A 115,343-nucleotide genomic window follows, 5' to 3' on the forward strand; every position below is an offset into this window, starting at 1 on the left:
TCACAACCGTCCCACCAAATACGATCATGGCAACGTGGCCAATGGTGTGGTTGCCAGCTTTTGTCGTGCCTTCGGCTTACCTTCTACACTTTCTGTCACTTCGCCAAACTCTCCGTTATCGAACAACCTTGAGTACAAAATGATCGTCCGTTCTGAACAAGAAACCGTGGCCGAGATCCTCGACAAAACGCGGAAACTCTCTCGATACTATCTGTCAAAACTCGATGTCGTTGATCCGCTACTCCAGATCCAAGTGGGCGATCATAAGCTCAACTGTATCACATGGATAGCTGCCCATCTAACATGGGCAGAACATGAACTTGTGGTCCGTGCCCTTGGTGCTGAGCCCCTTCCCATCCCGTGGCTCGATCAGTTTCAATATGGTACATCGTCAGAACCGCAAGACTCTTGGCCGTCGCTGAATGAGATCCGCGTAGACCTCGATCGGGTCCATGCTGCCGCACTTGCGGCCATACGCTCTCAAACAGACTTCGGCGATCCCGCTCAGATCGAACTGTTCGGACCAACATCTACTAAACGAGATATCGTTTATCACGCTATCCGCCACGAAGGCACCCACGCCGGCCACCTCGGCTGGCTCTGTAAGCTTAACGGTCTCGAAACGATCTAGCACTCTACCAATCTAGCACTCTAACACTCTAGCACACTAGCACTCTAACACACTAGCACATTAGCACATTAACCTTGGTGGTCGTTGTAGGACTTGAACCTACGACCTTTCGCGTGTGAGGCGAACGCTCTGAACCGGCTGAGCTAAACGACCAAGGGGCACAAACATACAAGTCTATGCCCGTTTCATCAAGTACGTTAAGATGAGTGTGCTAAAATGTTATGGAGCCCCTTGCGTACCCAGCTTCCGAACGTGCGCAGCAAGTGAAGCGTATTCATCTTCCTTGATCCGACCATCCCATACTGGCATGGTGGATTCAGGATAATACGACCGGACGTTGCGGATCACGGAGATCAGGGTTGAGTCGTCGGGATACTTCTTGTCGGCCAGACGAAGATCTCCATACCCAACGCCCTTGCTGCCGTGACAATTCACACAACCGTAGGATAGGTAGGCTTTCTCACCGACACTGGCACCTGGTTCTGGTGTGTAGACGTGGCTCGGCGGCACAACGTTCGTACTCGTGGGTACGGTCTTGATGTAGGCATACATCGCACGCAGCTCCAGGTCAGTCATGTGCACGCCGCGAGGCATTGGATACTTGATGGGTTTGCCGTTCGGACGGAAACCATCACGCAATGCACTAACAAATTGCTCTTCTGTCCACGCCCCTATCCCATGCGTCTTGTCGAACGTGATGTTCGTTGCATACATCGGATTGCGGTTCACATCAAGCATCTGCGTGCCCCCTCCAAAAAACCCCGGCGTCTTCTCAGGCTCAAGCTGATTCATTGTTGCGATATCGGCTGAGTGACATGCATAACAATCGTACACACCGGTGGCCAGATACTTTCCGTATGCAACCAGATTCGTTGTGTCCGGCTGTGCGATCGGCGCCGCAGGGTAGTCGAATGGCTTGAATGCAACAGTTGCTAGGAACTTGGCAAACCACGATGGACTTGATTCAATGTTCGTCTGTTCGGTTGATGCAACCATTGCATCATCACTGCGCAACCAGGCAACGATCGACTTGAGATCTTCATCACTCATATGCACGAACTTGGGCATCCACGGCGGTACATAGAGTCCGGTCTTCGGATGGATCCCCGTTCGCAGCAACCACAACAGCTCCCCGTCCTTCCACGCACCGATCCCCTTGGTTGGGTGATTGGTGATGTTCTTTGAATACGCAATGCCGAATTGCTCCGGCAGGTCCAGCATCTGCGTGCCGGATAGCGTGCGGGTGGTTGGATGTCGGTGACACTCAGCGCAGAGCGACATTGCCAAATGGCGTCCTCGCGCCACTCGCTCAGGCGTGCTTTCCACTGTTACATTAGGTACAGCTACGTCATACGACGGCAATGATCGGAATTGAATGAAAAGGGCAAAGCCCCCAATCAACAAAACGATCGCAAGCACGGCAAAACCGAGCCATTTTAAGACTCTCTTCATGAACCCTCCCAGGTTTGTGTTGTTTTCTACCCCCATGAGCCGAAGCGCAATTCTACAACGGAAATCGATGGCAAAGAACACCGTAGTTTTGCTGTTCACGAAAAAATGCTCCATACCCTCCTGCTGTCCTGTTCCCTTGCTTTCACAGCACCTGCTGCGAATGATAGTGTGCGCGCCGATACAACGGTGCTGCCTGCAGTGAACGTTGTAGCCGAACGGTGGCTTACAGACGAAACTGGAGCAGGGATGCCGATCACAAGGCTCGACAATACACTCCTTGCTCGATTGGCACCACAATCGTTGGTCTCTGTCCTACCACTCATACCGGGAGTGTTCGTTCGTGATTATGGTGGACTGGGCGGACTCAAGACTTTTTCTATCCGAGGGGGCTCCTCGTCTCAAGCATTGGTTATGATCGACGGTGCGCGCATGTCTTCGGCACAGGCCGGTACCATTGATCTTGGACTTCTCCCGGCGCGCTTCGTAGACAACGTTGATGTGATACGCGGCGGAGTAAGCGCACTCTATGGCGCAAATGCGCTGACCGGTGCGATGGACGTGCAACTTCGTGTACCGTCAACACCATCTGTCCGCGCCTTTGCCGGCGGTGGATCTTTCGATGAGTGGCGGCTTGCAATGGGAGCAACGGCCAACATCGGATCGGTCAGGATCGGTGTTGATGTTGAATCCCTTGGCAGCGCAGGTTCATTCCCGTTCACCACGGATCAATTCGGTGAAACGTATGAGATCAACCGACAGAACGGTGATGTCCGTTCCACGTTCGGCACCGTGCGATGTGAATCAGATGATCTAGGATCCATCACGTTGTTCGGCAGATCAAGCGATAGAGGTGTTCCTGGCGCAGTGGTGCAAGGAAACGTGACTAATGCCAATGCTCGTCTTTCCGATAACGACCTCGTTGGCCTTCTGCGCATCCCCGTTGCAACAACATCGCTCGGCGCGGTCGTGGTCAATGGTTCCGGACGTATTCTCGTTCAACACTACGTTGATCCGGATGCTAACATTACTGGTCCGGATGGAATAGACGTTGACTATCTGCAGCACGATGTATCCTTCGGTGCAACATTGAGTGGCTCTGCAGTTGGTCTTGTCCATACTACTCGGATCGATGCCGGATATGCAGATCTCATCGGTGATGAGATCGTAACGGACACAGGTTCGATGGTTATCCGCAGATCTGTTGGACTCGCAACTGACTGGCAATGGATGGTGAATTCGGATCTCGACATGCGACTCGCCCTTCGACTCGACGGATTCTCAGACGTTGGATGGGCCGTTTCGCCCCTTATCGCTCTCCGATACGCGGTGCTCCCAACACTCTCTCTACGTACGACGTGGAGCTATAACTTCCGTCCGCCCACGTTCAATGAGCTGTACTTCCTCAACTACGGAACACGCACGTTGCAACCGGAGAGATCACATTCGTTCGACGTGGGTGTAGTTTCTCGACCGTTCTCCTGGCTTAGTATCGACCTCGATGCCTTCGCGATCTTCACCACCAACCTCATCGTGTCGGTTCCGGTGAGCCCCGTTATCACCAGTGCACAGAACGTTGGATCTGCTCGCTCGCTTGGTTTGGAACTCACGTCGCGCGGTTCGTGGTTCAACGGACGATTGATCGCACAGTGGTCGTACACATTGCAGCACGTAACAGATGAAACCAGCAGGCCAGGCCTTGATGGAACGATGATCCCATATGCCGTTCCGGAGCTCGCGTCGTTGATGGTGCAATGGGATGACGAGGTCTGGAACGGGTCTCTTACCTGGACCTATACCGGCTACCGATACGCCCAAGCCGGCGGGGAATACACGTCGTTGATGCAGCCCTTTGCCGTGGTCGGCGCACAGATCGGAGTTCATGTGAAGGGGCTTTCCACTCGTGCAGACGTGCGGATCCAGGTGGACAATCTCTTCGACGTTTCGTACCAGGTGATACGGGGCTTTCCAATGCCCGGACGTGTCGTTCGCTTGGCAACATCGATCGAGGTGTTGCCATGAAACGTCAGCTGATCAGCGTGGAATGTCAACACCTTCATGATGCCGCCGTTGCTGAAGGGAAGGATACATACATCGACCCAACAACAGGGTACATGGTCCTTACGCGGCTTGCTCATGAGTGTAGAGGAACGTGCTGCGGTAGTGCTTGCAGACACTGCCCCTTTGATTGGAAGAATGTGATCGGCAGGCAGATGCCGTCGGTGATCATCGTGCTTCTGCTCGCTGCAAGCGTAGCGATTGCACAATACACACCACAGCGCTGTGATACCGTTACACGCTTCACACCCGGTGTTGGACAATCCACCGGACAAGGTCCCATCTTCTTCCCAACCAACATCTTCACCGGTCCAGCGCCCCTTGCCTCTGATACCGTGCCATTGACCGAACCACGTGATGTCTGTTCCATCGGACTCGGTGGTGCGATCGTGGTTGGGTTCCGTTCAGCCGTGATCATAGATGGTCCGGGAGCCGACTTCACGATCTTCGAGAACGCCTTCCGTTTCCTCGGAAGGATCTATGCAGAGCCGGCCATGGTTGAGGTAAGCAAGGACGGCCTAACGTGGAAGCCGTTCCCCTTTGATTCACTCACGTTGAAGGGATGTGCCGGCATCACACCAACAACAGGGTATGATCCGTTTGATCCAACTGTGAGTGGGGGAGACACATTCGATCTTGCAACGATCGGCGTCGACACCGTTCGGTGGATCCGCATCACCGATGTGACTTCCATCATCCGTAATGATCCGTCTCATCCATTCTTTGATCCAACATTGTCCGGATTCGATCTTGATGTTGTCATCGGACTGCACGCAATGCCTGCTGCCTTTGCACAGGCATTGACCGATGTTGTTCAAACGTCGATCGTCAGAGTGGATGCCCTACGTCCTTCCACACTCTCCGTCTTCGATGTACAGGGGACTGTGCTGTATCGTGCCTCTATACAATCGGGCGTGATCATGTTCGATCTCGCCCCCTTCACCTCAGGCGCGTTGTTTGTGGTGATCGACGATGAAATGCAGCGCACAACGCTCAAGGTGTTGCGATGAAGAACATCATCATTGCCATCATTGCCCTTGGTGTTGTGCGATGTGTTCCTGTGCCCACTGCTCCTGCCGTGACAACAACACCTCTCACCGAGGGGGGAGTATTCGTTGTCTGTGAAGGGTTGTGGCGTCAGAACAATGCAACGTTATCCTATGTTACTCCGTCTGGAGCCGCAGAACGCGATGTTGTATCAACCCGCAATGCCGATCTGCGTCTGGGAGATACGGGCAGCGACATTCTCATCCACGGAGACAGCGTCTATGTCTGTGCAAGTTCATCCGGTAGCATAGAGGTCTTCCATCGCAAGACCGGAACGTGGCAAGGTCGCATTCTTTTTGACCGAGGCAGAGAACCCTACAAGCTCTCCCTGCTTAATGACACTTCGGCCGTGTGTTCCATTCTCAACGATGACTGTATTGCCGAGATTCATCTTCGTAACCTCAGCGTACGCGTTGCCAAGGCACCCACGGGTCCGGCACCGGAGGGACTCTGCGTGATGGACAACAAGATCTACGTTGCCAACAGTGGTCTAGGAGATCTACGTAGTAAAGAAGAAGGGGCAGGCACGGTAAGCATCCTCGACGCACGGGATCTACGCATTGTGAATACAATACCTGGACTTCCCAACGTGATGTCGTGTACTGCAGACCCACAGCGCAACAGAGTATGGATCGTCTACCGTCACCTTGCGTCGCAGCCCGACTCCCTAGGCGGTGTTGTGCTCTATGACCCAACGGCCAACACCATCATCGATCATCAACGCTATAACTCTCCCAAGGGGCTTGTTGTTGACCAGCAATCTGGACGTATCTACATCCTTCACAGAGCGGGCATCGATGCGTATGATCACACAACACGCACTACAACGCCCCTTATCCAACATGTTTCCGGAAACGGCAACGATGTTTGGTATTCACTCGGTTGGTGGACCCAGCAGAACATCCTCCTCGTTGGCAACGCTCGCTCCTACGTTACTGATGGAGAAGTGATCGCCATCGACCTCAACGGAGCGATACGTTTCCGGACTGGTGTGGGTCTTAATCCGTCAGCATTTGGAGACTAGTTACTAGTTACTAGTTACTAGTTACTAGTTACTAGTTACTAGTTACTAGTTACCAGTTACGAGTTACTAGTTACTAGTTACCAGTTACTTGCTACTTGTGATTAATGACCGTCATTAGTAACTAGTAACTAGTAACTAGTAATTAGTAACTAGTAACTAGTAACTAGTAATTAGTAACTAGTAACTAGTCATCAGTCATTTCTTCAACCGATATCCTTCTGCTTCAAGCACCTTCTTCATACGCTCTGCGTGGTCGCCTTGCATTTCGATCGTTTGATCAACGAGTTGACCGCCGGCGCCGAGGGTTTTCTTGAAGAGGGTGAGGAGTCGGTTGAGCTCCATGGGATGGGAGAAGAAGCCCCATGCGATGGATACGGGCTTGCCACGACGTTTTTCAACACGCACGCGGAGTTGGAGAACCTGACCGTCATGACCGCGACGTTTATCATCGGCCTTGGCAGTGGGATTGTTTTTATCGGGCTCGGGTATGCCGAGCATTGAGGCGAGATCTTCGAGTCCGGGCATGATTCAAACCTACGGAAAGTGCAGAACTTGCCCGTGGAGCTCTTCCTTCCGAGGTTTGTGGAATGAGAACATGGCTGATTCTGGCAGTGATCTTCGTAGTAACCGCGCTTTATGCTGTTGTTGCGATGATGCATATGATCCTCTTTCGCAATGAAGAGGTCTTCTTTGCCTATTCCCGGTCGTGGTCAAAATTGCTTTTGTGGTTTTCCAATGTCCACGTAACTATGGAAGGGGCTTCTGCCCTCCGTCCGGGTGAACGTCACATCTACGTTTCCAACCACGCCAGTTTGTTTGACATTCCGGTGATCCTTGCCAACGTGCCGGATAATGTGCGCATCATGTACAAACGTGAACTCCGAAAGATTCCCATCTTTGGCTGGTGTCTCCGGTTTTCGCCCTACATCGCGATCGACAGAGAGAGGAGTCGAGAAGCCAGCGATGTGCTGGATTCCGTTGTTGAAACACTCAGCACAGGCAGCTCCGTGCTTGTCTTTCCGGAGGGCACTCGATCCGAAGACGGTAATGTAGGAGTATTCCGCAGAGGTGCCTTTGCCCTTGCCGTTCGCAGTGGGCGGACCATTGTGCCCCTTTCCCTGACCGGAACTGCAGGGATCCTTCCAAAGAAGACAAGGCATATTCAGGGCGGAAATGTCACGCTGAGAATCGACGCCCCGATAGCTGTTCCCCAGCCGGCCACACGTGAGATCGAAAAGGGGCTTATGGCACAGGTTCGGCAGATCATCGCGAACAACGTAGATTCGCAGGTATGAATGTATCCGATATCCATCGCATTGCTGAACTCGCCCGACTGAGATTCACGGATGCTGAGGCTGAGGCATTTGCCGAGCAGTTCTCCAGCATCGTGGACTATGTGGGTGCGATCAACTCCGTAGACATGTCAGGTGTTGAACCACTCACGTCTGTGAACAACACCGTGAATGTCCTTCGCGAAGACATTGTTGGGGAGTGCCTCACAACGGAAGAGGCCCTGCGCAATGCTCCACGAAAGAACGAAGCCTTTATCAAGGTGCCCAAGGTTCTGGGATGATCGTAGGTATCATTCCGGCACGGTACGCGTCAACGCGGTTGCCGGGAAAGCCCCTTATCGATCTAGAGGGTCAAACGATGATCGAGCGTGTATGGCGTGCAGCCATGGCAGCGTCAACGTTCGACAGAGTGGTGATCGCCACAGATAGTGAACACATCGTTGCTGAGGCCCAGAGGATCCGTGCGGAGGTGGTACTCACGTCTCCAGATGAGCCCAGCGGAACGGACAGATGTTATGCGGCCATACGTGCACTGAAAATCGCTCCTGACGTGATCGTCAACATTCAGGGTGATGAACCACTCTTGCAGCCAAACGTCCTTACACACTGTGTTGAAGCACTTCGCAGTCAGGGCGCCGATGTGGCTACCCCGGTGAAACGTATTTCGTCTGTACTCGATCTTGCCGATCCCAACGTGGTAAAGGTAGCGCTCACGGCAACCGGACGAGCGCTGTATTTCTCACGATCACCGATCCCACACGTGCGCGGCGTGGAAGTTGCGCAATGGTTGGCAACGGGGGAGTACTGGAAACATATCGGACTCTATGCATATACGGCAGAGTCGTTGAAACAACACGTTATGCTGCCCCCTTCGCCTCTAGAACGGATGGAGCATCTTGAGCAGCTTCGGTTGCTTGAGTATGGGGCTCATATCACGTGTGTTGAGATCGAACACGATGCTGTGAGTGTGGATACTGCTGACGATGTAGAGCGCGTGCGAGCCATCCTCCGTGCGGATCTGGCCTAGAGAAGAGACTTCACCGCAGCCACGGCAGCGTCCACAGAGATCTTCTTCATATCATCACCGAGACCGCTCTCCAGCACAACAGCGTGTTCTGTATACGGTCCCCAGCGTTTTGCACTCATCGATGGCGTGGTAGGATAGAAACCAACAACACCAACGCCAAGGGCCGCAGCGATATGCAGCACGCCCGTGGAGTTCGCACAGAGAACACATGAAGAGGCGATGAGGTCGATCATATCGTCGAGGTCCAATGTCCCGCACAGATCGTCCGCCTCCGGACACACAGACATCACGGCATCACATACCGAGCGTTCTGACTCAATGCCGGTAACGATGATGTGGGCATTGAGTTCATCTGACAACCGTTTGGCGAGCTGACCGAAGCGTTCTGCCGGCCAGTCATGCGCAGAGCCGCCTGAACCGGGATGAATGATGATCCACGGAGGAGTGCTCTTTGTTGCAACGTTCTCATGTCGGGGAGAAACGAGCTCAACGGGCGGTTGTTTGCCACCAAATGCATGAGACACCATCCGAACATTGTATTCTGCTTCGTGGTAGGACGCATCAGAGCGATGTTCTTTTACTCGAGTAGTGAACAGCATCGAATACCAGCGATATCCGCTGCCGATCCTGCGGCTCACACCTGCACGGAAGGCCTCCCAAGCCTCGGAGAAACGAGGGCGAGGGAAGAAGATCGTGTCGATGCCCTCCATGCGGAGGATCTCACGAAGAGGACGTTGATCTTCGTCCAGGTAGATCACGTCATCGATCACATCTGCCTCATGCACCAGGGGGCGCACGTAGGATCGCGTGATGAGAGTGAGGTGTGCCTGCGGAAACCTGCTTCGCAGGGCATTGAACATTGGAAGGGTGAGCACCATATCGCCGAGGCGATCGGTACGGAGGACGGCAATATGAGAGGGGGCTTGTGTCATACGGAAGCGGGCGTCGTCAGGATCTGACGACGCCCGCGATGTTCCTTATTTCAGTTATGCGATCAGAAGAACCACTCAGCACCGATGGCCGGTGTTGCTAGCCCGAAGGAAACCTTGGAGCCGGAAGGGCTGAAGGGGAGTCTCAGGACGGCGATCTGTGCGAAGAGTCCAAAATTGCTCGTGATGAAATACTCAGCACCACCACCAAAGAGCAATCCGGTTGACGAAGATCCCTCAACTGAGCTGGAGGAGATGAAAAACTGACCGATCACGAATGGCTTGAGTTCCTTTGTGCCCTTGAAGAGAAACTTGCCGTATGGAGCAAACGTGAGCTCGGTGTTTCCATCAGAGATCAAAAGACCAAACTGAGTACCCACGTGGACGGCTGGAGTGATGGCGTATACGAGGTGACCGCCGGCGTTATACCAACCAAGTGAAGCGCCCAAACCGAATGCCTCGCTAGGGCTCTGTGCGGAGACAGTAGCGGCACCCGACATCATCACGGCTGCGACGAGGACTAGGAAAAATTTCTTCATGCTGAGCTCCAAACAATGGTGTGTGAATCTTGTCGTCCAAATATACCGCGTTAACTTCGTCATCAGAAACCTACCATGCCATACGCAATTACCGTTCATCCGTATACCGCCGCCGACCGAAACGAATGGGAGACCTTCGTTGAGAGTTCGAACAACGGTACCATGTTCCACCTCCATCGCTTCTTGGACTATCATCCAGAAGGGAAATGGAACTGGCATCACCTGATGTTCCGTCACGGTGGAAAACTTGTTGGTGTTCTTCCAGGCGGCATAAACAAGGAAGGGGCTTTTTGGTCGCCCATGGGTGCCTCGTACGGATCGATCTGCACGCAGGATATCTCCTTCGAGCTCACTCTCGCCATCGTTGATGCATTCATCAACTACTGTAAACAGACTGGTATTCGAGATGCCTATTTGATTCCGGCGCCCATCGTGTATACGAGGAACTACAGTCAGCACCACGAATACGCCATGCTCTACCGCAAGGCAAGTTTTGAGCTGCATTACATTTCGCATGCTATTGACCTGAAACACGGGAAGGATTTTGCGAAGTACTTCGATGCAACCGCGCGCAAGAGTATCAATCGGATCATTCGCGAGGGCGAGATCACCATCCGCGACAGTGAGGACTACGCCACGTTCCACGAGATCCTCTTGGAGAACAAGGCCCGTCACGGCGTTCTGCCCACGCACACATTGGACGATCTTCTCAAACTCCGCGAGCTGATGCCGGAGAAGCTCAAGCTTATGCTTGTGTATAAGGACAATGTTGCGATTGCCGGTTCGCTCCTCTTTCTCGCAAACCCCAAGGTTGTCCTCTGCTTCTACAACATGCTTCGATACGAGTACGAGCATTTGAGACCGATCTACCTGGTGATGCACGAAACATGTCGGTGGGCTATTGAGAATGGGTATGAGTGGGTGGACATCGGTGTCTCTCAGGACACCAAGGACCCGGATCCGATGACGCCGTCCGTCGGTCTCATCAATTTCAAAGAACGTTTTGATGCCCGCGGGATCTTGCGGAGCACCTACCATCTCTCGATCACTCCATAACGTGGATGTGTTGCTTCTGGCTGTGGCAGACGTCACACGAGATGCACGCACGTTGAACCTTGCCCGCGCGTTGAAGGCAGCAGGGCTTTCCGTTGACGTAGTTGGCATGTCGGCTAAGGACTCCGAGAAACGCGCCATTCGCCGTTGGTGGACGTTCAACAAGAACGTTGCGGCACTGACTGTGCGCCCGAGACTCGTAGTAGCAATGGACCTCTTTGCACTTTCGGCAGCACGTTCGTACTCAAAGAAACATGCCGTGCACCTTCTCTACGACATGCGCGAGTTCTACTTTGCTCTTGGCCCCCTTGCCGGGAAGGGAATCAAGCAGAAGGTCCTTGCCTCGCATGAACGCAGACTCCTTACAGACGTGCACGATGTGATCGTCTCGGGCGAACTCGATGCTGATATCGTCCAACAGCACTTCTCTTTGCCGAAACGCCCGGTCGTCATCCTCAACACCCCTCCATTCAAAGACCGCATCCCTTCACCTCTGCGTTCCTCTCTCCCTCTACCAATCTCGCACTCTAACACTCTAGCAGGATACCAAGGCGTCATCCACCATGGTCGTGGGTTAGCCCCCTTCATGAAGGCGATGACACTGATGCCCGATGTTCACCTGGTGGTGATCGGTGATGGTCCTGCCCAACCAGATCTGGCTAGGTTATCCGAGGAGTTAGGGGTTGCAGACCGCGTAACGTGGTATGGCTCTGTGCCGTACGATGATCTCCATGCGCTTACCTGTGGGTTGGATATTGGGTTGTGTTTGATCGAACCTGTTTCTTTGAGTTACGAGTATGCGTTACCGAATAAGCTCTTCGAATACATGATGGCTGGTGTGCCGAGTCTCGTCACAGACCTGCCGGCACTGCACGATCACATCATCAGACATCCCGTTGGAGTGTTGGTTGATCGTGCGCTCACGCCTGCATCGATATTGGCGGCCATGGAGCGCGTGATGCAACCAACAACACGCGAGGCCCTGCAGCATGCATGTCGTGACATACACGATCTTTCTTATGAACGTCAGGCGAAGGTGGCCGTTGCGTTGATCAGAGAGCATCTCTCGTGATCTACCTTCTACTTCTGCTGCAACAGCTTATATCGTCAAGCACGCACCTTGTAGCGAAGAACGTAACACTCACGTTACATCCTACAACGGTGGTCTTGATCCGCGGACTCTTTACATGTGTGGCCTTTGGTATCTACGTGTTGATACGTCGCAGTAAGGTTCGCAGCATTGATCGTGAGGACATCCCACGGTTGCTCCTGCTCGGACTGATCAACATGCCGATCAACCAGCTCCTCTTCATCTGGGGCGTGAAGTACACCACTGCACCCAACGCCTCACTTGCCTATGCGCTTACGCCGGCCTTTGTAGTGATCATTCTACTGATGTTCCGCAGGGAACATCCTGGCTGGAAACGTATGCTTGGAGTGGTGGTCGCCTTTGTAGGAGCAGCCATTGTCCTCGTTGATCGCGGTGCTGCATTGTCTCCGGATCAGACCCTCGGCAACATCATGGTCCTCGGTGCAAGTATGTCCTGGGCCGGGTTCACCGTTCTTGGTCGACCGATCGTGGCCAAATATGGCCCCATCTACGCAACGGCCTTAACCTTCTTTGCCGGACTTGCACTCTACATCCCGGTGTGGGCAATGATCCCCATTCACGATGCTGCATTGCCCCTTACCGATGAAACATGGCTGGCCACGTGGTCGCAGCTCTTCTATCTAGGCGTTATCACGTCTGGCATTGGATACGCGCTTTGGTACTACGCCCTGAATCACATGGATGCCGGACGTGTTGCTGTGTTCAATAATCTGCAGCCCATCATCACCTCCATTCTTGCCCTGATCATCTTTGGGACGGAACCTACACCCCTGTTCCTGGTTGGGGGTGTCATCGCACTGATCGGCGTGATCCTCACACAGCGAGGTTGACGCTCGCCAGTACAAACCTCCGATTGGGGTCGTAGATTGTGCTCCATAATCACTGTGGGTGGAGAAGATCATGAAACTGGAAGCGAATCACGCAGTTGCGATCTGCATCGATATTCAAGAACGTCTGTTCCCGCACATCGACGGAAACGAGGCCCTTGCCCAACGCTGTGGCATTCTCATCAAGGGGCTCCAAGTGATCGGAGTTCCGATCATCGTAACACAGCAATACACAAAGGGGCTGGGTCCAACGATCGCACCAATTGCCGAAGCACTCGGACCTTTCGACCCCATCGAGAAGATGACGTTCAGCTGCTGCGGTAACGATGCCGTTGAAGCAGTTGTGCTTGGTGCTGCCCGACATTCAGTGATCCTCTTTGGGATCGAGACACACGTCTGCGTCTTACAGACGGTGCTCGATCTCATCGCTCAAGGACAACGTGCCTATGTAGTGGAAGACTGCGTCTCCTCACGCTCGCCAAATGACAAACGCATCGCCATCGAGCGCATGCGTCAAGCCGGCGCCGTGATCACAACTAGCGAGTCGATACTTTTTGAATTGCTGAGAGTTTCGGGTACACCAGAGTTCAAGGCGATCTCCGCCCTTGTGAAATAGAAGGCTTTGTTATGCAGACAACAACCTTTTTTCGTGATTCATTGTTCGCAAGTTTGGACGGGCTGTCGAAGGAGATCAGTGCCTTCTCTGCCGAAGAAGATCTGTGGACGACCCAAGGTCAAGTATCAAATAGTGCCGGAACACTTGCCTTGCACCTCATCGGGAACATGAATCACTTCATTGGTTCGGTGTTGGGAGATACGGGATTTGTGCGCGATCGCGCGGCTGAGTTCAGTCAGCGAGACATACCACGCGATGTTCTTCTATTCGACATTTCTGAGACACGCGAGCAGGTGCGCAATACGTTCGAACAATTGACGAATGAACGTTTGGATGATAGGTATCCTCTGTCCACGTTTGGAGAAGAGAGAACGGTAATGAATGTGTTGCTGATCCTATGTACGCACGCCGCGTATCACCTCGGCCAAGTGAATTACCTACGTCGGACGCTAGATAGGGTGAACAATGGCTAAGATCGTATCGAAAGAAACGAAGATCTCCTCTGTGATGACGGAGCTGCGGACGTTTCCGCCGCCAAAGGCGTTCGCAAAGTCATCCCATCTTGGAACGAAGGTTGCACTCTCCAGACTCACGGCTGAGGCAGCAGAGGATGTGGTAGGATTCTGGGAAGAAAGAGCGCGTGAGCTTGCGTGGTTCGCCCCTTGGAAGAAACCATTCGTGTGGAAACATCCGCATGCTGAGTGGTTTGTAGGCGGAACCACCAATGCCTCCATGAACTGCCTTGATAGACATCTCGGTTCGTGGAGGCGCAACAAGGCTGCCATCGTATGGGAAGGTGAGCCGGGTGATACACGGACACTCACTTACCATCAGCTTCATGCAGAGGTCTGCAAAGCCGCCAATGCCCTTCTCGGACTTGGAGTGAAGAAGGGAGACGTTGTTGCGATCTACATGGGTATGGTCCCCGAAGCAGTGATCGCGATGTTGGCATGTTCCCGCATCGGCGCCGTCCACAACGTTGTCTTTGGTGGATTCAGCAGCGAAGCATTGCGAGAGCGCATCAACGACTCACAGGCCGTTGTCCTTGTCACACAAGATGCAGCATGGAGAAGGGGCGACGCAGTGCATTTGAAAGCGGCTGCTGATCTCGCCGTTAAGGGATGCAAGTCCATCAAGCATGTTGTTGTGCTTCGGCGCACATCAGAACGAACAACAATGAAGGCCGGACGTGATCACTGGTGGCATGAACTTCTTGACGGCGCATCACGCTCACACGAACCCGCGAAGCTTCCGAGTGAACATCCGCTCTTTATTCTCTACACAAGCGGATCCACAGGAAAGCCCAAGGGCATCCTGCATACCACTGGTGGCTATCTCACGCAGGTTGCCTACACCACGAAGATGGTGTTCGACATGCGCGATGATGATGTGTACTTCTGCACGGCCGATATCGGATGGATCACCGGACACAGCTACATCGTCTATGGTCCGCTCATGAACGGTGCCACCATCGTGATGTATGAAGGGGCTCCTAATTGGCCCGAGCCCGACCGATTTTGGGACATCATTGAACGTCACGCCGTTACGATCTTCTATACTGCGCCAACTGCCATTCGCGCATTTATGAAATGGGGCGAGGCATGGCCAAGGAAACATGATCTCTCTTCCCTTCGACTACTCGGGACCGTAGGCGAGCCGATCAACCCCGAAGCATGGATGTGGTACCACTCGGTTATCGGACACGAACGTTGTCCGATCGTTGATACGTGGTGGCAAACAGAGACCGGTGCCATCATGATCGCTCCTATCCCCGGTGCAACGTCAACAAAACCGGGGACAGCTACAAAGCCCCTTCCCGGCATCCTTGTTGATGTTGTTCGGAAAGACGGTACGTCGTGCTCGGCGAATGAAGGCGGACTGCTTGTGGTTCAGCACCCGTGGCCATCGATGTTGCGCACGATTTACGGCAATGATGATCGATATCGCGAAGCCTATTGGAGCGAGTTCCCCAAGACACGTTCACACCCTGGGTGGTATTTCACCGGTGATGGGGCTCGGAAGGACAAGGACGGCTATATCTGGATCATCGGGCGAGTGGATGATGTGGTGAACGTGAGCGGGCACCGACTCGGCACAGCAGAGATCGAAAGTGCCCTCGTTGCTCATAGATTGGTGGCCGAAGCTGCTGTCGTTACCAGACCTGACGAGGTGAAAGGGAACGCGCTTGTGGCCTTTGTCTCTCTCACGTCAAGTGCGAAGGGGGCTAACCTCGACAAACTCCGTGAAGAATTACGTACTCATGTGGCGAAGGAGATCGGACACATCGCAAAGCCCGATGAGGTTCGATTTGCTGATTCGCTGCCAAAGACTCGCAGTGGGAAGATCATGCGCAGACTTCTCCGTGAGATCGTTGCAGGGGGCGGGGTAAGCGGTGACATCAGTACTCTAGAAGACTCCGGAGTCCTAGAACGACTCCGCTTGAATAACGATGAATGACGGTAGTTCGTTTTTATACTTGGGAGGGGAGATGAAAAAGGTCACGTTATTGATCTTTGGTCTAATGATGGTGCTCGTTGGGTGCGAGAAGAAGTCACTAGACCGACCCGTAGATGCCAAGAATATCCTCGCACGGTTGGATAGTGCCAACGTTAAGCGATATTCTGCACTACCAGACAGCATAACCGTCCGTATTGGTGATGTTCCGTCGTCCATCGCCTTTGTGCCAACGGGACCACGGCCACCGATGCCGCCGAAGACGAAGACGATGTCAATCGATACGAGCACCACACCGGTCAGAACAACGCCGGACTTTACGGATGCGGGTGTGGGGATGCTTCTGTCGAATGCCGGGAATACAGATCCATCAGTTCTCTCGGATTGTATCTATCCGGCTCTGAGGTCTTGGCTTGAAGCCATTGGAGGGGGCAGCTCATCGGCTACATTGATGCTACCTGACCCATCATATCCAGCCGCGTCCTGCTCAACCGGAGTGATGATCCCGTGGAGTACCACATTTGGTCAGATCTGCTCGTGGTCTCGCACGTCCTTAACCGTGGCAATGGCCCTCGCCAACGCCGTTCGGGGGTATCAGAACACCTTGGCAGCCGAGGGGTATTTCTTCCCCTGTACCTTGGTCGGGCTAGACTATGGACGGTCGGTCTGTGCACCATACTCCAAGGTTCAGATCCAGAAGCTCCGTGATTCTTCCGGGAGGATGACAGAATATCGGATCGTGATCGTCACGTTCTGATCCGATCAGTCCGATCCGCAACATTTGTCTGCGCCGAGTCCTCAGAAGGGGGCTCGGCGTTGACCTTTTGGTGGCTATGTTTGTGCCACTCGTAGCGCATCATTCACGCTGAACTGACCATAGCATGAGCATTCGCAAGGCCGTTATCATGGCCGGGGGATTCGGGACTCGTTTGCGTCCGCTTACCATGTCCATCCCCAAGCCCATGGTCCCCGTGGCAAACCGCCCCATGATGGAACACATCGTGGAGCTCCTCAAGCGTCACGGCATCAGAGATGTGGTTTCCTTGCTGTACTTCCAGCCGGAACACATCACGGAATTCTTCGGCGAAGGAACAGCGCACGATATCTCCATGCGATACATGCTTGCCGAGGCAGACTTCGGTACAGCCGGCAGTGTGAAGAATGCGGAGTCGTTTCTTGATGAGCGATTCATCATCATCTCCGGCGACGTGCTCACCGACATTGATATCGAAAAGGCCGTTGCCTTCCATGAAGAACGCGGAGCAATGGCCACCATCGTTCTTACACGTGTCCCTCAGCCCCTTCAATACGGCATCGTGATGACGGACGACAATGGTCGCATCACTCGGTTCCTCGAGAAGCCATCATGGGGCGAAGTCTTCAGCGATACGATCAACACGGGTATCTATATCCTCGAACCGGATGTTATGGATCTCATTCCGCCGAAAACGGAATTCGATTTCAGCAAGGACCTCTATCCGCTTATGCTACAAAAGGGGCTGCCCCTTTTCGGCTACGTTGCTGATGGATATTGGAAGGACATTGGCAATCTCCACGAATACCAATTGGCACACGATGATGTGCTTGCCGGACGTGTTCGTGTTGAGCTCAAGGGTGAGAAATGCGACTCGAGTTACTGTGGCGCCGGACTCCAGTTATCGCCGACGGCAGAGCTGGAAGGTCTTGTGATCATCGGTGATGAGGTGGTGATCGGAGATCATGTTCGGCTTACGAACTGTGTGATCGGAGACGGTTGTACGATCGGTGCAGGAGCATCCATTGATGGTGCAGTGCTCTGGAATGATGTGAACGTTGGTGAGTTCGTAGAGATCACGCACGCCGTGGTCTGTAATGACACAACAATAGGATCCCAGGCATCGATCGGCGAGAATGCCATCGTTGCGGAAGACTGTGTAATCGGTAATGATGCACGTTTAGTCTCGGGTGTGAAACTCTGGCCACGTAAGGTTGTAGAGTCTCACGCCGTTGTGACGCATAGCCTTGTCCAAGAAGAACGCTGGTCCCGTGAATTGTTCACCGATGCACGTATCAGCGGTATCTCCAACATTGAAGTGAATCCGGAGTTTTCAGCAAAACTCGGTGCTGCTCTTGGCACGTCGTTAGGTGCGGGTACAACGATCATTGCCTCACGAGATGATGATGCCGTGTCGCGTATGATCAAGCGCAGTATCACAGCCGGACTTATGAGCGCTGGTATCAATGTGTCCGATCTTCAGACAACGTCAATACCGCAAACCCGACAAGAACTTCACAGCGGAAAGTATGTGGCCGGGTTCCACGTTCGACGCTCCCCAAAGAAACACGGATTCACAGACATCATTCTCTTCGGTAAGGATGGTCGAGATATCCCGTTGGCCCAGACAAAATCCGTAGAGCGTTTCTTCTTTGGCGAAGACATCAAGCGTGTTGAGTTCGAGAACGTTGGGCGTTTGGCATTTCCGGAACGTTCAACGGCGATGTACATCGAGCGGTTCCTCACGGCATTGAACACGGAACGTATTCGGAACAGGCAGTTCAATCTCTTGGTAGACTATTCATTCGGTCTTGCGGCTACGGTGTTCCCACAGATTCTCGGCGAACTCAAATGCCGCACGCTTGGGATGAACAGCTATGTGGATGCATCTCACTTTGCAGACCCGTTGGCAGAAGTTCTCGATGAGTCGTCCATCATTATGCGATCACTTGGTTACGAGATCGGATTCAAGATCGATCCCGGTGTTGAGAAGATCGCCCTCGTTGATGAGCGAGGGATATGGTATACATCCTTGCGCCTTCTGTCGATCGTAACCAAGCTCTTCCTCGATACGAACCGTCAGCACGAACCATATCTGATCGCTATTCCTGTTCAAGCCACCGAAGAGATCGAAAAGATCGCGGCCGGATACAACGTTGAGGTTGTGCGTATCCGCAATTCGCATGGCGCGATGATGGAGGCAACCAAGGACGACCGAGTTCGGTTCGTTGGTGGTACGCGCGGCGGTTTCATCTTTCCCGAATTCCTTCAGGCCTCTGATGGAATGTATACAGCATGTAGGATCCTCGACATGCTTGCTCAAACAGATCACCAACTCTCGGAACTCGACCGAACTCTGCCGAAACGTCATCAATCCACCGTGTCGGTTCCGTGTCCGTATGAGGCACGCGGAACAGTGATGCGCAAGGCAATGGAGCATTCAGAAGGAATGCAACGTTTGCTCGTGGACGGTGTACGTGTAAGCAAGGATGGTGTAACAGTACTTCTTGCTCCTGACAAAGAAGAAGCATTGTTCACGATCACTGCAGAAGCGGACTCAGCGGATCAGGCGCGTTCAACCAGAGACACCTATGCAGAACTTGTCACGCAATGGCGTGACGGACAATGACTCGCACCTATGGATATCAAGATCTCTGACATTCTCGACCCGGCTTGTGTTGCCCTCAATCTTGAGGTGAAGGACAAGACCGATGCACTCAACAAAATGGTGGACCTCCTTGCCAAGAGTGGCAAGGTGCAGGACCGCGTTACCCTTGGATCCGTGATCCTCGAACGTGAGCGGCTCATGTCTACCGGCATTGGCAACGGCGTTGCCTTGCCCCATGGCAAGACGAACGTTGTGGATAGGTCGATGGCCGCTCTTGCAACGTTGGCCTCGCCGATAGATTTCGACGCGCTCGACGATAAGCCTGTCTCGATCATTCTCCTTCTCGTAGGCACTGAAGGCAACGTTGGTGTTCACCTTCGGTTGCTCAGTCGCATCTCCCGCATGGTAGGGTCGGAGCAGTTCCGCACGGCTCTTCTCAACGCTCGCTCAACAGAAGATGTGATGGCGTTGATGGGGCAGAACGAGGAGGAACGCGCGTGAGTCTCCAAGCCGTACGCGGTACACGAGATATCTTCGGTCCGGAAATGACCGCTTGGCACCGCGCCGAGCAGATCTTCCGTGATGTAGCCAACGCCTTCGCCTACAGTGAGTTCCGTACGCCGATGTTTGAGAGCACCGAGCTCTTCAAACGTGGTATTGGAGAGGACACAGACGTGGTTGGGAAGGAGATGTATACCTTCGAAGATCGCGGTGGAGATTCACTCACGTTGCGTCCGGAAATGACCGCACCGATCGTGCGAGCCATGATCGAGCACAGCTATTTGCGTCATCATCCTACCACCCGCTTATGGTATGCCGGACCGCAGTTTCGGTATGACAGGCCTCAGAAGGGTCGGTACCGTCAGTTCCATCAGTTCGGCGCGGAATGTATCGGCTCCCCCAATCCCGAAAGTGACGTGGAGATCATTCTCCTTGCCAACGAGGTTCTGCAGCGTGTTGGGATCACGCAATACACGCTCGAGCTCAACTCGCTCGGTACAGCTGACGTGCGTTTGGCCTACCGAACAGCACTCGTTGAGTATCTCACAGCGCATGCAGATGCACTCTCCGGTGATTCACAGCGTAGGATCACCACGAACCCATTACGGGTGTTGGATTCGAAAGAAGATCGAGATAAGACGATCGTAGCTGGTGCGCCCCTTCTCAGCTCATTCTTAGATGAAGCAAGTGCTTCACACCTTGCCGCTGTACGAGCACTCTTGGATGTGGCAGGTGTAAAGTATGTCATGAATCCGTTGCTCGTGCGCGGTCTTGACTACTACAATCACACAGTGTTCGAGTTCACGACCAACGAGCTTGGGACACAGAACGCCATCGGTGGCGGAGGGCGCTATGATCCGCTGTTCACCATGCTTGGCGGCGGAGAGGTGCCGGCCGTAGGATTCTCCATCGGCATTGAGCGACTCTTGTTGCTTCTTGAAGCGGAGCAGGGCGGCTGGGGTGAAGAGGCCGTTAACGGCGTCTACGTTTGTGCCGTTGGCGATGCAGCGCTTTTGCCGGTGCACACCATAGCCTTGCGACTTCGCAAGCGAGGCCTGCATGTTGTTACGGACCTTCTGCGCAGATCTGTGAAGGCACAGATGAAGGATGCTAATCGAGAGCGTGTGCGTTGGGTAGTGATGATCGGAGACGATGAACTGGCGCAGGGCACAGCCGTTGTGAAGAACATGGAAACGGGTGAACAGCAGGTTGTACACCAACATGAACTCGAATCCGTTCTTCTTTGACCATGAACGACGCACGCATTGAACCCGTTATCGATCACGAATTCGTGGTCGCACTCGCCCGCGAAACAGAGCCCGATACAGATCGTACTCTCCTCGCTATTCGCGTGCGGACAGTTCGAGAGTTCACGTCGTTTGGATACGAGATAGGGTTGACGAATCGTTCAGCCCCCTCAAAAAAAGAGTATGGTGTGGAGATCGGCGGACTGTCACTTCCACGTGTTACCATGCCTGTTACCGGCGGTGCACGGTCAAGCGTCCTTGTTGCGATGCCTGCGGACGGCACCTACGAACTGGTGATTCACAAGCGCAGCAAGCAGGGGCTGGCCCGATTCACGGTCAAGGGCGGAATCCCGATCGGTATCGACGATGTAGGGGGCGATCCATTCGTTCGATTTGAGATCGACGCTACATGAATCTCGGCCAGAAGGTTGGGCGAGCCGATAGAGTTCGCATCTGGCGAGCCAGCGTCACGAAATGGCAGCTGAAGGTCTTCCTTACCGTCCTTGGTCTGGGCATCATGGGTGCGGTGTTGTATTACACCAAGACGCTCGTTGATGAACTCGTTGCAAATGAGAAGCGCACCGTTGAGCTGTATGCGAGCCTGCTTGCACGATCGTATCAATCAACGAATGACGAAGACCTGCTGTTCTATGTGGACATGACGTATTCGTCCATCCACTTCCCGGTGATCTTTGCTGACAGAAATGATGACCCGGTGTATCCCTATCAGCAGTTCATGATGAATGTTGACATGGATACAACGTTATCCGTTCAGCAGCAGAAGGAATGGCTCAGAGCCTACATCCAAGAAATGAAGCGCGAGTATCCGCCGTTTGAAATGGTGGATCCAACAGGCAAGGTGGTGCAACGGATGTTCTACACCAACTCGGCCATCGTACGCAGACTTCGCTACATGCCCTTTGTGGAGATCCTGATCGTAGCCGCCTTCATCTTGGTTGGATACGTTGCCTTCTCCACCATCCGACGCAACGAAGAGTCGAACATCTGGGTAGGCATGGCCAAGGAAGCCGCCCACCAGCTGGGAACGCCCCTTTCCAGCATGCTTGCGTGGCTAGAGATCCTACGGATGGAGAGACATGACCCGCATCGGGTGGAGGAGACATCGCGCGAGATGGAGCGAGATGTAGAGAGACTCAACGTGATCGCGAACCGGTTTGCGAAGATCGGTTCGCAGCCGAAGCTGGAGACCGTTGCACTCGGACCCGTGATCGAACATGTGTGCACATATTTTGAGACACGGCTCCCAAATCTTGGTCGGAAGGTGAGCATCTCTAGGAATCTCGATGCAGCGCTCACGGCAAGCATCAGCATTGAACTTTTTGAGTGGGTGATCGAGAACCTCATCAAGAATGCCGTTGAGGCTATTGAGAGGCATGACGGACTCATTGAGATCACTCTTCGGAAGAAGATCAAAGGTCAGGGCGTACTTGTGGTGGTTCGTGACAACGGGAAAGGCATGACCCGTCAGATCGCCTCCCGTATCTTTCAGCCAGGGTACACCACTAAAAAACGCGGATGGGGTCTAGGTCTGTCCCTTTCGCGCCGGATCATCGAAGACTATCATGGTGGGCGTCTGTTTGTTCGAGAGACGCAGCCTGGACACGGAACCACCTTCTGGATCGAGCTGCCGTAGCATGAACACCCGTCCTGAACCATCGAATATCGACTGGCTCATTCTCTTGCCGATCGCCGGCTTGCTGATGTTCAGCATTGCCTTTGTGTATTCGGCCAGTGCGTCCTTTGCCGACGTCAAGTTCGGGTCGAGCGAAGAGCTCGTATGGAACCATGCCATCCGTGTGCTCGTCGGTCTTACGCTCATGATCGTCTTTGCCAAGATCGACTACCGCGTGTGGCAGGGGACGTCGGCAACTGTCCTGCTGGTTGCCATAGGGTTCCTGCTCATGGTCCTTGTGATGGGAACCGAGATCAAGGGCGCTAGCCGATGGGTAAAGCTCGGCCCTGTGAACTTCCAACCCTCGGAGCTAGCCAAGTTCGCACTCGTCATTCACACAGCCGCTCTTTTGAGTACCAATCGCAGTACTCTGAGAACTTGGAAGAAGGGCATCCTTCCCATCATGGTCTGGGTTCTTCCCGTCTGTATCCTCATAGCCCTGCAACCCAACCTATCCACGGCAAGTGTGATCTTCCTCATTGTTATGGTGATGATGTTCTTGGCCGACGTGGATATCAAACATCTGCTCATTATTGTTGGTACGGGGCTCCTTGTTGCCAGTGCCTATGCTGTTACGGCAGAATACCGACTTAAGAGGCTCGTGGCCTTTTTTGGCGGAGGCACAGGGGATGAGCCCGTGCGGTACCAGCTCGACCAAGCCTTGATCGCCTTTGGGAACGGAGGGATCACTGGTGTTGGGCCGGGGCAGAGCCGACAGCGCGATTGGTTTCTGCCGGAATCCTACGGCGACTTCATTTTCAGCATTGTTGGAGAGGAATACGGCTTTCTTGGCGTGAGCCTCTTGGTTTCCGCCTTTGTGCTCATCATGTGGCGCGGCTACACTGTGGCAAAAAAGGCACCCGACGCATTCGGGCGGCTTCTCGCGGCCGGGATCACAACCACCTTGGCTATTTATGCCTTTGTGAACGCCGGCGTTACCTGTGGTGTGTTGCCTACGACCGGACTCCCCATGCCCTTCATTTCCTATGGCGGTTCCAGCGTGTTCTTCAGCGCTATCGCCGTAGGGATTCTACTGAACGTTTCGTCGCAGGCTGGGGTATATCGCAGACGAAATACACGCCCCCTGACCGAATGACCCTAATCCGTCGAGGGTTTTTTTGTATTATCGGACTCCAATGCAACACGCCATTAAGAAGCTTTATCATTCCATCACCGAGGCCGCCAAGATCATCGGTGAGGAGCAGCACGTTCTCCGTTACTGGGAGCGTGAGTTTTCTCAGTTGAGACCGCAGAAGAACCGGGCAGGGAATCGTGTGTACACACGTCGGGATCTTGCCGTTCTGCGCGTTATCAAACGACTGTTGCGAGACGAGCGGTATACTGTGGCTGGTGCAAAAGAATATCTCAAGCAGCAAGGGTTGCCTGAGGAAGTGGAGAACATCATCGAGGAAGCCGTACCGGTTGAGGCCGTTTCGGTAGAACGTCCTGCAAAGGCGTTGGGACAAGACGTGGTTCTCGAATTGCGCGCCATCGCAAGCGATCTGCGCATGAGAGTTGCCACATCATGATCACGGGGCGAATCATTCATCTAATGGGTTGAGGATACGATGCGAATGCTACGATCGGGAGTTCTCGTGCTCGCTGCAACAGCCGTTTGTACGGTTGGCGCTTGGGCACAACAACGCTCCTACACCGCCACAACAGTCGGAAAGCATGCCGACGAAGTGCTCGGTGTTTTTGTGAATGATGCGAACACCATGGTCGCCACGTGCAGCCTTGACGAAACCGTCAAGCTCTGGTCCCTCCCCGATGGGAAGGAACTGCGCACACTCACGGGGCACACCGCACAAGTGAACAACATCTCCTTCTCCGGTGATGACAAGTCGCTCGTGAGTGCCAGCAATGACCGCACCATTCGTGTGTGGGACGTTGAGTCCGGCAAGCAGACACAATTGCTACGTGGTCATACCGCTGAAGTGATCGGCGTGTATTTCAATCCTATCGAAGGAAGCTCGCTTGTAGCCAGCACGTCGTTCGATAAGACCGTAAAGATCTGGGATGCCAAGATCGGCGTCGAGGCCAAGACCCTCCGCGGTCACACGATGCAGACCAACAACGTTGCATATTCCTACGACGGGCGATTCATCGCTTCGTGCTCGGATGACCGCACGGTGAAGATCTGGTCCACGGACCTTTCGAAGAAGGATCCGATCATGACACTTACTGCGCATCAAGCACCTGTGCTTGTTGCTTTGTATTCTTTTGACTCAAAGTATCTCGCTACTGCCGATCAAAATGGTGTAGTGAAGATCTGGGCAATGCCTTCGGGAGACCTTGTTCGTTCGATCAATGCCCACCTTGACCTCGTTCAAGACGTGGCATTTGCCGAAGACAACAAGACGCTCGTTACGGGCAGCCTTGATAAGACTGTGAAAATGTGGGACATCACCACCGGCCAGAATCTCATGATGAGCAACGTGGGTGTAGAGGTTTGGTCACTTGATGTTACAAGCAATGCAGGACTCATTGTTCTGGGTTGTGCTGATGGAACGGTTCGCATGCTGAAAGAAGCAGGAACGGAAGCCGGACGTTCAAATCGCGGGGGAGGACGTTGAACATGACACCTATGACATCTATGCGCTTCATTACGACGGTTGCAACCATCGCTCTTTTGTTTTGCAGCAACATTGCTGTAACGGCACAAAGTGCACTTGGCACGGTTGTTACGCTGACCGGTTATTTCCTGAATGCCCACACGCTTACGCCTGTTGAGGCTAACTACATCGTCATTGATGCCCAAGGCAAGAAGCTTGGTCAGACATCGAAGAGCAACCCAACGGACGGATACCTTCAAACCGGTCTCAAGCCCGGAGAGAGTTATGTGATCCGTATTGAGGATCCGCGCTACTTCCGTCAAGAATTCCGCGTGGACATCCCGGCTACTGGAAAGTACCTCGAGATCTCCAAGGACTTTGTTGTTCGCACTTCGGAAGCAGGCCGCACGATCGCCATCGCGCCGTCTCCATTCGATCTGAAGAAGACAACACTCAAGACTGGTGCTGATGAAGATCTCGGCGAAATGGCCAAGGTTCTCATCATGAATCCGGGCACAAACGTTGAGCTCGTCTGTTACCCTGATGTTGAGGGAACGGCAGATGCAACGCAAAAACTCAGCTCTGCACGTGCCGAAGCCATCAAGAAGTTCTTCGTTTCCAAGGGTGTTTCAGCCGGACGCATCAGTGTGCGTGCCGTGAGCACAACCGATCCGATCGACCCGCCACCGATCCGTAAAGCAGCCAAGGGTAAGCGGTATATCGGTCCGGTCTACATGGTGATCACCAAGGTCTGATCTACTGACCAGAGTTGCGCGAAAACACGTTTTTTCGCGGAATTCACGCAAAAACATCGCATTTCGATCAAAAAAGGGGGCTACAAGGCCCCCTTTTCCTATATTTGTGACTCTCCGGTCCCGTGGTAGAGTGGCTATACAGAGCTCTGCAAAAGCTCGTACATCGGTTCGAATCCGGTCGGGACCTCTCCAGTACATTCCTTCATCGATCCCCCTCAGCATGGCAACAACAGCCGATCTCCGTGTAGGTGCAGTCATCCTTCATAATGGTGAGCTCTGCACGGTCCTCGAATCGATCCACCGCACACCAGGTAATCTTCGCGCCTTCTATCAAGTGAAGATGCGTGTTATCAAGACTGGCAAGTTGAGAGAAGAGCGGTTCCGTTCGGGTGAGACGATCGAGTTCGTTCGCGTTGAGACGCGCAACTACCAATATCTCTATCGCGATGTAGATGTGTTCATGTTCATGGACGCTGAGTCATACGATCAGATCCCGGTTCCGGTGGAGATCGTTGGAGACGTAGCAAAGTTCATGAAGGAAGGCCTCGAAGTACAGATCGCGCGCGACGAACAGGACAATGTTGTTTCGGTGACTATGCCGAACCACGTTGCACTCCGCGTGATGTCCACTGAGCCTGGTGTTAAGGGTGATACAGCAACGAATGCTCTCAAGCCTTCTACTGTTGAAACAGGCGCTAATGTGAACGTGCCGTTGTTCGTGAATGAGGGAGACCTCATTCGCATCGACACGTCTACGGGTTCCTACATGGACCGCGTGAAGGAATGATGGGTGGGTTCGTCTGCCCGATGAGGCAGGCATTTCCGTCAACATTGGAGGAATCATGGATCTCAACTACCTGCGTCGACTCCTGAAGATCTTTGATGAGAGCACAGCCACCGAACTCAGCATTGAAGAAGAAGGCGTAAGCCTCCAGATGTCGAAGGCCGTTCATCAACCGGAAGGGATGATGGCGCCTACGTACTACATGAACGCACAGCCACAGATGGCAGCGCCGGCTCCTGCGGTTGCTGCTCCCGCTCCTGCTCCTGTTGCAGCCGCGGCTCCTGCTGCTCCTGCTGTTGCAGAAGAGACAGCGCACAAGCTCCTCTCGCCGATCGTTGGTACGTTCTACAGAGCCCCTTCTCCGGATGCTGATTCATTCGTACAGGTGGGTCAGCGTGTGAGCGTTGGAGACACGCTGTGTATCGTTGAAGCTATGAAGCTCATGAACGAGATCGAATCCGACTTCACAGGAACGATCGTCAAGATCCTTGTTGAGAATGGTCAGCCGGTTGAATACAACCAGCCGATGTTCATCATCAAGCCCGACTAACCCCAAGGGCACCGAGCTATGATCAAAAAGCTGCTGATCGCCAACCGCGGCGAGATCGCATTGCGCATCATTCGTGCTGCAAAAGAACTCGGGATCAAGACCGTTGCGGTCTATTCAGAGGCGGACCGTGCATCGTTGCATGTTCGTTTTGCAGATGAGGCCGTGTGTGTAGGCCCCGCACAAGGAAAGTTGTCGTACCTGAACATCCCATCGCTCATCGCCGCGGCAGATGTGACGAATGCCGATGCAATTCACCCGGGATATGGCTTCCTTGCAGAGAATGCTACGTTCGCTGAGATCTGTCACGACTGCAATCTCACCTTTGTAGGTCCAACACCAGATGCCATCACGCGCATGGGCAACAAGTCCATCGCCAAGGATACGATGCGTGCTGCCGGTGTTCCGGTGGTGCCGGGTTCCGATGGTATTGTCCCAACCGTAGAAGATGCGCGTAGGGTAGCCCAAGAGGTTGGGTATCCGGTGATGATCAAGGCTGTGGCAGGTGGTGGTGGTAAGGGAATGCGCTATGTGGAAGATCCTGCCGAGTTAGACCGTGCGTATGCCAATGCACGCGGTGAGGCAGAAGCATCATTCGGTAATGGCGACATCTACATTGAGAAGTTCATCGAAGAGCCACGTCACATCGAGATCCAGGTCTTTGCCGACACCCATGGCAATGTGATCCATCTCAACGAACGCGAGTGTTCCATTCAGAGACGTCACCAGAAATTGATCGAAGAAGCCCCTTCTCCGATCATGACCCCGGAACTCCGCAAGGCGATGGGTGATGCATCTGTGAAGGGGGCTGCGAGTGTGGATTATGTTGGCGCAGGAACCATTGAGTTTCTCGTTGACAAGCACCGCAACTTCTACTTCATGGAGATGAATACGCGGATCCAGGTAGAGCATCCGGTTACGGAACAATCATCGATGGTGGATCTGATCAAGGAGCAGTTGCTGGTGGCATCGGGTGAGAAGCTCACGCTGAAGCAACGCGATCCGCTTATGCATTCCATAGAATGTCGGATCAATGCTGAAGATCCCTATCACGACTTCCGTCCGTCTCCCGGAAAGATCGAGTCGCTCAACTTCCCGGGCGGTCCCGGCATCCGCGTAGACTCACACATCTATCAAGGCTACACTATTCCGCCGTATTACGATTCAATGGTGGCAAAGCTCATTGCCTTTGCACCAACACGTATGGAGACCATCACCAAGATGCGTCGCGCACTCGATGAGTTTGTGATCGAGGGCATTCATACCACCATTCCATTCCATCGCAAGATGATGGAGAACCCGGACTTCATCTCCGGCAATTTTGACACGAAATATCTCGACACACACGATTGGAAGGCCTAGACCATGAACTTTCCTGCAGATCTCAAGTACACAACGGATCACGAATGGATCCGCGTTGAAGGCGATGTTGGAACGATCGGCGTAACGGATCACGCCCAAGGCGAACTTGGTGACGTGGTCTATGTTGACATCCCGGATTCATCTGCTACCGTAGCAAAGGGCGACACCTTCGGTTCGATCGAAGCTGTAAAGACCGTGGCAGACCTCTATGCTCCAGTGAGCGGTGAGATCATCGAAGTCAACGCCGTGAACGCCGCCCCAGAAGCCGTGAACAAAGAACCGTATGATGGCGGCTGGCTCGTCAAAATCAAACTCTCCGATCCATCGGAACTCGATGCGCTTCTGAATGTAGATGCGTATAAGGCGTTGATCGGCGCTTAGAACAGCGAACGCAGAACAGCGAACAGCGAACGCAGAACACCGAACGTCATCCCGAGCGTAGTCGAGGGACAGCTCGTCATCCCGAGTGTAGTTGAGGGATCAATCAAGTAAAAGAAAAACGGCGTAGCCCCATTGGGACTACGCCGTTCTCGTTTTATCTGCGTTCGCTGTTCTGCGTTCGCTGTTCTGCGTTCGCTGTTCTGCGTTCGCTGTTCTGCGTTCGCTGTTCTGCGTTCGCTGTTCTGCGTTACTTCGGCTGCGCTGCCTTCACTGCATCCTGCAGGGCCTGAACGATCTCCTTGAACTTCTCAGCTTCAGCGCCCTTGAGGGAGCCACGCTGCATGAGGGTGAAGAGGTTTTGGACCTGCTCCATCTTCATTTCTACGGTTACGAGATCATCGTCCTTCTTTGAGGCCTTGTTTGCTGTTTCAATGACTTCCACAAGGATCTTGCGGGTATCGAGGTAGGCATCTACTTCAGTACCACGGATGTCAACACCGGCAATGAATTGGGTAACGGCCTTGACGTCTCCAAGCTTCATTTTCGGCTTGATCATTACAGGGGCCTGGGCTGCAGGAGTTAGTTGTCCGCCTTGGGCAGATGTGTCAACTGTTCCTACGAAGAGGGCGGCCACAAGGGCCAGAATTGCGAAAAGACGCATAACATTGATTCAAAGGGTGAAACAAACGTTGTAATATACGGACAAGGCTCGTCTTACGTGTAGGTGGTTCATAGTCGGTATTTCCTCTGAAAATGAGGTTTTGTGAGAAGTCATTGCATAGGGCATGGTAGCCCTTACGTGGTGCACGTATTGCGTTTACTGACAAGAATAAGTCGCTACCAACAGGGCAATAGGGACTTATCATCGTCCGATAGAGACCATACTACCACTCGTAATCCTCCACATGTGGATAGGTTGAGGATACCAAGCATGTAAGAATGTGTTTGCATCGTGTTGGTAAAGAGTTATGTTTGTACCTGAGTCACTTACGCACGGACAGAACTCAGAAGGCATGCAGCATAACTCTCATTAAGACGCTTCGGGGAATCCGCACCCATGGCTAAACGCACAACGACTCGTGTAACGCAGAGAGTCCTCACTCAGGACAAGCAGATAGCTACGGCTGTTCTGACCCTGAAGGATTACAACCCTGCGAACAAGGAGTTCACTGCGCAGCGGTTGCGGGAAGCTCTTAAGGAACTAGAGGAAGCCACGGCAGCCGAGCAAAAAGCGCTCGAAGCCGTAGCCAAAGCCAGAGAGGCCTCGGTCCGTATTGAAGGTGAATTCCATGAGCTGGTCCTGGGTACCAAACGCCAGGTTCTTGCGCAGTACGGCGACGATTCAGACGAGATCACACGTCTCGGTATGAAGAAGAAGTCGGAACGCAAGTACGGTCGTCCTCGTAAAGGGGCTTCCGGCGAGCGAAGCTAAGCCCACTGCTCACATGCCAAGGGGAAAGGCATGAAGCACAAAGAGGAACTCGCAGCTTTGTGGGAAAGATGCGAAACAAAAACCGGCCACTCGAAAGAGTGGCCGGTTTTTTTGTTTCGGGGTCCCTCGTCGCTTTGGGCACGGCCTCGTCACTTCGGGCGAGGCAGGGCCTCGCCCCTACAGTGCCTCGGCTGCTGCGTAGATCTCGTCATAGTTCGGCTCTACACCAGGGTTCTCAGTAACGTGGACGTGACGGATGATGCCTTCGGCATCGATCACGAAGGTTGCGCGGCTGGAGCGCGTAAGGCCCTGGATGCCGGCGAAGTTCTCAAAGAGAACGTCATAGGCGCGGATGGTGTCGAGATTGAAGTCCGACAGGAGAGGGAAGGTGAGACCGTTGGCTTCTGCGAAGGCTCCGTTCGAGAACGGAATATCAGCGGAAACACCCAGGACCGCTGCCTTTGCGGAATTGAGCCGCTGGATGGCGCTCTGGAATGAGCACATCTCTGCCTTGCACACGCCTGTGAAGGCTGCCGGGAAGAAGGCGAGGATCACTGTTTGCCCCTTAAGAGAAGAGAGGGTAACAGGGGTCTTTGTGGTGTCGAGAAGCGTGAAATCCGGTGCTGGTGTGCCGACGGAAAGTGCCATTGAATACTCCATAGAAAAAGTGGTGATCGAATTGGGACTGCAAACCTACCAACGGGGGAGAACACGTGCTAACTTCCGGAAGTTCTGCACACGTCTTTCATGGGAAGATAATGGGGTACAGCTACGGCGAAAACGATCTGGTTGCGGTAAAAAGCTGCAGTACGGCTGTTGATGCCCATGTTTTCATGGGACTCTTGCGAGATAATGGGGTAGAGGCGTCGTTAGCTGACGAGGCCAACGTATCGTGGTACCCTGGCGCAACTTCCGCTTATGGAGGTGTGCGTGTTATGGTGCGAGGAGGAGATGCTGAAAGAGCACTGGAGATACTTGCTTCACCGCTTGAACAAGATGCTGATCATGGAATAGATGTTGAACCTCGTGGATTCGATGTACAATGCCCTGAATGTGGATCACGGATGGTGTACCGACGAAGTTCGTTCAACCTCTTTCTTTTCATGCAGGCACTCTTTGGATTCGGAGTTCGACAGAAGTCGAGCAATACGATGATGTGCGAAGTATGCAATCATCGATGGGAAGAGGAATAAACGAAACTATATTGCGCCGTTGGTGACTTGATCACAAAGAGAGACAAAACACGCATGGCATTTGATCTCAAGTTCCGCAAGGACATATCGCAGCTTCAGAGTGATGCTGCACATTCAACGGATCTCAAGCGAACGCTTGGTCCGATGAATCTCATCAATCTGGGTATTGGCGCCATCATTGGTGCCGGACTGTTCTCGCTCACGGGGATCGCCGCAGCAGAACATGCCGGGCCGGCAGTATCGATCTCGTTTGTGATCGCTGCCATAGGATGTGCGTTTGCCGGACTCTGTTATGCAGAGTTTGCCGCAATGATCCCGATGGCTGGTAGTGCCTACACGTATGCGTATGCAACGATGGGTGAACTCTTCGCCTGGATCATCGGATGGGACCTTGTTCTTGAATATGCGGTTGGTGCTTCCACTGTTGCTGTGTCGTGGTCAGCCTATGTGGCCAAATTCCTTGCCTACTTCAATGTTCATCTGCCCACGGCAATATCGATGTCGTATTGGCAGACTCCTCCGGGGAGTCCCGAACACGGCCTTGTGAACATTCCGGCGATGATCATTGTCTTTGCCGTGTCGCTGCTCCTTATCCGAGGTATTCAGGAATCAGCTCGCGCCAACGCCGTTGTGGTCTTCCTCAAAGTTGCAGTGGTGATCATCTTCATCGGCCTTGGATTCGCCTACATCAATGCCGATAACTACACTCCGTTCATCCCTGAGAATACCGGCTCGTTCGGTGTCTTTGGCTGGAGCGGTATCCTGAAGGCAGCAGGCATGGTCTTCTTTGCCTTCATCGGCTTTGATGCGGTCTCTACAGCAGCTCAGGAAGCGAAGAACCCACAGAAGGACATGCCGATCGGCATTCTGGGTTCACTCATCATTTGCACGATCCTCTACGTTCTCTTCTCGTTCGTAATGACCGGTGTTGCTAACTACACAGAGTTCGCCGGTGTTGCTGCACCCGTTGCCGTTGCGGTTGAAAAGATGGGCATTTCGTGGTTGGGACCAGCGATCAACCTTGCCATCATCGCCGGATACTCCAGTGTGATCCTTGTGATGTTGCTTGGACAAAGCCGGGTGTTCTTCTCGATGTCCAAGGATGGATTGCTTCCGAAACTCTTTAGCGACTCACATCCGAAGTTCAAGACACCATGGAAGTCGAACATCCTGTTCGCATGTGTGGTGAGTCTCTTCGCAGGGTTTGCACCGATCGCTATCGTGGGTGAGATGACGTCCGTAGGTACACTCTTTGCCTTTATCGTGGTCTGCCTTGCCGTGCTTGTCCTGCGCTACAAAGAACCGGAACGTCCACGTCCGTTCAAGACACCATGGGTGCCGCTGATCCCGGTCCTTGGTATCATCGCCTGTGGTACGTTGCTTGTATCGCTTTGTGTGAGCGACTGGATGCATGCCGCTCGTCTCTTTGTATGGCTTGGCATTGGTCTTGCCGTGTACTACTTCTACAGCATCAAGCACTCCAAGGTGCGAAAAGCTCAAGCATGAGTTTCCGGCGCGACCTCGGACTCTTCGATGCAACAATGATCGTTGCCGGATCCATGATCGGGTCCGGCGTCTTTATCGTCAGCGCAGACATCGCCCGTAGTGTTGGATCTCCGGCGCTGTTGCTGCTCGTGTGGGTCATCACGGGAGCGCTGACGCTTATTGCTGCGCTATCCTATGGTGAGCTTGCCGGACTCCTTCCTCACGCGGGCGGACAATACGTCTACCTGCGTGAGTCGTTCGGGAGAATGTCGGGCTTCCTCTATGGCTGGACGTTGTTCACCGTGATCCAAACGGGTACGATCGCAGCTGTTGCAATGGCATTTGCGAAGTACACATCAGTCCTACTGCCCGGTGTTGGTGAATCAAATGTCCTCATCGATCTTGGCTTCAAGATCGGCGAGAAACAAGCCACCATCAACGCTGCACAGATCCTGGCCATCACCAGCATCATCGCGCTCACTGCACTCAATGCTCGAGGTGTTCGACTCGGCAAGCTCATACAGAATACATTCACCACAACAAAGATCGTTAGCGTTGTTGCCCTTGCACTTGTTGGTCTTGTAGTGGGATTTGGAAGCGGCGCCTTCCACATCAACTTCGATAACATGTGGTCAACACAGCTGCCACCACTCTCTGCAGATAATCCGCTGTTCGGTGCGCCCCTTCTTGCCATCGTTGCCGTGGCCATGGTTGGATCGATCTTCTCCAGCGATGCATGGAATAACATCACCTTCGCTGCTGCAGAGGTGAAACAACCGGAGCGAGTGATCCCTAGGGCACTTCTTGGTGGAGTTGTCCTTGTAACGGTCCTCTATCTGTTGACGAATGTTGCCTACATGTCGGTCATGACGGTAGGGGGCGATCCGGCCGGTACCACTGCCGTTGAACGTGGCATTGCCTATGCAACAAACGACCGTGTTGGTGCAGCAGCGGCTGAGGTCATGTTCGGCCCCATCGGCGCAACGATCATGGCCATCCTCATCATGATCTCTACGTTCGGCTGCAACAACGGCATCATCCTCAGCGGTGCTCGTGCCTACTACGCGATGGCAAAGGACAAGCTCTTTTTTGCAAAGGCCGGCGAGTTGAATGAAGGGGGCGTACCAGCCCGCTCATTGTGGATGCAAGCGATATGGGCAAGTGCGTTGTGTTTGAGCGGGAAGTATGGTGATCTGCTCGACTACGTGGTGTTTGCCGTGTTGATCTTCTACGTTCTCACGATCCTTGGGATCTTCAGACTCCGCAAGACACGTCCCAATGAGCCCCGTCCGATAAAGGCATTTGGCTACCCATTCCTGCCGGTATTGTACATCGTTGCGGCACTCTTTATCTGCGTATGCCTTTTGATCTATAAGCCCGACTATAGTTGGCCGGGGTTGATCATCGTAGCAACAGGCGTCCCGGTGTACTTCGTGTGGAACGCTCGCACCAAGGCATAGGGTAATGTCGCGCCGATTCGATCCCACCGAAGCGCAGCTCGATCTGCTCATTGCCGCGTATGAAAGGTTTGCCCCCTTTGATCAACACATGATCGATGCGTTCAAGAAGGTGCATACGGGTGTACGTATCTCAAAGGGTGAACGTTGGCTCAGTGTTGGTGAGAGATGTGAACACGTAGCGTTTGTGGTGAGCGGATTGCTCCACATGTTCTATGAGGTGGATGGAAAGGTGACGTCCATCGAATTCAGTTTTGAGAATGGGATCACGGCTGATTACGACAGCTTCCTGCGTCAGGCACCGGCACGGGTTAACATCGAAGCGCTCGAGGATGCAGAACTCCTTGTGATGTCATTCGAGGGCATGCAGTGGTTGTATGAGCATGTTCCCGGAAGTGACAGGATCGGTCGGCGCGTAGCAGAATTCCTCTTCATGGCCGTGAGCGCAAAGAACGATGCCTTCATTCTCGATCCGCCGGAACAGCGCTATCTGACGCTACTGACCACGCGTCCAAAATTGATGCAGCGTGTTCCACTCTATCTCATTGCATCCTATCTGGGTGTAACTCCCGAGGCTCTTTCTCGTATTCGGCGCCGTCTCGCGCAGCAGGGTACCAAGACTTCTTGATCTGGATCAAGGCACGGCATATGCTCTCGAGGCGAAGTTCGCACCACAGAACAGCCAATCACCCTCGGAGTATCAATGTCGGTTCGTCTACTCATACTACTCATGGTTGCGGCAACCTCCGGCCTTGCAGCTCTTGCCCAGGACACTACGCAGAAGGGCACTCAGGTCATCCGCGGTACTGTCCTTGATGCAGTCTCCAACTCTTCCGTCACGGGCGCAACTGTTACCGTGATCGAAAATGGAAAGACCATTAAGGGGGCGATCGTAAAAAAGAACGGTACGTTCCGCATTGCCGGAGTGCCCCTTGGACGGAAGATCGTGAAGATCACGATGATCGGATATGAACCCTACATCAACGACAATGTTCTCGTCACTGCGGGGAAGGAAGTTGTGATGTCGGTTACACTGAATGAATCGTATTCCACTTCAAAAGAGATAGAGGTTGTCTATGACCGATCTGCGGACGAGGCCGTAACAAACAGCGAATACACATCGGTATCGGCACGGGCCTTCAACACGGAAGACACGAAGAGATATGCAGGTTCGCTCGGTGATCCCTCGCGAATGGCCCAGAACTTCGCCGGCGTTGTAGGTGCCAATGACAGTCGCAACGATATTGTTGTACGAGGCAATTCTCCTGCCGGCATGTTGTGGCAGATGGATGGAATGATCATTCCGAATCCAAATCACTTTGGATCGTTGAACAGCACGGGTGGTCCGGTGAGTATGCTGAACAACAACGTCCTCGATAAGTCTGATTTCATGACCAGCGCCTTCCCATCCCCGTATGGCAATGCCCTCTCCGGTGTATTCGATCTGCGCATGCGCAATGGAAATCCCGAGAAATATGAGTTCGTTGGACAGATAGGATTCAATGGATTTGAGTTTGGCGCTGAAGGTCCGGCATGGGAGGGAAGTACGTTCCTTGCCAACTATCGCTACTCAACTCTTGGTGTGTTCAAGGGGCTTGGGATCAACTTTGGTACCGGTTCTGCTGTCCCGGATTATCAGGACGCCAACGTGAAGCTTTCTACCAAACTCGGTGAGGCCGGTACGTTGACGCTCTTTGGTACAGGTGGGAAGAGTGATGTGGCGTTCTATGGAAATGACGTAGATACAACGGCAGTGGATCTTTACGGCGACCCGGATCGCAACACCGAGGTTGACTATCAAACAGGCTGGTTGGGGTTGTCCTACGAACACATTCTCGACGAGAACACGTTTGCGAAGATCCTTGTTGGGGCATCAGGTACGTTTGAGCAATACAAGGGCGACTCCATCAACCCGCAGACCCGCGAGGCATATCACGACGAAGAGGCAGAGCTCACAACCACGCGATATAGTGTTGCCGGAAACATTCGCCACAAGTTCACGAATCGAACCTCGATCACAGGGGGCTTCTTTGTTGACCGTACGAAGTACGATCTGTATCGAATTGAGAACATCGGTCTCAGTAACGAACTCGTCAACATCGATATTGAAGACGATGCAACGCTGTCGCAGGGGTATGCTCAACTACGGACGCGATTGACCGAGGAGTTCACCGTTAATGCCGGACTCCATGCTCAATACTATACGCTGGGTGATGCTGTTGCTGTTGAGCCACGAGCCGGCATCGTATGGAGTGTCTCACCAACGATGAGCCTCAATGCCGGATATGGCCTTCATAGTCAGGCACAGAACATCTACGTCTACAACGTGCAAGAACCTGATTCATCCGGGGCTCTCGTTCGCAGTAATCTCGACCTTGGCTTTACGCGGAGTCATCACGCCGTGCTTGGATACGACTGGTTCATCAGCAATGACATCCGTCTTCGTATCGAGACCTACTATCAATGGCTCTTCGACGTGCCCGTTGAGAGAACGCCATCAAGTTTTTCGGCCATCAATACCGGTGCAGGGTTTGCTCCGAGTAACCAAGGCAACCTCATCAATACTGGTACCGGTCACAACGTTGGACTCGAACTCACGCTTGAGCATTTCTTCCGCAACGGATTCTATTTCCTGGTTACCGGATCGTTCTTTGACTCGCGCTACCTTGGGTCAGATGGTATTGAGCGGAACACAGCCTACAACACCCGCTATGTGGCCAATTTCCTTGGCGGCAAAGAATTCGCCGTAGGGGACAACAACGTCATTGCTGTGAACCTCAAGGTGAGCACAACAGGGGGGCGCTATCTTACCCCTATCGACCTCGAAGCTTCAGCAGCGGCCGGACGCACGGTCTACGATGAGAGTCAGGCCTACACCCAACTGCAAGACCCGTACTTCCGAATGGATCTTCGACTTTCCTATCGCATGGAACTTGGTTCGTCAACGATGGAGTTCGCACTTGATCTGCAGAACGTTACGAATAACCAAAACGTCTTTACGCAGACCTATAACCCGCGAACCGGTGGCATCACAACCGAGTACCAGCAAGGCTTCTTCCCGGTACCAACGTTCAGGTGGACATTCTAACGCATCACCGTGATCATCTTCACGCTCGTCACACCGTCAGCAGTGCTTCGCAACATGTATCGTCCGATCGGCAATGCCGACACATCGAGTGCCACATGATGTTCACCAGCACTGAGAGATTGTGCAGCATGTTCCCACACAATTGAACCTGTGAGGTTCACGAGCTGTAGGTAAACACTGGTTGTGGCCGAGAGAGTGATGGAGATGTTTGCATCTGTTGTTGCAGGGTTTGGCCACACACCGATCGTTACTGCGGGCCCACCCGCTGTGCCAACAAGATCCTCTACTCCGGTTGTGATGACAGTTGCGATGCGCCCCTTACCCATGTCATAGAAGGTGCCGCTTGCCGAGCTACGAAGTGCACAGCAACGAACCATGTATTCGATAGCGCCTTCGTTGCTAAGCGAATCTTGATACGATGTTGTTGTGATCGGAGAAGGAGTAAGGGGCGTCCACCTGCGTACTCCGGCTTTCCGACGATACACGAGGTAGGCCTGAACATCACCCGTCGGTTTGGCCCACGAGAGCAAGACCTTGTTGGGATATTCTGTTTGTGCTGAAAGAGTTCCAACTACTGCAACAGGTTTTGTAAATGCGCGCAGGGTTGGATCGCCCATCAATGCAATGTGCACTCCGCGATCCCCGATCGTTGAAATAGAAAGAGCCCCATTGACGATGACGATATTGGGAACGTAGTTCCCAAACTGATTGCCAACGATCGGTCGGTTGTTTTGGGAAATGCGCGTGCTGTAACCAATGGTCTCGCCAAGGGCCATGTGGTGGAGATACCAATGTGGGCGACCCGACCATCCACATGCAAGGGTCTTCGGAGACGATGCAATAGAGGCTCGAAGGAAGTTGTTCTGTGTGTTGTAGTCACCAAAGTAGCTTCCAAAGAGCATCGTGAATACTGCATTCACAGGTTTTGTTGCAAGATCGGTTGAAGTGCCAACGCCCCCTGCAGAAACATCAGTGCCACCACCACAGCCGTAGCCGAGAAGCATCGTGGTAGGTCCGGCAAGATCAGTGAAGAAGTCTCCGGCCTTCACTGTTGTGTCACCACCAAACACGCTGAAGGACCTCCATGCTGACGATGCAAAGAGTTCTCCGTAGGTGCCAAAATTATCGTCGATCACGCCACCAATGGCCACGTTCCATGTGTTTGAGCGATACGCGTGGTTCTTTGCCAGGTATTGCCTGAGCAATTCTGTTTCACTCTTGGCAAAAACCGGCATGTCGAAGAAGTCGATACGGCCAACGGGAATATCTACGTCTGTGCTGAATTGACTCTGATCGTGTTTCCCGTCCTTCGGAGAATTCCGATTTGCCGGACGGACATTGGTCGGTGAGGTGGTGATATTGTCCGTATAGGTACCGTCGGGATCTCCATACGTGCCGTCTGCAGGCCATGCCCCCTGATGGTCGGGGTGTCCGTCGGGTGCGATGTTGCCTGAGTACGGTACAGTAACACGACCGATCAAGATGATGCCGCCCAGATCTCGTGGTCCAATGTTCCACTCTTCCTTTATGATGTCTCGCACACGGCGGACCTTGGATGAGTCGAGTGTTTCGGCCCGTGGAGCACTGCGCATGGTTACTTCCCAGCCTTCGCTCTCAAGATCAAGGGTGAGAATATCCAATGACGCTTTCAATGGACCCTGCATTGTTGAGTCCACAAGCAAGAGTACCCTCTCGCGTTTTGCCGGCGGTGCTGCTATACCACTCGTTATATATCCAGTAGCGTAGAAGAAGCGAATGATCGGTTGTTTGGCTACGGAGTCATAGCCGATCTGCTTGCTGCTGTATCGGAAGACGCGGTATTCATAGGCTACGCCCACGGAGGCGGTCTGATCAGTCCATTGCGTTCCAGTCCCTGTCACCGAATCCAAGATCTCGGGCGGGAAGACCGCTCCTTCCTTTGTTTTGCGCCAGATGTAGACAAACTGCTGATTACCGTCCCTATTCCAGCGCAGTGTGATCTGCGGCTTTGGTTGAGTAGCCACTGTGGCAGAGAGCATTACGGCCATGTCCTTAGGAGCCTGTGCCGATAGCTGGGAGGGGGCGAGCACAACGCAAGCCGCGAGTGCCACCAAGAAAGGGGTCAAAAGGCGCATGTCGGTAATCTCATGTAGGATGTAGTTCAGACGCTGAAAGATAACACTGACGGCACTCCGTGAAACTACGGAGTTCGTATCTTTCACCCTGTACCGTAACCCTTGCCTGAGGTAGCGGTTCTTCGTCAGTACTTCCAGATCGGACCAGCCTATGAGCGCATGGATTCGCGTTCTCCTCATCACAGTCTTTGCCATGCTTTCTGTGCCAGTTCAGGCGCAGTTCCCGCCTGCGTGTGATTCGCGCAAGGACTGCATAGGGCAGGCCGTAACGTTCAGCGTTACGAGTGGACGGAATGCTCACTTTCTAGAGCTTCTTCGCAATCCTGTAAGGGCCAGACAAACGGCCATGACATTTGAGATGTGGGTACGTGTGGACCGTCAGGCCGGTCTGCGCCAGTATCTCGCCGGACTCTGGGGTCCGAACAGTGATTTCAACGACGTCTTCGTTCTCTACATCGATCAAAACGACCAGCTCACGTTTGAGGTCAACAGCGATGTTGCAACGCTGCAAAGCGTGGACAATACCATCGTCAGCACCAGCGCTCAGGCGCTCTACTCCGGTTGGCATCACATCGCTGCCGTGTTCGACGGGGCTACACAAAGTGTCTCGCTCTATATCGATGGTGCGATCGCTGCTGGACCGGTAACGAATCCAACCTACCCAGCACAATACCTGAAGCCCCTTGACAGACCGGATCTGCCGTTGCTGATCGGTTCGTTCAATGGTATGGCCGATAATCAGAATCTCTATCGCACCTTACTTGGTCAGGTTGATGAGATCCGTATCTGGGATAAAGTACTAACGGCATCAGAGATCAACTGTCAGAAGGATCGTTCGCTCAATGGCAACGAGGCCGGACTCCGTGCCTACCTGCGTTGTAACGAACCGCTCAACAACATCAATAACTGTTGTGATGCAACAGGCAATGGTCACACGGGTCAGCTGCGTTCAGGAGCATCGAACAAGGCTTCTACTCGGGTTGCTCCGCGAACACTCACGGTAAGTCCCGCGTCGATCAAGGAAGAGATCAAATGTGATACAACAAAGTCGTGGACCTTTGTACTGAGCGACACATCAGCCTGCGGCAGCGCTGCTGCTCTTGTGATGCGCGGTCCGGAAGCAGCGAACTTCACGGTTGCACCTACAAGTGTTACGCTCACGCCGGGTGTACCAGTTTCCGTCACTGTAACATATCGCGGTGTGAACGTTGGCAGCATCATCGATACACTCGAAGTGCGTCCAACCAATCGATGCGGACTTCCGAACACGCGCATTCGATTTGAGCTCAATCGTATCACAGAGGTTGGTATATCGCGCGGACGTATCGCCTACGATTCATTGTGGGTAGGGTGTACCACTACGCCATACATCGACTCTCTTCTGCAGATCTGTAATACGTCGGATCAGCTAGGTCAGCCACGTACCCTTACCATCAGCAACATGGCGGCCAAGGAGCCCCTTGGATATCGAGTTGTTGGTGTGACCTTCCCACTCGTGCTAGCTCCCGGACAATGCACAACGGTTGTTGTCCGCTGTCTTGTGCGAGACACCACGGCGGACTATCTCGATACGCTGCAGATCTTCTCCGATGATCGGTGTCAGCGCACACCTCTACGTGTTGCTCTTGCGGGGCGCTCACAAGAAGTGATCTCAATCCGTTCCTCAGATGGCCAGAGCAGGGTTGATACAATGAGATTCGAGCCAACCTGTCCTGGACTCTTGAGCTCACCGAAGAACTATACGTGGCAGAATCTAACCCTCACGCCAATTCAGATCGATACGATCATCGTACCGCCGGATTTCACGCATTACCGCATACGTTTGCCCTTCGCGCTCAATCCTAAAACAGGGTACCCACCAAATGCCGTGAGGTTCTTGCCACGTCAGCCGGGCGTGGTCTTTGACTCCATCGTCATACGAACGAAGATCCAAGGTTGTGTGGTAGAGAAGAAGCTTTACGTTACCGGGCGTGGTCTCGACAACAAGGTTGAATGGTCGGTGAACGGCCTCGTGGACTTCGGGAATGTGATCGTTGGTCAACAACGTACACTCAGCGTAACGGCACGCAACAACAGCAAGTTCGATGCACTCAATGTTGCACTCTATGTTGAAAGGGGCGAGTCATTCGCCTTGTTGAACGGTACGGGTCGCAACATCCGTCCAGGGGATTCCACGGTGATCCCTGTTACGTTCCGCCCAACTGATTCACTTCAGTACATCGACCGACTCTGTCTGTTTGAAACACGCTGCTACACGGTGGACTGCATCGACCTTAAGGGGAAGGGCATCCTTCAGACCTTCCGTCCGAGTCCGCTCGTACTGGAAACACAGAACGTGATCGCCTGCTCCGAGCGTGAAGATTCTGTCTACATCGTAAACCTGTCCAATCAAACAGCAACGATCGATTCATTGACCTTCGTTGATCAGAGTGGTGGACGTCTTACCGTGCTCGATCCGCCACTTCCGTGGGTGAACAAGGCCATCACCATTCCTGCCCGCGACTCAGTATTGTTCAAAACACGATATCGTCCGAATGACGTAACGCAGGACCGTGCGGATCGTGCCTATATCCGTTATCGTTCCATTGATCGTGCAGAGTGGCAGGTACAGATCATCGGCACATCGGCAACGCCGAAGTTGTTCGTTACGCAGCTTACAGCGTTTGGTATCGCTGAGGTTGGAGACGTACGTCAGGCACAGGTGATCGTAGAGAATACATCATCGTTGCCAGTGAGACTGGACAGTCTTTCCATCGGTGCCGGTTTTGTGATCCTCGGTACAAGTCGCCCCCTGCCCCTTACCCTTGCTCCGCGTGATTCTATCCGAGTGGATATTGAATTCCGTCCGGATGCCGCACGTACGTTCGATGCAGACCTCATTGCCTACTCGTCTGACCCGTGTGTGATCCGTGGTGTTGGAAAACTGAATGGTCGAGGTGTTATCCTCAAACTCGAAAGTGCCTTGAGTCTTGTGAACTTCGGCTATGTGCGTCCGTGTGAGTGTATTGAACGGACGATCGAACTTCTCAATGGTTCGCAGGTCTTTGACATGACCGTTGATTCGATGTGGATCGATTCAACCGGTGTGCCTGGTGGCAAACCGCAGTTTTATACATGGAGGTCAAAGTTCTCTCCAACGGGTGCAGTGCCGTATACGATCCCACCGGGAGAGAGAGACACCGTGATCCTTTCGTTCTGTCCGCGCACACCTGCAGAGACGGCACAGATGGAGTGTAGAGCTGCCTTGCACGTAAAGGCGTTTGGCTCTCAATGGAGTGCTGAACTCGAGACCTTCCTGATCGGGAAGAGGGCCCTCACCTTCAGACCAACACCGTCATCGATCCAGTTCCCGTCGGGAGTTGTTGATGTGCTGAGTCCAACAGCGTTGAGTGTTGTTGTGAAGATCCCTGATTTCACGTTGAACCCTGGTCAGGATAGGGTAGTGATCGACTCGATCACTTTTGAACCCAACGAGCGTGTCTTCTTCCTCGACGCGCCACTCACCTTCCCACAGACGATCGATCCGGGTGACTCCCTTGTTATCACATTGCGTCAGCGCCCACGAGCCCCTCGCGACTACCGTGCACGCATGAAGCTGTGGATGAGCACTCCATGTGTTGGCTGGGATACAACGGTCCTCGTACGCGGAGCCGGTTTTGCTCAAACAAAGGGGCTTCGTTTTGCCTACGATCTCAACAGGTCACTGCCCGACACCTTCGCCATGGTGTCCTGTGATACGTTAGCAGTGCCTATCTACAGCTCCATCACCATCGATGCCTCGGTGGTAGATATCGGAATGCGTGTTGATGTTGATTCAACACAGCTGCGCTTGTTGGATGTTACGGCTCCGGTGATCGGAAGCTTCTGTACATCGGCAACAGGGGGCGTGCAGTATAGTCCGTCTCTGACCTTTGCACCGTCTCCGTACGGCGGACAACAACTCACGCTCAAGAACTTCTGTCGGATCGATTCGCTCTCTCCTTTCGCCGTGATGCGATTTGTAACCGTCAGCAACAATCGTGCGAACAGCAGACTCACCATCGACAGTATCAACTTCGATACAGAGGATGTGATCCTGTACCGACTCATTGCTACGGGTGATCGTGGTACCATCCTTGCCTTGAAGTCCGACATCAACATCTCGCAGCCAACAGCCTTCGACTCAGTGCGTATTCTCGACTGTGCGGATCGTACGATCACGGTCTTCAATACAGGCGACATCACCAATACGCTCGACCAGATGCTTGATCTGCCGGCGTATACCACGGTACTCAGCTCCGTCCCGGCACTGGGAGATTCGGTGCTCGCCGGCGATTCCGCCGTTGTTACGCTCCGCTTCTGTCCACGAATGGAGCGGTCCGTAGATACCAACGTGATCGCTGTGAGCGCCTTCCCATGCGAAGTGCGAGACACAACAGCTGTAACCGGTTTCGGCTACGCTCCCGAGCTGGATGTCGCACTCGCACCAACACGTACACTCTTTATCCCGGATTCCCTCACAGGTGTGATCGGTGATACTATTGAAGTTCCGGTGATGATCGAGAAGGACATCTCGGCCACCTACAATGGCGTTACCTACTTCATGAATGGCTTGAACTTCGATGTTGTGGTGGACCATGCGCCCCGTTCCTTGAAGTATATCGATGCCTCGTTTGTGGCTGAGCCAAATGCAACCACGATCACACCAACCTTGGGCTCGGTGCTCATTGAAGTGCGTGGTGCGGATACCATCGCTGCCGGACCGATAGCCACGCTGCGATATGTTGCCATGGTTCCTGAGGTGCAATCCACCGACATCACTGTTTCCTCGAGTGGGTTTGTGTCGGACTCCTTGCAGTTCCTCGACATTCTTCCTACAGGGGGCAGGGCACCATTCGTCACCGGCGGCAAGTGTGAGATCACCGTTGTGAAGTTCTCTACGGTTGGCACACCGCGCATGAACATCCATCCGCAGCCTGTGCACGATGATGCCGTTGTGACCTTCCGCATGCAGGAGACCGTTCCTGTAACGTTGGAGATCATCGATGCACGAGGTCAGGTTGTGAAGAACCTCCTCGATGGCTCTGTGGTTCTGACAGGGGGCGAGTACAGCGTCCGCGTTGGCACCGCCGATATGTCAAGCGGGATCTACTTCGTCCGCATCGGTGCAGGCGTCTTTAGCTCCGTGTCTTCCTTCATCATCGCAAAGTGACCCTAGGGTGATCGATGTTGTCGACGTGATCATCCTTGGCGCAGGAGCTGCCGGGCTGCACTGTGCTGCATTCGCGGCATCAACAGGGAAACGTGTTGTTGTGCTCGAGCACAATGACAAGCCCGGAAAGAAGATCCGTATCTCAGGGGGTGGACGGTGCAACTTCACTAATCGTGAGGTAACACATCGGAACATGATCTCGCAGAATCCCAACTTCGCACGTTCTGCATTATCGAGATACACACCGCAAGACTTCATCGACCTCATCGAAAAACACAAGATCACTTGGCACGAGAAGAAGCTGGGTCAGCTCTTCTGTGACGACTCAGCCCAACAGATCATCGACATGCTCATTGCCGAATGTGAGGCAGTGAAGGTTGAGTTGCACTACAACGTCACCGTTCGACTCGTCTCCCATAGTGATCACTTCATTGTTGTCACCGACGAAGGTGATCTCCATGCGCGCAATGTTGTTGTTGCAACCGGCGGTTTGAGTATCCCCGCACTTGGTGCATCCAATCTCGGTTACCGCATCGCATCACACTTCGGACTACCGATCGTTCCAACAGCACCGGCATTGGTGCCCCTTACCTTCCCTCCATCATTTGGGGCGAGATGGAAGGGGCTTTCCGGGATCAGTGTTGATGCCAACGTCACTTCCGGCGACATCTCCTTCCGCGAGAACATCCTCTTTACGCATAAGGGGCTGAGCGGTCCGGCCATCCTTCAGATCTCATCGTATCTCGGTGATGATCAGACCTTTGAACTCGATGTATTGCCGGACGATTCCCTGAGCAGTCTTGTTGAGGATCTTCCCGGTGAGAAACGTCACCTCGCAACCATTCTCTCGCAACGCCTGGCTCAGCGCGTTCTTGATCAGTGGAACGACCCAACGCTGGATCGGCCGGTAAACTCCGTTCCCAAGAAGCAGCTCGAAGCATGCATCCAGAACTTCAAACGATGGTCGCTCACAGCCAACGGCAACGAAGGCTATGCAAAGGCAGAGGTCACCAAGGGTGGAGTAGACACCTCATGTCTGTCATCGAAGACCATGGAGTGCACCACCGTACCCGGACTCTTCTTCATCGGAGAAGTAATGGACATCACCGGCTGGCTTGGCGGGTATAACTTCCAATGGGCCTGGTCGAGTGCGTATGCGGCGGGGATGGCGATAGCGGGGGAGTAGTGGGGATGAGGCCAGTTGGTTCACAAGTAATCGAGTTCTAACTTTCGTATCAACCGAACCACTACCGCTTAGGCCGGGAACTCTGTATACCAGAAATGACAATAATGAATCCACTTAAAGCATTTGACCTGCCCCCGTTTGTTGGTCCACCTGTAATGTTAGTCATTATGCAGCGAACCTGAAAATGGTTGGTTGTATAGATTCGGGTGCCGGTGGTCGATACCCGAGACTGCTGTGCGGACGTTTGGTGTTGTAAAAGCGTCTCCATTGTTCAATCAGGATCTTGGCTTCGAGCAATGTGTGGAAGATCTCGCCGTTGAGGAATTCGTCTCTCATCCGGCCGTTGAACGATTCGACGTATCCGTTCTCCCATGGACTGCCGGGTGTGATGAACGAGGCTTTGATGTTCAGTTTGTCAAGCCAATACACGAGATGCTTGGCAATGAACTCTGGACCATTGTCACTACGGATATGCTCTGGAGTGCCATGCCGAGTGAAAAGGTCAGCCAAGATATCAAGCACGTCTATAGCTCTGATTCTACGCGCTGCGTGACATGCCAAGGCTTCGTGCGTGAATTCATCGATGATGTTGAGCGTCCGGAACTTGCGTCCGTCACTGGTTTGATCAGTGACGAAGTCATAGCTCCAGACATGGTTCCAGCGCTAGGCACGCAGACGCACAACCGACCCGTCCGACAGGAACAGCCGTGCTCGCTTGGGTTGCTTTGATGGCACCTTGAGTCCTTCTTCGCGCCACACGCGGTAGACGAACTTGTGGTTTACCTTCCAACCCTCTCCCTGCATGAAACCCCATATCATCCGATAGCCATAACGTCCATACTCCTTTGCCAAGGCTATGATGCGCATACGAGCCGCGTCATCTGCCTTGCGTTTGAGTGGCTCATGACGCTGCGTCGAAAGTATCTGCCCAAGAGTCTTGCATGCCCGTCGTTGGCTCACATTTAAGACGCTCATCACATGATGAACTGCCTCTCGCCGCCTGGCGGGGGGCTCAGAAGTTTCCCCGGGCTACCTCCTTGAGGATCTGGTTGTCAACCGTCAAATCCGAAATAGCTCGTCTCAAACGCCGGTTCTCGGCCTCAGGATCCTTGAGCTTCTTGACCTGCTCGAGTCCCACACCGCCATAGATCTTGCGCCATCTGTAGTACGTTGCTTCCGTGATCTTCTGATCTCGGCAAAAGGCATCAATAGTGCCTCCCTTCGATACGATCACCTCAGCTGCTCGCAAGATCCCTATGATCTGCTCTTCTGTATGATGTTTCCGTCCCATACCTCGCTCCTTTCGACCACCAAACTATCATTTCAGTTGGTAGTATTTTGGGGGAGCACGTCATAACTTAGTATTGCGTTCAAATGTTTTGCTCACATAGTTTTCAGGGAGACAAGAATGAGGGTCACACGATTACTTAACGACTGTGGAATCGCATTTAATGCATCTCGTAAAAAGAGTTTCTTGGTGCGATACTTTGTTGCGTTGGCACTACTAATTTTTGCCTAGCCGCCACTCAAACGACATCTTTGGCACAATGCCCGACCGGCTACACTTTCTACACTGAGACAATGAGCGTGCCGAAGCCAGGCGGTGGTTGCTGCACTATAACAGTCGAGTATTGTGTTAAACTGGCGACTACGATAGAAGTCCAAGTCGGTAAAATCCATATACCAAGTGAATGCGGCCTGCCAGTCAGTCCATCATTAATGGATAGGATTGGAAAGAAAATTATCTATCGCATGACAGTAAGAGGTGATATTGATGGTACAATTACACCTTGCCCATGGACCACAGGCTTTGCAATACACTTTGGTTACGGCAGCTGCTACCAGTGGACTGGGACAATACCCGGGACCTCTACCAATACATATTCCCCTTGCGGACCAACGGAGTGTGTAAAGTATTGCGCATTGTGTATTGCGCCGGGCGATCCTGACCCCTGCACTGGCGAACCACAAGTACACTTCGCAAACTGCACATACTCAGGTCTTCCGTGTCCATCAACCACTGGGCCATGCCAGATAAATACTTGCACAAGCCCGTAGTCGTTTTGGGAAATCGCATTATTGAATCGCAGGAGGATTGTAAATGATTACAACCATAAGAATTGTGTCCGTCCACTTGTTTGTGGTTTCTTTGTTCTTTGCAGCGCCTGTTATCAGCCAGGTCCATAGGGTCTTGCCATTCACAATCGTGAGCCCTGTGGCAGTTACTGAACACGATGGTTCACTAGTGGTTTCCTTTGCAAATGGGCAAATCGCTGTAGCGGACTCATTGTCAGGTTACACTTTGATTAGAACCCCGGATGGAGATTACGTCAGCGACGTCGTGTCAAGCAAAGGGAAGCTATGGATTCGAACATCACAGGGGTGGATTAGGTGCACGGCTGATAATGGAGCTTCGTGGATATCCACGGAGAGGCAATTCCGGACTTTGAATTCTAGCGATGCAGGTGACGTGGTGGCCTCGAATGACGAGCAAGTCGTCCTCTTGCGATCGACAATGAGTGCTATAGATCAAGATGTAGTCAGGACACTAAAAGACAATCTGTGGTTTCGTGACGTCATCGTTCAAGGTGACACCATTGTTGGTATCGACCCAAGTGGAACAGCACTCTACTCAGCCGGTAATGGGGAGGACCTGATTCGTACCCCATTACTTGAAGACTCATATCGTCGACTAACACTTGATCGAAGAGGACGGCTTTATGCTGTTACCGACATGGCGAGACTTTACGTGCAAGGGAACAGTGTCAGAGATCAAATGAAAATGGCGTTGGAGAATGGAACAAACTATCGCGTACTCAGTACCGTAAAACAGACAACTGAAGACGGTACAATAGATCTAGTAGTTGTGGTGCAACAAAGGTCTGGCAACGGATTCGCCTCTACCATGGTTGCGTTTAGTGAAGATATGCCACGGTTCACGATCTTCCCGGACACACTTGCAAATTTTAACGTTGGAACTATTGTCGACTCCGTTGTTTATATAGCAAGAATGGAGGGCGGTCTGTTTTACTCTGTGCGAGATAAGTGGCACCAGGTATCTGGAACGCTTTCTTCCGAACTGAGGAGCGCTAATCACTTCGCGGAGTTCTCGAGTGCCCAAGTTAAAGTGTTGCGTTACTCTTTTGAAATGCCGACTTGGCCTGCCCAACTAACTGTCTTTGCAGACGAAGCTTTGGCCGCCAAATTCAATTCTTATGATGAGCCTAAAATGGACTCTATTGGGGCAGTGTCCATGTTTGATCAGTCTCCAACGTCGGGATGCCTTATTGCTGGAACCAAGGGCCTAGCGTATGCCACTAATGTAAATTCTAGCTGGGACAGTCGCCTAAAAGGCGAGATAGGAGCTCTGTTAAGATTAAAAGATGCAGGCGTTATTGCGTCTTTAGGTGGGAATCGAGTGGCTCTTTCGCGTGACAATGGTGTGGACTGGCGCACTTATGTCCTCTCTGGCATTTTCGGGGGGTTCTATCGTGCGCGAGAGATTGGAAAGTTCTTTGCCCTCGATGGTGGATTTGGATCCTATGTCATAACTCGAGATCCGACTGCCGATACCTTGGTGCCTCTACGACTGGTTAATAACTCGTTTGCAATTGGCGCCTCAGGTGATACAGTTCTTAGCGTAGGAATGTACAAAGGATTTCCACAGCCGAATACTGGCAGAATCGTGTTTCGCAGGAATGTCGGCACTCAAATACTCGATTCAAATGTTGTTAGCATTGAGAAGCCAGTCAACCTGTTATCATTAAAGATACTCCAACTTCCAAATGGAGTTCTGTTGTATGATCGTATTGAATCGAGAATGATCTTGATTCGAAATCAAGAAATTGTCCGAGATGTGACTCTTCCTTGGTCTCTTAGAGAGCCGTTTCAATCGAGTACTTCCACAAGTGCCGCCATATGGCATCCCTCCTTACTTGTTCGCTGCGTACCAGACCTGGGCGTCTGGGACACGATTGATTTAGAAGACTACTTTGGGTCTACTACCATTGTTGATCAGTTTGATTTAGATCGAAATCAAACCAGATGTAGGCCGAATCCGGTTTCGGAAACTATCTATTTCGATATTGGTGAGTTCGGAACTGCTGGCAGGAGAGATGCGACACTAAAACTCTTCACGTTGGACGGAAAACTTGAACGAGATTATTCGGCACAACTTTCAATCGATAATAGCAGCAAAGGACTTGATTCTCTAGCCTTAGATGTATCCGGGATTTCCACTGGTTCATATCTCATTGTTTTTTGTTGGCCGAAAGGTGTACGCTCTACCAAAGTGGTGATTGAGCGATAGATTTCTGCATGTCTATTCCGTTAGCAGGTCGACATGATCCAAGTATTTCTTGTAGGGGTGCATGATCTTCCCCCCGTTTAGTTGACAGTTAGTACGATCTCCATTGCTAATATTACAGTGGAGGTTCGACATGGAAAAGGGAAAACGGGGATACCGTTATGACGAGGCGTTCAAACGAGAAGCAATCGCCCTGGTCATCGAGAAACACATCCCGCTATCGAATGCAGCCAAGCAACTCGGAGTTGCCGAAGAGACGCTGCGACAGTGGATCGCCAAGTCTGGTTTGAAGCAACACGCTGACGAACAGAAGTCGGATGCGCAGCGTATTCGCGAGCTGGAGCGTGATCTCAAGCAGGCCAGGATGGAGCGCGACATCCTAAAGGAGGCAGTCGGTATCTTCGTTCCACGCCCGAAATGAGATACCGCTTCATGGACACCCATCGGGCGCAATGGCCATTGGCAGCAATGTCGCGTGCATTGGAAGTCAGTCGCCAGGGCTATCACGCTTGGAAACGACGTGAACCTTCACGCAGAACAATACGTCATGCAACGGTACGCCTGCGACTCAAGCGGATCTTCGAGCAGACAAACGGCTCGTACGGCAGCCCGCGCATGACGTGTGCTGCGTAATGAAGGCGAGATCATTACGCACAAGACCGTCGAGCGGTTGATGCGCGCAGAGGGCTTGCATGCAAGCCGCAAGCGGCGATACCGTCCGACGACCGATTCAACGCGTACTCTCGGTCCGGCACCGAATCTGCTGCAACGAGCATTCAACGTTCCGGTGATTGATCGTGTATGGGTCAGTGACTTCACCGAGTTGCCGTGTCGTAACGGTAAAGCTTATGCAGTGGCAATTATGGACTTGTGCTCGCGACGTATTCTCGGCATCACCGTCTCGCACAACATGCAAACGAGAACGCTCATTCATACGCTGAATCAAGCGTGTCATGTTCGGCGTTCACGGCCAACAGAACCGATCGTGTTTCATTCAGACCAAGGAGTCAGTACAACGCAGATACATTCAGAACAGAACTGGCAAAGCGCAACTTTCAACAGAGCATGAGTGGTAGAGGCAACTGCTACGACAACGCGCCGATGGAGTCCTTCTGGGCTCGTATGAAGACAGAGCTAAAGCACGAAATGCTGTTTGATGACCTGCGCCATGCGCGTGGATGCGTCTATCGATGGACGCATCTCTTCTACAATCGCCAGCGGCTACATTCCGGCATCAATCATTTGACGCCAGTACAATTCGAAGAAGAGCTAATTTCACAACAACGAGATCAACCTACCTGTCTATGAAAGCGGGGAAGATCATCCTGGCAAAAGCTGGAAGTACGTTCAAGTATCTGAAAGAGTTGGAATGACAAATGCAATGGAAATAGGGACCGGTTCTGTGCTCCAAGAATCGTGAAGCGGAGACTCATCATATTGGCAATGACAATTGTACTGGTATCCGGAGGCATGATCAATCTGACGGCTGAGAGAATGTCTTACGTAACAGTTAAGGACACTCTTCAGACTGTATCGTCGGTCAACAGTAGACCGAAGCTCCAAATCAAAGACAAATCGCAATATGACCAGAAATTTATCGACGGTCTTGCAGACTATTATGAGTCAATCAGACTCGAGAATAACTATATCATAACTTCAGACACGACATATTTCCCAGCAGAACCAGCTCTGGATAGCGCCACAACATTTAGTGGAATAAAAGACGGAAGGAAATATGTTCTTACAGTTACACGCACCAACCTGACTAATCTATACTACATCTTTCAGATTATTGACAAAGACAACAAGACAATTGTCAACAAATCAGGAGTGGCGATATTGAGTTCAATGTTCTTCCTTGCTAGTGAAATTGACACTGACGACCAAACTGGTATCGGTTACGGAAGCAGTGAGTATTGGGACACAACAAATAGTTGCTTCTTTGCTATAAGAATTGGAGAGAATGACAACAACGGGAAGTTGCGAGCCGCGCTAACATATGGATGTGAAGAAATGGGCAAACTAGATCTCGATCTGGATGATTGCCCAACTTTAAGGACAGACTAAGTGTGAATGTTTCTTGTGGTAGTTCTGATCTGAGAATAAGCACATGAATAGCATAGATAAGCAACGTCTAGAGAATGCTTTCTGGCTGCTGGAATCTAGAGAGAATCGATATATTCTGCAGCGTCAACGCAGTATTCTTAGCAATAGCGTACCCATTGTCTTCTCATACAGTGGGCGCGTTTCCGCTGGTATATGATTCAGATCATCAACAAAGTATATCTGGCAGATCGTTGAGCCCCTTTTATCACGTCGTTTACAAACACGAAGAAGAAAAGACCATGATCGCTGAGATACAATTGGAATTAGACCGCCTTGAGCAGGAGCATGACATCAAGATCCTCTATGCAGTAGAGAGCGGTAGTAGGGCATGGGGCTTTGCATCAACCGATAGTGATTGGGATGTTCGCTACATCTATATCCATCGATTGGAATGGTATCTCCAGATCGACGACAAGAAGGACAGTCAGGAAGAAATGCTGCCAAATGACATTGATCTCGCCGGATGGGAGCTGAAGAAGGCTCTAAGACTGTTCCGTAAGTCTAACCCTCCAATGATGGAGTGGCTGGGTAGCCCCATTATCTATTCAGAGAATTTCTCAACGGCAGAACGTCTCCGCGAATTGTCGAAGGAGTATTTCAGTCCTAAGTCGTGCCTCTACCACTACCTATCAATGGCAGATGGAAATTGCAAGGACTACCTCACACGCGAGCTCGTGCCGGTAAAGAAATACTTTTACATGCTGCGTCCAATTCTTGCGTGTGATTGGATCGCGGAAAATGGGACGATGGCGCCTACGGAGTTTGATGTCCTCCTCAATAGCCAAGTGTCTGACTCGCGTGCGAGAAGAGATCGACGAACTGCTCCGTAGAAAATCTGCCGGAGAAGAACTGACTCAGGAACCACAGAACATTGTTCTGAGTGACTTCATCAAGAAGAAGATCGAATACTACAAAGAATATGTAGCGCAGTATGGGGCCTTTGAACAGCCCCCTACACAGATGCTCAATGAATTGTTTGCCTCTACTATCAAAGAGGCATGGGGCTAGGGGCCACACCCAAGGGTGAGGCCCCATCCTCCATTATCTATCTTAGAGATCGAACCGATCAAGGTTCATCACCTTATTCCATGCAGCAACGAAGTCGTGTACAAACTTCTCTGCCGCATCATCACTTGCGTATACCTCTGCAAGTGCGCGGAGTTCGGAGTTTGAACCGAACACAAGGTCTGCACGAGTTCCTGTCCAACGAACAGCACCGGTCTTGCGATCGACGCCTTCATAGATACCCTTCTGCGAGGTTGTGCGCCATTCCGTTGCCATGTCCAGCAGGTTTACAAAGAAGTCGTTGGTGAGACTTCCTGCACGCTGCGTAAGGATGCCATGCGTAGAACCATTCACCGTAACGTTCAGTGCACGGAGTCCGCCAACAAGCACGGTCATCTCCGGAGCCGTAAGCGTAAGCAGCTGTGCCTTGTCTACAAGGAGTTCCTCGGCGGCCGCGGTCACTTCCGACGCAACGTAATTCCTGAACCCATCAGCGCGAGGTTCGAGAACGCCAAAGGATTCAACATCCGTTTGCTCCTGTGTTGCATCAACTCTGCCAGGTGTGAACGGCACTACGATGGAATGTCCTGCTGCCTTTGCTGCATCTTCCACAGCAACACATCCACCAAGGACGATGAGGTCTGCCAGTGAGATCGTTGAGGTAGAACGGATCTTCTCTAGTGCAGAGAGTACAGCAGCGAGTTTCTGTGGTTGGTTTACTTCCCAATCCTTCTGAGGTGCAAGACGAATACGTGCGCCATTGGCTCCACCACGCATATCAGAGCCGCGGAAGGTTGAGGCAGATGCCCATGCCGTTGTGGCGAGATCCGTTGATGAGATGCCTGAAGCACGGATGGCCGACTTCAGTTGTGCGATCTCTGCTTCAGAAACTGGCGCATGGTCAGCAGCGGGTAGCGGATCTTGCCAGATGAGTTCTTCAGCTGGGACTTCCGGACCGAGGTAGCGTGCGCGTGGCCCCATATCGCGGTGTGTCAGTTTGAACCACGCACGTGAGAAGGCGTCGGCAAATGCCTTCGGATCGTTAAGGAACCGTCGCGAGATCTGCTCATAGATCGGATCGAAGCGCAGCGAAAGATCCGCCGTTGTCATCATTGGACGGTGTTTCTTTGTCGGGTCATGAGCATCCGGGATCATGTCTTGTTCTTCCACGTCCTTCGCAAACCATTGCCAAGCACCGGCCGGACTCTTTCCAAGTTCCCATTCATACTTGAACAACATTTCAAAGTAGCCGTTGTCCCATGTTGTTGGGTTTGGCTTCCACGCGCCTTCAATGCCACTCGTGATCGTATCTCCGCCCTTGCCTGTGCCCATGGAGTTGCGCCATCCCAATCCCATCTCTTCTAGTGGTGCACCTTCCGGTTCTCTGCCTAGATGCGACTCCAGACCTGCACCGTGCGCCTTACCAAAGGTGTGTCCGCCTGCAACCAGGGCAACTGTCTCTTCATCATTCATCGCCATACGTTTGAACGTTTCGCGAACGTCCTTGCCTGATGCTACTGGGTCGGGGTTACCATTCGGACCTTGTGGGTTCACATAGATCAGACCCATTTGCACTGCTGCAAGGGGGCTCTCCAGTTCCCGATCTCCGGTATACCGCTTATCGCCAAGCCATTCAGCTTCTGCGCCCCAGTAGATGTCTTCTTCCGGTTCCCAGATATCGGCACGTCCGCCGCCAAAACCGAACGTGGGAAGCCCCATTGATTCAATCGCGACATTGCCGGCCAGGATCATAAGGTCGGCCCAGGAGATCTTCTTCCCGTACTTCTTCTTGATCGGCCAGAGGAGTCGACGAGCCTTATCCAAGTTCCCGTTATCCGGCCAGCTATTCAGTGGAGCAAACCGTTGATTGCCAGTGCCGCCGCCGCCACGTCCATCGAACGTGCGATACGTACCTGCGGCATGCCATGCCATGCGGATGAAGAGTCCACCATAGTGTCCCCAATCCGCCGGCCACCAGTCTTGCGAATCCGTCATCAGCGCGCGGAGGTCATTCTTCAGTGCTGCATAGTCCAGCGACTTGAATTCCTCTGCATACGAAAACCGCTCATCCATTGGGTTGGACAGCGCGGAGTGCTGTCGGAGGATGTTCACTTTCAATTGGTTGGGCCACCAATCACGATTACGTGTACCTGACCCTGCACCTTGTTTAACTGCGCCACCATGATAGGGGCATTGTTCAGAATTCGTATCCATAGGGCATCACATTCGTTTGTGTTGATAATCACAAAATTACGACAAAGCACCTGACGGCTGGAGAACAATACCAGTAGGGGGCGAGTTCCAATGGGCAGGGCGAAGGGGCGAAGGGGCGAAGAGGCAGTCGTCATCCCGAGCGGGGCCTGTCCTGCCGAAGGGAGGATCGAGGGACAGGGCGAAGCCGTGGGACCTCAGCTCTCCCCCGACCCCTCTCGCACGCTTCGCTCGAGAGGGGAGCCGGTACGTGTGGTGAGGTCATGACGTCACTACGTCATAATGTCATTTCGTCATGTCGTTAGGTCCCTCGTCGCTCGCCTGGATTGTTTGCTAGAGAAACGCGAGCACCATCATAGATGGTGCTCGCGTTTCTTCATTTGACACACGGCGGATTCAGCGTCATCCCGAGCGGAGCGAGGGATCTCGTTCGACAATTCAGGGAGCAGCGTCATCCAGAGCGGAGTCGAGGGACGCCGTCTTCCCGACCGAAGCCAAGGGTCCTCAGCTCACCCCCGACCCCTCTCGCACGCTTCGCTCGAGAGGGGAGCCGGTGCGTATCAACTGTGTAACAACCACCCAATCAATCAATTGGATTCAGAAACTGATCTTCGCTATTTTCAGAAAGACACCCGAGTTGCACACCCATTTTAACAACCAGGCCTATCTACACATCCGCAGTCCATTCGATGACTTATAAACTCAATCACCCGAGTTATTGAAGGCACTAGAAGCACCTAATCGAACGATAGGTGGGTGTTTAGTTTGTTGAGTGAGGGGTCAAGGGGAGTTAGTGGCAAGTTCATTTGACCTCACTCCAGAAGCGGACAGGCTGTTGTTTCGACAATGCACAAGGAAAAATCTTGATTGTAGCGACCAATGAAGAGAAGATAAGTGAAGACCAGAGACCACCTACAAAACCTGGCGATATTGAAAAGCCAAATGAGCAGGGAGTAGCTATATGAAAACTGTAATGAACACAATCATTGTGCTAACCTGCATTATGGTTAACAACATTAATGGACATGGTGAAGAAGAAACTACTATCGTTTCAGGAATCAACCGATTCCAAGATTCAGATGTTACTCATTGTCTGAAAACAAACATTTATGATTGTGACACAGTCTATTCTTTTGATACCAGACCAAATCCTAGTGGGTTGACGTGGGATGGTCAAAATTTGTGGTTTGTTGGTACTTCTTACATATATAAAGTGAGTACTACAGGAATGTATCTTGATTCTATTATCAATCCAGCTTCAAGCAGAGATTATAGAAACGGAGACCTAGTATATGATGGTATGAATTTATGGTATGCAGATGAAGAGTCAGCCAAATTGTTTAAGATAAATCCAGCAAATGGTGATGTTTTGCAGCAAGTTGATTTGCCATCCTTTGGTCAAGTTGACCAAAATGGTTGGGGATTAGCATGGGACGGTATAAATATCTGGCATAGCCAATATGAACCACCGAGATTGTACAAATTAAACGGTACTAATGGAAGTGTTGTTGATTCACTTATAACAGCGTCAGGTGTTCTTGGTTTAGAATGGATAGATGGAAATCTTTACGGCACAAATGCTCTTTATCGTAGTAGAAATGGTACGCAATTGTATAAAATTGATTCACAGACTGGGGCATTTCAAGATTCTACGCCTTGGTGTATTCCACATTCACTTGGCTTGACTTGGGACGGCAGTTCTCTTTGGAATATAAGTGGGTCGGAATCAGTTTATGGAGGTCGTACCGGAGGAAAACAAAAAATATATCGAGTAAATTCTGGGATAATATCTTCCGTCAATGAGCATTCAACTATTGATAGATCTATAGAAATATTTCCAAATCCGACAACTGCAAGCATTTCAGTAAGAGGAGAAAACATTGAAACAATCGAAATCTTCAATGTGCTCGGAGAAAAGACATATACAACGTCAGTATATAATGATCAAACGTTAGAAGAAATAGACCTTACTGCCTTTCCCAAAGGTACTTGTTTCGTAAAGATTTATGACGGGAAGAAGACTTATACGAAGATAGTAGTGATACAGTGATCTCCCCCCCCCTCCCCCTTTATTTATTGAGTTGGCAGAGAATCAATGACCTCACCACTTCACTATTAAAAGGTCCCGTCGTTCATACCCTTGCACTTGGTGTGCTAGCTAAATGAACTGAGCGTCTACGCCTCATTTATCACACCCGAGGGAGCATGTGAGTATGAAGGCGTAGTCCGTGCTAAATTCGCTGCATTGTGAAAAACAGTCTGGATTGATCAACCAACGGGGCACGAGATTCTCATGAAGAAGACAACGTTCAACATCAACATTGATGCTCCGGCTGATAAAGTCTATGATGTTATGCTGGGCATCAGCAACAAAGCAACGTATGAGCAATGGACTGCCCCTTTCAATCCGACATCTAGCTATGAAGGAAGTTGGACCAAGGGAAGCAAGATCCTGTTTGTTGGAACAGATGAGAATGGTGAAAAGGGAGGTGTGGTTTCCAGAATAGCCGAGATCACGCCGAACAAGTTTGTGTCGATTCAACACTACGGACTTGTGAAGGCCGAGGTGGAGATAACAGAAGGTCCAGAGGTAGAGAAGTGGGCCAATGGATATGAAAACTATACCTTCGAAGAATGTAACGGGGCTACTGTTGTCACGGTGGACCTTGACATTACAGAAGACTTTACGGATTATATGAATGAGACGTATCCTAAAGCGCTCAGCACATTGAAAGAGATGTGTGAAAGGTAAAAGGTGACCTCAACGTCACGATGCATGCTAATATGGAATCACCAGTATAGGAACGCCGGTGCCCAGGCCTTGGAGTGAAATCAAAAGTGAATGACCCTTCCAGAAAAGTGAGATATCACATTGAAACGGAAAGACTGATTCTTCGAGAGTTGCGAGATAGCGACTTGAAGGATTGGTTCGAAATGGATTCAGATCCTGAGGTCCATAGGTATCTAGGAAATCAACCGGTAAACGATATCGAGCAAATTGAAGGCGCTTTTCAATCTATACGTCAGCAGTATGAAAGTAATGGAATTGGACGCTGGGCAACTGTTGAAAAATCGTCTGGGAAGTTCATTGGTTGGAGTGGTTTGAAGCTTGTCAGAGAAGTGGAAAACAACCATATCGACTACTATGATGTGGGCTATCGTCTGAACCCGAAATACTGGGGTAAAGGATATGCAACCGAATCTTGTAGAGCTGCATTGGACTTTGGTTTTACTACCTTGAACGTCCTTGAGATCATTGGAAGTGTTCATGAAGAGAACAAAGCATCCAGAAGTGTACTGGAAAAGTGCGGTTTACGATTTGTTGAACAGTTCATGTGGAATGATGTTCGATGCGACTGGATGAAGATCACACGGGAAGAGTGGCAGATGCAGAGGACGCTCCTGTAGCCTGAAATGATCACGTTCTGCTAGTGTTATTCCTCCGACAGACAAGTGGGGCCGTGTTTGTCATTGCGTCACTCCGTCATTCCGTCACTTCTTGTTCGGGCTATATTGCAGGGTCTCAGGCTAGGCCATAATGACACAAACCAAGGCATGTACTCCGCCATGAAAAACATCGACAAGCAGAGTTTAGAGAAAGCCTACCAGCTGTTTGAAACAGGTGATATTGAGAGGATGGAGGTCGGCAGTACGAAGGGGCTTCTGCAGATTCATCAGTATCTGTTCGACGGTCTGTATGACTTTGCGGGGCAGGTACGAACCTCGAACATCGCTAAGGGCGGATTTCGCTTTGCCACCGCGTTGTATCTCAAGGAAGCCTTGGAGAAAATCGAAGTGATGCCCCAGACAACGTTTGAAGAGATCATTGTCAAGTATGTGGAGATGAACATTGCTCATCCGTTCCTAGAGGGAAACGGTAGGACCATGCGAATCTGGCTGGACATGATCCTCAAGAAACAACTGAGGAAGGTCGTGAACTGGCAGCTCGTAAGCAAGGACCTCTATTTGCAGGCCATGGAGCGAAGCCCAATCAATATGCTAGAGCTGAAGACCCTTCTCGCCGACAAACTGACGGATGATGTAGACAACCGTGAGATCATCTTCAAAGGCATCGAGCAATCATACTACTATGAAGGGTATGAAAAGGGTAGTGACGATCAGGAGTGATTAGAGCTGAAAGGCATTAACTATTAGCAGCATTACAACCACAAACCGACAACCAGATGAAAAGTATTCTCCTCTTGATGTTGGCACTGACGCAGATCTCCGTTCACGGTCAGACAACTGACGGGTTTACGTTCAGGATCCAGTACAAACCAGAAACAACGTATACCCAGACGATGGAACAGTCCTCCCATTCGGACATTAAGTATTCGGGCTCCAAGGAATTCCTTCAAGTGCTGAAGAACAAGGGAGTGCAGAATCCGACCGTTACGAATAAGGTGTCAACAACCGAGTCTGTAGTCAAGACTGGAAAAGTAACCGATGGGGCACAGTATCCTCTGACCATTGAGTTTGTGAAGTCAACAAGCAGTGATGGGAAGAACATCATCCCCAACGGAACAGTTATCTATGGTCGTGTATCGAGTGGTGCAATGCCTACGCTCGACTCCGTGGTATCGAGCGGATTAGAGGAGGGGTACAAGAAGACCCTTCTACAGGCAATGCAAAACACTTTTTCACAGCTTTCATTTCCCGAGAAGAAGATCAAGGTTGGTGAGAGTTTCTCAATAGAGTCGCCACTCTCGATTCCTGTGGCCGGCGTGACCATTGAGATGACGATCACGACAACCTATACGTTGGTGAGTGTTACGAACGGGATCGCCAACATCAACGTGTCGCAGGCATATAAAATGAAGGCGAATGTGTCGAAGTACTCAATCAACGCCACAGGCAGTGGAAAAGGCAAGATGCTATATGATGATTCCATAGGTGCCATGATCAGGTATACCATGGACACGGAAATGACGGCTGATATGAAGCTAGAACAGTACGATCTGTCTATACGTTCAAATATCAGCGTGATTCAAACGACGTCCGTACAGTGACCGGGTCAACCTACGTATCACGTAGATCGGAAAAAGAACGGTCTGAAATTGTCCTGTTCTGCTAGTCATCGTCCTTCGTCTGAATGGAGCCGGTACGTATAGTGAGGTCATGATGTCATAACGTCACAATGTCATAACGTCATGTCGTTAGGTCCCTCGTCGCTTCGGGCGAGGCGGGGCCTCGCCCCTACGCTCCTCGGGATGACGCTGCTCACCTGGATTGTTTGCTAGAGAAACGCGAGCACCATCATGTATGGTGCTCGCGTTTCTTCATATGAGACACAGCGGTAGCAGCGTCATCCCGAGCGGAGCGAGGGACCTCGTTCAAACCGACACAAGTCATTTGACGCTAGAACGGATCGATCAATTGCTAAATTCACGACAACGAGATCAACCTACCTGTCTATGAAAGCGGGGGAAGATTGCAAATGCAGATCGATACGACCTTTAACGTTTATACTGACGCAAGAGGTGGCGACCCAGACAGCACGAGCCCAACGTTGCGGCGATACCACAAGATGTTGTGGAGTAAACCCCTTCCAAATGGAAGGGCCTTTGAGCTGCACGACAACAAAGAGGGGGCATATCTCTATCATGATTCACAACTCGGGCAGTATCGTCTAGGAAGCGACGCAATAACACACTCCTATAGAAATCAGACGCGAAAGCAATGGCTTGTAAGGCAGATACCACGTGAAGTAGACGAACTGTTTGACATAGGATCAACAATCGGTGCCTACACGCTGTTCCCAAACAATAGAATTGACGATACGTCTACTATAAATCAAGCACGAGGTGTAAATAGTCTCATTGACGATAGATTCGACTTGACTCTAGAGTGCATTCGCTTGTTTTACTTTGGACAACAAAGCCCGTTATATGATACACTTGCGCGATACAGCAGCTTCTTTGAATTGTTTGGAAGCTTTAACGGCTATTACAAATTCTTTTTGCTTGACGACCTTATCGACGAGAACGATACCATACGATTCTACCTACCATTTGACAACTTCCGAACCAAGCCGGCATTTGCGGATGTTGATGAGTACATGATGTATAAACATGCAGTGACAAGATTCATCGAATCAAGAAACAAAAGAATCAACGAATACGCCGATAGAGCTGCAGGAGCCTAAGTCTCAACTTGAAATGGTATTGTTCTGCTAGACACGTCACTTCGTCATTTTGTCACTACGTCACTTCTTAACCGCCTCCATCATCGCCCCCTCCATCTCCTCCATATCCTCACGCTTCCACTCTTGTACGTGATCGATCTGGTGGAGCCCCTTACTTGCGGCTTTTGTGAAGACGAGGCGGGTGCGAACGGTTGAGCATTCGGGGTAGGAGCGGAGACAGAGCCAGGCGTAGGTGCACATCTGGATCTGATACTCTGCGGCAACGGATTCGAGGTGGTCGGATGATGCAACGTTGTTGGTCTTCCAGTCCCAGATCTCGATGGTCGTGTCATTGGGATGAAAACGTACGTCCATCACACCTTGGAAGACGATCTGGTTGAGAGCGCCTACCAGACGGGTCTCGAGGCGGGCGGTGGAGAGGTGGTGGGTGTTGGAGGTGAGGAGGCTCGACTCCAACAACGCAAGGATCTCGGTCACGGCGTCGAGGGCAACGGTGCGGTCGAGGTCGTGCATGGATAGCGCACGTACGATCTCACTGGTCAACGCCTCATCCGACATTCCGGTGAACTTGGTGATCACACCGGAAAGGGCATCGTGGATGGCTGTGCCGTAGATCATGCCGCCGGAACTGCTTCCGTCTGCGTCCTGATATGGTTCGTCCGACGTATGAGAACGCATCATCGCACTTGGCGAGATGAGGGTAGGGGGCGGAGCAGGGATGTGATCAACAACAACATACTCTGTGCGGGCAGACCTACCGTCAGTGTATCGCTCAACCTCTTCGTCGGGCGTGATGATCTGATAGGGGATCTTCGCACCGGGTGCATAGAGGGCCGTTGCGAGCATCTTGGCAAGTGCCTTACCTTTTTCAATGGGATCAGACATCGGAAAGGAGATCACGATGTGCATCTTGGCACGCGTGAGAGCAACGTAGAGTCTGCGCCTGCTCTCTGCCTCTGATCGCATCTTGTCGAGCACCTTGTTCATGTCATGCGTGAGAACGTCAGGCATCTTCTCAAGTTCCGACGGCGTTTCGATCTTCGCTGCCTGCGCCGGAAGGTCGAACGTGAAGCCGAGTTGGTCGGTAAGGATGGTCTGACTGGTTCCTCCGCCGCTGTTGAGTCCGGCTAGGACCACAATGCCATACTCCAAACCCTTTGCGGCATGTATGGTCATGAGCTGCACGGCATCACTCTCTGCAACAAGCTCGCCTTCCTTCTCTCTGTCTACGTCGGGCGGTACCAAGGCCTCGATAGCATCATGAATGCCGGCTCCGGTGCCATCGATAGTACTGCGAATGATGTCGATGGTCTTCTCAACGTTGGCAAGGATCTGGTCTCGACGATCATCCTTGGCAATGGTCTCATGCCAACGCACATCATCTTGCGCACTACGAACGAACTCCGGTATCTGCATCGTGAGGATCCGCGTACCCCATGTTTCCAGGAGCCTGTCGGCATCTACCAGTGCGGGAGATGCAGAGCCCCTTGCAACATATTGTGCTAGTCCATCTCGCAAGCTTGATCGTCTGCCGGTGAGTGCTGCTGCGGTGATCTCGGCATCGGTGCATCGCAGATAGGGCGAACGCATGAGTGTTGCAACGGCAAGGTCGTTTGAGGGGTCGACGCAGGTTGTGAGCAGTGCACGGATGTCGCTTACTTCCGGACGGGTGAAGAAGGCCCTTCCGCCGTGCATTTGAAATGGTACGTTGTAGGATCGAAGCTTGTCGGCCATGCCCTGCACAAGCTCGTTCTTTGGGAGCAACACGGCGATGTCTCCGGGTTGCGGCGGACGTACCAACCACTCACCACTATCACGATCGAATGTGGCAATGTTGCGCTCTATGCTGCCATTGAGAATCTGGACGATGGTCCGGGCTACGGCATCAAGTTCATCATGTTCATCAATAACTACGCTGCATGTTCCTAAGGCAGATGATGTGGGCGCAGTGATGCCTGCTACAAGCTCGGCATAGGCAACATCGTACGAGAGCAGGTCTTCAGGGGAAGGGGCTTCTACACTGCCAAAGATCCGAACACACATGGTGTTGACCATTGAACAGAGGTCTTGATGCATGCGGTAGGAGCGTGAGAGTGGACGATAGCCATCATCCTGACCATGCTTCAGATTGGCATGTCTGATAGCCTGCGTTGCTCTGCGAAAGAGTCGCACGTCGGCATCCCGAAATCCATAGATGCTCTGTTTGTCATCACCAACGATGAAGATGTTCGGTCCGGCGATGTCACGTCCGGCAAGTGCCGGAACGAGCAGACTCAACAACCGAAACTGTTCCGGGTCAGTGTCCTGAAACTCATCCACCATGAGATAGGAGATCCCTGAACGAATAGCCTGGGCCACCTCGTCCTTCTCCAAGAGCTCAATAGCAAGACCGATCATATCGTCGAAGTCGATCCCATTACGATCACGCTTGAGCTGCGTGTACTTCTCCGACGCCATCTGCCCGATCGTGGCAAGTATGCGCAGCAACCGAAGCAGGCGCAATTCCCGATCGTCATCCCACGAGATCTTCTTGAGTGTTACGTACGCAGTATAGGTTTGCTTCGGAAGAACGAATTCCTTGGCCGCACCACTTGCATCGAGTTTTGCCTTGGGGGCGAGGATCGTGCCTGTTTGTGTGAACCAACTCGACATCGTACTAACGGCGATATCAACTGCTCGTTGGTTGTCAGCGTTCTTGGCCTCATCGATCGCCGATCGAATCTGTTCATCAAGGGAATCGAAGGGGACGATGTGTGAATAGTCCGCTACACCTTCAATGACCTCACGCAGCATGTCGATGGCAAGCCCCTTCATCACCGACAGAACGGCTTGGTGCTGTCGATGAAGCCATGCAGTTTCATCTTCTGCTGTCCGTTCATTGAGCAACGCGCAGAACGTGCGAGACCGGGCCATTCGCATCACGAGATCCGTTGCTGCACTGATACTCACATCATCGAACACCGCAAGTGTTTCATCATGTAGGGGGCTTTGCGGATCCAACGCATTTGCCATGGCCATATCAACGGCCTTGGCTGCGAGCATTGATGCTTCTTGCTCTTCGATATCGCGCACGTCGGCATCGATGTTGAGCTCGTCCGCGTATTGTCGGATGATGGACGAACAGAAGCTGTGGAATGTGCTGATGCGGGACCGACCACATTCGTTGATCCAACTCCGGATGTTCTTTACAAAGATCTCGTCGGAGCCGGAGTGAGCGAACTCTGCACGTGCTTCCGGTGATCGAAGAAGATCCACCAAACGTCGGTGTATTCGCTCCTTCATCTCAGCCGCTGCTGCACGAGTGAACGTGATGGCAACCACCTTGTCCATCGGCGTCTGCGTTTCGGCGAGGATCTTCAAGAACCGGTGGGTGAGGACACTCGTCTTCCCCGATCCGGCATTGGCGTGCACAGCGCAGTGCACCGTGAGGTCAAGAGCGTCGAGCTGTTCTTGATGGAACCTCATCGTTGGTTTCAATCCTCAGCTGACGGCATGATCGTACATGTGCTCCAGTTCGAGGACCGACATAACGTGCGAGCAACGCGCGCTACATCGTCGAGCGTGACACGTTCGATCGAGGCAATGGTCTCATACGGGTTTTCAGGAGCCCCTTCCTCCATCATGCCCTTACCGAGCATGGTCATACGGGCCGTGAGGGATTCGAGCGACATCAACTTGCCGGATCGAAGTTGCGTGATGGCCCGTTGCAATTCTGTGCGCTTGACTCCGTCGCGCGCGATCTCATCGAGCACTGTTGCAATGAGAGAATTCACCCGATCGATCTTGTGTTCATCCACTCCGGCATAGATCGCCATCGTTCCGCAGTCGGCAAAGAGTTGGACCTGCGAGTAGACGGAATAGGCCAGTCCGCGTAACTCCCGCAGACGAACATTGAGTCGGGAAGACATCCCATCACCAAGGATCACATTCAGCACCTGCAACACGAACTTATCGGCATGCATGTAGCCCGACGTGCGATGTTGCCAGAGAAGATGGGCTTGTTGAACCGGACGATGGACCACAACCGAACTCTTCGGTAACTCCTTTGGAGTAGAACGTCGCAGGGGGCGTTGTCGAGGGCGCACATCAACCGTAAAGCGCTCCACATCCCGAAGGAAGACATCGATATCGAATCTCCCGCTGATGGCGACCACCATACTTCCGGCGTGATAGTGTTTGTTGTGGAAGGCGCGCACATCATCGGCCGTGATAGCCGCTACGCTTGCGATGGTGCCAACGATCGGCACAGCAAGTGTGTGTCCATTGAAGACCTGACGTTCTCCGAGGTCGAAGATGTATTCTTCCGCTTCATCTTCGTACGAGCGGATCTCTTCTGTGATGATCGTGCGTTCTTTCTCGACATCCGCGTCATCAAAGACAGGCCGGATCACCACATCCGTGAGCGTATCCATCACCCGTTCCAGGTGGTCGCTCAGCGTCCGAACGTAATAGCAGGTTTCTTCCTTGGTGGTATAGGCGTTGGCATAAGCGCCCACGTTCTCGAAGTCACGCGAGATCTTTGCCATCGTCCTCGACCTCGTCCGACGGAACGACGTGTGCTCCACAAAATGCGCCACCCCATCGCCCCTTTTCGGCTCGTCACGCGTCCCGGCCTTCACCCACATCCCCACCGAACACGAATCCACCGTGGCTACAGGGTCGCATAAAACACGGATCCCGTTGGGAAGGATGATATCAGTAGGTGGTGACCAAGGCATTCTGGAAAGTTACGGACTTCTGGAACAGCGAACAGCGAACAGCGAACTCTGTAACCCTGTAACCCCGTAACCCCGTAACCTCGTAATCCTGTAACCCCGTAACCCTGTAACCTCGTAACCCCGTAACTTCCCCCATGCGTAGCTTCTTCTCCTTCGATAACCTGGCGATCGTTGTTGCGACGTGTTGTGCAGTGGCGATGCTGTATGTGGTGCCAAAGAACTTTGATTTTTTGAATCCGATCACGCAGGCCTTGGGCGACTTTGACATGACGGACATGGTGTTCACGCAGTTCCGTGATGAATCCAAGGTTACGGTAGATACCAACATCGTGATCGTGAACATCGGTGATAGGGGGCGGGGCGAGATCGCAGAGATGCTGGGTCGTATCAACCAGGCAGAACCGGCAGTGGTGGGGATCGATGCATTCTTCCGCGCACCAAAGGAAGAAGATCCCGCGTCGGATTCGGCGCTATCGGCCGCCATGCAGGCAACACCCAACCTTGTGCTTGTGAGCAAGGTGGCGTTCAAAGAAGAGGCAGAAGAAGGGGTAGTGGAACAGTGGGTGACCAGTGCGGTTGAGGCCGACCGAGTCTTTGATACGCTTGAGACGAGTCACCCGATGTTTACGGCGCACGCTCCAACGGGCTATGCGAACCTCATCATCGATCAAGAAGCGGCCTTTATGACGGTGCGCGAAGTGTCGTTCGAAGAGGAGTGTGCCGGGAAGAAGGAACACTCGTTCCCAATTCGGATCGCACAGGCAGTTGCGCCGGAACGGGCGGCAGCGGCCTTGGCTCGACATGAGACGCATGAGGTTGTGAACTTCCGTGGTGGACTGGAGAAGTTCTATTCATTCGATGCGGATCAGGTCCTCGATCCGGAAACAGATCTGTCGTTGCTGAAGGGGAAGATCGTGCTGATGGGATTCCTTGGTCCGAAGATCGGTGACCAAGCCTACAGCGACAATTTCTTTACGCCCCTTAATCAACATTATGCCGGACGGAGCTATCCGGATATGTATGGCGTGGTGATCCATGCCAACGTGCTTTCGATGATCCTCTCCGGACAGTTCATCAACACGATGCCTTTCTGGTTCAGTATCGTTCTGGCTCTGGTGGTGCTGATCTTGAACGTGAACCTCTTTACGTTCATCTATAAACACTACGAGAATTGGTACGATACCCTGGCCATCATCACGCAGCTCGGTCAGTCGCTCCTGATCCTCTACCTGACCATTGTGGTCTTCGATACCTACCAATACAAGCTTGCCCTGACGCCTACGTTGATCGGTGTGGCCCTTGTGGGAACCATCCACGACCTCTACGAGGACTCCCTCAAAAAGATCATTCTCACGGGATGGGCTAGGATCCGTCGCCGTCGTGCATCTTTGCAGACAGAAAATCGTACTTCCGCGCCGTCTTCGGAGGAATCATGAACCGTGTCAGTACATTTCTCGTCGTCCTCGTCCTGCTCACCGCTCTCGGAACTGCCCAGGACAAATTCAAGGTGCTCGCCACTCGGGGCTCCGTTACGCTTGACGGTGGCAAAAAGCTCTCTGTTGGACAGAAACTCAAACTCTCGGACAAGATCACGGTTGCAAAAGGGGGCTATGCAAGTCTCGCACACGTGAACGGGAGAACGGTTGAGGTCCGCAAGGAGGGTACGATCAAGATCTCTGAACTCGACAAAGCCGTATCGAAGAAGACCGGCAGCGTATCCGGGAAGTTCGCCACCTACGTTGTTGGTGAGCTCACCGAGGTAAAGGAACCGATCACGTTCACGGACAACCGTCGCAGTAACATGCGCACGACGGGTTCGGTGGAGCGTGCAACGGGTGACGAAGTAAGCCTTGCTGATTCCGTCCTGCGTTGGGTTGGAGGTCCGGGAGAATTGCAAGCACTTGCCGCCGTGGAATCAAATCAGATCGGGTCGGGCGAGGTGTTCAGTGTGATCATGCCACGTCATACCCGACTCCTCACGGACACCGTTCAGTTCACCTGGCACCGCTCAGCAAAGATCCCGCGCTATAAGCTTGTTGTTACTGACCGCGATGACAAGGTGATCGTCACTCGTGAAACAACGGACACAACGCTCACGATCACGATGAGCAGTATCGGGATGCAGAACAATGCTCTCTACTACTGGCACGTAGAGAAGAGTGATAATGCCGATGAACGCACAGCCGAATATGCCCTGTGGATGCTTGGCGGTTCCGATCGCACAGTAGCAACAGAACTCATTGCCAGCGTGAACGAAGACATGGAAGATGCTTCATCTGCCATTGGTGCCCTCGTCCTCGCCGCAGCGTATGAAGATCAAGGCCTGAATTACGACGCGTATCGATGCTATCGTGATGCAATGGCCGCAGCTCCGGAGATCCAAAACTACAAGCGACTCTATGCGGAGTTTCTCCTACGTCAATCGCTCAATCTCGACGCGTATCTCGCGTACAACAAGTGAACATGACACCCGCCCAATATTGGCTTGCCGCCGCGATCATCCTCTTCATTCTGGAGATCGTCACCCCCGGCTTTGTCCTTGCAAACGTTGCCGTTGCCTGTATGGCCGCTAGCGCTGCCGCATGGTTCGGCGCCTCGGTCACCATCCAGGTGATCGTCTTCATCGTTGCCGGACTCGTCTCCTTGGTCACGATCCGCCCCCTCCTCCACAAGACCTTCATGAAGGGGGCTAAACACCACGCAACCGGTGCCCATGCATTGATCGGACGCATCGTACGCGTAACGGACGAGATATCCGTGCCATCTGTTGAAGGTCGCGTTCAAGTGGACGGGGACTCGTGGAGAGCGATCTCCATCGATCACGCTACGATCTCCGCAGGTGACTCTGTGCGTATCGTACGTGTTGATTCCACGATCCTCTATGTGGAACACGTTAAATAAGTAACCATCATCTTCCGTTGAGGAAACCATGGAGTATGTACTCATTGTAGCAGTACTGTTTGTACTGATCCTACTCTTCAAATCTGTTGTTGTGATCCGTCAGGCCGAAACGATGATCGTTGAACGGCTTGGGCGGTACCACAAGACACTCGAAAGCGGGATCAATGTGATCCTGCCGATCATTGATAAGCCCCGTCTCATCGACTGGCGATATGTGAAGACCGACCCATCGGGGAAATACGCCTATATGCACTCCAAAACACCGCGGATCGATCTGCGCGAGAGTGTCTATGACTTCCCACGTCAGAACGTGATCACCAAGGACAACGTATCGATCGAGATCAATGCGCTGCTCTACTTCCAGGTGATGGATCCGATGAAGAGTGTCTACGAGATCTCGAATCTGCCGGATGCTATCCAAAAGCTCACGCAAACAACATTGCGCAACGTGATCGGTGAGCTGGATCTTGATGAAACGCTTACGTCGCGCGATACGATCAACAGCAAACTCCGCATCATTCTCGACGAAGCGTCGAACAAATGGGGGGTAAAGGTCAATCGTGTTGAGCTGCAGGACATCATCCCGCCGCGCGATATCCAGGATGCCATGGAGAAGCAGATGCGTGCCGAACGTGACCGTCGAGCTACACTCCTCACAGCTGACGCAAGCAAGCAGGCCGCCGTCCTTGAATCTCTTGGTCAACGCGAATCCCAGATCAACAATGCCGAAGGCGAAAAGCGCTCTCAGATCCTTATCGCCGAGGGTGAAGCCGAAGCACGGAAGAGAGTGGCGGAAGGGGAAGCAGAGGCCATCCGACTCGTAACGGCCACGGTGAAGGAGTCAGGGGGCGACCCAACGCAATACCTCATCGCCATCCGCTACATCGAGGCACTCAAGGAACTTGGACTGAACGGTAACAAGACCGTCTTCATGCCCTATGAGGCAAGTGGTGTGATGGGATCTCTGGGCTCGTTGAAGGAAATGTTCAAGAGCTCTGACTCCTAAGTCCTACGGAACATCACTTGTGTTGGTAACACTTGCCGCTAGGGTCGGTGGTCATACGCGAGCAACGTTTGCCCTTCTGCGTCTTACCGGTGCACTGTGTGGATTCTGACGCTGTGGACGTCTCCGTAGGCGCAGGTGTAGGTGCAGGCGTTGGCTGAACGTGGGCGTCATGATGAGGTCGCGTGGTGATCTCAATATGCGTTACCGGGTGGATCTCCCACGGTGATCCGCGCCAAACACGTGTACCTTCACTTGATGCTGATTCATCGTCGTGCATGGCATCGTAGAACACCCAGCCCCGTACCTTGACCCATCTGCCAAGAAATGCATCACGAAGGCCTCTACTTGACCAGTTGAGGCCTTTGTCCTTCATGATCTTTTGGAAGCGTGGGGTTACCTCAACCACGAGGAGTTTACTCTTGTTGCCCTCGTCCATTGGGTCGATCGTAAGTTCAATGTGCGTGTCTCGATGTGCCGAATCCTTGGCCTTGCAATTGCACGTTTCAATTGCGCCGATCTTTACCTCGGAGACATAGCCAACGATCTCTGCTCCATCTCCTTCTTTGAACAACGTTGGATGTTCGCCCGACGTCATCAGTACGTCAAACGTGATCTTCGTGTTGATCTGAGCATCGGTTGGCGACCCGTCGCGATTCTTCTTGAGATTCAACGCCTTTGCATTTGCTCTCTTCGCATTTCCTTCTGCACTGCAGGTGTCAAACGTAGATTGTGCAAAAGCACAGCTACACGACAGGAGAAAGATGAGGAGGTATCTCATTCTACGCTCCGTACGCTCCAGGACAGCGTCTTGCCGGCCCACATTGGTACAACGTCTCCGTAGCGATCAGGGATCGTCATCGGTTCCTTCACCAAGTGTACGGTTGTGGCAGGGGGCTCAACACCATAGAGACGTCGAGCATTGTCGCTCACAAAAGCCTGCAACGATCCGAGCGCATTGTTCTGCTCAAAGAGCTCGGCTAACATCGGCAGGAGGATCGGGGCCGTGAACACACCGGCTGCGCACCCGGCAGATTCCTTCTTGTGGATCGGATGTGGCGCACTGTCACTTCCCATCATCAACCGCGGATGTGGTCTGAGCGCAGCCTCAAGAAGTGCCGCGCGGTCTTCCGGACGTTTTGCAATGGGCTTGCAGAACAAGTGTGGGTTCAATATGCCCCCTGCCACATCATCAAGCGTGATGATCAGATGGTGCGGTGTGACCGTTGCGCGTAGGTTCTCAAACTCATCCAACAGGGCAACAGCCGCTTCTGTTGTGATGTGTTCCATCGTGATGCGCAACCGTGGGAAGGTGGTTGCGAGTGAACGGTAGACGTCGCAGAACTCACGTTCGCGGTCCATTACAAAGCCATGTGTTTCGCCATGGACGAGTAGCGGGATATCGAGCTCCTCCATCATGGCGAACACATGTTTCATCGACATGATCTCACGAACGCCGTTCTCGCTGTTCGTTGTAGCGCCCGCCGGATAGAGCTTGATGCCGATGATATGGGGCTTTGCAGCAACCAACTCCTCGCGTGTATAGTCGCGGAAGAACAACGTCATGTAGGGCTGGAACCGATGAGCACCCACGGCGCGCTTCACTTCGGCCGTGTACCAGAGCAGTCTCTCTACCGAGTCTACCGGTGGCACAAGGTTCGGCATGATCACGCCGCCCGAGAAGTGTTGTGCGGAGAGTGGTGCCACTACGTCAAGCATTGCGTCTTGACGGAAGTGGATGTGCATGTCGAGCGGGGAACGGAGGAGGACTTCCATGGTCAAGCAGGATAGGCAGGCACGTCATCGATCATGTCCACGGTGCCATCGGCATCAACGTGGGCGCAATAGGCAACGCGACCATTGGTGAGGAGGACGTAGGGGGCTTTGAGGGTGATGTTGTACCAGGCGGACTGACGGAGCGTATCGGTGGTGATGCCAACATCAGCCCCCTTACATTCTACAAGGAGGAATGGACGCAGGTTGTTGTCGAGCCACAAAAGATCAAAGCGGAGTCCGTTCTTATCCAACACCTTCTCCACGCTGCAGCGTCCTATCGGAAAGCCTTTGCCAACAAGCCAATGAAGGCAGTGCTGCCGGACCCATTCCTCGGGCGTAAGTGCAACATGTTGTTTACGAACGGGATCGAAGATGCGAAGTGTTCCGTCGTCGCTCGAGATCCGGGCCTCAAACGTTGGAAAGATCAGCGTGGGGAGGGCGATGAGTTCAGACATGATCCTCGTTGAGCATCATGAACAGCGCATCAATGGCCTCTCGCACGTTGTTGTGTACCTCAGAGATCGAGACTTCCATCATGTAACAGGGCGCCGTGATGATCCGATTGGAGACATCAACAGTGATCTCTTCGATCGTATTCATGTGGGAGCGAGCGCCGACGCTCTCCATTCCTTGGGCGATCTCTGCGATCTCATAGGGAGAAGGGGCTTGGTCTGTGCCGACCGTGAGATGAGCTTCGATGTCGGAGCCTTCAAGCGCCTTTGCGATGGTGGTAGGGGCCATGCAGAGTCCAACAAGGGGCTTCTTGGCTCGTGCCATGCCGAGGATGATGGAGCGCACATCGTCACGAATGGTGCCGGACGGACCATCGAATGCCCATGATGTGAGATTCTTCGCAACACCGAAACCACCGGGCATGACCAAGGCATCGATCTCGTCGACGGAAACAGATGCCACATCACGAATCACTCCACGAGCAATGCGCGCTGCTTCCACCATGGTGTTGCGGGTCTCGCTGGTTGCTTCACCAGTCACGTGATCGACCACGTGGTGTTGCGGTGCATTCGGAGCCATGCACACTGCTGTGCCGCCGTGACGTGATATCTCCAGTAGCGACAGGACGGCTTCTTGGATCTCCGATCCATCGTAGACGCCGCAGCCGCTGAGCAACACACCAATTCGTTTTCCCATGATCATCGTCTCCCTGTCTGACGCATATCAGCGATCTTCTTCGTTAACATGTAGATGATGAACAGAAATGCCACAGCGTTGGCCCAGACGATGCTCACATCGCTGCGCAGGAGTCCATACGAAAGCCACAACATGCTGCCCGTGATCATCAGACCAAGCATGCCAATGCTGAGTTGATCCACTTGTTGGGTCTGCCAGACCTTGAAGGCCTGCGGAGCCAAGGCAAACGTAGAACAACAGCCGGCGGTGAGGCCGAGAATGGTGACGGGGTCCATGGTGTTATGAAGTGATGGAGAGTGTTCGATAGTGGGCCATGATCACATCGGGATAGTTCGACACAACACCCTGCACGCCCACGTCGATCACATACTCGAGCTCGGCTGGAGTGTTCACGGTATACACACCGATAGGAATGTTGTGTTCTCTGCAGTCCTCTACACGCTCCGGCGTGAGCTCTTCAACAGAACACCCATATCCGTCGGCAAGGCACTCACGAGCTACTTCGTGTGGTAAACGTTCATCGTCGGGCACATTGAGCGCGATCGTGCGCAAATGCGGATCGATGGACTTGATAAAGAGCAATGCATGGTGATCGAACGATGCAAAGACTGTATGATCCGTCATACCGGCATTGATGATCGCTTGGACGATTGCGTGGATGTTGCGAGCAGCCTGTTCACTTGCGGTAAGGGGCTTGATCTCGATGTTGAGGTAGACCCGACCCTTGATCACATTCAGCGCTTCTTCGAGAAGGGGCACATGTTCACCGGCAAACCGAACATCAAACCAGGAACCGGCATCGAGCGAGCGGATGTCGTTGAGAGAACATTCTCGTATGTCGCCGTGACCGTTCGTTGTACGATCGAGATGTTCGTCATGAAAGACCACGAGTGCATTATCACTCGTCACCTGCACGTCGAGTTCCACCATCATCGCACCGGTATCGATCGCCGCCTGAAGCGACGCCAACGTGTTCTCGGGTGCGATCCCGGAAGCACCGCGGTGTGCGCAGACGATGAACGGTGTTGACCGTACGTATTCAGCAAGTGATATCATTGAAACGATCCTTCAGTTTGACCACGATATCCACGCATCACATCAGCGGCTGCCATTCTCCGTTTCCCGGGCAACTGTAGTTCATCGATCGAGAGCAGCCCATCGGCACAGGCGGCGCGCAACACTCCGTCGCGGATCTGCCAGGTGCCAGGAGCCCCGTTACCATCGATGTAGGAAGCACGGTAGATCTTGAGGATCTCGCCGTTCCATATCGTCCACGCACAAGGTGAAGGGGACAGACCGTGAATGAAATTACGAACCGATGAGCGGTTGTTTGTCCAGTCAAGAGCGCTTGTTTCTCGGAAGACCTTGGGCGCGGGAGTGGCCAAGTCATCGTTCTGCGGTTGTGGCCGGAGCGTACCGGCAAGGAGTCCGGCACACGTTGCCACTGCACATTCGGCTGCAAGGGGCATGAGTGCCGTATACAGCTCACCGGCAGTCATTCCGTCAGGGATCGGGAGTTGACGTTGGAGGAGGATGGTTCCGGTGTCCACTACGTCGTTGAGGAGGAAGGACGTAACACCCGTGTTCTGCTCACCGGCCATGATGGCGTGGTTGATCGGGGCAGCGCCACGGAACCGGGGGAGCAGGGAGGCGTGTACGTTGAACGTTCCCTTGCGAGCGAGGGAGTATACCGCGTTCGGGAGGATACGAAAGGCGATCACACACATCACATCCGGATCGCGTGAAGCGATCTCTGCTGCAAAGTTCGGGTCCTTGAGAGATGCCGGTTGCAAGATGTCGGTGATGCCAAGATCCATTGCAGCCTGCTTCACAGCTGATGGCGTAACGCTTTGTCCTCTGCCTCGAGGTTTGTCGGGAGCGGTCACAACCGTCTGCACACCGAACTCGGCATGGATGGCTTGCAGGGCCGGCACGGCAAACTCCGGGGTGCCCATGAAGATGATGTTTGCCATTAGCCGTGCATGGTTGGTTTGTTGGCAAGCCCCTTAACGATCTCGGCTTCGATCTGACCAAATTCCTGCAGGCGTTGCTTCACTACCTCGTGCGGGAAATACTCTCGAGCGATGTCGGTGTAGAGTCTGTAGTGGCCGGCCTCACTCTCAAACAACGAGCGATACAACTCTCGCATCTCCTCTGTTGGAGCATGTTTGGCAAGTAGGGAGAACCGTTCACACGAGCGTGCTTCGATAAATGCGCCGATCATCAAGAAGTCGAGCAAACGTTTTGGCTCAGTTCCATGGATATGATCGTGCAATGCCTTGGCGTAATCACTTCCGGCATCTCTTCCCAGCGTGAGGTTACGTTTCTCCAGCTCATTCATCACCGTGGTGAAGTGCTCAAGTTCCTCTGCTGCAAGCTCGATCATATCCCGCACAAGACGTGTTCTGTCAGGATACCGATTGATCATAGTGAGCGCAAAGAACGCGGCCTTCTTTTCGCAGTGTGCATGATCCTGTAGGATCAGATCCGGGTTGGCAACCGCAACGGGGATCCACTCCAGATTTGTGGGGCAGGCGAGACATAACATCTCGCAAAGTTACGGGGCGATGAGCTGAATGGCACGTTCAACGATCCCGGCGAAGGACATGAGGTCTACGGCAGCGTCGGTGCGGAGCCAGGAGACCGAGAGGCCATACCATTCTCCCGACGAATGCCGGAGCAGATAGGTCATGTTCAAAACGCCCGTCTCACTGCCTCCCTTGTACCCGATGAACTTCCACGTCTTGGCATCAACCTCTACTCCCGGATTGATACTGAGGATCCCGCGAACTGGGGCTGCCTTGGGATCTTCCGAGAGAATGCGAAGCCGATCCATGGTACGAACGAGGTCGGGGGTGCGCGCGAACCACTCCAGTTTATCTGGCAGAACCGTGGTATCGATGAAGTTCACGGCGCTCAAGGGGACGGTTCGCGTGATCTCATCCAACATTGCTCGACGTTGTGCTTGATCGAGCGAGAGGTAGGTATGAGCTCTGCGTGCACTGTCGCTGAATTTGAGGACAAAGAGCTGTCGCGTCGACATGAACGGTACATTCATCTCCGGCTTCGAATGTCCCATTGCGGCAACCATCCGCTCCACCTTCTCCGGTCCGAGATGATGCAGCAGCAGATCGGTTGCTGTGTTGTCGCTGATGGAGATCATTTGTGAGGCAAGGGTATGTAAGGTAACAGGAGCCCCATGAGGCCATGACTGCATCACACCCGACGGAAGGGAATAGCGGTTGGAGTCGAGCAACACCACCTCATCCCACCGATGTTCACCGGCAATAACGGATCGAGTCAACTCCCCAAGTATCCAGAGCTTGAACGACGAGCCGGTAGGGAGGTAGAGGGCCGTGTCGGATTGGGCGATCACCTTGCCGGTGGTGAGATTTTTAGCATACAGGGATGTGGATCCGGGTAGCTTCTTCAGATCTGCCATGATCGTGGTGAGATCGGCCGACATCTTCACCGGCGGCTTGAGAAACAGTCCATCGATCCTGTGAGGGGGCTTCTCCGTGATCGAGATGTTGATCGGAATAGCATAGCCATTTGTTGTAACCGCCTCTGCCTTGGCACGGAATGCACCGGAACTCTCAACAATGCGAGTTGAGACACATCCTCCTGATTCCTTCGTGAGTTGCTGCACCACCATGGTGAGCTGCATCGGTGGCACCTTCTGTAGGAACTCGGTGGTGAAGACCGTGTCGAACCGTAGGCTCTTCCCACTGATCATTGTGCAGACATCAGCAAGCCTGACCTGCATGGGATCTTGGGCCGATACCGTGATGGTACTTATGATGAGAACGAACGTTGCTACGACGTGGCGCATAGAAGATCTCGATAGGTGAAGCACTCAATATTGCATAAAATGCGATTCTAGTGAAGGCTAACTGAGGATCCTCCATGACAATGCCGATCATTATCGCGACGTGTACGCTGTTGCTCTTGGCGTACGTTTTTGATCTCACGTCTCGTCGGTCGAAGATTCCATCGGTCATTCTCCTGATCGGACTTGGATTCGTGGTCAAGGTCGTAGCTGGGATCTTTGGTATTCAGCTCCCCGATCTCTCCATGGCATTGCCGGTGTTCGGGACGATAGGGTTGGTGCTGATCGTGTTGGAAGGGGCTCTTGACCTGGAGGTACGGCGAGAACAGCTGCCATTCATTGGACGGGCCACTCTGGTCTCTGTTCTTCCGCTTCTGGCATTCTCGTTCCTCTTTGCGTTTGCGCTGCAATGGGCAACCGGGGCCGGATTCCAGCATTGTCTTGCCAATGCCATTCCGCTTTCTGTGATCTCCAGTGCTGTCGCAATTCCCACGGCTGCGGCATTCAAGAAGTCCGACAGAGAATTTGTGGTCTACGAGAGCAGTATCTCTGACATCGTTGGCGTGATCTTCTTCAACTTCATCACGGTCAACGACAACATCGACTACGTCTCCGTGTTCGACTTCATTGGAGAATTCCTGTTGATGATCGTGATCTCCCTCGCTGCGAGCGTACTGCTTGGGATGTTGCTTGCACGGATCAGTCACCGCGTGAAGTACATCCCCATCACCTTGGCCATCCTCCTCATCTATGCCGTATCAAAGGAATTCCACCTGCCGGCCTTGATCTTCATCCTGTTCTTCGGACTCTTCCTTGGAAATCTCGACCAGCTGACGTTTGTATCGCGAATAAATAAGATCGGTAAGGACCAACGAGATCGAGAAGTTCACAGTTTCCATGACATCATAGGCGAAGTCACCTTCCTGATTCGTGCACTCTTCTTCCTTCTCTTCGGCTTCGTGATAGAAACCGCGGAGCTACTTGACGGAAGCGCGATTCTCTGGTCGTTAGGAGTAGTAGCAACCATCTTCGCCCTACGAGCCATCACGCTCGTTTCCGTGCGACAGCCCTTGTTGCCACTACTCTTCATCGCCCCGCGTGGATTGATCACGATCCTACTCTTCCTTGGCCTGCCACTATCGTACCATCTTGATATTGTCAGCCGATCCTTGGTCATTCAAGTCATCATCCTCTGCGCCTTGATCATGATGATCGGATCATTGACGGCCCAGCCGAGAACAAACGGCAACAATGCTACTTCTTGATGAAGACAAGAGTTGCATGGTTGTGGACACCATTGCTCACGGTAAGTATGGCGGGCCCGTTTGGTACGTTCCCAATGTCTAGAGATACGATGATTCGCTCTTGCCCAAGAGTTGTTCTAGACACGAAGGACTCTCTGATCAGACTTCGGCCATCAATAGAGTAGAGCCCAACCTTGAAAGACGACCCCGCCCCTTGAAGAAAACCAAGATCAGCATGAAGCACACTTGATGCAGGATTAGGATAAGCATTGTGAATTTGGGCAAACAAGATCTCCTCAACACCACTGATCGGCTGGTCCTCTATCTGAACATGAAGTTCAACTAGTGAATTGGCCGATCTATAGACGAGATTTCTACTATTCGTGAACTTAAGCTCAAACAGCTTGCCAATTGGGTGATTATCGAAGGGCCTCAATGATCCCGGATTGAACCTGTAGGTGCGAAACACGCTGTCCCGCAAGAACATCACAATGATGGAATGCTTGAGATCAACGACTGTAATGGTGTCTCCAAACTTTCTTCCGTAGCATCGTGAGTCTGCACGAAAAAGACCTTTCGGCCATTGGATGTACTTCTCTTCAGAAATGCCCGAAACGGATGCTACTCTGAGGAATCCTCTAGGAATGCTGCCTTCCGCGTCTGGCTCTTGAAATGACAGCAACGTGAACCCCTTGCTATCACTACCAAGAAGTACATGTGGTGGGCGGTCATACACCTGATCTAAGCGAAAGTGTGGTTCTCCATTCGACTTCGAAGAATAGATATCGACTCCCCAACCGTGCATCAGAATTAGTTGGTCGGAGGACAGCTGTAGTCCGTATTCATTGAAAACGGGTTTGCATGGCATTGTCGACCAATGCTCACCGTCCACGCTTTGAAAGACGGAATCATTACCAATGACAAGAAGCGTATCGACGTGTCTAAAAGCGCGATTCACCCTACCGAAGTCGGCGATCACAACCGACTTCCAAGAAGAACCGGAATCGTTTGAAACAGCAATACCTCGATAGCAAACTGCATTTATCGATCGCTTATCGTGGATGAGAAATATGACATTGCCAATGTCTAGTGTCCGGATCTTAGAGATGTCAACTTTACGCGACTCCTGTGGAGAGCGAAAGAGTACAAGAGTATCGTTGTATCGAAACGACGCTACGTAATCATTGTCCAACATCGACCAGGTTGTGTGGGGAAGTCCGGTAGCGATGTTTGAAGGGGTTACATACCCACTGATCTTAAGTCCATTGTCGAGGTTCTGTCTTGTCCCCCCGCGGAACAAGTGCCATCGTCCTTTCTTGGTGAAAACACCTTTGTCTAACCGTCTGATTTCAGTTGTGTCGATGGGGACTGTCTGAATGTCACTTTTTGAGCGAATCTCAAAAACCGAGTTGCCAAACGTATGAGTTGACATTACGGTAACTACACGTTCGGAGTCTCCACTATAGACAGTGTGCCATGGGATGAATCCCAATCCAAATGCCTCGGTGAGACTCGATACAGAAGGTTGTTCAGGGTTCAACACCCCAGTCACCCCAGTTGTTGAAAGCACAAGAACGGATCCATCTCCCAGCTCCACGAGCGAAAGCACAAATCCAAGCCATGACACGTTTATAGTGTCGACTCGATCAGCGCTCTTTACGTAGATGATGGAATCTCCAATATGCGCGTAAACTTGGCTTTCATTGTTAGCAACGAAGGTGAGTGGTCGAGCGGCTGGGTCGTAAAGGACAATAAGGACCGAATCCAGTGAGCTGCCCGCTGGGGCGACATTCACAAAGTGCTCCCCCCGAGCTATCCAAAGTTCTCCCTTCACATTGAACGAGTATCCGTTTATTGGATAGCCATAAGGGTCGTGCCATTCCCGTGATACCGTGTCAAGTATCCGTACAGAATTGTCCGCAAGGACAAGCCAGTTCGCAGAGCCATGTATGATCACATCGATCGGTATCGGGCCTACGACTGGTGGCAGTGCGGTTAACAAACCGTCGTCAGGATCCATCGTGAAGACTTCACCCGACGACGTTGTTAAGACCACGTGAGATGTATTCGACGTTGCTGAAGTGATCGTTGAATATGGATATGCCGCAAGGGTTGAGTACCGAATGAAAGCAGAATCAGATTGCTGGGCATGGACCTCAAGCAAAGCGATTTGAACCGCTAAAAGAGATAGCAGAATGAAGCTTACAATTCGAAATGATGAGACCAGTTGAACCCCCGGTTGCGAATCTGAAAAACAACATACGAATTCAAAATCTCCTGAGTTAGCGACCTAGCCGACACAAAATGAAAGTACAAAAGCATTGAAATGAAAATATCGGCACGACAATTGCTGCTGACTTTTCATGCGCTCATTCTGTCAACCATCGATTCCCGTTACAACAACGAACGTTTGCGTCAAGCCTCTTGGCGTGGACGCATTTGTGCATATCGAAACTGACAGGACCGCGCAGCACTAGAACGAAGCTCCAAGTACGTGCATAAGAGGCGGTCACTTTCCGAGAGTGATCGCCTCTTTGCTTTTTCGGTGAATTGTATGAGAACGAAACGACTACAACGAAACATCTACCTCCTCCGACTCCTCCGTGTGGCGAACATGGCCTTGTTCACCATACCGGTGTTGGTGGTCTACTACCGTCACCATGGTCTGAGTATGCAGGACGTGATGCTCCTGCAAGCGATCTTCGCCGTGACGATGGTTGTGATCGAGGTTCCGAGCGGTTACTTCAGTGACGTGCTTGGCCGACGCAAAACGATGATCATCGGCACCATCCTCGCACTCTGCGGATGGGCTTGCTACGTTGTGGCCGCATCCTTCAGCGAGTTCCTCATTGCCGAGGCGTTCCTGGGAGTTGGAATGTCCTTCATGAGCGGAACGGACTCTGCCATGCTCTACGATTCACTTCTTGAGCTGGGTCACACGGAACAGTCGTTGAAGGAAGAGGGGGCTCAAATGTCCTACGCAAACTTCTCCGAGGCCGGTGCCTCGGTGATCGGCGGCGCGCTTGCCGCCGTGAGTCTGCATCTTCCATTCTACGTGCAGGCTGTGTGGATGCTTGTGCCGATCGTGGCATCGGTGATGCTCATCGAACCATCATTGCACAGACGGGCAGGACATAAGGCCGGATGGCAGGAGATGAAGGAGATCCTTTCGCGCGTCTTTCTTCACGACACACATATTCGCTCCCTCATCATCACGTCATCGGTCCTGTCAGCAACCACACTTACCATGGTCTGGCTCATTCAACCGTACTGGACGTATGTAGGAATCCCTGTGGCTCTCTTTGGAGTATTGTGGGCTTCCGGCAATGCGCTTGTTGGTGTTGTGTCCATCCGTGCACACATTGTTGCAGATCGCATCAGTACAAACTCGATGTTGGCTATTCTGATTGTCGCCGTCAGCCTGTCCTGCATCATCGCCGGACTCTGGCCAAGCATGATCACCGCCGGGCTGCTTGCCGTGATGTACATCTCACGCGGACTCCTCAATCCCATCGTGAACAACGACCTCAACAAACGCGTAACGAGCGGTCAACGCGCAACCGTGCTCAGCCTCCGCCAACTCGGTATGCGCTTTATTTTCCTCATCATGGCCCCATTCATCGGCTACATGGGAGACCTTACGTCTATCCCAACGGCAGTCGTGATCACCGGCTCTTTGAGCGCCTTTCTCTGGCTATCAAGCGCCTTGTTCAAGGGCTTCTTCAAGCGCCTTCGTTAAGCGCCTTCGTTAAGCGCCTTCTGCAAGATCAGCCTTAACAAGCCACTTGAAGAAGGCGCTTGAACAAGGCGCTTAACAAGCCTCTGGAAGGCGCTTAAAAAGCCGCTCAACGAGCCAAGTGTTCGATCGGACACATCACCGTAACCCCATTTGTCTTCACCACAGCCACGTACGTGCCGGATGGTTGATCGATGAGGTCGATCTCTCGTTCTTGCACGCCGGATTCACCTGATTCGGTTGCGACGTCGAGGATCTTGATCATGATGCTGTTGTGGACGGTGACTGTCACACGCGATACTTCGGGGATCACATAGCGGAGATTGTAGATCCCCGGAGTGTCTTCTGATGGCGTTACAGAGATCTGCGGGATCTTTGCATCGCGTGTTGTTGATACTTCACGAGCAGATTTCACACGCGGATAGAAATAGATGGGTGCTGTGTCGCCCCCTTCCTCACGCTCGGAGGTGGTATAGAATCCATCATCCTTTGGCGTAAAGCAGATGGCCTCGCCTTGTTCTTCCGGCATGTAGGTAATGCGAGTTGCTTCGCGTTTGAAGGTTTCGGTAAGGGGCTCCTTGCCGTTGCGTGTCCAGTGCCAGACGTAGAGGTAGTTCTTGAGGAGGATCTGCGATCCGTCGTGGGAAATGTCTCCGGCCGTGAAGAGATTCATCGGCAGCGCGGTAACGAACTCGAGTTTGCGTGTGGTGCCGGAAACGTGTGGTGCGGCCGCACGATAGATGCGACACTTTTTGTCGCGCTTGCTTACGATGTACATGTCCTGTGTGAGTGGGTCCACGATCAACGCCTCTGCATCACGCGCACCATCGGGATAGGTGAACATGAACGTGTCGTAGGTAAGTGATTGTGTTGTGCGGTCGGACTTCTTGCGGGAGAGATCGGGCTCCGGCAGACGATAGACGGTGATGTTTTGGCGTTTGCCTTCGTTATCACCAATGTCGCCGGCATAGAGGTACATCTTCCCTGGTTCCGGACCCGGACCATAGGCCATGTCTTCCCAGTCACGCGCAGTTGCTTTTGGAAGCGTGAACTTCTCCATGACGCCGCCTTTAAGCGTAACGGCATAGAGGGTAGGTTCATCGCCGGAGTCATTGTGCATCCACAAGACATCAGGGTTGGTAGTGGAGGCTACCATGCCCGATGCTTCAGGGAGTTCCTTTTGCGGAGTAGCTCCAACCTTGAATGGTCCGCCGAACCAAACGTCCTGCGCAGTAGCACAGAACGTCAGAGCAGAACACAGAACACTAACCGCAAGGAGTTTGAACATGATCATCCAACTATGAAGTTCACGAGTTTACCCGGTACGACGATCGTCTTGCGGATCTCTTTTCCACCGATATGTTTTTGCACTCCCTCATCAGCCAATGCGAGTGCTTCCATGGTTGCTGAATCGGTATTCTGCGGTACAACGATCTTGCCGCGGATCTTGGAGCTCACCTGGACAACGATCTCCACGCTATCGGCAACGAGCTTTGCTTCATCGTACGTAGGGAAGGTTGAAAGATGCACCGATCCTTCTCCGCCCAACACATGCCAGAGTTCTTCTGCGATGTATGGTGCAAAGGGGGCGAGGCACTGCACAAACGACATCAGCGCCTTACGTGGACGTAATGTTGCAGGAGTGTATTCGTTCACGAAGATCATAAACTGCGCAACGCTCGTATTGAAACTCAACGCCTCGATGTCTTCGCGCGTTTTCTTGATGGTTGTGTGCAGCACCAGATCCTGTTCCGGTGTTGGTTCAACATCCTGCACGGCAGGAGAGAGCGTTCCCTTTTCGGTGACGATCAAGCGCCATGTACGATTGAGGAAGCGAGAGATACCATCAATGCCCGTTGAGTTCCATGGTTTCGATGCTTCGAGTGGACCAAGAAACATCTCGAACAGACGCAACGCGTCGGCTCCGTGTGAGGCAACAACATCGTCGGGGTTCAGTGTATTGCCGAGCGACTTCGACATCTTCCTTCCGTCTTCACCCAGGATAAGTCCTTGATGGAAGAGTCGTTTGAACGGCTCCGGCGTTGACACATAGCCGTGATCGAACATCACCTTGTGCCAGAAGCGCGCGTAGAGCAGGTGAAGTACGGCGTGTTCGCTCCCTCCGATGTAGAGATCCACTCCGTCCGGACCCATCCAATATCGTTCCTTGGCAGGATCGACAAAGGATGACGAGTTATCAGGATCGATGTAGCGCAGGAAGTACCAACAAGATCCTGCCCATTGAGGCATCGTGTTCGTTTCAAAGCGTGCCCGTTTGCCCGTCTTGCTGTCAACGAAATTCATCCACGATGCAACAGTGGCAAGGGGCGACTCACCCGTCCCGGCCGGCTGAAAACTGTCAACATCTGGCAACAGCAACGGAAGTTCATCCGGATCGAGTGCGCGGCGAGTACCGTCTTCGAAGAACATGATCGGGATCGGCTCGCCCCAATAGCGTTGACGGGAGAAGAGCCAGTCGCGAAGACGATATTGAACTCGACCCTTCCCGATACCGGACGACTCCAACCACGTGATCGTTCGTTGGATCGCGTCTTCCGTTGCGAGACCGTTCAGTGACACATGCTCATTCGCAGAATGAGTGCTTACACCATATTCAGAGTAGGCACCGGCAAGGATGTCGATCTCTGAACCGTTCTGCGGTGCAACGACCTGTGTGATCGGAAGACCGAACGATGCGGCGAACTCGTGGTCGCGCTCATCGTGACCCGGCACTGCCATGATAGCACCCGTGCCGTAATGCGCGAGGACATAGTCCGCGATCCAGATCGGGATCTGTTCACCCCGATGCCGGATTCGTAGCATAGGCGCCCGTGAAGACGCCGGTCTTCGACTTGTTGAGTTCAGTGCGTTCAAGATCGCTCTTGAGTGAGGCAGCTTCGCGGTAGGTGAGAACGTGACCGCGTTGATCCTCGGCAACGATGTGTTCAACGATCGGATGTTCCGGGGCGAGGACGAGGTAGGTTGCGCCAAAGACCGTATCTGGACGTGTTGTGAAGACCAACACGCTGTGAGAAGCCCCTTGAATAGGGAAGTTGATCTCAGCCCCGTCACTGCGGCCGATCCAATGCTTCTGCATTTCGAGTGTTGACGAAGGCCAATCAAGTTTGTCCAGGCCGCTCAAGAGTCGGTCCGCATATTCAGTGATACGCAGCATCCACTGACGCATCGGCTTGCGTTCTACCGTATAGCCCTTGCCCTTCCACTCATCCACCTCTTCATTAGCCAACACAGTGCCCAGTGCTTCGCACCAGTTCACAGGGATGTTGGCGATGAAGGCAAGGCGGTGTTCGTCGCGATAGAGATCTTGTTCGAGCGGATCCGTGATGTCGGACGGGATCGGCAGCTCATCGATATGACGTGCGCGCTGCTCTGCTCTGTCGTACCACGAATTGTAGATCGTGAGGAACATCCACTGCGTCCAACGATAGTAGTCGGGCGACGTGGTGTTGACCGAATGAGCCCAATCATAATCGAAGCCGAGCGCGTTGAGCTGACGTGTGAATGTTGAGACATTGCGTTCCGTGATGAGCGCCGGGTGAATGTTCTCCGTCATGGCCTGACGTTCCGTGGGGAGGCCAAAGGCATCGAAACCCATCGGATGGAGAACATTGAACCCCATCATTCGCTTGAACCGGCTAACGATATCTGTTGCGGCATATCCTTCCGGATGACCGATATGAAGACCCTGTCCGGACGGATACGGAAACATATCGAGCACGTAATACTTCGGCTTCGACATGTCATCAGACACGGCATAGATGTCTTCGGCGCCCCAATAGGACTGCCATTTCTTTTCGATGGAGGAGAAGGGGTAGTGCATTCGCAAAGATAAGGCCCTATGGTGACGCTCGGCGCTACGCTCGCAGGGTCCCTCCTCACTACGTTCGCAGGGTGACGCTCGGCGCTACGCTCGCAGGGTCCTTCCTCACTACGTTCGCAGGGTGACGCTGGCTACGCTCGCAGGGTCCCTCCTCACTACGTTCACAGGATGACGCTTGCGCTGCGCTCGCAGGGTCCCTCCTCACTACGTTCGCAGGGTGACGCGGCTGCGTTTCGCTCGCAGGGTGAGTCCCTCCTCGCTTCGCTCGCAGGGTGACGCTCGGCGCTACGCTCGCAGGGTCCCTCCTCACTACGTTCGCAGGGTGACGCTTCCCTCCTCACTACGTTCGCAGGGTCCCTCCTCACTACGTTCGCAGGGTGACGCGTGGCGCTACGCTCGCAGGGTCCCTCCTCACTACGTTCGCAGGGTGACGCGTGGCGCTACGCTCGCAGGGTCCCTCCTCACTACGTTCGCAGGGTGACGCTTCCCTCCTCACTACGTTCGCAGGGTCCCTCCTCACTACGTTCGCAGGGTGACGCGTGGCGCTACGCTCGCAGGGTCCCTCCTCACTACGTTCGCAGGGTGACGCGTGGCGCTACGCTCGCAGGGTCCCTCCTCACTACGTTCGCAGGGTGACGCTTCCCTCCTCACTACGTTCGCAGGGTGACGCGGCTGCGTCACGTTTTGGGTGCTGAAGAGCACTATCTGAGCATGAAGAGAAACTGCATCTATATCATGAGCAACAAGAACCGCACAACATTTTATGTTGGCGTTACCAACAACCTAATGCGTCGCAGATTAGAGCATCGCGCAGAATTAGCGGGCGATGGCTTCTGTGGTAGATATAATATTTGCGACGTTGTCTATGTCGAGTATTTCGATAAGATCGTCGATGCTATTCGAAGGGAGAAGCAAATCAAAGAATACGCTCGTGCTAGAAAGTTGGCCCTTATCGAGAGTCGCAATCCTAAAATGTTATCACTCCAACCGCCGTTCTTCAATTACCCTACGTCGTACGAATAGGCACTACGCGTCACCCTGCGAGCGTAGCGAGGAGGGCCTCACCCTGCGAGCGAAGCGCCGGGCGTCACCCTGCAAGCGAAGCGCCGGGCCTCACCCTGCGAGCGAAGCGCCGGGCGTCACCCTGCAAGCGAAGCGCCGGGCCCCACCCTGCAAGCGAAGCGCCGAGCGTCACCCTGCGAGCGAAGCGCCGGGCGTCACCCTGCAAGCGAAGCGCCGAGCGTCACCCTGCGAGCGAAGCGCCGGGCGTCACCCTGCAAGCGAAGCGCCGAGCGTCACCCTGCGAGCGAAGCGAGGAGGGTCCATTGAGTGAAGTGTAGCCGCGTCACCCTGCGAGCGAAGCGAGGAGGGTCCCTTCCAGCCTTATCTTCGCCTATGAACTACGTCCAACTCGGCCGAACCGGCCTTAAGGTGTCGCAACTCTGTCTCGGAACCATGAATTTTGGCTACTGGATCGAGGAAGCAGACTCTTTCCCAGTGATGTCCAGAGCCCTGGAGCACGGTATCAACTTCTTTGACACGGCCAATGTCTATGGCTGGGATAAGGGGAAGGGCAGAACCGAAGAAGTGATCGGTAATTGGTTGACAGAAGATCCATCACGCAGAGATAAGATCGTCCTGGCCACAAAACTGTACGGTCAGATGGGGGATGGTGTGAACGACCGCGGTTGTTCCGCCTATCATATCCGCAAGGCATGTGAAGATTCGCTGCGCCGACTGAAGACGGACCACATCGATATCTATCAGATGCACCACATCGATCGTTCCACACCATGGGATGAGGTGTGGCAAGCAATGGAACAACTCGTTCGCGAAGGAAAGATCCTCTACGTTGGCTCATCGAATTTTGCGGCATGGAACATTGCGCAGGCAAACGAACTCGCAAAGAACCGATACTTCCTCGGACTCGTTAGCGAACAGAGTGTGTACTCGCTGTATAATCGTCACATCGAACTCGAAGTGATCCCCGCAGCAAAGGCGTATGGAATGGCTATGATCCCATGGAGTCCGCTGGCAGGGGGCTTGTTGTGCGGGATCTTCTCTGTAGACGATGCCGTTCGCAGAAAGCGTCCTCAACTCATCGCTGCCGCAGAAAAGAAACGTCCGCAGATCGAAGCTTACGAAGCACTCTGCCGTGAGATCGGCATGGACTATGCCGATGTTGCCCTTGCGTGGATCCTCCAGCGCGATGGAGTAACAACTCCCATCATCGGACCGCGCACGGTTGAACAGATCGATGCAAATGTCCGCACGCTTGACGTACAGCTCACGCCGGAGGTTCTGGCCAAACTCGACGTTATCTGGCCCGGTCCGGGCAATCAGGCCCCGGAAGCCTATGCGTGGTAGAGCGGCGTCAGATCCTGAAACGAAGAAACCCCGTGGCAAGTGACACCACGGGTGTTTTGTTCACGAGGTAGGTAACAAGATCGCGTGAGGTAAGCCCCATCTCCCAAAAGCCGTCGAAGACGGAGAAGAGGATGGAGACTGGGACAAAGACGCCCATGTTGCTTCCGCCGCCGATGCCGATGCCGAGTTTGAGCCATGGAGTTGCTCGATAGTTTGCTCCGCCGCTCACAACGGGCTGACTCATTGAACCGGCTGTGGTGTTGAGTGAGGCAACCGCATCGATGCCAAACTGGAGTCGGTAACTATAGAAGAACGATGCTCCGAACTTGATACGTGTTGGAAGTTCCGCATCGGCCGACTGAAGTCCTTCCCATTTGAAGAACTCTCCGTCACCCGTGATCTTCTGTGCTTCATTGAAGATGTTGTAGCCATCGAATCCTGTGCTCGACAGTCCATTGAGGATCGTATCGCCCGCATTGTAGACGTTGCCGTCAAACACCATCTTGCCCATATCAACAATCGATGCACTCAACGTCCACCGATCGAACTCCACCGTTGCACCCACATCCAATCCCCACCCTGTACCGATCGGAGCAAGTGCACTGCCGGGGATCACGGACGGAGTTGTGGCCTTCCCGTAGTTGATGCCGAAGAAGGGGCTTAGGGCACTGCGAGCAACGAACGATGCTTGTTGTACTCGTGCATCGAGATAGGCGTAGGATTCAAAGTACTTTACCGTTGCGCCGGCATAGACCTTTACACCGGCCACGTCCAGGATCTTCAGTCCATACGATCCGGCGAACTCTCGGAACCACAACATGGAAAGCACCGTGCCATCGAAGAGTTCGGAGTAATACTTTGGTGCGGTGGCGAAGGCAACAGAATCACCATTCCAATTCACTGCCAAGGAATCGAAATACGGAGAGTCTCTTCCCTTGAAGATGAGGTTCGCAGCTTCATCATTAAGGATGAATGTTCCCGTTGCGCGTTCTCGTACGGTTAGAGCAAAGCCACCGAAGTCTTGAGATTGGTAAGATGCACCGATAGCGATCACATCTGCATTGAAGCGCATGCCTCCATCGGAGAACGCCTCAACTGCAGCCTGTTTCTGTGCCGATGTGAATGTGCCGCTGCTAGATTGAAACATCAGGTCGAAGATATCTCCACGTGCAAGAGCATTGCTGTGGGCGGAGAAGCCCCCTTCGATGGCTGTGAAGGCCCAATCTCGACGTCGGCGTTCGGATCCGCCCATCATCGGAGTGGCAAGAGAGAAGATCTGAGCTTCCGGCACGAATCCGAGGTTGGCAGGGTTGATGCCGACACATTGATAATCAGTGGCCGTGGTAAGGATGAAGCCGGCGTGACCGATGCGTGCAAAGTCACTTGTTTCTGACTGCGCAGTGATGATGACTGAACCATAGAGTACAACCACAACAAGCGCGGAGAACCGCGCTGCTAGGGTCATTGTCGTACCAGATCGTCTATCCATTCTGCGATGCGTACAGCTTGTGCTCCGTCGTGAAGAGTGACCGCTGCATTCGAACCCGTGCGAATACTCTCCAAGAACGAGCGTTGTTCCTCGGCAATGGCGTTCACGGATTCAACAGTAGGTGTGTCGTAAACGATCACCTTGTCTCCGTGACCGGTGTTCACAGTCCCAAGCGGCACTTGATGACTTGGCTCCAGGGCATTGGTCTCGATCAAACGATAGAGCTCCACTGCACCGGTAGCAAGATCCAGCGACACGTAGCTGTCCTTCTGAAAAACCCTCACCTTACGCATTGGTTTCGCGGAAATGCGAGAAGCCGTCACATTTGCCACACAGCCATTGGCGAAGGTCAGTCGCGCATTGCAGATATCCGGGGTATCCGTAAGCACTGCAACACCCGTTGCCTGGATGTCCACGATCTCCGAACCCGTCATCCACAACAAAAGATCGATATCGTGGATCATCAGATCGTGGATCACACTCACATCTATTGCACGAGGTTTGAAGGGGGCTAATCGGTGCGCCTCAATGAACAGAGGCGACACATTGTAAGCCGCAAGTGCGCGAATGGCCGGATTGAAACGCTCAACGTGACCCACCTGGATCAGTCGGTCCGTTGCTTCTGCACGACGCATCAAGTCCTGCGCCTCAGAATACGTTGCCGTTACGGGCTTCTCAATGAAGCAATGAAAGCCCCTCGAAAGGCAGTCGATCGCCAATGAATGATGCAGCAACGTAGGCGCTGCGATCACCACCGCATCCACGTCCGGCATCGACGGAAGATCCGGATACCACTGTGCCCCATGCTCCAAGGCAACGGCAGAACCCCTTGTTTCATCGGGGTCTACAACGCCTACAAGCGTTACATCTGGGTTCTGAGCAAGAAGTCGAGCATGGATGGATCCGAGATGACCGGACCCGATAACGGAGAGACGCATGCGTAAAAATAGCGAAACAGGAACAGCGAATAGCGAATAGCGAATAGCGAATAGCGAACGTCAGGTCCCTCGTCGCTCCGCTCCTCGGGATGACGCTACTCTCGATTCTTCTCTAAGTATAGAAAAGCGAGACGACAGCGTCATCCCGAGGAGCGGAGCGACGAGGGACCTCTTCGCCCCTCGACTTCGCTCGGGGTGACGAACGCCCCTTACTCCGACCTCGGGTGCGCCTTCTTATACGCGTCCTTCAACCGTTCCACGCTGACGTGGGTGTAGATCTGGGTTGTGGAGAGGGAGGAGTGACCGAGCATGTCGCTCACGGCGGAGAGGTCTGCGCCGTTATCGAGGAGGTGTGTAGCAAAGGAATGCCGGAGCATGTGAGGGCTCTTCCGCTGGGCTTCGGTGATGGTGCCTAGGGAGCGTTTCACTATGCGCCATGCGCTCACGCTGGTGAGACGTTTACCTCTGTCTCCGAGGAAGAGGGCTGGGTCTTCTGGGGAGGGGGCTAGTTGACCCCGCATTTCGAGGTAGAGGTCGATACTCTTGATGCTCTCTTGTGTGACCGGGACGACGCGTTCTTTGGACCTCTTGCCGACTACCCGCACGGTTCGTTGTCGGATATTGATGTCGCCCAGATCCAATTGCAGGGCTTCGCTCAAACGCAGGCCGGATCCGTACAGCAATTCACAGAGTGCGCGGTCCCGTCTTCCGCTCACGGTTGTCAGATCAAAGACGTCCCAGAGATCATCGGCTTCCTTCTGTTGCAGGAAGGAGGGGAGTTTCTTGTCGATCTTGGGCGAGGTAAGCAGCGAGGCCGGATTGTGGTCCAATTCTCCCGAGCGTACAAGGAACTTGAAGAAGCTCCGTACGGCTGCCAGCTTCATGCGAAGGGAACGTTTGGCAAGCCCCTTATCGTGAAGCCAGCCAAGGAAGGGGCGGATGTCTGCCTCCTTGATATCGGCAACGGCGGGCTCTGAGCCCCAGGATTCCTCCAAAAAGGCCTGGAACTGTTCCAAGGCCTTGGCATAGGCCAAAACGGTGTGCTCACTCGAGGCCTTCTCAACATCGAGCGCGGTGAGGTACATCCGTATCGCTACGCTGAACTGCATCCCCGAACATACGGTATATTCGCAAGTCTAGGGATCACATCATGTTGCATATCAGAAACTACATCAACGGGCACTACTGCGATCCTGTCGGCGACGTGTGGATCGAGAATGTGAACCCGTCTACGGGCGAAGTGTATTCGCTCGTGGCACGGAGCACCCAGATCGATATCGACGCGGCGGTCAATGCTGCCCGGGAAGCATTCCCTTTTTGGTCACGGATGACGTCCAAGGCGAGGTCCGAGATCCTCTTGGAGGTGTCGAGACGGATCAAACTCCATCTCGATGATCTGGCGCTTGCGGAGTCAACGGACCAAGGAAAGCCCCTTTCCCTGGCTCGCAGTATGGATATCCCTCGCGCCATCGACAACATGGCGTTCTTTGCTACGGAGATCCTGCACACGCATACGGATGCGTATCAGACCGACGAAAACACGATCAACTATACGACCCGACAGCCCATTGGCGTTGTTGGTTGTATCTCTCCCTGGAATCTTCCGCTCTACCTTTTCACATGGAAGATCGCACCGGCCCTCGCGGCCGGGAATACGGTGGTTGCCAAGCCGAGTGAACTCACACCGATGACGGCCTTCATGCTTGGTCAGATCTGTACGGATGCCGGACTTCCTCCGGGTGTTCTCAACATCGTCCATGGTCTCGGCGCCGAATGTGGAGCTGCCATCGTGGCACATCCGGATATCAAGGCGATCTCGTTCACAGGCGGCACAGTAACAGGCAAGGCCATCGCAGCTGTTGCGGCACCGATGTTCAAGAAGCTTTCGCTCGAGCTCGGCGGAAAGAACCCTACCATCGTCTATGATGATGTGGATGCTGTCCACGTAGCTCGGATGGTGGCTCGAGCGGCCTTCACCAATCAAGGAGAGATCTGCCTCTGCGGATCGAGGATCTTTGTGCAACGTGGTGTGTACGAGACCTTCCGCGATGCACTTATCAAGGAGACAAAGAAGTTCGTTGTTGGTGACCCGCTCTTGGAAGAGACCCGGCTTGGTGCACTTGTCAACGAAGCCCACATGCATAAGGTGCTCGGATACATCGAGCTGGCTCAAGCAGAAGGTGGACGTGTGATCCTTGGTGGTAAACGTGTGATCCCTGACGGACGATGTGCAAGGGGCTTCTTCGTTGAACCCACACTAATCGAGGGATTGGATGCAGCCTGCCGAGTGAACCAAGAAGAGATCTTTGGACCGGTTGCTACCATCATGCCCTTTGATACAGAGGATGAAGTGATCACATGGGCCAACTCTACCATGTATGGTCTGGCTGCATCAGTATGGACGACCAATGTTGGACGTGCTCACCGCACAGCCCATCGGTTGGAATCCGGCATCGTCTGGGTGAATACCTGGCTCAACCGAGATCTCCGTACGCCCTTTGGAGGCGTGAAAAGCAGTGGCGTTGGACGCGAAGGCGGAACCGAAGCACTGCGCTTCTTTACAGAACCCAAGAACATTTGTCTTCAGGTTTGAATGGATAAGATCGTCATCAATTCCGATCGTGCACCGGAACCCGTAGGTGCGTACCCACATGCTCGCAGAGTAGGGAACCTCCTGTTTCTCAGCGGAGTAGGTCCGCGTGAACGAGGGACAAAGGTGATCCCTGGCGTTACGCTCACTGAAGATGGCACCATTCTTGACCATGATATCACTGAACAGACCTTGAGTGTGTTCCGGAACATTCGATACATCATCGAGGATGCCGGGTCACGTTGGGAGAATATCATCGACGTGCAGGTTTACTTGACCGACATGAAGAACGATTTTCCTGTGTTCAACAAACTCTATGCAGAACATTTCGCAGGCGTAGATGCCTGCCGGACAACGATCGAGATCGGCGCCCTTCCAACGCCGATCGCCGTCGAACTGAAGGTCATTGCGACGATATGAAGAGCCCCCTCCTCCGCTTCCTCCTTGTACTTGTCTGTGGAACGTTCAGTATTGGACTGATGAGTGCGCAGCCGCGCATTTCCTACATCATGCCCGATATCGGAACAACACGCATGGCCACGTATGTAGAGATCATCGCTCCCCATGCCGCAAATGGTGGATATGGGGCTGATGGTGTCTCTCTCAATAATCCGGGCGATGCCATTCGCGTGGTATGTGAACGCAGTTCAGACACCACCAAGGTGAAGATCGGTCCGGTAGTGGTGAGCTGGGACGGACGTCTTATTTCCACACACATCTTCGTTGATCCGCTCGTTCAACCAAACAGTGCTGATTGGCAATTGCTGAGTCCGGAATTCCGCATTCCGATCCGTGTGATCATCAACGGCGTTCCATCCAACATCGATACGTTCTATATCGTCAAACCGTGGCCGCTTGGAAGTGTTGCCACCATCTCGGAGCGTGTTCTCGGAGAAGGTCAACTCGGTAAGAGATCGCGCAGAGGGGCAATGATCGTTGACTCGCTTGTCCTTATTGGTGGTCAGTCCTACAGCGTGTCTTTGCGAGATTGTGATGCGAACACCACCGGTAACCAAGGTTTGCTCCCGTTCGTCCTGATCTCTCCGAGTGTGATACGCGGAGCAGGTACAGCCGAGATCCATGCCGATGCCATTGGTCAGGATGCTGGTCCAGGTGGCGGTGGCGGAGCCGGCGGATATCACAACCTTAGTGGTGGCGGAACGCGCGGAACGAACGGTGGTAATGGATACACCGGTGGCGGACCGGGCGGTTTTAATAATAACGGTCTGCCCCTTCCCCCGAATGAAAAGCAGAAGCCCGGTACGGGGTCGGGTGAAGACCTCGCAAAGAACAATGCAAACACCCGGGGCTCTGCCTCCTTGAACGGTTTGCCCGGCGGTGAATCCACAACGGCCTATGAAAACGCCGGCGGTGGTACAGGACATCCGTTTGGTCAGAGCGGTCAGGGTTGTGATGCACGCAATACCTGCGTCACGGCCGGACAATACGGCGCCGGCTCGGGGGCTCGTGAGGGTAGACGTGGCGGAGCGGGTGGGTATGGCGAAGCCGGTGCATCGGAAAGTGGATTCGACCACGGCGGCAAGATCCACGGCAATCCCTTTATCGTTCCCTTGGCTGGTGGTTCCGGTGGGGCTGGTGGTAACCCCGACGTAACCAACAAGGCCAGTGGCGGCGGCGGTGGCGGAGGTGCGATTTCTATTCATGCGAATCTGACGGCTGACCTTACAGTCTATGCTCGAGGTGGCTCTCCGAGTCGCGAAGACATCCTTGGCGGTTGTGGCTCCGGTGGGGGAGCGATCATCGGGTCCCGACTTGATAACGCTACGTTCGGGTTCTTCTCAGCACAGGTAACAGGCGGAACGGATCCGAACCCAAATCCAAACAGCAGGCATCTTGCCGGTGGACTGGGAAGACGTAGGTACGAAGGACGTATCCCGTTGGATATCCCCGTGCAGGTTGGACTCCTTACCGACACACTCACGAACTCTCTTCGTCAGCATCGCTACAGCGGCTACGCCAATGGAAGTGATCTACAGATCTATATCAAGCCGGAGAACGGTCCGTGGCAGCTTGGCCCTGTGATCTCCGCCTATCAAGCCGGTACATCCGGTTCATGGCGTCAGAACATCACATGGCCCGGCAAGGACACGCTCTACTATGTAGCTGTGGGTCAGCGCGTTACAAATCCCGTAGCCGGATCATATACAGATGAACCCGAGATCGTGTTCTCTCAGTCGGCATGGAACATCATTCGCATCTATGGTCCAGCCATCATCGCCGGTAATCGCAATCTCGATATGGGGCTCTACCAGTGTCCGGGATCGAAGCTGCGTGATACCGTGTGGATCAGTAATAAGGGTGAATCGCCCCTTGAGATCTCTTCCGCTACGTTCCTAACACCACCGGGCTTCACCCTCGCTGAACCAACAGTGTTCCCGGATACGATCTATCCGTTTGATTCAACGGCCTATGTAGTGGAGTTCTCACCGGTGGCCGGACAGAATGGGATCATCAACACAACTCTCCGACTTGAGAATTCAGACACGTCTGCAGGAGCCGACCCATTCGATATCGCCATCCGTGTGGATGTGCGTCCGTATGACTTCACCTATACATGGCGCGGGATCCAGGCAGATACGATCGACATCGGCAGGTTGTGTGTTGGCCGTCCGTTCACCGATCCTATCACGATCCGCAATCTTGGGTCTTCAACGGTAACGATCGTTGGTTTTACATCAACGAGTCCGGCCATTCTCGGTGCTAATGGAAACACTCCATTCGTTGTTCCCGGACCACTTGGCTTCTCAACGGTGAACATCACCTTCCTTGCACGCAGACTTGGTGTGAATGTGATCCCGGTATTGGTACAACTCAAGGAATGCGCATCTCCAGATACATTGTGGATCAGACATGAAGGTGTTGAGTCTTCGATCACTGTGATTGGCACGGGGCAGTTCGGGACAGTTCGTGTTGGTGATACGCCTCAGCTGACATTGGAGATCCGTAACACCGGGACAAGTGATCTGAGTATCCCTTCTCTTCCTCCCGTTCCTGCTCCGTTCAGACTTGTCTCAGCACTGCCACCGCCGCCTGCACTGATCGCACCAGGTGCGTCGATGCTCTTAACCTATGCCTACGAACCAACAGCAGTTGGTAGTAGTGCCGTGGTGCGGAAGATCGTCACTGATTCAACGGCGAGAAGCTGTCCGGACTCGGTTGAGTTTGTTCTCTCCGGCAGCGCCAATGCATCGGTACTTACTTTGTCGAAATCATCGGTGAATTTTGGTGCTGTTACTTCGTGCGACTCCCTCGTTGATAGCATCACGGTACGAAATGCCGGAAGCACGGTTGTAACGTTGCTCTATCCGCCGTTCTTCAATGGCCCCGATGCTACATCATTCAAGGTCATCCGTCAGCCCCTTTCCGATATCGATCTAGATCCGGGAGAAGACGTGACCTATGTGGTAGGCTTCTACGGAACGCCAGGGCCGGATGGGTTGAAGTCGGCCATCTTCTCCATCAGAACAAATGACCCGTCTGTCCCAAGCATCAATGTTCCGATCACTGGACTTCGTGTTTCAGCTGAATTACAGGGACCGAGAGTTATCGATCTTGGATCGGTTCTTGTTGGTAATAGCGTGTCATCAACACAGCGCTATACTAACGTCTCAACAACGACGATCAACGTTACCGGAAACTCATCAACGGCACCAAGTCGCACGTCCGCTGCACCTGCAGCATTCGGCGTCGACGCATCGCTCTTCCAAGACGTGACGTTCACCTACACGTGTACGTCAGAGGGAGCCATTGAGGACACGATCCGGTTCTTTGTGGATCAGCCATGTCCGGATACGATCATCGTACTCGTGCGTGCTGTTGGACTTTCTCCGTCGATCAGTGCGCCGTCAATCCTCAACTTTGGGATCTTGGCAGAGTGTGAGTTCAAGCGCGACAGCATCGTGTACACCAACACGCAGGCAGTACCGCTAGACTTCATCGATGTAACACTCACCGGTCCGGACGTAGCCGCCTTTACTATCGAGAATCCGAACGCTGTTGGCTCACAGACCGTAGCACCCGGTGAGTCGCGCACGATCTACATTCTCTTCGATCCGCGTGCCATGACCGATGGGATAAAGACCGCCTACGTTACGCTTCGTATTCGTGTAGGCGGTGTTCCGATCTCCATCGTTACTGAACTCAAGGGTGAGCGTCGTACAATGCTTCCGGCATCACCGGGAAGCATTTCATTCGGTGCCGTGAACCTCACCGTTGCTACGTCGCAACAACTCGTCCTCGTCAATACGTCACCTCAACCGGTACGTATCACAAACATTGCAATGCGTGGCACTTCCGGAACCGTCTACACCGTAACCTCTGTACCGGCCGCGCCTACCACCATCGCTCCGGGCGGGTCGATAGAGATCACCGTAACGTTTACACCAACCACACAACAACTGTATCTCGACTCCATCCTCGTCAACTTCGATCAGCCATGCACAGACACACGCGTGATCGCCGTGAGCGGAACAGGTCGACTCAATGTTGAGCTCTTGGTGAGACTCCCGAAGGACACAGTAGGCCCGGCATTTGAGGATTACCGTATTCCGATCTATGCTACTATCGTCAGTGGTGGCGGTAGCATCACAAACGGTAAGCTCACGATGACGGTACGTTATGCTTCGTCGGTCTATGCCGCACGAACACTCAATACCGGATCCATCCTTCGGAATGAAGTGATAGGGGGCTTCACAGAACTCGATCTTGAGATCCCGTCATTCACGGCGGGAACAACAGAATCGGTGATCGGCGAGATCCTCGGCGACATGACGCTTGGTGCTGTTGTCACCACTGATCTTGAGATCTCAAACGCTGTGATCACCGCAGCGAACGTAACGCCGTCCGTGCGACCAGAGAATGGTCTGTTGGCTCTTGATATCTGCGAAGAAGGTGGTCCTCGACTCATTACCAAGTCGGGCTCCTTGGCCATCGTTGCTCGTCCAAACCCTGCAACCGAATCGCTCGAGATCGTTGCCGATACGTATGAACGCGGTCAACATCAGATCGACATTGTGACTCTCACCGGTGACGTTGTTGCCACATATGCGTTCGTACGTGGGGCAGATGCTACACCTCGTTCGTTTGCCGTAGACGTTCGGGCGCTTGCGTCGGGGACGTATCAGATCATTCTTCAAACGCCGACGAGACGTCGTGTGTTGCCGCTGTCTATTCTCCATTGATCATGCAGAACATGCCCCTTCGTCGCTTTTCTTCCCTCCTCGTTGCTGTTCTCCTTTTTTCGATCACTGCATCTGCTCAGATCCGCAGGTTGAATGAAGAAACGGGACAGACCGAGACGTTACAGTACCTCGTTGGCGGATATCTGGCATTGAATTACAACATTCATGCACCCAACTTCGGTGCATTGCCTGGTTTCCCGTCATGTTGTGCATCGTATAGCAACAGCACATCTATCGGTCCGGCATTTGGCGCTTCATTCGAACTTCCGCTTTCAGATGTTCTCCGATTTCAAGTGCGCCTCGGCTATAGCTCCATGTCGGGCTTGCTCCATAGCACGGAGCAGATCGGGAATGAACCGGTACTATCAGATGGTCCAGTGCCGATCGAAGAACGTCAGCCGGTGACTGTTGAACATGCGCTCGATGCGAATCTTCCAATGATCATCCTTGAGCCAACCATCGGGCTCCATCTCTTTGACCTACTCTGGCTTACGGCCGGCGTGCGGGGCGGGTATATGATGTCGGCAACGTTCGATCAAAAAGAGACACTACTTGCACCGGAAGGATATACCTTCCTTGATGGCACTACGGTGCGTAACGCGGCTGCGGCAGATATTCCCAATGCGAATTCGTTACAGCTTCATGCTGTGGTAGGTATCGGGTATGAACTTCAAACACGTTCGAACATCTCCATCGTCCCTGAAGTACGGTACTTCCTTCCGATCACGCAGGTCTCTGATGTTGATTGGAAGGTTCAATCATTCCAGATCGGCGTGAATGTGCGATTCGGTATGTATACGCCGATCGCGGCAGAGATCAACAATGACACGGTCTACGTGCGAGACACGGTGATCGTAGAGAAGACCGGACTCCGGGAACCGCGTGTAACATTGCAAGACAGCAGGGAGGACGTGTCGTCCCGCCGTGAAGGCGACGTAGAGTATCGCAGAACAACGATCAAGGAGAGCTATCTCCAAGAGATACCACGTCCGTTCAATCCCGGACTTCGTTCCTCGATCATCGCTCGACGAGCAGATGGAACCACAGGCCCCCTTGATGCACTTCGCGTTGAAGAACTCGATGTGATCGAGAGTTATCCGTTGCTTCCTCAGGTCTTCTTCCCTGAGTCAGGTTCAGAACTTCCGATGACGCAACAGATCAGACTTGAATCGGGTGAGACAGGTGACTTCCGCACCACGGATCTCTCACGCGACCAGATCGACGTCTACCGCAATCTCTTGAACGTGATCGGCTATCGGATGAAGCAGAATCCAGCTTCGAAGATCACGCTCGAGGGTCACGTAAGCAATGTTGGTCCGGAGCAGAACAACCGCGAACTCTCCCGCGCCCGTGCAGAGTCCGTACGGTCATACCTCACGTCAACATGGGGCATCGAATCCGATCGTATTGCTGTGAAGGGGTCGTTGTTACCTCAAGAACCAGCAAATCCTGCAACTCCAGATGGCAGAAGTGAGAACCAACGTGTTGAGATCTCCAGCAATGATCCGCAGATCCTTGAGCCTGTTGAGTTCCGCGATAAGGACCTCATCATCGCACCAAGCGACATCGTCCTCCATCCCGACGTGACCGACGCAGAAGGTGTGAAGGACTGGTCGGTACGGATGTCACAAGGCGATCGCGAACTCTATCGTTCACAAGGAGAAGGGGCTCCTCGCGATGTGGATTGGAATGCTCTGCGTTCTGATACCAAACCGCGTAAGGAAGGCCCGATCGTGTCTACCTTCTCGGTCCGTGATGCCAATGGTCTGGCCGCTGAATCATCCGATACGCTCAGCGTTGATTACATCACGCTTCAGACGATGAAGGCACGTCAAGAAGAAGGCAAGATGGTAGAACGTTATTCGCTCATCGTGTTCGACTTCAACAGCGCCCAGCTCAACTCGTCGAATCAGCGCATCATGCAGCGCGTGAAGCAGCGTATCCAGCCGGATTCCAAGGTGAAGATCATGGGCTTTGCTGACCGTCAGGGCAATCCGGACTACAACCGCGAACTCGCACGCAAGCGTTGCGCTGAAGCACAGCGTGTGCTTGGTCTCCCGGATGACCGTGTGACGCTTGAGCCGGTTGGTTCAGACCGTCTCATCTTCAACAACGACAATCCTGAAGGTCGTTCCTACTCACGTACAGTTCAGATCGAGATCGTCACACCGGTCCGGTAAGGAACGCCATGAAATCACTCCTTGCACTGATCTTGATCTCGGTGGTAGTGCTCTCCTGCACTGACCCCGGAAAGCCCGAGGGTACGCTGCGTCCGGCCAAGGGTGGGCGCAACTATGGCGGCATCTACCGTCAGAACGAAACAGGCGAACTCAGCTCTCTCGACCCCGCACGAATCAACGATGTAACGTCATCACACATCGTGATCAATATCTATGACCAACTCATTGGCTTTGATCACGATCTCAACATCACGCCCCTTCTCGCAAAACGCTGGTTCATTTCTGACGATGGCAGGACGTATACGTACATCCTTCGCAACAATTCGCGGTTCCATGATGACCCGTGCTTCCCAAATGGAAAGGGGCGCACCGTTACCGCACACGATGTGAAGTATTCGTTCACACGGGTCTGCGATACACGTGCAAAGACGAAGTCGGACACGTATTTCCGCGACAAGGTGGTTGGTGCATCTGCCTATTACGAAGCAACACGTGTAGCTTCGCAGACGGGTCAGCAACCAAGTGTGAAGGGTGTTGAGGGATTTGTTGCGGTGGACGATACCACCTTCCAGATCGTTCTTGAAAAACCCTTTGCCCCCTTCGAATACACCGTTGCTCAAACATCGATGGGCATCGTGCCGAAAGAAGCTGTTGAGAAATATGGAGAGAACTTCTTCCAGCATCCCGTTGGATCGGGTCCGTTCAGATTTGTCTCATGGACACCAGACAGAACGTGCGAGTTGGTGCGCAACCCAAACTATTGGGATGTAGATGAGTTTGGGAATCAACTTCCATACCTCGACGGCATCCGGTTCTCGTTTATGAAGGACGACAAGATGCAGCTCCTCGAATTCGCTGCAGGGAATCTCGAAGAATCGTACAGGATCCCGAATGAGTTCTTTGCCGACATCGTGGACGAGAACAAGAATCCGAAAGGGAAGTGGGCCAAGTACAAGCTTCTTCATGTAACAGCACTTGGTACACAGTTCTATGGAATGGTCACAACAGACCCGGTCTTCAAGGACAAACGGATCCGTCAAGCCTTCAATTACGCTGTTGACCGTAATCGTATCATTCGCTACGTCTTAAAGGGTCAGGCAGCAGGTGCAGCCACGCATGGCCTCGTGCCTCCATCAATGCCCGGCTATGAGACAGACAGCGTGCGCGGTTACTCCTTCGACCCCGCAAAGGCGCAGGCACTCTTGGCAGAAGCAGGCTACCCGCAAGGACGAGGCTTCCCGGAAGTAACGCTGCAGCTCAACGCCGGCGGCGGACGCAACGTTTCGGTTGCCGAAGCCATTCAAGGCATGATGAAGGAGCACCTCAACGTGACCGTCAAACTCCTTCAAGTGGAGTTCGCACAACACCTCGAATCCATCGACAATGGGCAAGCCCCCTTCTATCGCCTCGGTTGGATCGCCGACTACCCGGACCCAGAGACCTTCTTGAATCTCTACCACGGGAAGATCGTTCCACCACCAGGCAGACCATCGCCGATCAACTCCACACGCTTCCAGAATGCCCGCTTCGATGAACTCTTCGAACAGGCACTCTCAACCACTGACCGTCCTAAGCGCATGCGACTGTATCGCGAAGCAGAACAGATCGCCATCGATAACGCTCCAATGCTCCTCATCTTTAATGATGAAGACTATCGCTTCATCCAACCCTATGTAAAGGGGCACCCGCATAATGCGATGGATAGGACGAATCATCATCAAACACGTTTTGAATAGCGAACTGTGAACAGCGAACAGCGAACAGCGAACAGCGAACGCAGAACAGTGAACAGCGAACACAGAACAGTATTCAACGAATGGTGTTCTGTGTTCGCTGTTCTGTGTTCACTGTTCGCTGTTTGTATCCGGGATATGCGTAAACGCTATCCGCATCGGAGCGCTTTGTAGGGCATTCCATGCCGGCCCGAGGTAGAGAGTGTTCTTGCCGTATTTCTTGTTGATGGAATCGATCGATGCGTTGAGGGATTGGCGGGCGGGACCGATGTTGTCAAAAAGGGGTTGTGGGGTGCTGTCGGCAGGGGAGACCTTATTCAGGGCAATGCTGGCTTTGAAGGGGATGCCTTCGGTGGGGAGTTGGGAGAGCATGGTACTCATGACGGACGTGAGTTGGACAACGTCCTGTGTTGGAGTGATATCACACTCACATTTCCAGCGCTCGCCCCCTACAAAACGAATGCTGACGGTGACCTCGGCGGTAACGAGTCCATACTGGCGGAGTCGGGTGGCAGCTTTTTGGAGAAGACGGTGAACCACGCCGATCACGCCGGAGTGCGTGCGCAATGATGGTTCGAGGACGTGGGAGTGTCCAACGGTGGACTTATGCGTCTCCACGTGCGGAACATCTTCACCACGGAGTCGGGCATAGAGTCTGTCACCTTCAATACCGCCCCATACATCATGCAGTTGTTGTTTTGAAGCGGTGCACAACATCTCCACGGTATAGATCCCGTGCTTCCATAGACGTTGATACATCTTCCGTCCAACACCGCACAGGTCTTGAAGCTCCATTGAATAGAGCACGTTCGGCAGATCCTCTTGTTCGATCACAACAAGACCGTCCGGCTTCTGCATGTCCGTTGCTGTCTTTGCGAGATAGTCGTTTGGAGCGATGCCAACGCTGCACAACATCTCGCTTCCAACATGTTCCTTGATGGACCTCTTAACGTCATGGGCTATCGCAACGGCCTTCTCTCGGTTGCGTGCCGAGCCCGTGAGATCGCAGACCATTTCATCGATAGAGTTCACACTCTTCACATGGATCACCTGCTCTACAGCTTCTACGATACGATGATGATATTCAACGTATATGCCGTGATGAGCTTCTACCAAGACCAGATCCGGACACATCGTCTTTGCATCGGCTACAATAGTCCCGGTCTTCACACCAAATCGTTTTGCTTCGTACGATGCTGCGATCGCACACGTTGTATCGGCAATCATCGGAACAACAGCGATCGGTCTTCCACGCAACGATGGGTCCGCCTGCTGCTCTACAGAAGCGAAGTAGGAGTTGAGGTCTACATACAATGATCTAAGCATGGAATTGACCTATCTACGTTGCCTTTGTTGTTAGCTGGACGCCGAGGCTACCGAGAATTCGCATAACAGTTTCAAATCTCGGCTTTCTTCCCGGAGATACGGATTTGTACAGACTCTCTCGGCCAAGGCCCGATGTTTCTGCGATGCTCTTGATACCGCTGGAACGCGCAACATCACCTAGAGCGAGGAGAAAGAGCTCGGGGTTGTTGGCTTCGAGGGCTGCTGACAGGTACTCAGAGATCGATTCCGGTGTTGTCAGAAACTTCGCTGCATCAAATTCGCGGATGGTTCCCATTTACCGTTCTTTCAAAGAATTCAAGATTTCCATTGCTCGTTTGATGTCTGCTCTTTGTGTCGCTTTTCGTCCTGCCAGAACAACCACGATCGACTGATCGACAGAGTTATAAAAGTAGAGCCGGACGCCGCCCGAAATATGGATGCGGACCTCATGCAATCCATGAGAGACTGGTTTACAGTCACCAAAGCTGCCGAGACCTATAAGTCGGAGTCGTGAAAGGATACGTCCTTTGAGCCTTTCATCAGACAGTCCAGCAAGCCACGATTCGAATTGCTCGGTAACATAGACATTCATTCGATTGTATCCAAATGGATACTGGATGTAATGAAGGGGGCTAACCTCTTCGTTCATTGACGGGATCGAATCGTGACATCATGAGGAATAGCCCAAGGGCTTTCTTCTTATATTTGGACTGAATCCAGATAAGCCCCATGACACTCATTCAGACATTGCCGGCCGGAACGTCCTGTATCATCGTCTCGATAGACGGGGATAGTGCGGTTGCCAGGCGGGTGCGCGAGTTAGGGCTGGTACCGGGCACGCGTTGCAGGGTAGTGCGGAAGGCTCCGTTTGGTGGACCTTTGGAGATCGCCACGGCCGTAACGAGGCTGGGGATCCGTCCGAGCGACGGACTGGTCATCATGGTTGAAGAGGTTCGACAGGCCGATGCGGTAGCGGCATGAAGCCACTGCGAACGGTTGCGGTGGTCGGCACACCGAATGTAGGGAAGTCCACACTCTTCAATGAACTCACGGGATTGCAACAGCGCGTTGGCAACTTCCCGGGTGTTACGGTTGAGCCGCTCGTTGGTACCGTTTCGATCGGTACGGATCGTATTGAACTTATCGACCTCCCAGGCATTTACGGTCTGGAGGCAACATCAGAAGACGAGCAGTTAACGAGCGACGTATTGCGTGGAACACATGCCTCGATCGCACGTCCGGATGCAGTGCTGCTGGTGATGAATGCTCGCAATCCAGAAAAGTGTCTCGTCCTCTTCAGTCAGATCGCCGAGCTTGGTCTGCCGATGATCTTGGCCGTTACGATGGTCGATAGTGTGAAGGCAGCCGGTGGCGCCTTTGATGACATCACACTTCATCATCTCCTTGGCGTGAACATCTATCCAGTTGTTGGCTCCAAGGGTCTTGGTATTGGAGATCTCAAACACGCACTTGTTCAGGGTGTTTGGCAAGCCCCTTTATCGGTGATCGATACCAACGCAACTCTTGAACAACGATTCGACTGGTCACATTCGATCATCGAGCGGGTTGTGATCCGTGGAGCAGAAGACACGCGCAGTGTGTTTCTAGATCGCGTGTTGCTGCATCCTGTGTGGGGGAGCATCACCTTCATCCTTGTGATGGCATTCTTCTTCCAGTCGATCTTCACCTGGGCCAATCCGCTCATGGACATGATCGATGTTGGTGTTGGTATGCTGCAAGCGATGATCTCCGACAACGTGACGTCTCCGATCATCCGGTCATTCTTGATGAAGGGGCTTGTTGGAGGCGTTGGATCCGTCCTCGTGTTTCTTCCGCAGATCCTCATCCTCAATGTGCTCGTAACACTCTTAGAAGAGTGTGGCTACCTAGCGCGAGCGGCCTTCCTTGTTGATAGGGCAATGGGGCTCTTTGGTCTGCAGGGGAGGTCCTTCATTCCCTTGCTTGGATCTTTTGCCTGTGCTATTCCGGGTATCATGTCGGCGCGGATCATTCCGTCCTATCGCGACCGAATGGCCACTATCATGGCAACACCCTTGATGACATGTTCAGCACGTCTTCCAGTCTATACGTTGTTGATCGGAGCAGTGATCCCGGCATCAACGATCTTCGGTTTCATCTCCATGCAGGCAGCGGTGATGGCATCATTGTATGTGATCGGTGCGTTGAGTGGACTCCTCATTGCGCTTGGTTTGAAGCGTACGATGTTCCGAGGTGGTGTGGTGCCGTTCCTCATCGAGTTTCCGCCGTATCGCCTTCCATCGTGGAAGAGTGTGAGCATCACCATGGTGAACCGCACCAAGGACTTCCTTAAGACCGCGGGTACGGTGATCCTCGCCTTCAGCATCGGATTGTGGATCCTCACCGAGCTTCCGCGCGTGCAAGGAACAGAGCAGATGAATCGTGTGGAGGCTGAGCGAGCACAGATCGAACAGTCATATGCAGCGGATCTTGGTCGCACCATCCAACCCATCTTTGCACCCCTCGGTTTTGATTGGCGACTCACCCTTGGCGTGATCAGCTCGTATGCAGCACGCGAGACCTTCGTCAGCGCCATGGGTCAGATCTACGCAACAGACGTCAGCGAATCCGATCTGCCTCTCCGTGACGTGTTGCACAGTCAACTCCCGCTCAACGTTGGACTCTCGGTACTGGCCTTCTATGTCTACGCCCTGCAATGCGTGAGTACCATGGCCATCATGAAACGCGAAACCGGCTCTTGGAAGTGGCCAGCGCTTGCGTTTGCCATTACCTTTGTGATGGCGTATTGTGCGTCGTTTGTTGTGTACCGAGTTTTCTGAACAGCGAACAGCGAACAGCGAATAGCGAATAGCGAATAGCGAATTCCGTCACGATGTCATAACGTCATAGCGTCATAACGTCATGATGTCATAACCAAGGGGGGAAGAACATGAGTGGAGAACGTCCGAATCTTGATCTTGCGCGTGCGTACACGCGGGCTGTTGGTCCTACCGCCATCGCTGTTGGTGCTGCCATTGCGTTACAGGGTTTGTTTCTTCTTCCGACTGTTGTGGCGCAGTATCAGCCCCTTGCCTATGGGCTTGTGATGATGTTGTTTGGTACCGCGGCCTATGCGCGTACGGAGTCGGTGATGGGTCGGATAGCGCAGTGGTGTGTTACGTTGGTATTTGTGGCAGGGGGCGTGTGGAGTCTCTTGCAATGGGTTCCGCTGATCTGGGGACCGCAGCATGTTGGAGCATCGGGCGATCTGTCGCTCATTGCGTTGTGGTTAACGGCAGGTCCTGCACTGTTCGTGCCCGGACTCTTAGCAGCTGTCCGGCCGGGGTGGACACCGTTGATCGTTGTACCGGCCCTGTTATCCATTGCCTTTGCTGCAATGATGGGATACGGAGCGTTGTACATGCTCGGGCTTCCCAACGGCGCACAACTCTCAAGTCTCGAACACGCTCAACTCGTCGGCATCAGCGGCTTCAGCGCCATCTTCCTACTTATAGCAGTATTCCGCGCAGTAACAATGTGGCGGAGGTAGTATGTCAACATGGAAGTCGTGATATATAGACTGCCTCAATTCTACTTCGTAATGCGCCAAATATGGTTTCCAACTCCAGCAACGAATTCGGCCTCAGAGGCGGTAGTCTGACCAACGAACTCGAGGGCACTGCATCGAATACGGCCGTTTCTTACGATGTAGTATCCAGGTGACTTGAGACGTTTGCCGAGATTGGATGGGACTAAGCTGTAATAAATGTCTGATTGTGTCCCACACAGCATTACCGGGTGGACAAAAAAGTAACAGGTGTCACCTATGCTCGGTAGGCAAGCATCGAGGGAGTCCGCTCCTCGTCGGAGGAGTTCATCCAGCATGAGGTCTCTCACGTCAAGTACAAGGCCATCCTTAGGAATTACTTGCCCCTTGATCGTGTCGATGACGTTGACGAACAACGCTGTAAAATCAGCGGCAATTGCCCCCAAGCTGTCGAAGCCGGCTACACTATCTGCGACAATGCCCTTGACGACCCATGCTGAACTACAAAGTAGAAGATCTTCAATTGGGTATGGGGAAATGACACGCAACCTATCTTCGAAGTACGCGAAGGCATGCAATGGACTCATGAAGAACGTCGTATCACGTTTGGCAACATATCGCACGAAATCAACAGGGTCGTGATCGACCATTCGATACCAGTGGTTTCGGAGAGCCTCAACCGTGTCGTCCATGCTCCTCGTTTTTATCCAGTTATGCAGAGTCCCAATACCAACTGAATGGGTAACAGAATCAAGAACCGCATATCCTCGTTTCAACTCGATCGGGCTATCAGGTTCGATAGGGAGAGTCTTGGGCCGTTGGAATCGATAATGTGGACCTCCAAATCCTGGAAGGCAGGGTGGGGGTGCAGACTGATGCTGTGAGAGAACTGGGTAAGCACAGCCAAGCAAAACTGACGTTAGAATCAACACCTGGATAACAGTCGTTTTCTTCATTTTGCAAATTGTCCCAATGGAGTAACGCACCCTAAAGGTCTTGTGTCAGCAATGTCAAGCTACACGAAACACTTGATGTTGTGAGATTCTTCACACAAATGATGTAGGCGCCACTCGATAGGCCGGAAACATCAACCACACCATTGCCTTGCACCATCCGGTCGAAAGCAACTCGGCCTGTCAGATCGGTTACCAAAACTTCGAGTTCTTCCATCGGTTGGCATCGAAGGCGAATCTGACCATACGATACATCCCAAGTAGGCTTAGTAGTGGATGGTCCATCGATCACCGACGTGGGATTCCCACCATACCGAACTCCAGAGAGCACCGCCCCAACTGCCCTCTCAGATTCAGACCCGTGGTCCGCATTCACAGTAAGAACCTTCCCTAGATACTCCACGTAGTAATCAAAAGACTGTGGGATCAGAGAGTCTAAAGAGTTTCGGAACCATCTAAAGTAGGTTCTAGCGAGCGTGGGTTTCTTCATCAGATAGATCACTTGCTCACCTAAATACTTCAACTCGTACACACCAATCTTTCTCACTTGACCAATTGTGTCACACAAACCAATGATTTCAGACAGTTTTACGCCGTCTTGAATAGTACTAACAACTCCGTCTTCAGTTTGAACGATGTACCAATTACTCCCTATGTCTCCTTTCCACCAATACCGATTCCCAGCGCTATCAACACTGTCTTTTACAACAACGTCAATGCGCGTGATGGGGACCTGCGTATAACTGGGATCTCGAGGATACCTATCCCAGCCAATAAAAACTGTATCACCGGCGAATCCAAGGTACCTGAAGGTGCAATCATCACCCGCTCTGACGACAATGCAACTCAGGGCGAGTGCCATCAACAATGAAACTGTCCGCATATGCGCCCTTCTGCTTAGAGCAGTATTCCGCGCAGTAACAATGTGGCGATCGTGAAGTAGAATGAGCTTTCGCACATCTGTAACATACAACATCTCCACAACTCACTATCTTTAGTGAAGTAGCAAGATTGTAGAGGCGAAAGTGAAGATACATGTTATCATGTTTGTCGCCATCGTGATGGCCGCGTCTATACAGGCACAGCCTCCATGCATGCCGGACTATCCGTCTTTTTACTTTGCGATTGCTAGGCCTGTATCCGTTCCCGAGCTTGATACTGAAATGCCAAACGAAGTGAGGTCCGGGTTGGTGGCGTTAGATTCAATCTCAAGAACATATGGTCGAACCAAGGTTGATTCAATATTTGATGCTCGGCCAGACTGGGATGACACCGTTCAGACATTTCTAAAATACCTGACGATCTTAACGGATTACAATCCACTCGCTCTCCTCCGGCACGCGAACACCACTGAATATCGTCCATACTCGCACTACAGAGATATTCGAATTGGAATCGCAGGAGCCATCGAGCAGTATTCGCCAAGCAAGAGCCTCGATGCGGCTTTGACATCGTCGGATTACATCGCATTGGTTACTGTGAACGATACTGTAGGCCTAATCGACACCGGGGCCAAGATTGCCCGGACTGTACGCGTAGTGAGTTCAACAGTGGATTCTGCCGTTTACGGAAGGGTCTTTCCTGCGTGCGATCAACAGCACATGGCAACGACATCAGAACACGAAAGGCGTTGTCTGACATTCAATGTTCATTTCGAGACTATCTATAAAGCGAGATCGGAGAAAAACCTCCCAAGAGATGCAATCACAATAGCGAGTAAGATGCCATTGCCCGGTAGACAGTATCTCGTCTTCCTATTTCTCTATCCTGTCTGCAGAGACGCAGATACAGCATATATCTCAATCAGACCTGCTAGTTGGATAGGCTCAGAATGCGGAGTCTTTGAAGTGGTTGATTCCAAGGTTGTAGATACGACTGACTACTTTGGACTTGGAACCAATCCGTCGGTTAACGACGTGATTTCAATCATCAACTCAAGAATCCGACAGATTGTGTCATACCAATCGCTTACCCTATGGAAGTGATTGAATGTCTTCTTCCTACTGCTATTGTTCGATTGGCGCAATGCACCCTATAGGTCTTGTGTCAGTAATGTCAAGCTACACGAAACACTGGATGTTGTGAGATTCTTCACACAAATGATGTAAGCGCCACTCGATAGGCCGGAAACATCAACCACACCATTGCCTTGCATCATCCGGTCGAAAGCAACTCGGCCTGTCAGATCGGTTACCAAAACTTCGAGTTCTTCCATCGGTTGGCATCGAAGGTGAAGCTGACCATACGATACATCCCAAGTAGGTTTTCTCGTGGATGGCCCATCGATCACCGACGTGGGATTCCCACCATACCGAACTCCAGAGAGCACCGCCCCAACTGCCCTCTCAGATTCAGACCCGTGGTCCGCATTCACAGTAAGAACCTTCCCTAGATACTCCACGTAGTAATCAAAAGACTGTGGGATCAGAGAGTCTAAAGAGTTTCGGAACCATCTAAAGTAGGTTCTAGCGAGCGTGGGTTTCTTCATCAGATAGATCACTTGCTCACCCAGATACTCTAACTCATAAACCCCAATTCTTCGTGTTTGTCCAATTGATCTTCCCCCGCTTTCATAGACAGGTAGGTTGATCTCGTTGTTGTGAAATTAGCTCTTCTTCGAATTGTACTGGCGTCAAATGATTGATGCCGGAATGTAGCCGCTGGCGATTGTAGAAGAGATGCGTCCATCGATAGACGCATCCACGCGCATGGCGCAGGTCATCAAACAGCATTTCGTGCTTTAGCTCTGTCTTCATACGAGCCCAGAAGGACTCCATCGGCGCGTTGTCGTAGCAGTTGCCTCTACCACTCATGCTCTGTTGAAAGTTGCGCTTTGCCAGTTCTGTTCTGAATGTATCTGCGTTGTACTGACTCCCTTGGTCCGAATGAAACACGATCGGTTCTGTTGGCCGTGAACGCCGAACATGACACGCTTGATTCAGCGTATGAATGAGCGTTCTCGTTTGCATGTTGTGCGAGACGGTGATGCCGAGAATACGTCGCGAGCACAAGTCCATAATTGCCACTGCATAAGCTTTACCGTTACGACACGGCAACTCGGTGAAGTCACTGACCCATACACGATCAATCACCGGAACGTTGAATGCTCGTTGCAGCAGATTCGGTGCCGGACCGAGAGTACGCGTTGAATCGGTCGTCGGACGGTATCGCCGCTTGCGGCTTGCATGCAAGCCCTCTGCGCGCATCAACCGCTCGACGGTCTTGTGCGTAATGATCTCGCCTTCATTACGCAGCACACGTGTCATGCGCGGGCTGCCGTACGAGCCGTTTGTCTGCTCGAAGATCCGCTTGAGTCGCAGGCGTACCGTTGCATGACGTATTGTTCTGCGTGAAGGTTCACGTCGTTTCCAAGCGTGATAGCCCTGGCGACTGACTTCCAATGCACGCGACATTGCTGCCAATGGCCATTGCGCCCGATGGGTGTCCATGAAGCGGTATCTCATTTCGGGCGTGGAACGAAGATACCGACTGCCTCCTTTAGGATGTCGCGCTCCATCCTGGCCTGCTTGAGATCACGCTCCAGCTCGCGAATACGCTGCGCATCCGACTTCTGTTCGTCAGCGTGTTGCTTCAAACCAGACTTGGCGATCCACTGTCGCAGCGTCTCTTCGGCAACTCCGAGTTGCTTGGCTGCATTCGATAGCGGGATGTGTTTCTCGATGACCAGGGCGATTGCTTCTCGTTTGAACGCCTCGTCATAACGGTATCCCCGTTTTCCCTTTTCCATGTCGAACCTCCACTGTAATATTAGCAATGGAGATCGTACTAACTGTCAACTAAACGGGGGGAAGATCAAATCGTATCACACAAGGATATCAACTCGAATTGCTTCACACCGCTTCGATACTTACATACTAAGCCATCTACACTCTGAACAATGTACCCGTCTATGTCGTTCCCTTCACGCCACCAGTAACGATTCCCAACGCTATCAGTACTATCCTTAACAATGACATCAATTCGTCTAATTCCGACATTCGTATAGTTCGGATCGCGCGGGTATCGATCAAATCCAATAAAAACTGTATCGCCCGCGGATCCAAGGTACCTGAAGTTGCAATCATCACCCGCTCTGACGACAATGCAACTCAGGGCGAGTGCCATCAACAATGAAACTGTCCGCATATGCACCCTTCTGCTTATAGCAGTATTCCGCGCAGTAACAATGTGGCGATCGTGAAGTAGATCACGATGCCGGTAACGTCACTGAAGGTGGCAACGAACGGTGCACTGGAGGCGGCGGGGTCGAAGCCGAGTTTCTTCATGAGCAGTGGCAACATCGAACCGGCTATGGTACCGGCCATGACGATGCCGATGAGGGAGATGAGGATCACGGTGGCAACAACGGGGGTGACGTTGGGGTCGTAATGACCGTTGATCAGTTCGCCGATCATGATCCGGCCAAAACCTAAGACGCCCAAGAGGATCCCAAGAAAGAAGCCGGCTGTGATCTCCCGACGCATGATCTGCCACCAATCGGCAAGGGTCACTTCGCCCAGAGCCAGAGCACGTACGATCAGCGTTGCTGCTTGGGAACCGGAGTTTCCGCCGGAGGAGATGATAAGGGGCAGGAAGAGTGCGAGGATCACGGCACTGTCGATTGTGGACTCAAAGGCCGACATAGCAGTGGCGGTCAAGAAGCCCCCTAAGAAGAGAACTACGAGCCACGTTGCACGCTTACGAATGAGTTCAATGATCGGCACGTCGATATAGGGATCGTCGAGGGCTTCAACAGCACCGAAACGCTGCATCTCTTCGGTTGCTTGTTCTTCTGCAATATCGAGGACGTCATCAAGCGTGATGATGCCAAGGAGCTTGTTGTCGATATCCACTACAGGCAAGGCGAACCTGTCGAGCCTCTTGAACGCCAACACGGCAGTCTCTTGATCATCCGTAGCGAGAAGAGATTCCACTTTCTCATCCATGATGTCGACGATCACCGATTCCGGACGTGCAAGCAGGATCTCTCGGATGTGGATGTCATCGACAAGTGTTCCGTGCTCTGTTACGTAAAGATAGTTCAGCGTCTCCGAGTCCTTGCCGTAGTTGCGAATGTGATCCAGCGCCTGTTGGACGGTCCAGTGCTTCTTGATGATCACATAGTCCGGCGTCATTAAGCGGCCAACCGAGTCCTCCGGCCAATTCAGAAGGGCAAGGGCAATACTGCGTTCTTCGGCGTTGAGGGAGTTGATGAGCTCCGAAACAACGTTCCCCGGAAGATCTTCAAAAAGCTGCGTCCGGTCATCCGGTGACATGTCATTGAGCAGGGCCCCCATCTCTTCGCGGGCCATATCATGCAATAACTCCTGCTGCGTATCGAACTCACAGTACGAGAACGTCTCGGCTGCGATGTCCTTTGGCAGCAGACGGAACACCACCACCCGACTCTCCTCACGAAGGTCGGAAACAAGATCTGCAAGCTCTACAGGCTCCCAATCCAGAACCACCTCACGGATGGTACTGAAATCTCGGGCCGCGATCAGCTCCTCGATCTCCGGTGCTATGAGTCTGCCGTACATAAGAGGGAAGTTACGGAGTTACCCAGTCACGAGGTTACGGGGTTACTGGGTTACGAGGTTACAGGGTTACGGGGTTACGTCATTGAGTCATTTAGTCATTTCACAGCGGTACACGCAGCGCAATGGTAGCATCGAACGCTCGGAGCATCGTGTTGTTTACATCCGTCGACGCGGTCAAGCCGTACCGGTAGAGAACGGCCGGAACGATCTCTGTTGATGCTATACGAAGGACGTATTGGAGTCCGCCTACAAGTGCGAACTTGATGCCGCTTGAAGTGTTCGCATCATGCTCACCATTCCACATGGTATTCTCGTCAAGAAAAGGGCACTCAGGACATTGTTGCCGAATCCGAGCGGCAACGGAATCGCCAAACCTTTGTATCTGTTCGGTATACATCCCTGTGACGGTACTGATGGAGATTCCGCCGAGGGCCTCAATGCCAGTGTCACCAATGCGAATGGCAAGAACTGGACAAATCTCCAAACTCGATATCGTCTGATACACCTCATACGTACTGGCATCCTCAGGTGCGGGTTCAATGCAATCAAGGCACTCTCCCTGCAGAACTGTGGCAAGCCGATATGTCCCATATGATGCATTGAGCATGAATGCCCATGTTGTGGACCCATTCGGACCAAGATCTGTCTCCAGAGATATTCCGCCTATCCAGCCGTTGTTCTGCGGGTAGTAGAGATCATCGGATTCGTGGATGGTGAATGTAGCGCCCCCTCTCAACCCCATATACGTAGAGGCACTGCCGTTATCCTGGGTCTGAGCATAAACAGTTGAGACCAAAGCTACAAGAACGAACACAAGCCAACGAAAAACAGTCACTATACCCTCCATAGATCGTGTTCATGTAACTTACGTCATACCGTCATTTCGTCATATCGTCATAGGGGAATTCGATGAGACGCACCTCAGCTCTTACCCAACCGGGCATTCCATGGAGATATGGACTGTTGCCGGACGTGTTATCGAATGGAACACAGAATCCGGCGCGGACTGTAGCGATCTTCACTGTGCATGGCATCGGTGATCAACGTCACGCCGAGACAGCCAATGCGATGCGTGTTGGATTTGAAGCAGCGGTAGATTGCGCTGATGAGAATTGTTCGATCGTTGCTGAAGCAGGTGTG

At 52.8% G+C, this 115,343-nt stretch carries 100 protein-coding genes, 2 tRNA genes and 3 pseudogenes (2 of these 105 only partly in view); 68 read left to right on the forward strand and 37 right to left on the reverse strand.

From position 1 onward, the window contains the following. Both IPI29_00325 and IPI29_00330 read left to right on the forward strand, forming a co-directional pair. A protein-coding gene (locus tag IPI29_00325) for a hypothetical protein (GenBank protein MBK7410989.1) crosses the window boundary here: on the forward strand, nt 1–143 show its final stretch. It extends 553 nt beyond the left edge of the window; only the last 143 of its 696 coding nucleotides appear in the window; its start codon lies beyond the left edge, outside the window; it ends in the stop codon at nt 141–143. After that, nucleotides 140–631 carry a DinB family protein gene (locus IPI29_00330; protein ID MBK7410990.1) on the forward strand — a complete coding sequence of 164 codons (492 nt, stop codon included), beginning with the start codon at nt 140–142 and terminating at the stop codon, nt 629–631. The genes IPI29_00325 and IPI29_00330 overlap by 4 nt, the downstream gene beginning before the upstream one ends. Nucleotides 632–706: 75 nt before the next feature. On the opposite strand, the gene IPI29_00335 is transcribed toward IPI29_00330, so the two are convergent. Both IPI29_00335 and IPI29_00340 read right to left on the reverse strand, forming a co-directional pair. Further along, nucleotides 707–784 (reverse strand) — tRNA-Val (locus IPI29_00335). 66 nt (nt 785–850) lie between these two features. Continuing rightward, the gene (locus IPI29_00340; protein ID MBK7410991.1) at nt 851–2,083 is read right to left on the reverse strand and encodes a c-type cytochrome; all 1,233 of its coding nucleotides are present in this window, start codon (nt 2,081–2,083) and stop codon (nt 851–853) included. Between the two features lie 105 nt (nt 2,084–2,188). Here IPI29_00340 and IPI29_00345 point away from each other — a divergent pair, with 105 nt between their 5' ends. From IPI29_00345 to IPI29_00355, 3 genes are read left to right on the forward strand one after another with little or no spacing between them, the layout of a single operon-like run. After that, nucleotides 2,189–4,102, forward strand: a complete 1,914-nt coding sequence (locus IPI29_00345; protein ID MBK7410992.1) for a TonB-dependent receptor — start codon at nt 2,189–2,191, stop codon at nt 4,100–4,102. Beyond that, nucleotides 4,099–5,148: a hypothetical protein gene (locus IPI29_00350; protein ID MBK7410993.1), complete on the forward strand. Its 1,050-nt coding sequence runs from the start codon at nt 4,099–4,101 to the stop codon at nt 5,146–5,148. Before IPI29_00345 ends, IPI29_00350 begins: the two co-directional genes overlap by 4 nt. Further along, nucleotides 5,145–6,209 (forward strand): hypothetical protein, encoded by a 1,065-nt coding sequence (locus tag IPI29_00355; protein ID MBK7410994.1) that lies wholly within the window; start codon nt 5,145–5,147, stop codon nt 6,207–6,209. The genes IPI29_00350 and IPI29_00355 overlap by 4 nt, the downstream gene beginning before the upstream one ends. Nucleotides 6,210–6,404: 195 nt before the next feature. Here the strand turns inward: IPI29_00355 and IPI29_00360 are convergent, their stop codons facing one another. Next, nucleotides 6,405–6,734 (reverse strand): translation initiation factor, encoded by a 330-nt coding sequence (locus IPI29_00360; protein ID MBK7410995.1) that lies wholly within the window; start codon nt 6,732–6,734, stop codon nt 6,405–6,407. 62 nt (nt 6,735–6,796) lie between these two features. Between IPI29_00360 and IPI29_00365 the strand changes: the two genes are divergently transcribed. The 3 genes from IPI29_00365 to kdsB are packed head-to-tail and all read left to right on the forward strand — an operon-like array spanning nt 6,797 to nt 8,528. Then, nucleotides 6,797–7,504 (forward strand): 1-acyl-sn-glycerol-3-phosphate acyltransferase, encoded by a 708-nt coding sequence (locus tag IPI29_00365; protein ID MBK7410996.1) that lies wholly within the window; start codon nt 6,797–6,799, stop codon nt 7,502–7,504. Beyond that, entirely contained in the window at nt 7,501–7,782 is a 282-nt protein-coding gene (gene gatC / locus IPI29_00370) for an Asp-tRNA(Asn)/Glu-tRNA(Gln) amidotransferase subunit GatC (protein ID MBK7410997.1), read from the forward strand. Before IPI29_00365 ends, gatC begins: the two co-directional genes overlap by 4 nt. Continuing rightward, nucleotides 7,779–8,528 carry a 3-deoxy-manno-octulosonate cytidylyltransferase gene (gene kdsB, locus IPI29_00375; GenBank protein ID MBK7410998.1) on the forward strand — a complete coding sequence of 250 codons (750 nt, stop codon included), beginning with the start codon at nt 7,779–7,781 and terminating at the stop codon, nt 8,526–8,528. The genes gatC and kdsB overlap by 4 nt, the downstream gene beginning before the upstream one ends. Here the strand turns inward: kdsB and IPI29_00380 are convergent. Both IPI29_00380 and IPI29_00385 read right to left on the reverse strand, forming a co-directional pair. Then, nucleotides 8,525–9,460: a glycosyltransferase family 9 protein gene (locus IPI29_00380; GenBank protein ID MBK7410999.1), complete on the reverse strand. Its 936-nt coding sequence runs from the start codon at nt 9,458–9,460 to the stop codon at nt 8,525–8,527. The two genes, kdsB and IPI29_00380, sit on opposite strands and share 4 nt — an antisense overlap. 62 nt (nt 9,461–9,522) lie before the next feature. Beyond that, nucleotides 9,523–9,996, reverse strand: coding sequence for a hypothetical protein (locus tag IPI29_00385; GenBank protein ID MBK7411000.1), 474 nt, complete (start codon nt 9,994–9,996; stop codon nt 9,523–9,525). 75 nt (nt 9,997–10,071) lie between these two features. On the opposite strand from IPI29_00385, the gene IPI29_00390 reads away from it, so the two are divergent. The 21 genes from IPI29_00390 to gcvH all read left to right on the forward strand — a co-directional run bounded on the left by IPI29_00390 (nt 10,072) and on the right by gcvH (nt 29,244). Then, nucleotides 10,072–11,052 (forward strand): GNAT family N-acetyltransferase, encoded by a 981-nt coding sequence (locus tag IPI29_00390; protein MBK7411001.1) that lies wholly within the window; start codon nt 10,072–10,074, stop codon nt 11,050–11,052. Beyond that, the gene (locus tag IPI29_00395; GenBank protein MBK7411002.1) at nt 11,003–12,121 is read left to right on the forward strand and encodes a glycosyltransferase; all 1,119 of its coding nucleotides are present in this window, start codon (nt 11,003–11,005) and stop codon (nt 12,119–12,121) included. Before IPI29_00390 ends, IPI29_00395 begins: the two co-directional genes overlap by 50 nt. Further along, nucleotides 12,118–12,990: an EamA family transporter gene (locus tag IPI29_00400; protein ID MBK7411003.1), complete on the forward strand. Its 873-nt coding sequence runs from the start codon at nt 12,118–12,120 to the stop codon at nt 12,988–12,990. The genes IPI29_00395 and IPI29_00400 overlap by 4 nt, the downstream gene beginning before the upstream one ends. 70 nt (nt 12,991–13,060) lie before the next feature. Beyond that, nucleotides 13,061–13,603 (forward strand): hydrolase, encoded by a 543-nt coding sequence (locus IPI29_00405; GenBank protein ID MBK7411004.1) that lies wholly within the window; start codon nt 13,061–13,063, stop codon nt 13,601–13,603. An 11-nt stretch (nt 13,604–13,614) separates the two neighbouring features. Then, nucleotides 13,615–14,076, forward strand: a complete 462-nt coding sequence (locus IPI29_00410; protein MBK7411005.1) for a DinB family protein — start codon at nt 13,615–13,617, stop codon at nt 14,074–14,076. Further along, nucleotides 14,069–16,060, forward strand: a complete 1,992-nt coding sequence (acs, locus tag IPI29_00415) for an acetate--CoA ligase (GenBank protein ID MBK7411006.1) — start codon at nt 14,069–14,071, stop codon at nt 16,058–16,060. The genes IPI29_00410 and acs overlap by 8 nt, the downstream gene beginning before the upstream one ends. Nucleotides 16,061–16,091: 31 nt before the next feature. Then, entirely contained in the window at nt 16,092–16,814 is a 723-nt protein-coding gene (locus tag IPI29_00420; GenBank protein MBK7411007.1) for a hypothetical protein, read from the forward strand. A 124-nt stretch (nt 16,815–16,938) separates the two neighbouring features. Beyond that, nucleotides 16,939–19,440 (forward strand): NTP transferase domain-containing protein, encoded by a 2,502-nt coding sequence (locus IPI29_00425; protein ID MBK7411008.1) that lies wholly within the window; start codon nt 16,939–16,941, stop codon nt 19,438–19,440. A gap of 9 nt (nt 19,441–19,449) precedes the next feature. After that, complete coding sequence (locus tag IPI29_00430; protein ID MBK7411009.1) at nt 19,450–19,920, forward strand: PTS sugar transporter subunit IIA; 471 nt, start codon at nt 19,450–19,452, stop codon at nt 19,918–19,920. 44 nt (nt 19,921–19,964) lie between these two features. Beyond that, nucleotides 19,965–21,167: a histidine--tRNA ligase gene (locus IPI29_00435; protein MBK7411010.1), complete on the forward strand. Its 1,203-nt coding sequence runs from the start codon at nt 19,965–19,967 to the stop codon at nt 21,165–21,167. 2 nt (nt 21,168–21,169) lie between these two features. Further along, entirely contained in the window at nt 21,170–21,580 is a 411-nt protein-coding gene (locus IPI29_00440) for a hypothetical protein (protein MBK7411011.1), read from the forward strand. Next, nucleotides 21,577–22,821 carry a HAMP domain-containing histidine kinase gene (locus IPI29_00445; GenBank protein ID MBK7411012.1) on the forward strand — a complete coding sequence of 415 codons (1,245 nt, stop codon included), beginning with the start codon at nt 21,577–21,579 and terminating at the stop codon, nt 22,819–22,821. Before IPI29_00440 ends, IPI29_00445 begins: the two co-directional genes overlap by 4 nt. Nucleotide 22,822: 1 nt before the next feature. Continuing rightward, nucleotides 22,823–23,956 (forward strand): putative lipid II flippase FtsW, encoded by a 1,134-nt coding sequence (gene ftsW / locus IPI29_00450; GenBank protein ID MBK7411013.1) that lies wholly within the window; start codon nt 22,823–22,825, stop codon nt 23,954–23,956. A 40-nt stretch (nt 23,957–23,996) separates the two neighbouring features. Continuing rightward, a complete protein-coding gene (locus IPI29_00455; GenBank protein MBK7411014.1) occupies nt 23,997–24,389 on the forward strand; it encodes a MerR family transcriptional regulator in 393 nt (130 codons plus the stop codon). Nucleotides 24,390–24,434: 45 nt separating this feature from the next. Beyond that, nucleotides 24,435–25,436, forward strand: coding sequence for a WD40 repeat domain-containing protein (locus tag IPI29_00460; GenBank protein MBK7411015.1), 1,002 nt, complete (start codon nt 24,435–24,437; stop codon nt 25,434–25,436). A gap of 2 nt (nt 25,437–25,438) precedes the next feature. Further along, on the forward strand, nt 25,439–26,170 hold the full coding sequence (locus IPI29_00465) for an OmpA family protein (protein ID MBK7411016.1): 732 nt from the start codon (nt 25,439–25,441) through the stop codon (nt 26,168–26,170). A 116-nt stretch (nt 26,171–26,286) separates the two neighbouring features. After that, a tRNA-Cys gene (locus tag IPI29_00470) sits at nt 26,287–26,357 on the forward strand. Nucleotides 26,358–26,390: 33 nt separating this feature from the next. Beyond that, nucleotides 26,391–26,957: an elongation factor P gene (efp, locus tag IPI29_00475; protein MBK7411017.1), complete on the forward strand. Its 567-nt coding sequence runs from the start codon at nt 26,391–26,393 to the stop codon at nt 26,955–26,957. Nucleotides 26,958–27,012: 55 nt separating this feature from the next. Further along, the gene (locus tag IPI29_00480) at nt 27,013–27,504 is read left to right on the forward strand and encodes an acetyl-CoA carboxylase biotin carboxyl carrier protein (GenBank protein MBK7411018.1); all 492 of its coding nucleotides are present in this window, start codon (nt 27,013–27,015) and stop codon (nt 27,502–27,504) included. Nucleotides 27,505–27,522: 18 nt separating this feature from the next. Next, a complete protein-coding gene (gene accC / locus IPI29_00485; protein MBK7411019.1) occupies nt 27,523–28,863 on the forward strand; it encodes an acetyl-CoA carboxylase biotin carboxylase subunit in 1,341 nt (446 codons plus the stop codon). Between the two features lie 3 nt (nt 28,864–28,866). After that, entirely contained in the window at nt 28,867–29,244 is a 378-nt protein-coding gene (gene gcvH, locus IPI29_00490) for a glycine cleavage system protein GcvH (GenBank protein MBK7411020.1), read from the forward strand. A 247-nt stretch (nt 29,245–29,491) separates the two neighbouring features. Here gcvH and IPI29_00495 read toward each other — a convergent pair whose 3' ends face one another. Next, nucleotides 29,492–29,905, reverse strand: a complete 414-nt coding sequence (locus IPI29_00495) for a hypothetical protein (GenBank protein MBK7411021.1) — start codon at nt 29,903–29,905, stop codon at nt 29,492–29,494. 396 nt (nt 29,906–30,301) lie between these two features. On the opposite strand from IPI29_00495, the gene IPI29_00500 reads away from it, so the two are divergent. Further along, the gene (locus tag IPI29_00500; protein ID MBK7411022.1) at nt 30,302–30,676 is read left to right on the forward strand and encodes a hypothetical protein; all 375 of its coding nucleotides are present in this window, start codon (nt 30,302–30,304) and stop codon (nt 30,674–30,676) included. 177 nt (nt 30,677–30,853) lie between these two features. Here IPI29_00500 and IPI29_00505 read toward each other — a convergent pair whose 3' ends face one another. Continuing rightward, complete coding sequence (locus IPI29_00505) at nt 30,854–31,324, reverse strand: peroxiredoxin (protein MBK7411023.1); 471 nt, start codon at nt 31,322–31,324, stop codon at nt 30,854–30,856. 110 nt (nt 31,325–31,434) lie between these two features. On the opposite strand from IPI29_00505, the gene IPI29_00510 reads away from it, so the two are divergent. The 5 genes from IPI29_00510 (at nt 31,435) to IPI29_00530 (ending at nt 37,899) form a co-directional block, all read left to right on the forward strand. Continuing rightward, nucleotides 31,435–31,869 carry a DUF2007 domain-containing protein gene (locus IPI29_00510; protein MBK7411024.1) on the forward strand — a complete coding sequence of 145 codons (435 nt, stop codon included), beginning with the start codon at nt 31,435–31,437 and terminating at the stop codon, nt 31,867–31,869. 54 nt (nt 31,870–31,923) lie between these two features. Further along, on the forward strand, nt 31,924–33,375 hold the full coding sequence (locus tag IPI29_00515; protein ID MBK7411025.1) for an amino acid permease: 1,452 nt from the start codon (nt 31,924–31,926) through the stop codon (nt 33,373–33,375). Beyond that, nucleotides 33,372–34,814, forward strand: a complete 1,443-nt coding sequence (locus tag IPI29_00520; GenBank protein ID MBK7411026.1) for an amino acid permease — start codon at nt 33,372–33,374, stop codon at nt 34,812–34,814. Before IPI29_00515 ends, IPI29_00520 begins: the two co-directional genes overlap by 4 nt. Nucleotides 34,815–34,818: 4 nt before the next feature. Further along, on the forward strand, nt 34,819–35,439 hold the full coding sequence (locus IPI29_00525) for a Crp/Fnr family transcriptional regulator (protein MBK7411027.1): 621 nt from the start codon (nt 34,819–34,821) through the stop codon (nt 35,437–35,439). A gap of 102 nt (nt 35,440–35,541) precedes the next feature. Continuing rightward, nucleotides 35,542–37,899 carry a TonB-dependent receptor gene (locus tag IPI29_00530; protein MBK7411028.1) on the forward strand — a complete coding sequence of 786 codons (2,358 nt, stop codon included), beginning with the start codon at nt 35,542–35,544 and terminating at the stop codon, nt 37,897–37,899. Here the strand turns inward: IPI29_00530 and IPI29_00535 are convergent. Further along, complete coding sequence (locus tag IPI29_00535; GenBank protein MBK7411029.1) at nt 37,896–40,013, reverse strand: T9SS type A sorting domain-containing protein; 2,118 nt, start codon at nt 40,011–40,013, stop codon at nt 37,896–37,898. The genes IPI29_00530 and IPI29_00535 overlap by 4 nt on opposite strands. 151 nt (nt 40,014–40,164) lie before the next feature. Between IPI29_00535 and IPI29_00540 the strand changes: the two genes are divergently transcribed. Together IPI29_00540 and IPI29_00545 are read left to right on the forward strand one after the other, a co-directional pair. Next, the gene (locus tag IPI29_00540; GenBank protein ID MBK7411030.1) at nt 40,165–45,204 is read left to right on the forward strand and encodes a choice-of-anchor D domain-containing protein; all 5,040 of its coding nucleotides are present in this window, start codon (nt 40,165–40,167) and stop codon (nt 45,202–45,204) included. Between the two features lie 10 nt (nt 45,205–45,214). Next, the gene (locus IPI29_00545; protein ID MBK7411031.1) at nt 45,215–46,390 is read left to right on the forward strand and encodes an NAD(P)/FAD-dependent oxidoreductase; all 1,176 of its coding nucleotides are present in this window, start codon (nt 45,215–45,217) and stop codon (nt 46,388–46,390) included. Nucleotides 46,391–46,555: 165 nt separating this feature from the next. Here the strand turns inward: IPI29_00545 and IPI29_00550 are convergent. Next, nucleotides 46,556–47,681, reverse strand: a pseudogene (locus IPI29_00550) (IS3 family transposase). Nucleotides 47,682–48,491: 810 nt separating this feature from the next. Between IPI29_00550 and IPI29_00555 the strand changes: the two are divergent. The 7 genes and pseudogenes from IPI29_00555 (at nt 48,492) to IPI29_00585 (ending at nt 53,810) form a co-directional block, all read left to right on the forward strand. Continuing rightward, nucleotides 48,492–50,699, forward strand: coding sequence for a T9SS type A sorting domain-containing protein (locus IPI29_00555; protein ID MBK7411032.1), 2,208 nt, complete (start codon nt 48,492–48,494; stop codon nt 50,697–50,699). Between the two features lie 130 nt (nt 50,700–50,829). Further along, complete coding sequence (locus tag IPI29_00560; GenBank protein ID MBK7411033.1) at nt 50,830–51,117, forward strand: transposase; 288 nt, start codon at nt 50,830–50,832, stop codon at nt 51,115–51,117. Continuing rightward, entirely contained in the window at nt 51,114–51,329 is a 216-nt protein-coding gene (locus IPI29_00565) for a hypothetical protein (protein ID MBK7411034.1), read from the forward strand. Before IPI29_00560 ends, IPI29_00565 begins: the two co-directional genes overlap by 4 nt. Continuing rightward, a complete protein-coding gene (locus IPI29_00570) occupies nt 51,319–51,765 on the forward strand; it encodes a DDE-type integrase/transposase/recombinase (GenBank protein ID MBK7411035.1) in 447 nt (148 codons plus the stop codon). Before IPI29_00565 ends, IPI29_00570 begins: the two co-directional genes overlap by 11 nt. Further along, nucleotides 51,762–52,004, forward strand: coding sequence for a transposase (locus IPI29_00575; protein MBK7411036.1), 243 nt, complete (start codon nt 51,762–51,764; stop codon nt 52,002–52,004). The genes IPI29_00570 and IPI29_00575 overlap by 4 nt, the downstream gene beginning before the upstream one ends. A gap of 108 nt (nt 52,005–52,112) precedes the next feature. Further along, nucleotides 52,113–52,763 carry a hypothetical protein gene (locus IPI29_00580; protein ID MBK7411037.1) on the forward strand — a complete coding sequence of 217 codons (651 nt, stop codon included), beginning with the start codon at nt 52,113–52,115 and terminating at the stop codon, nt 52,761–52,763. Between the two features lie 278 nt (nt 52,764–53,041). After that, nucleotides 53,042–53,810, forward strand: a pseudogene (locus IPI29_00585) (nucleotidyltransferase domain-containing protein). Between the two features lie 42 nt (nt 53,811–53,852). Here the strand turns inward: IPI29_00585 and katG are convergent. Then, nucleotides 53,853–56,021: a catalase/peroxidase HPI gene (katG, locus tag IPI29_00590; GenBank protein ID MBK7411038.1), complete on the reverse strand. Its 2,169-nt coding sequence runs from the start codon at nt 56,019–56,021 to the stop codon at nt 53,853–53,855. A gap of 970 nt (nt 56,022–56,991) precedes the next feature. On the opposite strand from katG, the gene IPI29_00595 reads away from it, so the two are divergent. The 6 genes from IPI29_00595 (at nt 56,992) to IPI29_00620 (ending at nt 62,163) form a co-directional block, all read left to right on the forward strand. Then, complete coding sequence (locus tag IPI29_00595; protein ID MBK7411039.1) at nt 56,992–58,068, forward strand: T9SS type A sorting domain-containing protein; 1,077 nt, start codon at nt 56,992–56,994, stop codon at nt 58,066–58,068. A 243-nt stretch (nt 58,069–58,311) separates the two neighbouring features. Continuing rightward, on the forward strand, nt 58,312–58,770 hold the full coding sequence (locus IPI29_00600; GenBank protein ID MBK7411040.1) for an SRPBCC domain-containing protein: 459 nt from the start codon (nt 58,312–58,314) through the stop codon (nt 58,768–58,770). A gap of 107 nt (nt 58,771–58,877) precedes the next feature. Next, nucleotides 58,878–59,426, forward strand: coding sequence for a GNAT family N-acetyltransferase (locus IPI29_00605; protein MBK7411041.1), 549 nt, complete (start codon nt 58,878–58,880; stop codon nt 59,424–59,426). Between the two features lie 159 nt (nt 59,427–59,585). Further along, nucleotides 59,586–60,146, forward strand: a complete 561-nt coding sequence (locus IPI29_00610; GenBank protein ID MBK7411042.1) for a Fic family protein — start codon at nt 59,586–59,588, stop codon at nt 60,144–60,146. 56 nt (nt 60,147–60,202) lie between these two features. Continuing rightward, entirely contained in the window at nt 60,203–61,027 is an 825-nt protein-coding gene (locus IPI29_00615; protein ID MBK7411043.1) for a hypothetical protein, read from the forward strand. A 428-nt stretch (nt 61,028–61,455) separates the two neighbouring features. Then, entirely contained in the window at nt 61,456–62,163 is a 708-nt protein-coding gene (locus IPI29_00620) for a hypothetical protein (protein ID MBK7411044.1), read from the forward strand. A gap of 60 nt (nt 62,164–62,223) precedes the next feature. Here IPI29_00620 and IPI29_00625 read toward each other — a convergent pair whose 3' ends face one another. Then, nucleotides 62,224–65,628, reverse strand: a complete 3,405-nt coding sequence (locus IPI29_00625) for a UvrD-helicase domain-containing protein (GenBank protein MBK7411045.1) — start codon at nt 65,626–65,628, stop codon at nt 62,224–62,226. Nucleotides 65,629–65,636: 8 nt separating this feature from the next. Beyond that, entirely contained in the window at nt 65,637–66,881 is a 1,245-nt protein-coding gene (locus tag IPI29_00630) for an insulinase family protein (protein MBK7411046.1), read from the reverse strand. A 134-nt stretch (nt 66,882–67,015) separates the two neighbouring features. Between IPI29_00630 and IPI29_00635 the strand changes: the two genes are divergently transcribed. Genes IPI29_00635 through IPI29_00650 form a run of 4 tightly spaced genes read left to right on the forward strand, consistent with a single transcriptional unit; the run spans nt 67,016 to nt 70,788 of the window. Beyond that, complete coding sequence (locus IPI29_00635) at nt 67,016–68,317, forward strand: CHASE2 domain-containing protein (protein ID MBK7411047.1); 1,302 nt, start codon at nt 67,016–67,018, stop codon at nt 68,315–68,317. Then, complete coding sequence (locus IPI29_00640; protein ID MBK7411048.1) at nt 68,314–69,342, forward strand: hypothetical protein; 1,029 nt, start codon at nt 68,314–68,316, stop codon at nt 69,340–69,342. Before IPI29_00635 ends, IPI29_00640 begins: the two co-directional genes overlap by 4 nt. A gap of 2 nt (nt 69,343–69,344) precedes the next feature. Beyond that, complete coding sequence (locus tag IPI29_00645) at nt 69,345–69,782, forward strand: NfeD family protein (GenBank protein ID MBK7411049.1); 438 nt, start codon at nt 69,345–69,347, stop codon at nt 69,780–69,782. A 28-nt stretch (nt 69,783–69,810) separates the two neighbouring features. Beyond that, the gene (locus tag IPI29_00650) at nt 69,811–70,788 is read left to right on the forward strand and encodes an SPFH/Band 7/PHB domain protein (GenBank protein ID MBK7411050.1); all 978 of its coding nucleotides are present in this window, start codon (nt 69,811–69,813) and stop codon (nt 70,786–70,788) included. A 13-nt stretch (nt 70,789–70,801) separates the two neighbouring features. On the opposite strand, the gene IPI29_00655 is transcribed toward IPI29_00650, so the two are convergent. From IPI29_00655 to IPI29_00695, 9 genes are read right to left on the reverse strand one after another with little or no spacing between them, the layout of a single operon-like run. Then, nucleotides 70,802–71,566: a hypothetical protein gene (locus tag IPI29_00655; protein ID MBK7411051.1), complete on the reverse strand. Its 765-nt coding sequence runs from the start codon at nt 71,564–71,566 to the stop codon at nt 70,802–70,804. Further along, the gene (pyrC, locus tag IPI29_00660; GenBank protein MBK7411052.1) at nt 71,563–72,561 is read right to left on the reverse strand and encodes a dihydroorotase; all 999 of its coding nucleotides are present in this window, start codon (nt 72,559–72,561) and stop codon (nt 71,563–71,565) included. Before pyrC ends, IPI29_00655 begins: the two co-directional genes overlap by 4 nt. A gap of 2 nt (nt 72,562–72,563) precedes the next feature. Then, nucleotides 72,564–73,016 carry a type I restriction enzyme HsdR N-terminal domain-containing protein gene (locus IPI29_00665; protein MBK7411053.1) on the reverse strand — a complete coding sequence of 151 codons (453 nt, stop codon included), beginning with the start codon at nt 73,014–73,016 and terminating at the stop codon, nt 72,564–72,566. Next, a complete protein-coding gene (elbB, locus tag IPI29_00670) occupies nt 73,009–73,710 on the reverse strand; it encodes an isoprenoid biosynthesis glyoxalase ElbB (protein MBK7411054.1) in 702 nt (233 codons plus the stop codon). Before elbB ends, IPI29_00665 begins: the two co-directional genes overlap by 8 nt. Nucleotides 73,711–73,712: 2 nt before the next feature. Continuing rightward, entirely contained in the window at nt 73,713–73,985 is a 273-nt protein-coding gene (locus IPI29_00675; GenBank protein MBK7411055.1) for a SemiSWEET transporter, read from the reverse strand. A gap of 4 nt (nt 73,986–73,989) precedes the next feature. Beyond that, nucleotides 73,990–74,766, reverse strand: coding sequence for a hypothetical protein (locus IPI29_00680; GenBank protein MBK7411056.1), 777 nt, complete (start codon nt 74,764–74,766; stop codon nt 73,990–73,992). Further along, the gene (locus tag IPI29_00685; GenBank protein ID MBK7411057.1) at nt 74,763–75,683 is read right to left on the reverse strand and encodes a methionyl-tRNA formyltransferase; all 921 of its coding nucleotides are present in this window, start codon (nt 75,681–75,683) and stop codon (nt 74,763–74,765) included. The genes IPI29_00680 and IPI29_00685 overlap by 4 nt, the downstream gene beginning before the upstream one ends. Beyond that, nucleotides 75,683–76,258: a tRNA-(ms[2]io[6]A)-hydroxylase gene (locus IPI29_00690; protein ID MBK7411058.1), complete on the reverse strand. Its 576-nt coding sequence runs from the start codon at nt 76,256–76,258 to the stop codon at nt 75,683–75,685. The genes IPI29_00685 and IPI29_00690 overlap by 1 nt, the downstream gene beginning before the upstream one ends. 9 nt (nt 76,259–76,267) lie before the next feature. After that, nucleotides 76,268–77,542, reverse strand: coding sequence for a serine hydrolase (locus IPI29_00695; protein MBK7411059.1), 1,275 nt, complete (start codon nt 77,540–77,542; stop codon nt 76,268–76,270). A 74-nt stretch (nt 77,543–77,616) separates the two neighbouring features. Here IPI29_00695 and IPI29_00700 point away from each other — a divergent pair, with 74 nt between their 5' ends. Next, on the forward strand, nt 77,617–78,804 hold the full coding sequence (locus IPI29_00700) for a sodium:proton antiporter (protein MBK7411060.1): 1,188 nt from the start codon (nt 77,617–77,619) through the stop codon (nt 78,802–78,804). On the opposite strand, the gene IPI29_00705 is transcribed toward IPI29_00700, so the two are convergent. After that, entirely contained in the window at nt 78,794–80,947 is a 2,154-nt protein-coding gene (locus tag IPI29_00705) for a hypothetical protein (protein MBK7411061.1), read from the reverse strand. The genes IPI29_00700 and IPI29_00705 overlap by 11 nt on opposite strands. 390 nt (nt 80,948–81,337) lie before the next feature. Here IPI29_00705 and IPI29_00710 point away from each other — a divergent pair, with 390 nt between their 5' ends. Next, nucleotides 81,338–82,522 carry an MFS transporter gene (locus IPI29_00710; protein ID MBK7411062.1) on the forward strand — a complete coding sequence of 395 codons (1,185 nt, stop codon included), beginning with the start codon at nt 81,338–81,340 and terminating at the stop codon, nt 82,520–82,522. 106 nt (nt 82,523–82,628) lie between these two features. On the opposite strand, the gene IPI29_00715 is transcribed toward IPI29_00710, so the two are convergent. Then, a complete protein-coding gene (locus IPI29_00715) occupies nt 82,629–83,807 on the reverse strand; it encodes a hypothetical protein (protein ID MBK7411063.1) in 1,179 nt (392 codons plus the stop codon). 2 nt (nt 83,808–83,809) lie between these two features. Continuing rightward, nucleotides 83,810–86,360, reverse strand: a pseudogene (locus IPI29_00720) (leucine--tRNA ligase). A gap of 711 nt (nt 86,361–87,071) precedes the next feature. On the opposite strand from IPI29_00720, the gene IPI29_00725 reads away from it, so the two are divergent. Together IPI29_00725 and IPI29_00730 are read left to right on the forward strand one after the other, a co-directional pair. Next, nucleotides 87,072–87,383, forward strand: coding sequence for a GIY-YIG nuclease family protein (locus IPI29_00725; protein MBK7411064.1), 312 nt, complete (start codon nt 87,072–87,074; stop codon nt 87,381–87,383). 372 nt (nt 87,384–87,755) lie between these two features. Further along, nucleotides 87,756–88,727 carry an aldo/keto reductase gene (locus tag IPI29_00730; GenBank protein MBK7411065.1) on the forward strand — a complete coding sequence of 324 codons (972 nt, stop codon included), beginning with the start codon at nt 87,756–87,758 and terminating at the stop codon, nt 88,725–88,727. 7 nt (nt 88,728–88,734) lie between these two features. On the opposite strand, the gene IPI29_00735 is transcribed toward IPI29_00730, so the two are convergent. The 3 genes from IPI29_00735 to IPI29_00745 all read right to left on the reverse strand — a co-directional run bounded on the left by IPI29_00735 (nt 88,735) and on the right by IPI29_00745 (nt 92,263). Then, the gene (locus IPI29_00735) at nt 88,735–90,192 is read right to left on the reverse strand and encodes a hypothetical protein (GenBank protein ID MBK7411066.1); all 1,458 of its coding nucleotides are present in this window, start codon (nt 90,190–90,192) and stop codon (nt 88,735–88,737) included. Beyond that, nucleotides 90,189–91,154, reverse strand: coding sequence for a Gfo/Idh/MocA family oxidoreductase (locus tag IPI29_00740; protein MBK7411067.1), 966 nt, complete (start codon nt 91,152–91,154; stop codon nt 90,189–90,191). The genes IPI29_00735 and IPI29_00740 overlap by 4 nt, the downstream gene beginning before the upstream one ends. A 209-nt stretch (nt 91,155–91,363) precedes the next feature. Then, nucleotides 91,364–92,263, reverse strand: coding sequence for a tyrosine recombinase XerC (locus IPI29_00745; protein ID MBK7411068.1), 900 nt, complete (start codon nt 92,261–92,263; stop codon nt 91,364–91,366). A gap of 41 nt (nt 92,264–92,304) precedes the next feature. Between IPI29_00745 and IPI29_00750 the strand changes: the two genes are divergently transcribed. Genes IPI29_00750 through IPI29_00770 form a run of 5 tightly spaced genes read left to right on the forward strand, consistent with a single transcriptional unit; the run spans nt 92,305 to nt 102,861 of the window. Continuing rightward, the gene (locus IPI29_00750) at nt 92,305–93,747 is read left to right on the forward strand and encodes an aldehyde dehydrogenase (protein ID MBK7411069.1); all 1,443 of its coding nucleotides are present in this window, start codon (nt 92,305–92,307) and stop codon (nt 93,745–93,747) included. Continuing rightward, nucleotides 93,748–94,164 (forward strand): RidA family protein, encoded by a 417-nt coding sequence (locus IPI29_00755; protein MBK7411070.1) that lies wholly within the window; start codon nt 93,748–93,750, stop codon nt 94,162–94,164. It begins immediately after the preceding gene. Continuing rightward, nucleotides 94,161–98,945: a choice-of-anchor D domain-containing protein gene (locus IPI29_00760; protein MBK7411071.1), complete on the forward strand. Its 4,785-nt coding sequence runs from the start codon at nt 94,161–94,163 to the stop codon at nt 98,943–98,945. Before IPI29_00755 ends, IPI29_00760 begins: the two co-directional genes overlap by 4 nt. Before the next feature lie 2 nt (nt 98,946–98,947). Continuing rightward, nucleotides 98,948–101,125 (forward strand): OmpA family protein, encoded by a 2,178-nt coding sequence (locus IPI29_00765; protein MBK7411072.1) that lies wholly within the window; start codon nt 98,948–98,950, stop codon nt 101,123–101,125. A gap of 8 nt (nt 101,126–101,133) precedes the next feature. Beyond that, nucleotides 101,134–102,861 (forward strand): ABC transporter substrate-binding protein, encoded by a 1,728-nt coding sequence (locus IPI29_00770; GenBank protein ID MBK7411073.1) that lies wholly within the window; start codon nt 101,134–101,136, stop codon nt 102,859–102,861. Nucleotides 102,862–102,969: 108 nt separating this feature from the next. Here the strand turns inward: IPI29_00770 and IPI29_00775 are convergent, their stop codons facing one another. Genes IPI29_00775 through IPI29_00785 form a run of 3 tightly spaced genes read right to left on the reverse strand, consistent with a single transcriptional unit; the run spans nt 102,970 to nt 104,833 of the window. Then, entirely contained in the window at nt 102,970–104,184 is a 1,215-nt protein-coding gene (locus IPI29_00775; protein MBK7411074.1) for a DNA polymerase, read from the reverse strand. Nucleotides 104,185–104,197: 13 nt separating this feature from the next. Next, entirely contained in the window at nt 104,198–104,479 is a 282-nt protein-coding gene (locus tag IPI29_00780) for a putative addiction module antidote protein (protein MBK7411075.1), read from the reverse strand. Then, nucleotides 104,480–104,833 carry a type II toxin-antitoxin system RelE/ParE family toxin gene (locus IPI29_00785; protein ID MBK7411076.1) on the reverse strand — a complete coding sequence of 118 codons (354 nt, stop codon included), beginning with the start codon at nt 104,831–104,833 and terminating at the stop codon, nt 104,480–104,482. Nucleotides 104,834–104,913: 80 nt separating this feature from the next. Between IPI29_00785 and IPI29_00790 the strand changes: the two genes are divergently transcribed. From IPI29_00790 to IPI29_00800, 3 genes are all read left to right on the forward strand, one after another. Then, nucleotides 104,914–105,165, forward strand: a complete 252-nt coding sequence (locus IPI29_00790) for a ferrous iron transport protein A (GenBank protein ID MBK7411077.1) — start codon at nt 104,914–104,916, stop codon at nt 105,163–105,165. Then, nucleotides 105,162–107,003, forward strand: a complete 1,842-nt coding sequence (locus tag IPI29_00795; protein ID MBK7411078.1) for a ferrous iron transporter B — start codon at nt 105,162–105,164, stop codon at nt 107,001–107,003. Before IPI29_00790 ends, IPI29_00795 begins: the two co-directional genes overlap by 4 nt. Before the next feature lie 110 nt (nt 107,004–107,113). Beyond that, on the forward strand, nt 107,114–107,713 hold the full coding sequence (locus tag IPI29_00800) for a hypothetical protein (protein ID MBK7411079.1): 600 nt from the start codon (nt 107,114–107,116) through the stop codon (nt 107,711–107,713). A gap of 41 nt (nt 107,714–107,754) precedes the next feature. Here IPI29_00800 and IPI29_00805 read toward each other — a convergent pair whose 3' ends face one another. Together IPI29_00805 and IPI29_00810 are read right to left on the reverse strand one after the other, a co-directional pair. Beyond that, nucleotides 107,755–108,402 (reverse strand): hypothetical protein, encoded by a 648-nt coding sequence (locus IPI29_00805; protein MBK7411080.1) that lies wholly within the window; start codon nt 108,400–108,402, stop codon nt 107,755–107,757. Between the two features lie 295 nt (nt 108,403–108,697). Then, a complete protein-coding gene (locus tag IPI29_00810) occupies nt 108,698–109,153 on the reverse strand; it encodes a hypothetical protein (GenBank protein ID MBK7411081.1) in 456 nt (151 codons plus the stop codon). A gap of 535 nt (nt 109,154–109,688) precedes the next feature. On the opposite strand from IPI29_00810, the gene IPI29_00815 reads away from it, so the two are divergent. After that, nucleotides 109,689–110,648, forward strand: coding sequence for a hypothetical protein (locus IPI29_00815; GenBank protein MBK7411082.1), 960 nt, complete (start codon nt 109,689–109,691; stop codon nt 110,646–110,648). A gap of 47 nt (nt 110,649–110,695) precedes the next feature. On the opposite strand, the gene IPI29_00820 is transcribed toward IPI29_00815, so the two are convergent. The 5 genes from IPI29_00820 to IPI29_00840 all read right to left on the reverse strand — a co-directional run bounded on the left by IPI29_00820 (nt 110,696) and on the right by IPI29_00840 (nt 115,038). Next, nucleotides 110,696–111,151: a T9SS type A sorting domain-containing protein gene (locus tag IPI29_00820; protein MBK7411083.1), complete on the reverse strand. Its 456-nt coding sequence runs from the start codon at nt 111,149–111,151 to the stop codon at nt 110,696–110,698. An 82-nt stretch (nt 111,152–111,233) separates the two neighbouring features. Further along, nucleotides 111,234–112,127: an IS3 family transposase gene (locus IPI29_00825; GenBank protein MBK7411084.1), complete on the reverse strand. Its 894-nt coding sequence runs from the start codon at nt 112,125–112,127 to the stop codon at nt 111,234–111,236. Next, a complete protein-coding gene (locus IPI29_00830) occupies nt 112,124–112,411 on the reverse strand; it encodes a transposase (GenBank protein MBK7411085.1) in 288 nt (95 codons plus the stop codon). Before IPI29_00830 ends, IPI29_00825 begins: the two co-directional genes overlap by 4 nt. Before the next feature lie 412 nt (nt 112,412–112,823). Then, nucleotides 112,824–114,203, reverse strand: coding sequence for a magnesium transporter (gene mgtE / locus IPI29_00835; protein ID MBK7411086.1), 1,380 nt, complete (start codon nt 114,201–114,203; stop codon nt 112,824–112,826). A gap of 100 nt (nt 114,204–114,303) precedes the next feature. Next, nucleotides 114,304–115,038 (reverse strand): hypothetical protein, encoded by a 735-nt coding sequence (locus IPI29_00840; GenBank protein ID MBK7411087.1) that lies wholly within the window; start codon nt 115,036–115,038, stop codon nt 114,304–114,306. 74 nt (nt 115,039–115,112) lie between these two features. Between IPI29_00840 and IPI29_00845 the strand changes: the two genes are divergently transcribed. Continuing rightward, nucleotides 115,113–115,343: the 5' end (the start) of a hypothetical protein gene (locus IPI29_00845; protein MBK7411088.1), read on the forward strand. It continues 1,104 nt past the right edge of the window; only the first 231 of its 1,335 coding nucleotides appear in the window; its start codon is at nt 115,113–115,115; its stop codon lies off the right edge, out of view.

Source organism: Ignavibacteria bacterium (assembly GCA_016707005.1).
GTDB lineage: Bacteria > Bacteroidota > Ignavibacteria > Kapaibacteriales > Kapaibacteriaceae > UBA10438.

Excerpts from the sequence above, each read along its gene's own strand:
- IPI29_00525 (MBK7411027.1), top strand. The coding sequence starts at position 34,819 with ATGTCGCGCCGATTCGATCCCACCGAAGCGCAGCTCGATCTGCTCATT.
- IPI29_00385 (MBK7411000.1), bottom strand. The coding sequence starts at position 9,996 with ATGAAGAAATTTTTCCTAGTCCTCGTCGCAGCCGTGATGATGTCGGGT.
- IPI29_00810 (MBK7411081.1), bottom strand. The coding sequence starts at position 109,153 with ATGAAGAAACCCACGCTCGCTAGAACCTACTTTAGATGGTTCCGAAAC.
- IPI29_00615 (MBK7411043.1), top strand. The coding sequence starts at position 60,203 with ATGAAAAGTATTCTCCTCTTGATGTTGGCACTGACGCAGATCTCCGTT.
- IPI29_00365 (MBK7410996.1), top strand. The coding sequence starts at position 6,797 with ATGAGAACATGGCTGATTCTGGCAGTGATCTTCGTAGTAACCGCGCTT.
- IPI29_00770 (MBK7411073.1), top strand. The coding sequence starts at position 101,134 with ATGAAATCACTCCTTGCACTGATCTTGATCTCGGTGGTAGTGCTCTCC.
- IPI29_00685 (MBK7411057.1), bottom strand. The coding sequence starts at position 75,683 with ATGGCAAACATCATCTTCATGGGCACCCCGGAGTTTGCCGTGCCGGCC.
- IPI29_00495 (MBK7411021.1), bottom strand. The coding sequence starts at position 29,905 with ATGCGTCTTTTCGCAATTCTGGCCCTTGTGGCCGCCCTCTTCGTAGGA.
- IPI29_00700 (MBK7411060.1), top strand. The coding sequence starts at position 77,617 with ATGACAATGCCGATCATTATCGCGACGTGTACGCTGTTGCTCTTGGCG.
- IPI29_00780 (MBK7411075.1), bottom strand. The coding sequence starts at position 104,479 with ATGGGAACCATCCGCGAATTTGATGCAGCGAAGTTTCTGACAACACCG.
- pyrC (MBK7411052.1), bottom strand. The coding sequence starts at position 72,561 with ATGGAAGTCCTCCTCCGTTCCCCGCTCGACATGCACATCCACTTCCGT.
- IPI29_00380 (MBK7410999.1), bottom strand. The coding sequence starts at position 9,460 with ATGACACAAGCCCCCTCTCATATTGCCGTCCTCCGTACCGATCGCCTC.
- IPI29_00750 (MBK7411069.1), top strand. The coding sequence starts at position 92,305 with ATGTTGCATATCAGAAACTACATCAACGGGCACTACTGCGATCCTGTC.
- IPI29_00515 (MBK7411025.1), top strand. The coding sequence starts at position 31,924 with ATGGCATTTGATCTCAAGTTCCGCAAGGACATATCGCAGCTTCAGAGT.
- IPI29_00675 (MBK7411055.1), bottom strand. The coding sequence starts at position 73,985 with ATGGACCCCGTCACCATTCTCGGCCTCACCGCCGGCTGTTGTTCTACG.
- mgtE (MBK7411086.1), bottom strand. The coding sequence starts at position 114,203 with ATGTACGGCAGACTCATAGCACCGGAGATCGAGGAGCTGATCGCGGCC.
- acs (MBK7411006.1), top strand. The coding sequence starts at position 14,069 with ATGGCTAAGATCGTATCGAAAGAAACGAAGATCTCCTCTGTGATGACG.
- IPI29_00440 (MBK7411011.1), top strand. The coding sequence starts at position 21,170 with ATGAACGACGCACGCATTGAACCCGTTATCGATCACGAATTCGTGGTC.
- IPI29_00625 (MBK7411045.1), bottom strand. The coding sequence starts at position 65,628 with ATGAGGTTCCATCAAGAACAGCTCGACGCTCTTGACCTCACGGTGCAC.
- accC (MBK7411019.1), top strand. The coding sequence starts at position 27,523 with ATGATCAAAAAGCTGCTGATCGCCAACCGCGGCGAGATCGCATTGCGC.
- efp (MBK7411017.1), top strand. The coding sequence starts at position 26,391 with ATGGCAACAACAGCCGATCTCCGTGTAGGTGCAGTCATCCTTCATAAT.
- IPI29_00460 (MBK7411015.1), top strand. The coding sequence starts at position 24,435 with ATGCTACGATCGGGAGTTCTCGTGCTCGCTGCAACAGCCGTTTGTACG.
- IPI29_00480 (MBK7411018.1), top strand. The coding sequence starts at position 27,013 with ATGGATCTCAACTACCTGCGTCGACTCCTGAAGATCTTTGATGAGAGC.
- IPI29_00425 (MBK7411008.1), top strand. The coding sequence starts at position 16,939 with ATGAGCATTCGCAAGGCCGTTATCATGGCCGGGGGATTCGGGACTCGT.
- IPI29_00420 (MBK7411007.1), top strand. The coding sequence starts at position 16,092 with ATGAAAAAGGTCACGTTATTGATCTTTGGTCTAATGATGGTGCTCGTT.
- IPI29_00790 (MBK7411077.1), top strand. The coding sequence starts at position 104,914 with ATGACACTCATTCAGACATTGCCGGCCGGAACGTCCTGTATCATCGTC.
- IPI29_00345 (MBK7410992.1), top strand. The coding sequence starts at position 2,189 with ATGCTCCATACCCTCCTGCTGTCCTGTTCCCTTGCTTTCACAGCACCT.
- IPI29_00410 (MBK7411005.1), top strand. The coding sequence starts at position 13,615 with ATGCAGACAACAACCTTTTTTCGTGATTCATTGTTCGCAAGTTTGGAC.
- IPI29_00630 (MBK7411046.1), bottom strand. The coding sequence starts at position 66,881 with ATGCCTTGGTCACCACCTACTGATATCATCCTTCCCAACGGGATCCGT.
- IPI29_00640 (MBK7411048.1), top strand. The coding sequence starts at position 68,314 with ATGAACCGTGTCAGTACATTTCTCGTCGTCCTCGTCCTGCTCACCGCT.
- IPI29_00795 (MBK7411078.1), top strand. The coding sequence starts at position 105,162 with ATGAAGCCACTGCGAACGGTTGCGGTGGTCGGCACACCGAATGTAGGG.
- IPI29_00350 (MBK7410993.1), top strand. The coding sequence starts at position 4,099 with ATGAAACGTCAGCTGATCAGCGTGGAATGTCAACACCTTCATGATGCC.
- IPI29_00505 (MBK7411023.1), bottom strand. The coding sequence starts at position 31,324 with ATGGCACTTTCCGTCGGCACACCAGCACCGGATTTCACGCTTCTCGAC.
- IPI29_00715 (MBK7411063.1), bottom strand. The coding sequence starts at position 83,807 with ATGTTCAAACTCCTTGCGGTTAGTGTTCTGTGTTCTGCTCTGACGTTC.
- IPI29_00540 (MBK7411030.1), top strand. The coding sequence starts at position 40,165 with ATGAGCGCATGGATTCGCGTTCTCCTCATCACAGTCTTTGCCATGCTT.
- IPI29_00405 (MBK7411004.1), top strand. The coding sequence starts at position 13,061 with ATGAAACTGGAAGCGAATCACGCAGTTGCGATCTGCATCGATATTCAA.
- IPI29_00330 (MBK7410990.1), top strand. The coding sequence starts at position 140 with ATGATCGTCCGTTCTGAACAAGAAACCGTGGCCGAGATCCTCGACAAA.
- kdsB (MBK7410998.1), top strand. The coding sequence starts at position 7,779 with ATGATCGTAGGTATCATTCCGGCACGGTACGCGTCAACGCGGTTGCCG.
- IPI29_00575 (MBK7411036.1), top strand. The coding sequence starts at position 51,762 with ATGAGTGGTAGAGGCAACTGCTACGACAACGCGCCGATGGAGTCCTTC.
- IPI29_00745 (MBK7411068.1), bottom strand. The coding sequence starts at position 92,263 with ATGCAGTTCAGCGTAGCGATACGGATGTACCTCACCGCGCTCGATGTT.
- IPI29_00775 (MBK7411074.1), bottom strand. The coding sequence starts at position 104,184 with ATGCTTAGATCATTGTATGTAGACCTCAACTCCTACTTCGCTTCTGTA.
- IPI29_00825 (MBK7411084.1), bottom strand. The coding sequence starts at position 112,127 with ATGAGATACCGCTTCATGGACACCCATCGGGCGCAATGGCCATTGGCA.
- IPI29_00635 (MBK7411047.1), top strand. The coding sequence starts at position 67,016 with ATGCGTAGCTTCTTCTCCTTCGATAACCTGGCGATCGTTGTTGCGACG.
- IPI29_00820 (MBK7411083.1), bottom strand. The coding sequence starts at position 111,151 with ATGAAGAAACCCACGCTCGCTAGAACCTACTTTAGATGGTTCCGAAAC.
- IPI29_00390 (MBK7411001.1), top strand. The coding sequence starts at position 10,072 with ATGCCATACGCAATTACCGTTCATCCGTATACCGCCGCCGACCGAAAC.
- IPI29_00455 (MBK7411014.1), top strand. The coding sequence starts at position 23,997 with ATGCAACACGCCATTAAGAAGCTTTATCATTCCATCACCGAGGCCGCC.
- IPI29_00690 (MBK7411058.1), bottom strand. The coding sequence starts at position 76,258 with ATGTTATGTCTCGCCTGCCCCACAAATCTGGAGTGGATCCCCGTTGCG.
- IPI29_00360 (MBK7410995.1), bottom strand. The coding sequence starts at position 6,734 with ATGCCCGGACTCGAAGATCTCGCCTCAATGCTCGGCATACCCGAGCCC.
- gcvH (MBK7411020.1), top strand. The coding sequence starts at position 28,867 with ATGAACTTTCCTGCAGATCTCAAGTACACAACGGATCACGAATGGATC.
- elbB (MBK7411054.1), bottom strand. The coding sequence starts at position 73,710 with ATGGGAAAACGAATTGGTGTGTTGCTCAGCGGCTGCGGCGTCTACGAT.
- IPI29_00760 (MBK7411071.1), top strand. The coding sequence starts at position 94,161 with ATGAAGAGCCCCCTCCTCCGCTTCCTCCTTGTACTTGTCTGTGGAACG.
- IPI29_00620 (MBK7411044.1), top strand. The coding sequence starts at position 61,456 with ATGCAGATCGATACGACCTTTAACGTTTATACTGACGCAAGAGGTGGC.
- IPI29_00565 (MBK7411034.1), top strand. The coding sequence starts at position 51,114 with ATGAGATACCGCTTCATGGACACCCATCGGGCGCAATGGCCATTGGCA.
- IPI29_00740 (MBK7411067.1), bottom strand. The coding sequence starts at position 91,154 with ATGCGTCTCTCCGTTATCGGGTCCGGTCATCTCGGATCCATCCATGCT.
- IPI29_00340 (MBK7410991.1), bottom strand. The coding sequence starts at position 2,083 with ATGAAGAGAGTCTTAAAATGGCTCGGTTTTGCCGTGCTTGCGATCGTT.
- IPI29_00785 (MBK7411076.1), bottom strand. The coding sequence starts at position 104,833 with ATGAACGAAGAGGTTAGCCCCCTTCATTACATCCAGTATCCATTTGGA.
- IPI29_00560 (MBK7411033.1), top strand. The coding sequence starts at position 50,830 with ATGGAAAAGGGAAAACGGGGATACCGTTATGACGAGGCGTTCAAACGA.
- IPI29_00510 (MBK7411024.1), top strand. The coding sequence starts at position 31,435 with ATGGGGTACAGCTACGGCGAAAACGATCTGGTTGCGGTAAAAAGCTGC.
- IPI29_00500 (MBK7411022.1), top strand. The coding sequence starts at position 30,302 with ATGGCTAAACGCACAACGACTCGTGTAACGCAGAGAGTCCTCACTCAG.
- IPI29_00805 (MBK7411080.1), bottom strand. The coding sequence starts at position 108,402 with ATGGACGACACGGTTGAGGCTCTCCGAAACCACTGGTATCGAATGGTC.
- IPI29_00595 (MBK7411039.1), top strand. The coding sequence starts at position 56,992 with ATGAACACAATCATTGTGCTAACCTGCATTATGGTTAACAACATTAAT.
- IPI29_00430 (MBK7411009.1), top strand. The coding sequence starts at position 19,450 with ATGGATATCAAGATCTCTGACATTCTCGACCCGGCTTGTGTTGCCCTC.
- IPI29_00520 (MBK7411026.1), top strand. The coding sequence starts at position 33,372 with ATGAGTTTCCGGCGCGACCTCGGACTCTTCGATGCAACAATGATCGTT.
- IPI29_00395 (MBK7411002.1), top strand. The coding sequence starts at position 11,003 with ATGCCCGCGGGATCTTGCGGAGCACCTACCATCTCTCGATCACTCCAT.
- IPI29_00535 (MBK7411029.1), bottom strand. The coding sequence starts at position 40,013 with ATGCGCCTTTTGACCCCTTTCTTGGTGGCACTCGCGGCTTGCGTTGTG.
- IPI29_00755 (MBK7411070.1), top strand. The coding sequence starts at position 93,748 with ATGGATAAGATCGTCATCAATTCCGATCGTGCACCGGAACCCGTAGGT.
- IPI29_00645 (MBK7411049.1), top strand. The coding sequence starts at position 69,345 with ATGACACCCGCCCAATATTGGCTTGCCGCCGCGATCATCCTCTTCATT.
- IPI29_00695 (MBK7411059.1), bottom strand. The coding sequence starts at position 77,542 with ATGCGCCACGTCGTAGCAACGTTCGTTCTCATCATAAGTACCATCACG.
- IPI29_00445 (MBK7411012.1), top strand. The coding sequence starts at position 21,577 with ATGAATCTCGGCCAGAAGGTTGGGCGAGCCGATAGAGTTCGCATCTGG.
- IPI29_00465 (MBK7411016.1), top strand. The coding sequence starts at position 25,439 with ATGACACCTATGACATCTATGCGCTTCATTACGACGGTTGCAACCATC.
- IPI29_00680 (MBK7411056.1), bottom strand. The coding sequence starts at position 74,766 with ATGATATCACTTGCTGAATACGTACGGTCAACACCGTTCATCGTCTGC.
- IPI29_00735 (MBK7411066.1), bottom strand. The coding sequence starts at position 90,192 with ATGACCCTAGCAGCGCGGTTCTCCGCGCTTGTTGTGGTTGTACTCTAT.
- IPI29_00725 (MBK7411064.1), top strand. The coding sequence starts at position 87,072 with ATGAAGAGAAACTGCATCTATATCATGAGCAACAAGAACCGCACAACA.
- IPI29_00650 (MBK7411050.1), top strand. The coding sequence starts at position 69,811 with ATGGAGTATGTACTCATTGTAGCAGTACTGTTTGTACTGATCCTACTC.
- IPI29_00610 (MBK7411042.1), top strand. The coding sequence starts at position 59,586 with ATGAAAAACATCGACAAGCAGAGTTTAGAGAAAGCCTACCAGCTGTTT.
- IPI29_00665 (MBK7411053.1), bottom strand. The coding sequence starts at position 73,016 with ATGTCTGAACTCATCGCCCTCCCCACGCTGATCTTTCCAACGTTTGAG.
- gatC (MBK7410997.1), top strand. The coding sequence starts at position 7,501 with ATGAATGTATCCGATATCCATCGCATTGCTGAACTCGCCCGACTGAGA.
- ftsW (MBK7411013.1), top strand. The coding sequence starts at position 22,823 with ATGAACACCCGTCCTGAACCATCGAATATCGACTGGCTCATTCTCTTG.
- IPI29_00765 (MBK7411072.1), top strand. The coding sequence starts at position 98,948 with ATGCAGAACATGCCCCTTCGTCGCTTTTCTTCCCTCCTCGTTGCTGTT.
- IPI29_00830 (MBK7411085.1), bottom strand. The coding sequence starts at position 112,411 with ATGGAAAAGGGAAAACGGGGATACCGTTATGACGAGGCGTTCAAACGA.
- katG (MBK7411038.1), bottom strand. The coding sequence starts at position 56,021 with ATGGATACGAATTCTGAACAATGCCCCTATCATGGTGGCGCAGTTAAA.
- IPI29_00355 (MBK7410994.1), top strand. The coding sequence starts at position 5,145 with ATGAAGAACATCATCATTGCCATCATTGCCCTTGGTGTTGTGCGATGT.
- IPI29_00710 (MBK7411062.1), top strand. The coding sequence starts at position 81,338 with ATGAGAACGAAACGACTACAACGAAACATCTACCTCCTCCGACTCCTC.
- IPI29_00435 (MBK7411010.1), top strand. The coding sequence starts at position 19,965 with ATGACCGCTTGGCACCGCGCCGAGCAGATCTTCCGTGATGTAGCCAAC.
- IPI29_00655 (MBK7411051.1), bottom strand. The coding sequence starts at position 71,566 with ATGAGATACCTCCTCATCTTTCTCCTGTCGTGTAGCTGTGCTTTTGCA.
- IPI29_00530 (MBK7411028.1), top strand. The coding sequence starts at position 35,542 with ATGGTTGCGGCAACCTCCGGCCTTGCAGCTCTTGCCCAGGACACTACG.
- IPI29_00800 (MBK7411079.1), top strand. The coding sequence starts at position 107,114 with ATGAGTGGAGAACGTCCGAATCTTGATCTTGCGCGTGCGTACACGCGG.
- IPI29_00730 (MBK7411065.1), top strand. The coding sequence starts at position 87,756 with ATGAACTACGTCCAACTCGGCCGAACCGGCCTTAAGGTGTCGCAACTC.
- IPI29_00600 (MBK7411040.1), top strand. The coding sequence starts at position 58,312 with ATGAAGAAGACAACGTTCAACATCAACATTGATGCTCCGGCTGATAAA.
- IPI29_00555 (MBK7411032.1), top strand. The coding sequence starts at position 48,492 with ATGATTACAACCATAAGAATTGTGTCCGTCCACTTGTTTGTGGTTTCT.